Here is a 114402-nt window from a genome sequence, read left to right as displayed (position 1 = left end):
ATGCGCATTCCCGTACCGAGAAAGAGTGCTACGACGCATTCCAGTCCCTTGAGTATGAAGTGAATACCCTGCATACCGCCAACGGTCAGACGCCGTTCGTTACCTTCGGTTTCGGCCTGGGAACCAGCTGGGAATCGCGTTTGATCCAGCAGTCCATTCTGCGTAACCGCATTGCTGGCCTGGGTAAAAATCGTAAAACCGCCGTGTTCCCGAAACTGGTGTTTGCGATTCGTGACGGTCTGAACCACAAGTTTGGCGATCCGAACTATGACATCAAGCAGCTGGCGCTGGAGTGCGCGAGCAAGCGTATGTATCCGGACATCCTGAACTACGATCAAGTGGTTAAAGTGACCGGCTCGTTCAAAACGCCAATGGGCTGCCGTAGCTTCCTGGGCGTATGGGAAAACGAGAACGGCGAACAGGTTCACGATGGCCGTAACAACCTCGGCGTTATCAGCCTTAACCTGCCGCGTATCGCGCTGGAAGCTCATGGCGATGAAGCCACCTTCTGGAAACTGCTCGACGACCGTCTGATCCTGGCACGTAAAGCGCTGATGACCCGCATTGCGCGTCTGGAAGGCGTGAAGGCCCGCGTTGCACCAATCCTGTATATGGAAGGGGCCTGCGGCGTACGTCTGAAAGCAGACGATGACGTGTCTGAAATCTTTAAAAACGGCCGCGCGTCGATTTCTCTGGGTTACATCGGCATTCACGAAACCATCAACGCGCTGTTTGGCGACAAACACTTGTACGACAGCGAGCAGCTTCGCGCTAAAGCTATCGCCATTGTGGAACGTCTGCGTCAGGCGGTCGATCAATGGAAAGACGAAACCGGCTACGGCTTTAGCCTGTACAGTACACCAAGTGAAAACCTGTGCGATCGTTTCTGCCGTCTGGATACCGCCGAGTTTGGCGTGGTGCCGGGTGTTACCGACAAAGGTTACTACACCAATAGCTTCCACCTCGACGTGGAGAAAAAGGTTAACCCGTACGACAAGATCGATTTCGAAGCGCCGTACCCGCCGCTGGCGAACGGAGGCTTCATTTGCTACGGCGAGTACCCGAACATTCAGCACAACCTGAAAGCACTGGAAGACGTCTGGGATTACAGCTATCAGCACGTGCCGTATTACGGGACCAACACGCCAATCGATGAATGCTACGAGTGCGGCTTTACCGGTGAGTTCGAGTGCACCAGCAAAGGCTTTACCTGCCCGAAATGTGGTAACCACGACGCCGCGCGCGTGTCGGTCACTCGCCGCGTATGCGGTTATTTAGGCAGCCCGGACGCTCGTCCGTTTAACGCCGGTAAGCAGGAAGAAGTGAAGCGCCGCGTTAAGCATTTAGGTAATGGGCAGATCGGTTAATTTCGACAGTATTATTGCCTGGCGATGTGACGCTTTTCGCAAAGCAATTGGCGCCAGGACAAGGCGGCAAGCAAGCGAATCCCGGGGAGCTTACATAAGTAAGTGACCCGGGTGAGCGAGCGCAGACAACGCAGTAATGGCGTCAATTGAGAAGCGAAAATGCGATACCATCAATACTATCCTGTCGATATCGTCAACGGCCCCGGCACTCGCTGCACCTTGTTTGTGTCGGGATGCGTGCATGAATGCCCTGGCTGCTATAACAAAAGCACCTGGCGACTCAATTCCGGCCAGCCGTTTACCAAAGAGATGGAAGACAAGATCATTGCCGATCTGAACGACACGCGAATCCCTCGCCAGGGTATTTCGCTGTCCGGCGGCGATCCGCTGCATCCGCAAAACGTGCCGGATATCCTGCAACTGGTACAGCGTATTCACGCTGAGTGTCCGGGGAAAGATATCTGGGTGTGGACCGGCTACAAGCTTGATGAACTCAACGCCGCACAAATGCAGGTGGTGGATCTCATCAACGTGCTGGTCGATGGTAAATTTGTGCAGGATCTTAAAGACCCGGCGCTGATCTGGCGCGGTAGCAGCAACCAGGTTGTACATCATTTGCGTTAACTTTCAGGCGGTAAATATTCTGTTATCCGCCTCTCAAAAACGGCTCACACACTCCATCGCAACAGCTTTGAACTCGGTGAAATTGCGACACGCGCAGAGTCGCGTCATCGCGCGTTCGCGCAGGAAGGTGACGAAGATATCGTAGATAGCCATCGCCTCTTCGTATTCACTCTTGCTGATGGCGAGCAAGAAGATCACGTGGGCCGTTTCATCTCCCCAGGCGATACCCTGCGGGGCGAGGATGGTGTAGACCACCGTTTTCTTTGCCAGCAGACCAAGGGCGTGCGGCAAGGCAATACTGTCACCCAGCATGGTGCTGACGATGGCCTCACGCTCAACCACCGAATCAAGAAATTCCGCGTCGACAAAACCTTCATCCTGCAACTGACGGCATAAGGTTTTGAACAACGTTTGTTGATCCATTGGCTCGTCAATCACACGAAAATGGGCGGCATCGAAGAATTTGTTCAACATCCACGGACGGGTTCTGTCGACCAGCACCAGTTTGCCAATCTGCTCCAGCTGATAATCGGTAGGGAACGGTGCAATCATCACCACCGGCTTATCTTTTTCACCAATCCGCGCGGTTGAGATGACAAAATCTTCGCTGATGCTTTCCCGCTGTTCGTAGTCGCGAAGCGTTACGGTATCGACGATCTCTATCTGCGGATACTTACGCGCCAGTACCGCTTCAATCATCCGCGCCATCGCATTTCCGGCATCGCATACCAGCAGAACCTTCGGCTGTCTCTGGTAACCGATGTTGTAACTACGCTCCAGCCCGACGCCAATATGCAGCACGAGGAAGCCAATCTCATTTTCACTGATGGTGTACGGCGTATATTTTCCCCATCCCGAGACGGCGGCCAGCGTCATGTCCCACGCCATGGGGTAGTGCTGTTTAATATTTTCCAACAGCGGATTGGGGATCATTATCTGGTAACGCACCCGGGTGATCATCGTCTTAATATGCGTCAGCAGGTCAGCATGCAACTGTTTATCATTCAACAGGTTGTAGTTGTACTGGGTGTTGATAAAACGCAGGATGTAATTGACCAACGCTTCGTCATCATCCGCATTGATAGCACTGGGCGCGATCTCCTGAACCTGGCGGGCAGCAATATGCACCTGTAGCCAGTTTTCTTCGGAAACGGAAAGCGGTTTGTCTGCCAGGCGGTGCAGTACCGCCGCGATTTCCCGCGTGGCCAGGCACACCGATTGATCGGCCTCTTCTGCGGCAAAATCCGGGAGTGGATATCCTTCGCTAATCCGCCGTACCGCCACCGCGCAGTACAAGCGTAAAAACAGCTCGCCCTCATCGGTCAGACGAATATGGAAACGGGCAAAAATGTCCTGCAAAACGGGTTGCAACTGTTCAGGAAGCCCCGCATTCAGCGCTTCTTGCGTCACTAACGGATGCTGCGGATCCTGCTGCGCCAGCGTCCACAGCAGATCGGTCAAACAGGCGCGGATCGCCATTTCGCTGCCGAACAGCTTCATGCCGTGACGGGGACGCGTTTCCAGCGTCAGATGATAACGTTGCAGATGCTCGCGCACCTCAGCCATATCGTTTTGCAGCGTCGCGCGGCTGATAAACCATTCATCAGCCAAATCTTCCAGCTTCAGCGAGAAAGCCGACGTCAGAAAACGCACCACCAGCCAGTGTATCCGTTCCTGGCTGGTCCGCGGGATACGCAGCAACGTATTGGGCTGCTGCGTTTGCAGGGTGTGAAAGCTTGCCGGGTCGTCAATTTTGAGCTGATAACCATTACCCCGGCTGAGGACAAACTGTGCGCCATACTGGGTGAGCAGCGCGTTTAGCGCGGTGATATCCGCCCGTACGGTGCGTGTGGAAACCGACAACCGCTGCGCCAGCTCGTCCTGTGGAAGCGCTTCGTTTTGCAACATGTCAAACAGCTGTGCTAAACGTTGGTTGGGGAATCGCACGTCAGTTTCCTCATCAGTCAGTTAGCCTACGCAGGCCCGGGTCATCGCCATCAGCTGGCGTACGTCGTCCGGACGAGTGTTACCACTCACCTTATCAATAATCGAACTATAGATGTGAGGAATGATTTTACTCACTCCGGCATCGAGGGCAATTTGCAGGATTTCAGTGAAATTATCCAGATCGATACCGCCGGTTGGCTCCAGCCAGAAGTCATGACGGGCGCAGGCCTGCGCGACCGCAATGTACTCGTCACGGCATTTCAGGCCGCCCATCGGGAAGTATTTAATTGAGCTACCGCCCATGTCTTTGAGCAGCGCAATCGCGGTTTCTACCGGCACAATACCGTCCGGCGACTGGCTGCTTAGCGGACCAGTGGAGATTTTCACCCTGCCCGGCGTGCCGGTTGGCGAGACCAGACCATTGACCACTGTCTCCTGCTGGCCCAGCAGCGCGCGACTGGTGGCCACACCGGTAAAGACCTGATTGACATGCTGTGGCTGCACCTGACGAGAGATTTCACTGACCATCGCCGACTGGTTAGGATCGCCCGCCCCCAGCCCCACGGAGAGCGCATTGTCGATAAGGGCCGCGTATTCACGCATATCCGCTACCGCGCTTGCGACATCCGGGTAATTTTTTGACAACACGCCAACCAGCACGTGTCCTTCCGCCGCCGCATAAATATCCCGGGCATTTTCTTTGGAGCCTGCCAGTACGTTCAGGCAGACGCGGTCGCGATAAAAGTTAGGGGTCAGTTTCATGCGTTTTTCTCCTGCGAAATCACTTCACCAATTCGACGGGCCACAATCTCCAGCTGCGCGCGATCGACGCTGCGCACATCGGCTTCGATAATGCCTTCATTGGCTTTGTAACCACGGAAGTAAATCGCGTACTCCCCCTGTTTCAGCGCGTCGACCAGTTCCCCCGTGGCGATCCCGGTTACCGCTTCATCAAACTTAATTTCCGTGCGTGCGATGTCGCGCCCTGCACTATCCCACACCACGCGGGCGCTCACGCCGTTAAGCTGGTTCAACGCATTAATGAACGGCGTCATTTTCTCGACCATCTCCGCGCCGCTCTCTTTCTGCGCGTTCAGATACAGTTCGATGGCGCAGGTCAGTCCAAGAATTCCCTCTTTGCCCACCTTCATCGCCCGGCCAATCCCCGCCGTCTGGCGCTTCACCCACTCAACATATTGGGTTTTACCAATCACCAGACCGCTGGTTGGTCCTTCTATCGCCTTGGCGCCGCTATAAATCACCAGATCTGCACCAACCCGGTAGTAGCACTGCAAATCCTCTTCCGCCGCCGCGTCCACTATCAGCGGCAGATTATGCGTACGCGCCACCACCGCAGCCTGCTCCACGCTGAGCATACTTTTCTGGACGCAGTGGTGAGATTTGATATACAGAATGGCCGCCGTACGCGGTGTAATGGCCGCCGCCAGCTGTGCCGCGGAACATTCGTTGGCATAACCGGCTTCCACTAACTTGCCGCCGCCAAGCGCTACCATGGTGCCCACCGGTGCGCCAAAGTTGACGTTGTGACCTCTGGGCAGCACGATTTCGTTGTTCTCGATGGGCGTGACGTGCAGGTTCTCCAGCAGCCAGTCGCTGTCTTTAACCAATACGCCAGCCACCGACAGGGCGATCCCGGCCGATGCGCAAGAGACAACCGTTGCCCCCTCCACTTCCAGTAATTTCGCGATGTAGTCGCCGGTTTTATTGACCAGGTCTTTCATCTCGAAATATTGGTTCATCCCCGCCATCGCGGCTTCAACCACTTCTGGTCGCGGCGTGGAAACGCCGAGCGCCGTCATGCGGCCGGAGGTATTAATCACCTGTTTTAAATCGTATTTCTCAAAAATCGAAGGCATGTTCCGCGCTCCCTTGTTCGGTCATATAGCCCTTGCCCGCACGTATTGCGGCAAGCGGCACCAGCAGTTGTTCAGCCTGCAGGCTGTCGTTTTCTGCATCTACCAGCACGGTTGGCTGGCGCTTAAGCGTAAAGAGGGTTAAATCGGCATCCAGACCGATCTGCAGCCGCCCCTTCTGTTTCAGGCGCAGACCATCGGCGGCATTGGCGGTAACGCATTCAATGACCTGCGGAAGCGACATCCCAATGGCGAGGAATTTCGACATCACATTCGCCAGGGAATGCACCGGGCCGCTGATACGGTTACGACAGTAAATATCGGAGCTGATGGTGTGCGGCAAAATACCCAGTTCGATAGCGCGTTTTGCCACCGCAAAGCTCAGGCTGGCGGTGCCATGCCCAACGTCCAGACGCACGCCGCGTGAAATCGCCCGCGTCACTGACGCCCGCAGCTCGCCTTGCGGCGTCAGAATGCGATTCGGCTTACCGTTGTAACAGTGGGTAATGATGTCACCCGCGCTCAGGCGTTCGGCGATCTCATCCAGGTCCGGCGGGTTGTTGCCGATGTGCACCATCAGCGGCAGGTCACCGTTCTGCGCTTGCATCGCTTTGGCGCGATCCAGCGGCGTGATGCCATTTTCACCGACTACGCTGCTGCTCATACGTGCCTTCAGACCGACGATAAAATCAGGGTGGCGTTTCACCGCCTCTCGCACCGCATCAGCGTCAATATTGACCATGTTGGCCAGCTCGTTCTGGGCAATAAGCCCAACGCGGGAGATATTCAGCAACGCGTACACTTCGGTGGCAGCTTCCCGGGTCAGGGTGTAAAAATCGTCGATGTCATCCGCCCCGGTACTGCCCGCATCCACTACGGTAGTGACGCCGGTCGCAATACCAACGCTATCCGGCTGGTCGTGATAAATCGGGGATTTCGGGTAGCAATGAACGTGGGAGTCAATCCAGCCTGCGCTGACGTAGCACTCACCGCCCAGCTCGATGGTTTTCAGCGCCGGGCCATCAACGTCACCCAACGCCGCGATCTTGCCGTCTTTGAGCGCAATATCGCTCACCGTATCGTCAACGAGGCGCGCACGGCGCAGGAGTAAATCAAACATGTCTCTCTCCTGTTGAAATGGGGGCGGTCGTGTAGGCCTGATAAGCGCAGCGCCATCAGGCGTCATTGTCGGATGGCGGCTGCGCCTTATCCGGCCTACAACGACACACCATCAACTAATGGCAATCGGGAAAATAGACCCGAGGATCATTGCGCCGAGGATCGCCCCGCCGGTAATCGGTTTTTGCCACAGGTAAAACAGCAGCGCACCCGCCAGAGAACCGATTCCGATAGGAATAGAAGCCGTCATCGCGCTGAGGATAATCAACGGTCCGAGGAAGCGTCCGGAGGCGTTACCGGCCCCCATCATGACGTCCGCACCGTAGGTCGAGTCGCTCTGGTTGATGGTGAACTTACGCGCCAGAATGATGATGTAGCCAATCGCCAGACCAATCACCAGACCGGTGACCAGCGAGGCGGCGAAGTTGGCGACCGGGAAGATAATGCCCGCGCCCAACAGCAGCGCCGGAACACCTAACCCGACTCCGGTCTGAATCGCCCCGCCGATATCCAAAATCCCCACCAGCGAACCTTCAATGATGCGGGCAAACAGGAAGCTTGCGCCAAATGCCGCCACCGCTCCGTAGGAGCCGGTATCCATTCCCGCCTTCAGCATCGCCACAAAAGCCACTTCGTTAAATGCGCCAATACCGTACAGGTAGTACATGTGTGTTCCGGCAAACACGCCAGAGGAGAGCAGGCCCACGAAGATCGGGAACGACCAGTCAGCGAACCAAAAACCTTTATTCTGTTCCATGATGACCTCCGTTATTTGCCGCTGAGCGAGTTGTGGATAAGTTCGAGCCAGTTAGGCACGGTCAGATGGAAGGATTCGATCATCTTCATGTCGAAGCCACGGAAGAAGCCGCTCAGGACAAACAGCGCGACGATAGCCACCATCATCACTTTAGTGACGTGGTTCCAGCCGCTCTCTTCAACACCTTTGCCGATCAGAATGCCGAGAACCAGACCCGGAACGGCGTTACCCATGATCAGCTGCGCCGCGCCGCCAAAAACGGTGGCCCAGAAGCCAGATTTCTTACCGGCGTCGATCGCCGCCAGCCAGAAGATTACTGGCATCACGGTGTTAACCAGCAGGTTAGCCGCGGGCACCAGCACCTTGACGGCGGTAACCTGCAACGCTTCCGGTACGGATGATGCGGTGAGGTTCAGGAAGGTCACCACGATCATCCCGATAACGCCGCAGGCAATTGCCATGCGTTTGGGGTCGTGCAGCGTTTCACCGACGTTGCGATTTTTAATCATCAGCGCGGCGGCGCCCCAGTTGGGGATGATGCGATGGTCGACGTCCTGCGTGAACGCCCCCGCCGCAACAGAGGAAGCCCAGGCGTTAAAGAAGAAGCCCAGGCCGAACGAGAAGTGAGAAGCCGGATCCCCTTCGCAGGAATTCAGTTCTCCCAGAGTACGAAACGCGCCCATCCCTTGAGTGGTAGGCGCATGAAACATGCGTGCAGCCCCAGCGCCGACACCAACGCCAACCAACGCGCCGATGATGAGCGATTTTATTAATATTATCAGGAACATAATTATGCCTTTTAATAGAAAAATCAGCGTTGCGTAACGAAATCCACCTTGTCGAGATTGATGGCAGTCACGTTGACGGTCACGTCCAGCTCCACGCTGAAAGTGCGTCTTTCCCGGCGCAAAAAGAGGAATAAAAACGCCTCTTTACGCACCGATTCACGCGCTTGAACAACCTGCACATCCTGTGGCTCAATACGCAGTAAGATATGCGGCGACGCTTTCATCACCGCAGCCTGAACGTGGTTCAGGGCATCGGCAAAGGCGCGAGCTTTGGTCTCGCCCTTACCCGTGACTCTCACCGTGGTGGTGAATTGCTCTTTCATGCTTAAGCGCCGTGTTTCTTTTGCCACGCCTGCACCAGGCGCTCGCCGAGCTCTTCTTTGTCCATAAAGCCGAATCCCAGTACGTTGCACCCTTCGTTGATGGCGGTTACCCCTTCATCGACCGAGCGCATGCCGTATTTCGCCTTGTAGCCGTATTTGGTCTGCGCGGTAATCGCTCCCGCACCACCGCTGCCGCAAAACGAGATACCAAAGCTGGCGTTTTCCGCTTTCATCACGTCACCCAGCTTCATATCTGCTGCAACGCCCGGCACCACAACGGCACGGCCACCCGCTTTCTCTACGCCTGCCGCCACTTTCTGGCCTTTACCCAGACGATCGCCAATCACTACGGTAATCTGTTCCATCTTTTGCTCCTTAAAGGTTGTCTTTAGCGACTTCGAAGTGCACCGACAGCAGCCAGGCCTCTTCCTCAGGAAGATTGCCAAACTCGGCGACCACGTCGCGGGCAAGCGCCATTGATTCGGCAGATATTTCATCAAACAAGCTGGCATCGACCTCTGGTAAGGGTTCACCCGTTACCGAGCGGTGCGCCATGGCGCGAACATGCGACGTCAGCATCTGTTCCTGTACGGCGTTGGGAATAATGTTGCGTTCACGCAGCAAGGCATACACCTGCGCCAGCATGCGGTCGGCCAGTTCCACCGATTCCCCCATGTCATTCATTACAGCTCCGTTATTCACTCGTCTTACCCCGTTAATGTCTCTGAGAGTAAATTAGCGACGGAGGTTATGAGTTTGTAGCGAGTTGTTTTCCACTTCGAAGTGGAAAGGTGTGCAGCGATAGTGATCTGTGCCGCAAAAAGAGCTGGAACCACGATTTATCACTGGAAGAATGTGATTGAGATCGCAAGAGCGAGCAGAAAAATGGAAGGAAGTGCGAACAATGAATGGGCGATAAAAATGAAAAAATGTGATGGGGATAGCGTTTACTTATGGGACGTGCGGTAGCGGGGTGTTGTATCCGACCTACGGGTATGCAGGCCGGATAGCGCAGATTAGCGGAACTTCTTGTGGTTTTCGTTGCGCGTGGTTTTCAGCTCTTCCGCAACGGCTTTCGCCTCTTTAACTTTACCTTCGTTCGCCAGCTTCAACGCACCGTCGATCTGACCGATCAGCGTGTCAAAACCGTGACGGAAATCCTTCATCTCCGGGCTGTCCGGGGATTTGTTTTCCAGCTTCGGCGGCGTTCCCTTTTGCGCGTCCAGCGCGGCTGCACGCATTTTGGTTAACGCATCTTTCAGTTCAGTCGCATTATCCGTTTTTTCGACGATTTTCAGGTTGTCGTTGAGGATCCCCATATCGTCTTCAAGATCGGCTGCAAACGCAGAAGAACCAAGAACCAGCGTTGAAGCTGCGACGATCGCTAACAGGTGTTTACGCATTGCTCACTTCCTTTTTTATTATTCAAAAATAAACAAACGCCAGATACCCTCAATAATTCACGCCACAGCTTGAAGTATGACGGATATTATTGCCCGGCGATCTTCATCTCCGGCAACAGGACCGAACCACACTGAATATTACTGCGCGTTTCAATATCGTTGCCGACGGTGACGATATTACGCCACATCTCTTTTAAGCTACCGGCGATGGTAATTTCACTCACCGGGTACTGAATTTCACCGTTTTCGACCCAGAAGCCCGCCGCGCCGCGCGAGTAATCGCCGGTAATGCCGCTTACGCCCTGTCCCATCAGCTCGGTAACCACAAGACCTGTGCCCATCTCTTTGAGCAACTGCTCGAAGCTTAGACCCTGTCCCGGAATTCGCCAGTTGTGGATCCCGCCTGCATGACCGGTGCTCTTAAGCCCCAGCTTACGTGCAGAATAATTGGTCAGCAGCCACTGAGTCAGCACACCGTCTTTAATAATGTCGCGGCGTTCGGTCCGTACGCCTTCGCTGTCGAACGGTGAAGACGCCAGCCCTTTCAGCAGGTGCGGATGTTCTTCAATGGTCAGCCATTCCGGCAGAATTTGCTTGCCCAGCGAGTCGAGCAGGAAGGTGGATTTGCGGTACACCGAGCCGCCCGCAATGGCGCCAACCAGGTGTCCGAACAGTCCGGTCGCCACTTCATTGGCGAAAATCACCGGCGCTTTCATGGTGGAAAGCTTTCGCGGAGACAGGCGAGATAAGGTACGGCGAGCGCAGTCTGCCCCCACCCACTCCGGCGTTTGCAGATCGCCCATCGCCCGGCCAATGGTGTAAGCGTAATCACGCTCCATATCACCATTTTCTTCTGCGATTACGCAGCTGGAAAGGGAATGGCGCGTGGAGCAGTAGCCCTGCAGCATACCGTGGCTGTTGCCAAACACTTTGATACCATAGTGGCTGTTAAAGCTGCCGCCTTCGGTGTTGGTGATGCGTTTGTCGGCCTGCAACGCCGCCTGTTCAGCGCGGGCAGCCAGTTCGATAGCTTCGTCAGGGGAAACTTCCGCCGGGTGGAACAGGTCCAGATCGGGCGCATCAAAGGCCAGCAGTTCTTTATCTGCCACGCCCGCACACGGATCCGGCGAAGTGTAACGTGCAATGTCCAGCGCGGCCTGCACGGTGCGTGCAATCGCCTGCGGGCTTAAATCGGTGGACGATGCGCTGCCCTTACGGTTCTGGTGGTAAACCGTAATCCCCAGTGCACCATCGCTATTGAATTCGACGTTCTCCACTTCACCATAACGGGTGCTGACGCTAATACCCGTGGTCTTGCTCACAGCGACTTCCGCGCCATCCGACTTACCTGATGCTAATTCCAGTGCCGTCGAGACTGCTTCTTCCAGAATCTTACGCTGCGCTTCAACTTGTGAGATTACTTTCATCGCAAATGCCATAATGTAGAGAGAGTTTCTCTGAAGTCTAACAGAGAACCGTTTTTCAGTGCGCATCTTAACTGGTAACATTAGCCTCTTTTTTTAAGGAGCCTGACATGACTAAGCAGCCCGAAGACTGGCTCGACGACGTTCCCGGTGATGACATCGAAGACGAAGACGATGAAATTATCTGGGTCAGTAAAAGTGAAATAAAACGTGACGCCGAGGAGTTAAAACACCTGGGTGTGGAACTGGTAAAACTGGGGAAAAACGCGCTGGATAAAATCCCGCTCGATGCGGATTTACGTGCCGCGATTGAGCTGGCCCAGCGTATTAAGATGGAAGGTCGCCGTCGTCAGCTGCAGCTGATTGGCAAAATGTTGCGCCAGCGCGATGTTGATCCTATCCGTCAGGCGCTGGACAAGCTGAAAAACCGTCACAACCAACAGGTCGTTGTCTTCCATAAGCTGGAGCAACTGCGTGACCGTATGGTTGACGGTAGCGATGAAGCTATCGAAGAAGTGATGAACCTGTGGCCTGACGCCGACCGTCAGCAACTGCGTTCGCTGGTGCGTAACGCCAGGAAAGAAAAAGCGGGCAACAAGCCGCCAAAATCTTCCCGCCAGATCTTCCAGTATCTGCGTGAACTGGCGGAAAACGAGGCCTAACCTCTTCGTCCGCCGAAAGTGCCGGATGGCGGTGCAAATACCTTATCCGGCCTACGATCCGTTGTAGGCCCGGTAAGCGTAGCGCCACCGGGCATTTTTTTACTCTTCTTCTGCCTGAGCTTTCTTCGCCAGACCATCCAGCAGTTTTTGATGAATACCGCCAAACCCGCCGTTGCTCATCACCAGAATGTGATCGCCAGGCTGTGCGGTTTTCACCACCATATCTGCCAGTGCATCCACATCGCCGCTCCAGTGTGCCGGCTGAACGCAGGCTTCAGCGACTTCTGCTACCTGCCACGGAATGTGCGGGGGTTGCAGCAGGAACACTTCGTCTGCACGCCCTAACGACGGCGCCAGGTCATCTTTGCACAAACCCATTTTCATGGTGTTCGAGCGAGGTTCCAGCACCGCGATGATGCGCGCCGTGCCGCCCACTTTACCGCGCAGTGCCGCAAGCGTTGCCAGAATGGCCGTCGGGTGATGGGCAAAATCGTCATACACCGTCACGCCATTGGCTTCACCGCGCAGCTCAAGACGGCGACGGGCGTTGATGAACGAACCCAATGCATTGGCCGCATCCGCAGGCACGACGCCAACATGACGCGCGGCTGCAATCGCCATCAGGCCGTTGTGCATGTTGTGCTCGCCCACCAGGCCCCACTTCACTTCGCCGACTTTTTCACCATCCAGCCACACTTCCCACTCGGAGGCATCGGTGGTCAGCTTTTTCGCCTGCCAGTGACCTTGTTCGCCCACCAGCTCTTGTTCGCTCCAGCAGCCCATCGCCATCGTCTGTTTCAGATTGATGTCGTTTTCTGGGTAGATGATGCGTCCCTGGCCCGGCACGATACGCACCAGGTGGTGGAACTGTTTCTGAATAGCTTTCAGATCGTCAAAGATGTCCGCGTGATCGAACTCAAGGTTATTGAGGATCAGCGTGCGCGGGCAGTAATGCACGAATTTAGAACGCTTGTCGAAGAACGCGCAGTCGTACTCATCCGCTTCAATCACGAAGAAGTCGCTCTCGCCGAGACGCGCGGAAACCTCAAAGTTGCCCGGAACGCCGCCGATCACAAAGCCAGGTTTATAGCCGCAGGCTTCGAGGATCCAGGTCGCCATTCCGGCGGTAGTGGTTTTGCCGTGCGTACCCGCAACCGCCAGTACCCAGCGATCGCGCAAGACAAAGTCATGCAGCCACTGCGGGCCAGACATGTACGGAATGTTCTTTTCCAGCACCGCTTCCACGCACGGATTACCACGGGTCATGGCATTGCCAATGATCACCAGGTCCGGCTGTGGGTCGAGCTGGCTGGCATCGTAACCCTGAATCAGATCAATGCCTTGCTTCTCAAGTAAGGTACTCATCGGCGGATACACATTGGCGTCCGAACCGGTTACTTCATGACCGAGCGAGCGCGCCAGCATCGCCAGACCGCCCATGAAAGTGCCACAAATTCCCAAAATATGAATGCGCATACGTCACTATCCTTTTTTAATCTGGGGGCCATTTTACGCACATGTCCGGCAAGTGAGAAACGCATTTCAGGATATTCCGCAGTTTGCTGGCGCGATTCACCTAAGCGCAACAAAGGAAATATTTGTTAATATTGTTGCGGTCGCTTTACTCCACATAAATTGCAGGGAAAGTGTTATGAAAACGTTAGGTGAATTTATTGTCGAAAAGCAGCACGAGTTTTCTCATGCTACCGGTGAGCTCACTGCTTTGTTGTCGGCAATAAAGCTGGGCGCCAAGATCATCCACCGCGATATCAATAAGGCCGGTCTGGTCGATATCCTGGGTGCCAGCGGTGCTGAGAACGTGCAGGGAGAGGTTCAGCAAAAACTCGATCTGTTCGCGAACGAAAAACTGAAAGCTGCACTGAAGGCGCGCGACATTGTGGCGGGCATTGCCTCAGAAGAAGAAGATGAAATCGTCGTCTTTGAAGGCTGTGAACACGCTAAATACGTTGTGCTAATGGATCCGCTGGATGGCTCATCCAACATCGATGTTAACGTCTCTGTCGGTACGATTTTCTCTATTTACCGCCGCGTAACCCCAGTCGGCACACCGGTTACGGAAGAGGATTTCCTGCAACCGGGCAACAAGCAGGTTGCTGCAGGTTACGTTGTTTATGGTTCTTCCACCATGCTGGTGTATACCACCGGCTGTGGCGTACATGCCTTCACCTACGATCCTTCTCTGGGCGTATTCTGCCTCAGCCAGGAACGTATGCGCTTCCCGGCGAAAGGCAGCACGTACTCCATTAACGAAGGCAACTACATCAAATTCCCGAACGGCGTGAAGAAGTACATTAAATTCTGCCAGGAAGAAGATAAGCCAACCCAGCGCCCGTATACCTCGCGCTACATTGGCTCTCTGGTTGCGGATTTCCATCGCAATCTGCTGAAAGGCGGGATCTACTTGTACCCAAGCACCGCCAGCCACCCGCAAGGGAAACTGCGTCTGCTGTATGAATGCAACCCGATGGCCTTCCTGGCCGAGCAGGCGGGCGGCAAAGCCAGCGATGGTAAAGAACGCATTCTGGATATCACCCCAGAAAGTCTGCACCAGCGCCGCTCCTTCTTCGTGGGTAACGACCATATGGTTGAAGATGTAGAACGCTTTATCCGCGAGTTCCCGGACGCGTAAGTATCATTCATCGCACGGACGTAGGCCGGATAAAACGCGTAGCGTTGCCATCCGGCCTACAAAATCCATCGTCTGCTTACGCTTTCTGTAGCTTAAATACGGCCATTGCTTCGATTAGCGCTGAAGACTGCTCTTCCAGCGAGCGGGTAGCCGCTGAAGACTGCTGTACCAGCGCCGCGTTTTGCTGCGCCGTTTCATCCATCTGAATTACCGCGATATTCACCTGCTCTATGCCGCGACTCTGTTCCTGGGACGCACTGGCAATTTCACGCATCAGTTTGGTCATACGCATAACCTCGGTCGCGATTTCATCCATGGTTTCGCCCGCCTGCTGCGCCAGTTCACTGCCTTCCCCCACATGGGTGTGCGAATCGCTGATTAGCGTACGGATCTCTTTGGCCGCCTCGGCGCTGCGGCTGGCCAGATTACGCACTTCACCTGCCACAACCGCAAAGCCCCGCCCCTGCTCACCAGCCCGCGCCGCTTCAACGGAAGCATTGAGCGCCAGAATATTGGTCTGGAAAGCAATGCCGTCAATCACGCTGAGGATATCGGCGATTCGGCTGGAACTGCCGGAAATATCGCGCATTTTCTCGATCACATAGCACACCATTTCGCTACCGCGATCGGCGGTATCCGACACCGATTTTGCCAGCTGGTGCGCCTGTTCCGCGTTCTGCGCATTCTGTTTCACCGTCGCCGTGAGTTCTTCCATGCTGGCGGCGGTCTGCTCCAGCGAAGTGGCTGTCGATTCAGTGCGTTGCGCCAGATGCTGGTTACCGGCCGTCAGTTCACGACTGCCAATATCAATTTGCGAGCTGGCATCGCGTACGCGCTGTACCGAGTCGCCCAGCGCATGGCGCATGTCATCCATTGCCGCATTCAGGCGGTTGAATTCGGCGCTGGCCGACAACGCGGTAACCGGCGACAAATCCCCCGTAGCCAGACGTTCCAGTTGCTCAACCATGTTATCCAACGGTTTGAGAAACTTATTTCGCAGCATAAACCAAATGACCGCCAGCAATGCGATAGCAGCCAACATTGCAGCGCTCATAATACCTTGATAAATCAACGAGGTAATGACACGGGTAGACGCATATAGCCCCATGCCACCGGTCAGTAACAGCAGGAACGTCAGCAGAGACAATAACACCAACAAACTTGATCGAATTGAAAGGGATTTTGGCATCGTTATATTTCCGGTTGTAGGGTTAAAACAGACCTGTACAGAACCTATCGACTACAACCGGAAAAAGTTTAGGTATTTAAATGTTTTGTGCAAAATCAGGATGTTACTTTGGTGTTGCCGCCGTACCCACTCGGGTAACCGGCGAGCTTTGACGATTTTCCCAAAGCACCGTCAGACCGCGTTGTAACGCTATAAAAATAAACAATAAAATGCCAATCGCGATCTTCGTCCACCAGGAACTTAATGTGCCGTCAAAATTAATGTAGGTCTGGATCAGCCCCTGAATGGCGACGCCAAACAACGTCCCTAACACTGTACCGACCCCACCGCTAAGCAGCGTTCCGCCAATCACAACTGAGGCTATCGCATCCAGTTCGACGCCAACGCCCGCCAGCGCATAGCCCGCCTGGGTGTAAATGGAAAAGACAATGCCGGCAAGCGTCGCAAGCCCGGTAGACAGCATATAAATGCGGATGGTGGTGCTGCGGGTTGAGATGCCCATCAGGTTGGCAGAGGTGGCGTTGCCGCCAATCGCGTAAACCTGATTACCAAAGCGCGTACGGTGCGCCAGGAATATGCCGATGACGACAACCGCCAGCATCAGCAATCCCATCGCGCTCAGGCGACCACCGCCGGGAATTTTCCATGCCAGGCTTGAGAGCGTGTCATAAACCGGATGGTTAATTGGGATGGATTCTTCTGAGATCAGATAGCTGACGCCGCGCAGGAAGAACATTCCCGCCAGGGTGATAATAAATGCCGGGATCTTCAGCGCATCAATCAGTAACCCCATAAACGCACCAAACGCGCAGCCCATCAGCAAAACCAAAGGGAACGCCAGCAGCGGGGAAATGCCCCAATAGCCAATGGCCTTTGCCAGAAATACGCCGGTAAAGGCGATCACCGAGCCAACGGAAAGGTCGATCCCGCCAGAGAGGATCACGAAGGTCATGCCCACGGCAATGATGCCCAGAAAGGCGTTATCGGTCAGGATATTGCAAATGACCCGGGTGGAAGCAAAAGCGGGAAACTGCGTCAGGCAGTAGAGATAACCCAGCACAAACACGCCGAGGGTGATCATCAGCGGTAAATTACGTTTTATCATGACCACGCACTCCTTTTATCAGGCTGATAAAGCGTTGTGACTGCACGACCAGCACACACAACACCACCACGGCTTTGACCACCTGATTCAGTTCCGGCTGGAAGCCCGACAGCAAAATCCCGGTGTTCATGCCCTGAATAATCAATGCGCCTACCACCGACAGCAGCAGGTTAAAGCGCCCGCCCATCAGCGACCCGCCGCCGATAACCACCGCCAGGATGGCATCCAGCTCCAGCCATAAGCCGGCGTTATTGGCATCTGCCCCGCGAATGTCCGCCGTTACGATAATGCCAGCGATAGCCGCGCACAGGCCGCTCAGCACATAGGTGAGCATCACGATAATGCGGGTGTTCACCCCGGCGTTTTTTGCCGCACGAATGTTGATACCCACCGCTTCGATAAACATACCCAGCGCCGTTTTCCGCGTCAGCAGCCAGAACACCACCAGCGTGAGCAGTGCAATAATTACCGGCGTGGGGAACAGTAACAGCGAGCCGCTGCCAAACCATGACAGTTCGGGCGAGTTAAAGGTGACGATCTGCCCGGAGGTGATAAGCTGCGCCACCCCGCGCCCGGCCACCATCAGGATTAGCGTGGCGACAAACGGTTGGATCTTGAGGATGGCCACCAGAATCCCGTTCCACAGCCCAGCCAGAATGCCGGAGCCTAAGGCGGCAAGCAGCACTACCGGCAGACTGTGCCCGGCCACCGTCATCGCCGCGGTAGTAGCGCCAGCAATAGCCATGACTGCCCCCACGGAAAGGTCGATGCCGCCGGTAGCAATCACCAGCGTCATACCAATCGCCAACAGCGCCACGGGCGCGGCACGGTTGAGAATATCAATCGGGCTACCGAACAGCCGACCATCCTGCAAAATCACCTGGTAGAAATGCGGGGCGACCAGGCTATCCACCAGCAGCACCAGCAGTAACGCCACCAGCTGTGGCATCCCCTTTGGCCAACGGAACCGCCGTTTAGACGGATTGGATTGAGGGAGAGATTGAGGCATCACCATAGTCTCCTTAGGCCGCAATGGCGTTCATGATCGCCGGTACGGACAGTTCAGCCAGTGGGATCTCGGCCACCTGTTTGCGATCGCGCATAATAATGACCCGATCGGCATAGCCCACTAACTCTTCCAGTTCGGATGAAATGACCAGCAGCGCCAGACCATCCGCGCACAGCGTTTCGATCAGGCGAATGATCTCCGCATGCGCGCCAACGTCGATCCCACGCGTGGGTTCATCGAGGATCAGGAACTGCGGTTTGGTCAGTAACCAACGCGAGAGCAGTACTTTTTGCTGATTGCCGCCGGAGAGAAATTCGATCGGCTGCTCAGCGTTCGGAGTACGAATACCAAGCTGGCGGATAAAACGCTCGGCAATCTCGTTTTGCTCTTTCCGAGGAATAGGCCGCAGCCAGCCGCGCTGCGCCTGCAATGCCAGAATGATGTTTTCCCGCACCGAAGCGGCGGCAATAATGCCATCCGTTTTGCGATCCTCCGGACAGAAACCGATCCCCAGACACGAAGCCTGATGTGGCGAGCGCAAAGTCTGCGGTTTGCCTTTGATCAGCGCACTTCCGCTGTCGGCGGGTTTAATACCGAAGATCACCTCCGCCGTTTCCGTTCGCCCGGATCCCAGTAGTCCGGCGAGACCGACGATCTCACCGGGACGCACCTGTAGATCAAATGGCGCGATGGTGCCTTTTTTACCAAAGCCGCTGAATGCCGCCACCGGTTTATCACTCAGCAACGTGCGGCCCGCACGCTGTAGCGCATGGGTATCCAGTTCACGGCCCAGCATCATTTTGACCAGTTCGATCTGAGGCAGTTCTCGGGTTTCACGGCAGCCAACGAAGCCGCCGTTACGCAGAACGGTAATGCGATCGCTGACCTGATAAACCTGATCGAGAAAGTGGGTGACGAAGATCAGACTGACGCCCCGATCGCGCAGATGTCGCATCAGGCCAAACAGCATTTCAACTTCCTGGGTATCAAGGCTGGCGGTCGGCTCATCGAGGATCAGCACTTTCGCGGAGAGATCGATCGCCCGACAGATGGCGACGATTTGTTGCATCGCCACGGAAAAGCGGTTCAGCGGCTCGCGCACGTCGAGGGAAAAACCGTATGACGCCATCAGCTCCGTCGCACGTTTTTCCATCTGCTTGCGCTGGAGCAGGCCAAAGCGCCGCGGTTCACGACCAATAAATAAGTTATCGGCAACCGACATATTGGGCAGCAGGTTCACTTCCTGGTACACGGTGCCAATCCCCAGTTGTTGGGCATGGGCGGTGTTTTTGGGGGTGATCGGTTGGCCTTCGAGCCAGATAGTGCCGCGATCGGCATGGTAAACGCCGGTCAGCGCTTTGATGAGCGTCGATTTGCCGGCTCCGTTTTCTCCCAGCAGCGCCATAATTTCACCGCGACGCAAGCTGAAATCCACGTTATCCAACGCTTTGACGCCGGGAAAGAATTTGCTTAATCCTTCGGTGCGGAGGATTTCCTGATGTTGGTCGGTGGTCATGGTTCCCCCTGCATCACGCCGGATGGCGCTACGCTTATCCGGCCTACAAAAGAGCGTAATGTAGGCCGGGCAAGCGCAGCGCCCCCGGCATTTTCATGAAGGCTTAGTAGCCCATGTTTTTCTTCTTCTCTAACTCTTCTTTTGCCGTATCCGGCAGATAGAGGATCGACTTGGTAATGGTCAGCTTCTCAGGCATCGTGCCGTCTTTTTTGAATTTCTCCAGTGCGTCGAATGCCGGGCCAGCCATATTTGGCGTCAGCTCGACGCTGGCGTTGGCTTCGCCGTCAATCATCGCTTTGTAGATATCCGGTACGCCATCGATAGAACCGGTGAGAATATCTTTGCCAGGTTTCAGGCCCGCTTCTTTGATCGCCTGAATCGCACCGATCACCATGTCATCGTTGTGGGCGTAAACCATACAGATGTTCTTGCCGTTGTTTTCCGCTTTGATAAAGCTCTCCATCACTTCTTTCCCTTTACTGCGGGTGAAGTCACCGGACTGAGAGCGAATAATTTTGATGTTTGGCGCATTAGCGATAGCTTCAGCAAAGCCTTTCTTACGATCGATCGCCACGCTGGCCCCAACGGTCCCTTGCAGCTCAACGACGTTACACGGCTTGCCATCCACTTGTTTAATCAGCCAGTCGCCGATCAATTTACCTTCCAGCACGTTGTCGGCGGTGACGGTGGTCATATAGAGAGATTTGTCTTTTACATCGATGGAACGATCGAGCAAAAAGACCGGAATGTCGGCATCTTTAGCTTCTTTTAAAACCGGCTCCCAACCCGTTGCCACGACCGGCGCAATAAAGATGGCGTCGACGCCCTGCGCAACAAATGAGCGGACTGCTTTAATCTGGTTTTCCTGCTTTTGCTGGCCATCAGCGATTTTCAGCGTAATTCCCCGCTTTTCGGCCTCGCTTTTCGCGACGTTGGTTTCTGCGGCGCGCCAGCCGGATTCAGAGCCAACCTGCGAAAATCCTACGGTTAAAGGGGCTGCCATTGCCATAGACGACATGGCTGCCGAAACTGCTGTGACTAAAAGTAAGCGCTTCCACATAAGTGCGTCCTCGTAGGGTGATTATTGTTGGTTAATTAACCGTTGCGAAAAAACTATAGACAATTGAGCATGTAACGGATTGCGTTACATCACACTTCAAAAAAGTAAATAAAACGTTAATCACAACTTTGTAATCGCTTTCATCTCACTATGAAAAATGCGGCTGAAGATATGGATTTTTCTGTCACGAGAGAGAGGTAAAAAGAAGAAAATGCACGCAGAGAAAGCGAAAACAAGCGGAGACATTCCGCGCGAGTTGGCTATAATACCCGCCACTTGTTTGCCATAGCTTATTTAAAGGAAACAGACATGAGCTTACTCAACGTCCCTGCCGGTAAAGACCTGCCGGAAGATATCTACGTTGTTATCGAGATCCCTGCGAACGCAGATCCGATCAAATACGAAGTTGACAAAGAGAGCGGCGCCCTGTTCGTTGACCGCTTCATGTCCACCGCGATGTTCTATCCGTGCAACTACGGTTACATCAACCACACCCTGTCTCTGGACGGTGACCCGGTAGATGTTCTGGTCCCGACTCCGTACCCGCTGGAGCCAGGTTCAGTGATCCGCTGCCGTCCGGTTGGCGTACTGAAAATGACCGACGAATCCGGTGAAGATGCGAAACTGGTTGCGGTACCGCACACCAAGCTGAGCAAAGAATACGATCACATCAAAGATGTGACCGACCTGCCGGAACTGCTGAAAGCGCAGATCACCCACTTCTTCGAACACTACAAAGATCTCGAAGCGGGCAAATGGGTGAAAGTTGACGGTTGGGACAACGCTGAAGCTGCTAAAGCTGAAATCGTTGCTTCCTTCGAGCGCGCGAAGAAGTAAGTTCGCGTTAGCGTAAAGCCCTGAACGCCAGCCCTGGTTAGTAAGGGTTTTTTAATTTCTACTTTCTTTTCCCCCTCCCCTTCGCTGTTTTCTTTTTGACCTACCAGATTGGGTAGTCACATTTCATTTATCTTAATTGCGAATGAGATTGGATCTCATTATCATTCTCAGCATGTAAATAAATGTGAATAAAAGTCAATGAACCTCCACAATGTGAAGTCCCTGAAACGCTATTCCTGCGTGGCTCTCGCCACAGCACTGTTATTTACCAGCCTGTCCAGCGTGGCGCAGACGCTACCTGAGCAAGATTTTCTGACCCGCGACGTTGGCAACGGCGTATATGAACTGGCGGTTGATAGCCAGCAGAATGCGCTTTTTGCCGCCTCCTCGCCGTCGTTCGATAAAGATAAAACCAGCGGGCTTATCTATAAACTCGATCTGGAGAAGCTCACCACGACTGAAGTTATCGAAACCAGCCGTCGTGCCTTTGCCACTGCCCTGGATGCAGAAAACCAGGTGCTGTATGTCGGCAACACGCTGGAGGGTTCGGTCACGCTCATTGATACCCGCAGCGGTAAAGAGCTGGCAATACTGCAACTGAGCGAAGCCAAAAATCCGAAAGATATTATCCATACCCGCGAAATGGTGCTCGATAAACAGCATCACCGCCTGTACGTTTCCGGCGTGGCTGAAAAGGGCATTGTCTGGGTGGTGGATACGCAAAAGCGCGAGAAAATCGCCACCCTTGAAAACATGGGCCAGTATCCGACCGGTATGGCCGTAGATGCCAATAAGAACCGCCTGTATGTCGTAAATGGCCGCAACGAACTTATTACGCTGGATACCACTAACCATCAAATTATTAACCGCTTTAGTATTGAGCCAGGCAAAAAACATTTTTTCCTGAATATTGCTTTGGATGCAAAAAATAATCGCGCATTCCTGACCGATCCTGATTTAGCGGATGTACTGGTTGTTGATATTAATACCGGTAAGGTTATTGCGCCCATTAAGGTTATCAACTCGCTGGCAGTGATATATAACGAAAAGCGCCAGGAAGTGTATACCACCCACCGTAATGCAAAGCGCATCAGCATTGTGGACAGCAAGACTTATCAGGTAAAACAAAGCATTGAAACCAATGCGTTACCTAACAGCCTGGCGCTCTCGTCTGATGCCAACACCCTGTATGTCAGCGTCAAACAGCCGGAAAAAATGACCGGTGTGAAGCCCGACTATGTGCTGAAAATCGACCTCTCCAAATATTAATAATTAAAAACGCTTCTGACACCTTGCAGCTTTTCTGGGCTGCAAGGTGATGCTTTTATTTTTTACTTTTCAGGTGTCTATATTATGAAAACGCGTCAACTTATTACGCTGACAGGGATCGTTGCATTCTCAGGCGGTGTTATTTTCCCCACTCAGGCAGAAGAACTCACCGAAACCTCACGCAATAGCGAAGATGAAATGGTGATCACCGCATCCGGGTTCTCGCAGCAAAAGCGCGAAGCGCCGGCCACCATTTCCGTTATCGATCGTAAAACGCTGGATATTCAGCCGGACCGTAGCATTGGTGAAGCGATTAAAAACCTTCCTGGCGTCTCGGTCACCAACAGCAGCGGTATGAACGCTGGCAGCATTATGATTCGCGGCATGGACCCGTCCTATACCGCGTTTATGGTCAACAGCGTCAAACAAAATACCGGTGAATCTCGCCCTTACGGACATGACATCGGTACTGAAGCCAACTTCTTACCGCCGATGGAGGCCATTGAGCGTATCGAAGTTATCCGCGGGCCCATGTCCTCGCTGTACGGCTCAGATGCCATCGGCGGTGTGGTCAACGTGATTACCAAAAAACCGTATGGCGCAAAAGAGTGGACGACGGCAATTGCCGCCAATACCTGGCTTCAGGAACACCAGTATTTGGGTAATACCAGCCAGATGAATCTGTTTACCATGGGGCCGATTGTGCCCGATGTTCTCGGCCTTAGCGTAGCGGCCGACTGGCTCGACCGTCGCGATGACGATCGCAATAACTATTTCGGCAAACACAACCGTAAATCCGTTGATATGACGCTGGGCCTGGCCGCTAGCGAAAATAACCTGTTCGACCTCAATGTGGTCACCGGTGAGCAGGAGAAAAACCGTACCCAGAAGCGCGGCGCGCCGTGGTCATGGCTGTTCGATCGTAACGCCGCCACCCTAACGCATACCGGCTGGTATGCCGACGACACCATCGCAACGACCAACTACATAAACTATGAAAAAGGCCGTTCGAAGTACGTTTATGACAGCCAGTCGCCGCAGTATGTGCAGATGGAGAACTACGTCGCCAATTCGCAAACCACCTTCACGCTCGACAACCATAAACTGACCGTTGGGGCGAATTTCACCCGCGAAGAACTGAATGACCGCTTTGATGTGGCCAACAAAACGCTGCCCGGATCTGAGCCAGTGACAAAAATCAGCCGTAACGGTTGGGCATTGTTTGCTGAAGACGGCTGGAGCATTGACGACTTCATCCTGACCACATCAGCGCGTATGGACCAGGATGATAACTTTGGCACACATATTACGCCGAAAATGTACGGTAACTGGGCCTTCAGCAATGACTGGGCGCTGAAGGGCGGCGTTTCCGCAGGTTATAAAAAACCTGAGCTGCGTGCGACATCCAGCGACTTTGTTACCCCATACGGCTCGACCGTACCTTATCCCTTCCTGACCGTCGGTAACGACGATCTGAAACCAGAACAAAGCGTTAACTCTGAGCTGGGCCTCTACTGGACGGGGAATGCGCTGTCACTGGATAGCACCGTCTTCTATACGCAGTTCAAAGACAAAATTGCTGAACAAACCATTTGCGAAACTACATCGACGAATCAGTGCTCCGTGAATGGCTACAAGGCGGACTCCGTCAGTAAATACTTCAACGTCAGCAAGGCGGACGTGTACGGCATAGAACTGAATGCCGACTGGCAGATTAGCGCCGATGTAAAAGCCAACGCTAACTACACCTGGAACCATAGCGAACAGAAAAGCGGCATAAACAAAGGCTACGCGCTCAACGATTACCCGCGCCATATGGCGAACCTGTCGCTGAACTGGGCGGCAACGCAGAGTCTGGACGTATGGAGTACGGTGAATTACCGCAGCAGTAACCGCAACAGCGGCAATAACTATAAGTACGATGACTACACGATGGTCGACGTAGGCGTACGTTATAAGCTCAATAAGCACACGCAGCTGATGGCAGGGATCTACAACGTGCTGGATGAAGATCCGAAACTGACGACTGCATGGAATGAATCCGCGCAGGTGGAAGGACGCCGCTATAACCTCGGCGCGCGCGTGGAGTTTTAAGCCTTTAATAAACAACGCCACCCGAAGGCGGCGTTGTTTATTCTGGTAGACGATATATCAGTACTGGTCTCTGTCTAACCAGTTACCGCTTTCAATCAGCGTTAAGCCATCAACCGGACGTTGGTACACGTACATCCATGCACTTCCGTACGGCGTTTGAATTAACTGGCGTGCGTATTCACCGCCGCGGGTACGCAGAGCGTCAAGCTCTGCCAGCGTGGCGTTATCAATACGATAAACTTCCCCGTGTACTGTTCCATTTCCCGGAACCGCGCCTGGATAGTGGCCCAGGCTGTACAACTGGTAGTTATTGATACTGAAATTTCCCAGCAACAGGGCATTGGTCATCCAGTGGCTGTTGCCTTGTTTGGTTCGTAAACTGCCGTAGACAAATATTCGCATTGCTAAAACTCGAACTGATAGAGCAAATCAAGTGCCTGATCTACGCCAGACACTGCTTCCAGATATAGCTTAGGCATCAGACGATAACGTAGCGTGAGTGTCGCTAAGGAGTCAAATATACCCACACCATATTTCACCTGCAGACCTGGCAGTACGTATCCGCTGACAACCACCTGAGATGAGTCGCCCACCCCTTGCGTGTCCAGTGCCAGATTGCTTACGCCAAATGTCTCCCCGATTTTACCCACAACCTGACCACTTTGTGCAACCCCCAGACCAATAAGCATTGAAGTCATCGCTGCGCTATCGCTCTGTTCGCTATCCAGCCCTTGTCCACGTAGCAGGTAGGAAAGCGCCATTTGCTGCGACATTGCCGGGTCGGAGAAGATCTCCGCCTTCGGTTCATCGGCGGTACCGGTGACGCGAACGCCAGCGATCACGTCGTCTTCGGTGGCATCTGGGTTACGAATCGCTTCGATGTTGAGCAACGGCTGATCCGGCGGACCGGAGAACAACAGCTCGCCCTTACGCACAATCAGATCCTGACCATAGGCGTGGAAGCGACCGCTCGGGATATTAATTTGCCCGTTAAGCCCCAGACCTTGCTTATCCTGCACCACTTTCAGATCGCCCGTCAGACGCGCTTTCAGACCAAAGGCGTCAAGACGCACGTTGTTACCGACGTGGATGTTCAGGTTGCTGTTGATCGGAATACCGGCGGTCTGCGGTTTCTCCGGCTGCAGATTGTTGTTAAGCATGACCATATCGCTGGAAACCCCAACCGCGCTTTCCGGCAGGTCATGTACCACGATACGCGCCCACGGCACATCCACGTTGCCATCGAGAGTAAACAGGCTTGGTGTGGCTTCAAAGACCACGTCCGGCGATACGTCGAGGCGGACCATCGGCGGTACGGTAATACGTACCCTGCTGCCTTTAGCCGCAACACGCGCCCGCCAGTTGTCTATCTGACTCCAGTCGGCATCGCCGCTCAGGTTAATTTCTCCCTGCTGCGTACGCACCACGCCCGCCAGCGTTGAGCGTGTTCCGGTGAAGTTAACGGCTAACTGGCTTGGCTGCATGTCAAACGGCATGAAGTTACCGTCAATATCCAGACCACTCAGTTGCAGCTGTCCGAGCAACTGCGGGCTTTGCACATCGCCGCCCAGCCGCAGGTTGGCGTTGATCATCCCTGCCGCTTTTTCACCGCGCGAGAAGATGGGGTTCACCATCGCCAGATTGAAGTTGCGAATATTGACGTTACCGCCCAGATTACGACGCCCTTGCGGGTCCGTTACCTGCACCTGCCCGTCAAACTGCCCGTTGTTGGTCAGACGAATCAGCCAGCCCAACTCGGCACGGTTATTGTGCAGGTCGGCGGTCAGATTCAGCGTTTCAAACGCCACGGGGAGCGGGGCATCATTCACGCTTTGCGTGACCTTGACGTTACGTCCGCTCAGGGTGACCTGCCCCTGTGGCAGCCCCTCTTTGGTGGTATCCCAGCTCACATCAGCTTTGCCGGTGAACACACCGCTGGCCTGGGTTGTCTCCGGCATAAACGGTTTTAGCATCGCCAGGTCGAAGCGGTTAAGATTCACCACCGCGCGACCTTCTGCACCGGCATCAATGGTTTGTGGTACGCACAGCTCCGCATTCGGGTTGTTCCAGCAGTGCGGTCCGATACTAATTTTCTGTTCCTGATTACGATAATCCAGCGCGATAGCCCGGTTGAGCGACCACGGACCGACCGGCGTCTGGAAGCGGGTATTGCTTAACTCCCCTTTCCAGCGCTGTTCTTTGCGATCAAAGCTCCCGGCAAGATCCAGTTGCCCTGAAACCGGCTCACCCTGAATACGTAACCGCAGTTCATGCTGCTTTTCACTGCCTTTGGCGTTGAGCGTCACCAGACCAATATTCACGTCAGGTTGTACAATTCGCTCTACGCGAACGTTGAGATTACCGGCGATTTGCTCGGCCGATTTCACATCGCCTTCGACGCGCACCTGAGCAACGGAAAGTTCCTGCCAGCGCAGACCACGGGCGGTAATATCCGCCAGCAGCTGTGGTGCTTCAACCGTACCGCGAACTTTTACCAGCCCTTTCGCCGTACCGCCCAGCCCCGGCAGCGCGTTATCCAGGCTTGGGGCATCAATCGTCGCGTCGAGGTTGAGGTCTTTAACCCCCAGTTCGCCTTTTACGTCCGCACTGTTGCGTCCCAGCTCCAGATGAAGGCCCGGAATCGTCCACTGCAGGTAGCTGTTCCCCTTCAGCGAACCGTTCACATTGACCTTGTTCTGCTTCACGTTGCCGGTCAGCTTCAGCTCCGGAACCTCCATCTGCCAGCTTCCGCCGTACAGACTGCCGCGCGTTTTCACCAAGCCATTCAGTTTTGACGGCCAGTCCGGGATCGCTTTCGCGGTATTGATACCATCCAGCGTTAGCTCCCCGCGCCAGCTGATCGCCTGCTGCCAGTCCACCAGCGCTTTCAGCTCGGTTTTCCCTTCCAGCGCCGCAACGCTGAGTTTGTCGAGATTAATCTGCTGCTCGTTGCCTTTGGCATCCAGCGTGATAGTAGCCGGAGGAATATCCTGACCTTTCACGGCGGTACGCATCGACAGCGTATAGTCGGTCATCTTGCCGGTCAGTTTGAGCTTGATGTCATCGGCCCGGAACTGTTTCTCACCGGTAAACGGCCAGTAAACCTGCTTACTCACCACCTCAATGTTGAGCGGCAATCCGGCTTCTGCCAGGCGCGTCTGAGCACGCAGGTCCATATCCACCGGACCAGACAGATTGACGCCGACTTCCAGCTGTTCGCGCAGCGCACCGCCGACCTTCAGCTTCACCTTTTCGCCTTTTAACGGGTCGATGTTTAGCGTGCTGTTTAACGTAATATCAACCGGCCACGTGTCGGTCAGTTGCGCCGTGCCGCTGGCTTTTACCGTTCCCTGATTCGAGTCGATATCCAGCGCGTCGAGCTTCATGTTGCCGTCAATGCTGCTCACTTTCAGCAGCATGCTATGTACTGTTAAATCCGTATCCCCGGTCACACGCAGCTGCTCGCCGCGAAACTCTTCAATATTGAGATTGAGCGGCAGATGGACATCGGTCATTTCCGGCAGTACCGGCTTTGAGAACAGATCTTTTAGCGTTTCCCCGAGCGGCTTTTCATCCGGCTGCGGGTTTTGAATCTTCGGTTCGACAACCTCTTCCTGTGCCACTTCCGCCACTTTAGGCAGAGCAATCAGCAGCCCCTGTAATGACGTTGGCTTCAACGTCAGCGTTTTTTCCTGCCAGTTCAGGCCAGAGGTAAAATCCAGCACCGAAACTGTGGTGTCATCGATTTTGATGTTGATGTTGTTCAGCGCCACGCGCGAAAGCGTGATGGGGTAAGGCGTGGAAAGATTAAGCGGACCACTCTCTTCTTCCTCAACCGGCGCTGAGGGCGGCATTTTTTTGCTGTCGATCGCCACGTTGATGTTTTTCAGCGCCAGATCGTTGACGCACAGGCTGCTGTCCCACAGACAGTTAAGCCCCACGGCCAAATGCACTTCACCAGCATTCACCGCCACGCCAGGCTGGTCGTAGCGAATATTTTTCAGTGATAGATCCCGCCAGCCGCCGGTGACCTGACCAATTTCCAGACCTGGAACCCACCGATTAGCTGCTTTGAAGATCAGATGCAGGCCCGAGGTGGTACCGACGAGGAACGTCACCGTGCCTAACAACAGCAGGATAAAAACCAGCACGCCGAGGCTTATCTTCTTCCATAAACTCATAATTCAGGCCCCAGACCGATGTAAAACTGTAAACCATGTTCATCTTTGTCGCCGACCGGGACGGCAAAGTCGAGCTTGATAGGTCCAACCGGCGATTGCCAGCGTACGCCGACCCCGGCACCAGTTTTGAAATCGCTTCGGCGAATGTCGCTGACCGCTTCGCCGCTATCGACAAACATCGCCCCCCACCATTTACCGGTCACGTTGTACTGGTATTCCAGCGAGCCAGTTGCCAGCTTGGAGGCCCCTTTCAGCTTGCCGTCGCTGCCTTCCGGCGAAATAGATTTGTATTTATAGCCGCGAATACTGCGATCGCCCCCGGCAAAGAAACGCAGGTCCGGCGGCACTTTGTCGAAGTCTCCGGTTTCAATCCAGCCGAGATTACCGCGCATCACAAAGCGATGCCTGTCGTACAACGTGCGGATCCAGACGTTTTGCGCCTGGAAAACGGAGAAATCAACATCTGAACCCCAGGCGGTGTTCGAGTAATCAATAGAGTAGCGTTGGGAATCGCCCCAGACAGGCATCAGGCCGCCGCGTGAACGCGTCCGGCTGATCATCACGCCTGGATAGAGCAGCATAGTGGTGTTGGTGACATTACCCTGGGTAAAGTGGTCGAGGCTCCAGCGCAGGTTAATCGCGCGCTGCCAGCCGCTGGAGAGGTCCCAGTAACGGGAAACCGCAAGCGTTGTGGAATCCTGCTCGGTGTCGTTTAAATCGGTACGCTTAAAGCCGCCCTGTACCAGGTAATACTGCTCCAGCGGGTTCTTTAACAGCGGCATTTTATAGCTGAAATCAAGCACCTGCTCTGGCGCCGAGATACTGGCGCTGGTCGTCAGGCTGTGCCCGTAGGAGTTCATCCACGGCTTTTTCCACGAGGTCTTCACCCGTGGCCCGACGTCAGTTGAATAACCGACCCCGGTTTCGATGGTGTTTTCGGTTCGCGGTGAGACCACGCCTTTCAGGGGTAGCACCTTGGTTTTGCGGGCTTTATCAAACTCCGGTGCGACGACCACGGAATTAAACCATCCGGTCGCCGACAGACGACGGTTCAGTTCGCCCAGATCTTTCGACTCGTACTCTTCACCTTCTTTAAAGGGCACCAGATTTTGCAGATACTCATCGCGAATTTGCGAGCCTTCAAAGGTGACATGCCCAAAGCGATAGCGTTCGCCGCTGTTGTAATCGATATCCCAGAACGCCTGGCGCCGCTCAAGCGCTATCCCGAGCTGGCTTTTATTAAATTCACTATCGAAGTAGCCTTTGCGCAGCGCCACGCTGGTGAGTGACTTTTTGAAGTTGTCATAGTCCCCCTGATTCAGCACGGTACCGATTGCCGGGCGTGTTTTCAGCAGATCCAGATAATCTTTATCCGTACGCGCGCCACCGCGCAAAATCACCTCAGTGCCACCAATCAGCACCGGCTCGCCGGGGGTCACTTTGGCAATCAGCACCTGGCGGCCTTTTGCCGGCGGTGGACGCAGTTCAAAATCAATGGTCGGCTCAAAGTAGCCCAGCGCTTTTAGCCCTTCGCGGATGGCATCATCAACGCGCGCACGAAAGCGTCGGTCTGGAGTGACTTCATCACTTTGAATCGTGGACAGTTGCGCACGGACGTTTTTCTCCAGCGGTCCTGATAATCCTTCGACCTGTAAGCGAACATTCGCGGCGGCGGCGGAGCCACTTAAGCACAGTAATCCCACCCAACATAACTGACGGATATGTGGCACATTTTCTCCTGAATATCCTTTTTTCCCACCCCTGGAAAAAAATACTATGCCGTTCCTCGGCTTAACAAAAAATCAACAATAAGAGTTGAAAAACAGACGACAACCCAAATATTTCTTATGTTTAACTCTAGACGCATTCACGCCGTTTATTGTGGGCAAAGACGCGTCTCGTTACAACCTTAACCCAAATGACTGATTTCGGGAGAACGGCCATGAGTTTATTTGATAGAAAGCATCTTGTTACTCAAGCAGATGCGCTACCTGGACGCAACACCCCGATGCCAGTGGCAACGCTGCATGCGGTTAACCAACATTCGATGACCAACGTGCCCGACGGTATGGAGATAGCTTATTTCGCCATGGGATGTTTCTGGGGCGTTGAGCGTTTATTTTGGTCATTGCCAGGGGTCTACAGCACGGCGGCCGGGTACACCGGCGGCTACACCCCAAACCCAACCTATCGTGAAGTGTGTTCTGGCGATACCGGGCATGCCGAAGCGGTACGCATCGTCTATGACCCGCATGTTATCAGCTACGAACAACTGCTGCAGGTGTTCTGGGAAAATCACGACCCGGCTCAAGGCATGCGTCAGGGGAACGACCAGGGCACGCAGTATCGCTCCGCCATTTACCCGTTAACGCCGGAACAAACCGCCGCCGCACAGGCCAGCCTTGAACGTTTTCAGGCAGCAATGACCGCCGCAGGCGACGAGCGCACCATTACCACGGAAATCACTACGGCAACCCCGTTCTATTATGCCGAGGACGATCACCAGCAGTATCTGCACAAAAATCCTTACGGATATTGTGGCATTGGTGGTATTGGTGTTTGCCTGCCCCCACAAGGATAATTTCCCCCTCTGGCGACTTTACAGTACCTTACGCTATACTAGCTTCTGAATTTACCGGCTCACTTCCACGAGCCGGTTTTCAATGAATATTCCATTGGATTTATACTCTAAGGATTTCGAGTTGCAGGCAGGCGGCAAACTCGTGAATCCCCAGGAGCATAGAGAACTATGTGACTGGGGTGAATGAGTGCAGCTAACGCACCTGCAGCTTGAAAGACGACGAGTATCAACTTCTCCCTTCCGAGGATCTGACCCGAACGGTCGGATAAGATATGTTAAACAGTATTTTAGTCATTCTCTGCCTGATCGCCGTGAGTGCGTTTTTCTCGATATCTGAGATCTCGCTTGCTGCATCACGCAAAATAAAACTTAAACTGCTTGCCGATGAAGGCAACGTAAACGCACAACGTGTTTTGAAGATGCAGGAAAACCCCGGCATGTTTTTTACCGTCGTGCAAATTGGCCTTAACGCGGTCGCCATTCTCGGCGGTATCGTCGGTGATGCAGCATTCTCCCCGGCGTTTTACAGCCTTTTCTCGAAGTACTTCACTCCAGAGCTGTCCGAACAGTTAAGCTTTATTCTGTCGTTCTCGCTGGTTACTGGCCTGTTCATCCTGTTCGCGGATTTAACCCCGAAACGCATCGGTATGATTGCGCCAGAAGCTGTGGCTTTGCGTATCATCAACCCGATGCGCTTCTGCCTGCTGGTCTTCCGCCCGCTGGTGTGGTTCTTTAACGGTCTGGCAAACAACATTTTCCGTCTGTTTAAGATCCCAATGGTGCGTAAAGACGACATCACCTCGGACGACATTTACGCCGTGGTCGAAGCGGGTGCGCTGGCGGGTGTTCTGCGCAAGCAGGAGCATGAGCTGATTGAAAATGTGTTCGAACTGGAATCCCGTACCGTCCCGTCTTCAATGACCTCGCGCGAGAATATTATCTGGTTCGATCTCCATGAAGATGAGCAAAGCCTGAAGAACAAGGTGGCGGAACATCCGCACTCCAAATTCCTGGTGTGTAACGAAGATATCGACCACATCATTGGTTATGTTGATTCAAAGGATCTCCTCAACCGCGTACTGGCAAACCAAAGCATGGCGCTGAACAGCGGCGTACAGATCCGCAATACGCTGATCGTCCCGGACACGCTGACGCTCTCTGAAGCGCTGGAAAGCTTCAAAACCGCAGGCGAAGACTTTGCCGTCATCATGAACGAGTACGCGCTGGTGGTGGGGATTATCACCCTCAACGACGTTATGACGACGCTGATGGGCGATCTGGTAGGTCAGGGTCTGGAAGAGCAGATTGTGGCACGTGATGAAAACTCATGGTTAGTCGACGGCGGTACACCGATTGATGACGTAATGCGCGTGCTGGATATCGACGAGTTCCCGCAGTCCGGCAACTATGAAACCATCGGCGGCTTTATGATGTTCATGCTGCGTAAAATCCCGAAACGCACCGACTCGGTGAAGTATTCAGGTTACAAATTTGAAGTGGTGGATATCGATAACTACAAGATCGATCAGCTGCTGGTGACGCGTCTGGACAGTAAACCTACCGTTCTGGTACCAAAACTGCCAGATGCAAAAGAAGAGGCAAAGGCATCTTAACGCCTTACAGAAACATCAACGGCTCCCATCAGGAGCCGTTTTTTTAACTACTGCATAGCACTTTGATCAAGCCATCTCAGTTTGCAGACGCAAGACCTGACGGTTAACTTCGGACATCACGGAAAAATGCAGTTTGTCCTTCACTTTTGGGATAAGAATCTTACCCTTATCAAATTCAAAAGCGCCTACGTCCTTGATATATAACCGTCCACGAAACAGGATCTTCACGTACTTCGCCACCTGCAGCGGGTTGTATCGTTGGAAAATTTTCATTGTTGTCTCCTGCTGAGCATTACGCCTTTGCGGTACCACAATCGGTCCGACAATCCTCAGGCGCAAATTTTAATGCCCTATGACTATAGACTATCTCGTTGATGTTTCCAGCGTGTATAAGTTTATTTACCTTCAAGTTACAATTATTCAGAATTATCTTTTCAACGCTTCGCTGTCTTCAGTATAAGCCTTCATTTTTCGCAGGATTTGTGCGCCCGTCCGCAAACTGGCATCGCGCTTGCGGGAAAAAGCATCATTCGCACATATGATTAAATTCCAGACCCAAGTGGTCGGATCACCTGCAAAATAAAAGAAAGAAGGAAAACCTATGACCTTACGAAAACTGCTGGCGCTGTCGTGCCTGCTACTGCCGATGATTGCCTCCGCACATAAGTTTGAGACTGACCAGCGCGTACCGCCGGTGGGGATCGCCGATCGTGGCGAACTGATTCTCGATAACGATAAGTTTAGCTACAAAAGCTGGAATAGCGCGCAGTTGCCAGGCAAAGTGCGAATTGTGCAACACATTGCCGGACGCACCTCCGCCAAAGAGAAAAATGCGACGCTGATCGAGGCAATCAAAGCCGCCAACCTGCCGCACGACAAATACCAGACCACCACTATCGTCAACACGGATGACGCCATTCCCGGCTCCGGTATGTTTGTGCGCAGCAGTCTGGAGAGCAATAAGAAGCTCTACCCGTGGTCGCAATTCATTGTCGACAGCAATGGCATTGCGCGTAAAGCCTGGCAACTGGATGAAGAGAGCTCCGCTATCGCCGTACTCGACAAGGACGGACGCGTGCAGTGGGCAAAAGATGGCGCATTAACGCAGGAAGAGGTGCAGCAGGTAATTGCCCTGCTGCACAAATTACTCAGTAAATAGAGACGCGGAAGCCGGGGTTGAGGAACGATTCACGTGGGGTGTAATCCAGAGGTTTCCCCTGCCAGTCGTGAACGTGCGCTCCGGCTGCGGCTGCAACGGCATGGCCAGCGGCGGTGTCCCACACGTTGGTTGGCCCAAAACGCGGATACAGCTGTGCATGCCCTTCCGCCACCAGGCAGAACTTCAGCGATGAGCCAATCGACGTGGTCTGGTGCTCACCCAACTGTTGCAGATACTCTTTTAACTCATTGTCGGCATGCGAGCGGCTAATGACCACCAGCGGCGGACGCGCGTCACGAACCTGAATTTGTTTGCGTACCCCGCACTCTTCTTTCCACGCTTTACCTTCTGCTGCGCTGTACATCACTTTCATTACCGGCGCGTAAACCACGCCCAGAACCGGCTTTCCTTTCTCGATCAGCGCAATATTGACGGTAAATTCACCGTTACGCTTAATGAACTCTTTGGTCCCGTCCAGCGGGTCCACCAGCCAGTAGCGCTGCCAATGCTGGCGAACATCCCAGCCAGGAGGCGCCTCTTCAGACAGAACCGGAATATCCGGCGTCAGCGCCAGTAATCCTTCGAGGATCACCGTATGTGCGGCGATATCTGCCGCCGTGACCGGAGAATCATCCTGCTTGCTGGTAATCTCCATCGGTTTGATTCCATCGTAGACCTGCATAATGGCATCGCCCGCGTTCCGTGCAAGCTGGCATACATGTTCTAGCATTCTCCACCTCGTTTCTGTCAGTGGTGTTAACTCGTTGTTTTACTTATACCCGATCGTCAGGGGATCCGCCAACTGTGATAGCGTCTGCGGTTTTAAACGCTATATTCATGTCATGATTCACAGTTCTGTAAGCAAGAAGATTTATATACATTTTCTTTTGTGGCTTAGATCTTAAAAGGATGCCCCTGATGATTAAGTTTAGTGCAACGCTTCTGGCAACGCTGATTGCAGCCAGCGTCAATGCCGCGACCGTCGATCTGCGTATAATGGAAACCACTGATTTGCATAGCAATATGATGGATTTCGATTATTACAAAGATACACCGACTGAAAAATTCGGTCTGGTACGTACGGCAAGTTTGATCAACGCTGCGCGTGGTGAAGTCAAAAACAGCGTGCTGGTTGATAATGGCGATCTGATTCAGGGTAGCCCGCTCGGGGATTACATGGCGGCCAAGGGGCTGAAAGCGGGCGATACTCACCCGGTATATAAGGCGCTGAATACCCTGGATTACGCGGTGGGTAACCTCGGCAACCATGAATTCAACTACGGTCTGGAGTATCTGCACAACGCGCTAGCCGGAGCGAAGTTCCCTTACGTTAACGCCAATATCATCGACGTGAAGACCAAAAAGCCGCTGTTTACGCCTTACTTGATCAAAGACACTGAAGTGGTCGACAAGGAAGGGAACAAGCAGACGCTGAAGATTGGCTATATCGGCTTTGTTCCACCGCAGATTATGACCTGGGATAAAGCCAACCTCAGCGGCAAAGTCACGGTGAACGACATTACGGAAACTGCACGCAAATACGTTCCGGAAATGAGAGAAAAAGGCGCCGATGTTGTGGTGGTGGTTGCTCACTCCGGGCTTTCTGCCGACCCATATCAAACGATGGCGGAAAACTCCGTTTATTACCTCAGCGAAGTACCGGGCGTGGATGCCATTATGTTTGGTCACGCTCACGCCGTCTTCCCGGGTAAAGACTTTGCCAATATTAAAGGCGCAGATATCACAAAAGGTACGCTGAATGGGGTTCCTGCGGTGATGCCGGGTATGTGGGGCGATCACCTGGGCGTGGTGGATTTAGTGTTGAATAACGACAGCGGTAAATGGCAGGTCACTCAGGCGAAAGCCGAGGCGCGCCCGATCTATGACGCCGCAGCCAAAAAATCACTGGCAGCAGAAGACAAAAAAATCGTTGAGATCCTGAAAGCCGATCACGACGCCACGCGTGAGTTTGTCAGCAAACCGATCGGTAAATCCGCCGACAACATGTACAGCTATCTGGCGCTGGTACAGGATGACCCGACCGTACAGGTGGTGAACAACGCGCAGAAAGCCTATGTGGAACACTTTATTCAGGGCGATCCGGATCTGGCAAAACTGCCGGTACTTTCCGCCGCCGCGCCGTTTAAGGTCGGTGGACGCAAGAACGATCCGGCAAGCTTCGTAGAAGTCGAAAAAGGTCAGTTAACCTTCCGTAACGCCGCTGATTTGTATCTCTATCCCAACACTCTGGTGGTGGTGAAAGCCAGCGGTAAAGAGGTGAAAGAGTGGCTGGAATGTTCCGCCGGGCAGTTCAATCAGATTGATATCCACAGCAGCAAACCACAGTCGTTGATTAACTGGGATGGCTTCCGTACCTATAATTTCGACGTGATTGACGGCGTGAATTATCAGATTGATGTTTCACAACCTGCTCGCTACGACGGTGAATGTCAGACCATTAACCCGAAAGCGGAACGTATTAAAAATCTGACCTTTAACGGCAAACCAATCGATCCGAATGCCACCTTCCTCGTCGCGACCAACAACTACCGCGCCTACGGCGGTAAGTTTGCCGGAACCGGCGACAGCCACATCGCGTTTGCTTCTCCGGATGAAAACCGCTCGGTGCTGGCGGCCTGGGTTGGTGCTGAGACGAAGCGTGCCGGTGAAATTCACCCGGCGGCAGATAACAACTGGCGTCTGGCGCCAATTCATAGCGATACACCACTGGATATTCGCTTTGAAACATCACCGTCTGATAAAGCCGCGGCATTTATTAAAGAGAAAGGCCAGTATCCGCTGAAGAAAGTCGCGACCGATGACATCGGTTTCGCTATTTATCAGCTGGATTTAAGTAAGTAATTTTCGTGCCGGATGCGGCGCAATAGCGTCTTATCCGGCCTACAAAACTACGCAGCCCGTTCGTCCCGCTGCGCTAAAACCTGCGGCAAATTCAGTTCTATCCAGTCCGCCAGCGCGGCGACTTTATCGCTCACCTGCTCACCCAACGGCGTCAGACTATACTCCACGTGCGGCGGCACCACCGGATACGACACCCGATTGATAAACCCATCATGCTCTAACGCTTGCAGGGATTGCGCCAGCATCTTTTCACTGACCCCGCCCATCTTACGGCGCAAATCGCTGAAACGGTGCGTACCGTCGCGCAGCGCCACCAGAATCAACACGCCCCAGCGGCTGGTGACGTGTTTTAACACCTCACGGGAGGGACACTGTTCGGCAAACAAGTTGCCATCGCGTAACTGCTGGGAGAGCGTCGATGCTGTCATTTTCATACTAACCTTTTTGTTCGTACTTACTAAAAGTAAGTTTAGGTGTTAGCGTGATTAAACACAAGACCAATACCAAGGAGTCACTCCATGATCGCAATTACCGGCGCCACCGGCCAACTGGGCCAACACGTTATTGAATCTCTGCTGAAAACCGTTCCTGCCAGCCAGATTGTGGCAATTGTGCGTAATCCCGCTAAAGCGACGGCGCTTAGCCAGCAGGGCATTACCGTTCGTCAGGCGGATTACAGCGATGAAGCCGCCTTTACGACTGCCTTACAGGGTATCGACAAGCTACTGCTAATCTCCTCCAGCGAAGTGGGACAACGCGCCCCGCAGCATCGCAACGTGATTAACGCAGCGAAAGCCGCGCACGTGAAATTCATCGCCTACACCAGCCTGCTGCACGCCGACACCTCCCCGCTGGGGCTGGCTGATGAGCATGTGGCAACCGAGAAGATGCTGGCTGAATCCGGTATCGCCTACGCGCTGCTGCGTAACGGCTGGTACACCGAAAACTATCTCGCCAGCGCACCGGCTGCACTGGAACACGGCGTGTTTATCGGGGCTGCAGGTGAAGGCAAAATTGCCTCAGCGACCCGCGCCGACTATGCCGCTGCCGCCGCGCGCGTCATCAGTGAAGACGGTCACGCCGGTAAAACTTATGAACTGGCGGGCGACGCAGGCTGGACCCTGAGCCAGTTGGCTGCCGAGCTGGCAAAACAGAGTGGTAAAAAAGTGGTGTATCAGAACCTGAGCGAAGCAGATTTTGCCGCCGCGCTAAAAGGTGTAGGCCTGCCTGCCGGGCTGGCGGACATGCTGGCTGACTCAGACACTGGCGCCTCCAAAGGTGGTCTGTTCGACGACAGCCATACGCTGAGCAAACTGATTGGTCGCCCGACCACCTCGTTGGCTGACAGCGTCAAAGGCATCGTGTAAGTGTTAAAAATTAGTTAATTGTGGTAGCATCCCCGCGCATCCTCTCTGATAATGACAGGATGATGCGTGGGGAGAGAAAACGTGCAAGGTGTACCTGAGCAGTTTATTGATGAGAAAGACAGCGCCCGCTTTCGCCATCTGGCGCAGGTGCCGGGCGTTGAGCTGTATCATGCACACATCTCGCGTTACGCTTTCGAGCCGCACACCCATGAAGCGTTTGGCATTGGCGCGATAGAAGCCGGAGCCGAACGTTTTCGCTATCGCGGCACGCAGTATGTTGCCCCCGCCCATTCCGTCGTCACCATGAATCCCGATGAGCTGCATACCGGCGAAGCCGAAACCGCCGACGGCTGGCGCTATCGGATGATTTATCTTGAACCCGACCTTCTGGAAGAGGTCACCGGGATCCGCCACTGGTGGTTTCATGACGTAACGCGTCACGATCCGCTGCGCTCGCGCCAGATCTGCTCGCTGATCCATGGCCTGTGGAACACTGAAGATCCGCTGGCGCAAAAAAGCCTTCTACTCGATCTGATCGACACGTTCCAGCCGCTGGCCCGCCATGCGCCAGTATTAACGGAGGGGGCGCATCGCTTTGAACGGGTACGCGAGTATCTGCACGATAATTATATGCATCCGGTCACGCTCGACGAGCTGGCGCGGGTTGCATCGCTGAGTCCCTGGCATTTTCAGCGCCAGTTTAAGTCTCATTTCCACGTCACGCCGCACCAGATGCTGATGGCGATCCGGCTGTGGCGAGCCAAAGGTTTTCTCACTTACGGTATGCCCGCCGCAGAGGTCGCCGCCGCAACCGGCCTCACCGACCAGTCGCATCTCACCCGCGCGTTTACCCATCGCTACGGCATTACGCCGGTGCGTTATCAGAAACAAGTCGTCCGGCGTTGATCAGCAATCTCATACAATACGGCAGCATTTTTCCTGCCTACACTCGACGTATTGTTAAACGATGTGGATGTCCAAAATGATTAGCGGTGTGTTGTATGCCCTGTTGGCCGGGCTGATGTGGGGATTAATTTTTGTTGGACCGCTGATCGTACCGGAATACCCGGCGGTATTGCAGTCGATGGGGCGTTATCTGGCGCTGGGGCTGATCGCATTGCCGATCGCCTGGCTGGGACGTGCGCGCCTGCGTCAACTCGTGCGGAAAGACTGGGTAACTGCGCTGACGCTAACAATGATGGGGAATCTGATTTATTACGTTTGCCTGGCAAGCGCCATCCAGCGCACCGGCGCACCGGTCTCCACGATGATTATTGGTACATTGCCGGTGGTGATCCCGGTCTTCGCTAACCTGCTCTACAGTCAGCGTGACGGCAAATTATCATGGTGGCGTCTGTCGCCTGCGCTGGTATTGATTGGTATAGGACTGCTGTGCGTGAATATCTCGGAGCTGAATCAGGGGTTACCAGACTTTAGTGGCTGGCGTTATGGTTCCGGCATCGCGCTGGCGCTTGTCTCGGTGGTGTGTTGGGCATGGTACGCGCTGCGTAATGCCCGCTGGCTGCGCGAGAATCCGGATAAGCACCCGATGATGTGGGCGACGGCCCAGGCTCTGGTAACGTTGCCCGTTTCTCTGCTCGGTTACATTGCCGCCTGCCTGTGGCTTAACGGGCAAACGCCGGACTTCGCTCTACCCTTCGGTCCGCGTCCGGGCGTGTTTATCGGTCTGATGATAGCCATTGCGGTATTGTGTTCGTGGGTTGGCGCACTGTGCTGGAACGTCGCCAGCCAAAAATTACCGACGGTGATCCTCGGCCCGCTGATTGTCTTCGAAACGCTGGCCGGTTTGTTGTACACCTTTATTCTGCGTCAGGAATTTCCACCTCTGCTGACGGTTAGCGGTATTGCGCTGCTGATGGTTGGGGTGGTGATAGCCGTCAGAGCCAAGCCGCAGAAACCGAGCATCGTGGTGGTTTCACAATCATAATGTGCCGGATGGCACTGCTTATCCGGCCTACAAGGACTGTACGATCTCATGTAGGCCGGATAAGGCGTTTACGCCGCCATCCGGCGCGACACCTTAAACACCGCTACCGTCTGGTTCAACCGCGCGGCCTGCTCTTCAAGCGCTGCAGCGGCGGAAGCGGATTCTTCTACCAGCGAGGCGTTTTGCTGCGTGACGCGATCCATTTCGGCAACCGCCTGGCCTACCTGATCGATACCCCGACTTTGTTCATCAGAAGCTGAGGCAATCTCCCCCATGATGTCGGTCACGCGGGTCACAGCGCTAACTATTTCCGCCATCGTTTCGCCCGCTTCATGCACCAGCGCCGTACCGGCATTGACCCGATTCCCTGAGTCATCTATCAGCGCTTTGATCTCCTTCGCCGCCTGAGCGCTACGCTGCGCCAGCGTCCGAACCTCGCCTGCGACCACGGCAAATCCGCGCCCCTGCTCGCCCGCACGCGCCGCTTCCACCGCCGCGTTTAGCGCAAGGATATTGGTCTGGAAGGCAATACCGTCGATAACATTGGTAATTTGCGCGATTTTGCTGGAACTGGTGGCGATTTCATCCATCGTACGCACCACACCATCAACCACGGTTCCGCCTTTTTGCGCCGTCTGTGAAGCATTTTTTGCCAGACTGCTCGCCTGACGCGCGTTATCTGCGTTCTGTCTCACGGTTGCGGTAAGTTGTTCCATGCTGGCTGCGGTCTCTTCCAGAGAGGCGGCCTGCTGCTCGGTACGTGAAGAGAGATCGTTACTGCCTGCGGCGATTTCACCCGCACCGGTATAGATGGTATCGGCCCCGTCACGCACCACGCTGACCGTATTCGCCAGCGCCTGCTGCATGTCACGGACGTTACTTGCCAGCAGCGCCATTTCATTGCTGCCATCGGCGCTGATGCTGTGTGTCAGGTCACCGGCAGCGATGTGGCGAATATGTCCCATCACCTCGTTGAGCGGCTTGAGCAGCACTCGCTGCATCGCCAGCCAACTGGCGATAATCACGGTGACGACAATCAGCATCACCGCGGACAGCAGCCAGATTATCTTCTGGTAATCACTCTCATTGTCCTGCACTCCGGCAGCGGCCAGCGCCGTTTGCGCGCTACGCCATTCCCGATAAACGTCCTGCATGGCCGTTTGCTTTTGCTCGGCATTCTGCTTGAACATCTCTTCCAGCTTTCCTTCAGCCAGCAGCGCGTTCATTTTTGCCAGCGTCGCAGAATAGATGCCGTACTGCTCTTCCAGTCGATCGGCCAGATGCTCATCCAGCCCCGGCGTTTCCGGCAGAGCGTAGTATTTATCGTAATGCTCTTTCGATTCGGCCAACAGGCGATTTGCCGTGTTCACCAGCTCCTTCAGTTGACCGCCGTTAATATCGCTGGCCATCGTTCCCTGTAAACGCAGCATGCCCCGGTTGAGCGTGACGCGAGCCTGGTTCAGGCTAATCCACGCATCGGTAAACTCGGCCACGTTCTGGCTGGAAAGTTGAGACACGTTAAAGTTCTGCTTATCGTTATTGAGTGCGCCAATAAAGACGCCCGCGGAGATGAGCTGCATTGCGCCCAGCGCGAGTAACACGGTGATAAGTAAGGTTATCACTTTGATTCGTTTGAACATCTGTAGCCTTTTATTATGCAGGTATTGTCTGAGGTCTAACTATCGGCAGCGGCGTGCGCTTATTTAATCCTGTCGTGCGGCTTTTTTCGCCGTACCTTTCCTTTCCAATAAGATTCAGCATCTTAACGAGATAAGAAATTTTCGTGACGCCCTTCACAAAACACCCCACCCCGAAAGGGTTATATCCTTCGCCATAAGTTGCATTTAAAATGCACCTTATATTATTGAGAATGAGGTAACGGCAATGTCTTATCGCGATCAACCTTTAGGTGAACTGGCGCTCTCTATTCCTCGCGCTTCGGCCCTGTTTCGTAAATACGATATGGATTACTGCTGCGGCGGTAAGCAAACGCTGGCACGCGCTGCCGCGCGTAAAGAGCTGGATTTAGACGTTATTGAGGCGCAGCTCGCGCAGCTGGCTGAACAGCCGCTGGAGAAAGACTGGCGTACCGTGGCTCTGGCTGAAATCATCGACCATATCATCGTGCGTTATCACGACAGACACCGCGAACAGCTGCCGGAGCTGATCCTGCAGGCCACTAAAGTTGAACGCGTTCACGCAGACAAACCGAACGTACCGCGCGGTCTGGCAAAAAACCTGACCATGCTGCATGAAGAGCTGTCCAGCCACATGATGAAGGAAGAGCAGATCCTGTTCCCGATGATTAAACAGGGCATGGGTAGCCAGGCGATGGGGCCAATCAGCGTGATGGAAAGCGAACATGACGATGCGGGTGAACTAGTAGAAGTGATCAAACACATCACCCATAACGTTACGCCGCCACCAGAGGCCTGCACCACCTGGAAAGCCATGTATAACGGCATTAACGAGATGATCGACGACCTGATGGAACACATCAGCCTGGAAAACAATGTGTTGTTCCCGCGTGCCCTCGCAGGTGAATAAAAAAGCCCGGTAGCGCTAGCGCTTACCGGGCCTACAACGACCTCGAACGTAGGCCTGATAAGGCGAAGCCGCATCAGGCAACCCCGCCAGCATAGTGCCGGATGCGGCGTAAACGCCTTATCCGGCCTACATCTCACGTCTTAGCGATTAACGCACGCCTGCCATACGTTTCTTACCGATAAACAACCAGCCCAGACCCAGCGCGATGAACCACAACGGCGTGACGATCAGCGCCTGGCGGGTATCTTCTTCCAGCGTCAGCAGTACCAGTACGAAGACGAAAAACGCCATACATACCCAGCACATCAGCTTGCCTAACGGCATCTTGTAGATTGATTTTTCATGCAGGTGAGGACGTTGCTTGCGGTACACCAGGTACGAGCAAAGAATGATGGTCCAGACGAACATGAACAGAATCGCCGATACGGTGGTGATCATGGTGAAGGCGCCAATCACGCTCGGGTTCACGTACAGCATCACCACGCCGCCCAGCAGACAGATACAGGAGAAGGTTAAACCCTTCGCCGGAACTGCGCGTTTAGACAGCTTGGCAAACGCTTTAGGTGCCACGCCTTCCTGCGCCAGACCGAACAGCATACGGCTGGTAGAGAACACGCCGCTGTTTGCAGAAGAGGCAGCTGAAGTCAGCACCACAAAGTTGATCAGGCTCGCCGCAGCAGGCAGACCAACCAGCACAAACAGTTCAACGAATGGGCTCTTGGTTGGCACTACCGAGCTCCACGGCGTAACGGACATAATCACGATCAGCGCGAACACGTAGAACATGATGATACGGATTGGAATCGAGTTAATGGCGCGCGGCAGAGATTTCTCCGGATCCTTGGTTTCTGCTGCGGTCGTACCCACCAGCTCAATACCCACAAATGCGAACACCGCTATCTGGAAGCCGGCAAAGAAGCCACTCAGACCTTTCGGAAACCAGCCACCGTCATTCCACAAGTGCGTGAACGATGCCTGAACGCCGGTTGGCGACTGGAAGTGCGTCAGCACCATCACCAGACCGACGACAATCAGGCCGATAATGGCAACGATTTTGATCATCGCGAACCAAAACTCCATCTCACCGAACATTTTTACGGTGGCGAGGTTAAGGCTCAGCAGTAGCACGATCACCGCCAGCGAGGCGACCCAGTCTGAGAGTTCGGGGAACCAGAATTGCGCATACGCGGTAATGGCGACAACGTCTGCCATCCCGGTAACGACCCAGCAAAACCAGTAGGTCCAACCGGTAAAATACCCGGCCCATGGCCCGAGCAGGTCAGAGGCAAAATCACTAAACGATTTGTACTCCAGATTCGAGAGCAGCAATTCACCCATTGCACGCATCACGAAAAACAGCATAAAACCGATGATCATATACACAAAGATGATCGACGGTCCGGCGAGACTGATGGTTTTACCGGAGCCCATAAACAGGCCAGTACCGATAGCGCCACCAATAGCAATAAGTTGAATATGACGGTTTGTGAGATTGCGCCGTAGCGACTGTTCAGACGACGCCTCTTCAGCGGTGTCGACTTTTACCTGATCTACCATGTTTTTTCTTCCTGTACCTGTCTGTGTTGTTCAGGCTCTACGGCCTTTAGTGTGTCTATGATACGACGATCCTGTTATCAGGACTCATCGATATTAGGTAAGAATTGGCGGGATGAATACTAAGATTTAGATATAATGTTAATTTAATGTTTAAAGTGAGTGTCATATCACTCTGATAGCGCGAATCAGCTCACAAAAATACACGCTGATGGGGCATTTGCAAGATAAAATATCGACAACGACGTAACTATAGCTTTTCACGCTATTTTTTTGCTCCCCCCGGCCTCGGGGGGAACAGAAGTCACTGCTTACAGGATCTCAAGCAGCTCAACTTCGAATACCAGCGTGCTGAACGGAGGAATGGACGCGCCAGCGCCACGCTCGCCGTAAGCCAGTTCCTGAGGAATAGTCAGTTCCCATTTGGAACCTACCGGCATCAGGGTCAGCGCTTCAATCCAGCCTGGGATTACGCCGTTAACCGGGAATTCAGCCGGTTCGCCACGTGCGACAGAGCTGTCAAATACGGTACCGTCGATCAGCTTACCGGTGTAGTGCACGCGAACGCGGTCAGTACGTGCCGGAATAGCACCTTCACCCTGGGTCAGAACACGGAACTGCAAACCGGATTCAGTGCTGTTCACACCGTCTTTCTCACGGTTTTCTTCCAGATATTTGACGCCATCAGCCGCCATAGCCTGGAAACGCTCGCGACGAACTGCATCAGCACGTTCGTGGATTTCACGCAGTGCGCGATGCACAACATCAACCGGCACTGCCGGGTGCTTACCTTCCAGCGCGTCAGCGATACCCGCTACCAGCGCTTCAGGCAACAGTCCTTCCAGTCCGGATTCGCTCAGCTGTTGTCCTACCTGCAAACCAATGCCGTAGCTTGCTTGCGCTTCGATAGTGTCAAAAGTCGGGTTAGCCATCATATTTCCTTTCATCGGATGTAAAGTAGCGGGCAGCATATCAGCCATGCCGCATCCGGTAAAACTTTGTCTCGGGAACAGATGACAAATCGCGAGGAAACATAAACAATAGGAATATCCCGCGTTGACGTCACGAAAGCGGGTAATATGACGAACATCATAGCGTTAGCCATCTATACTCTATGATCGAGGAACGAGACGCGGAGCAGGAGGAAAGCCATGCCCGGGCGCTTTGAATTAAAACCAACCCTGGCGAAAATCTGGCATGCACCGGACAATTTTCGCATTATGGACCCGCTACCGCCTATGCACCGCCGCGGCATTATTATTGCTGCTATTGTGTTGGTGATAGGTTTCCTGCTCCCTTCCAGTGACACCAGCGATACCCCTGTGGTGACGCGTACTGCCCAGCTGGATTTACAGTCACAGTCGCAGCCACCGACCGAGGCTCAGCTGCAGGCACAGCTTGTCCCGCCGCAAAACGATCCCGGCCAGGTCGCTCCGGTTGCGCCAGAGCCAATCCAGGAAGGCGAACCTGACGCGCAGCCTCAGGTCCAGCAATCTCAGCCGCAGACACAACCTTTCCAACAGGATAGCGGAATTGACCAGCAGTGGCGCTCCTATCGCGTAGACTCAGGTAAAACGCTGGCGCAGGTATTCCGTGACCATAACCTCCCGCCAACCGATGTGTATGCGATGGCACAGGTTGAAGGCGCCGGAAAACCACTGAGCAATCTGAAAGACGGTCAGATGATACAGATCAGGCAGAATGCCAATGGCGTGGTGACGGGATTAACCATTGATACCGGGAATGGTCAGCAGGTCCTGTTTACCCGCCAGCCTAACGGCAGTTTTATCCGCGCCCGTTAAGCGCTGTGACCCCGCGATTGTAAGCCTGATAAGCGATAGCGCCATCAGGCATCAAGGTGAAACGTCAGCGTTTCACCTTGTTCACCCACCAGATCCCCGAACACACCAGCACCAGCGCTACCGCATATTTCCATTCGAGAATGTTTTCACCGAGGAATATTGCCGACAGCACTGCACCCGAAACCGGGATCAGGAAGTTAAACGGCGCAATCATCCCCACGCGATTATGCTTGAGCAGAATACTCCACAAGGCGAAAGCGACCGAAGAGAGTAACGTCAGGTAGCCGAGAATCGCCACCGAAGACGCACCGTTTACGGTTAGCGTGCCGCCAAAAGCGTAGCCGCCGATAACCAACGCCAGACCGCCACCGCCCAACTGGTACCCTGTCATTACCGTCGGGTCCACCGTCTGAGAAATACGTTTTCCATATAGCGTGGCAGCAGAGAGAATAAAGGCCGCCATCACTACTGAGCCGTCTCCTAACAGGCTGAAGCTAAAATCCAGTCCGCTGCTAAAGTTCACCACCATTACACCGGTAAAGCCCAGAATACAGCCCAGCGCTTTGTTGTAGCTCAGTTTGTCGTTATGGTAGATAAAATGGGCCAGCAGCACGCTGAAGAAGGTCCCGGTCGCATTCATGATGGACCCTTTCACTCCCGTCGTGAACGCCAGGCCAATGTAGAAGAAGATGTATTGCAGCGAGGTTTGCGTTAGCCCCAACAGCGTGAGTTGGCCGTACTGACGCGGGCTTAACCGGCCAATCGGTTTACGCTGCGCTACCGCCAGCAGTAGCAGCAATAATCCCGCAAACAGAAAGCGATATCCGGCAAAGACAATCTTTGAGGGAATGTCATCCGTGGCAATCTGGAAGATCTCATATCCGCTTTTGATCGCCGGATAGGCGCTCCCCCACAACAGACAGCAGAACGCTGCGCTCAGGTAGACAACATTTTTACGCGCAAACAGAGGTTGGTGCGTTGGTTCCATTCCATCACCACTTTGAAATAATGTTTTATTTTTGTGATTATCCCGAAAAGGATAAAGAATAGCCAGAGAGAAAAGCGGGGGAACAGAAAAGCAAAACGCCGGCACAGGGCCGGCGCTTTTACGCGGTCATCAGAATAAAAACTTATTCTGCAACTACGTTTACAGTCAGCTTAGCAAACACTTCGCTGTGAACCTGGAAGCTCACTTCGTGCTCGCCAGTGGTACGCAGAACGCCGTTCGGCAGACGAACTTCGCTCTTAGCTACTTCAACGCCAGCTGCAGTTACAGCGTCAGCGATGTCGCGAGTACCGATGGAACCGAACAGTTTACCTTCGTCGCCAGCTTTAGACGCGATGGTTACGGTTTCCAGTGCGTTGATTTTCTCTGCACGAGCTTCAGCAGCGGACAGAACGTCAGCCAGTTTAGCTTCCAGCTCAGCGCGACGCGCTTCGAAAAATTCAACGTTTTTCTTGGTAGCAGGAACAGCTTTACCCTGTGGTACCAGGAAGTTACGAGCATAGCCCGCTTTAACGTTAACCTGATCACCCAGGCTACCCAGGTTTGCTACTTTATCAAGCAGAATAACTTGCATTACCTTATCCTCTCAAAGTCGTATTAATGGACCGTGACCGATTACTGATGACGATCAGTGTACGGCAGCAGGGACAGGTAGCGAGCGCGTTTGATAGCGCGAGCCAGCTGACGCTGGTATTTTGCACGGGTACCGGTGATACGGCTTGGGACAATCTTACCGCTTTCGGTGATGTAGTTTTTCAGCGTAGCGATATCTTTATAGTCGATCTCTTGAACGCCTTCCGCGGTGAAACGGCAGAACTTGCGACGACGGAAATAACGTGCCATATGGCTAGTCTCCAGAATCTATCAATTCAATCTGCTCGGCATGCAGAACCATTTTGCTCAGGCCGTTCTTTGCCTTGTGGCAAGAGATGAACCCCTGAACGGTCACTGCGCTACCGACCGTTATACTGTGAGTAATGGCTTGGTTTTCGTGTCCGCTAATAATAACGGGCATTTGGCACCACGCCTGCCGGTGAAACCCGGCTTCCTCCTGCACAGAACGATGCTCAAGCACGAACTGGCAATGAGGAATTCCTGATGGACTGACCTTTCGAAGGGGAGCCCTGCACACGGTGCCGGACAACGCCAGACGGTTGGTCATCAGAAATTACTCTTCAGAATCCCCAGCTTCAGCATCATCTGCGGTTTCGTTAGCGAAATCATCGCGACGTTCACGACGCTCGTCTTTCGCTTTAACCATCGGAGATGCTTCGGTAACAGCGTGTTTAGTACGCATAACCATGCTGCGGATAACGGCATCGTTGAAGCGGAAGGTAGTTTCCAGCTCATCGATCACTTCCTGCGGCGCTTCAACGTTCATCAGAACGTAGTGAGCTTTGTGCAGTTTGTTGATCGGGTAAGCCAGCTGACGGCGGCCCCAGTCTTCCAGACGGTGGATCGTGCCTTCTGCACCAGTGATGGCAGCAGTGTAGCGTTCGATCATACCCGGAACCTGTTCGCTCTGGTCAGGATGGACCATAAAAACGATTTCGTAATGACGCATCGAATTGCTCCTTACGGATTATTCAGCCTCCTGTCTGGGTCAGCCGAGGCCCATGGAGGCAAGGAACGTGTTAAAGGTCGGCTGAAAAATGACGCGTCATAATACTGGGGTCAGCAGGTAAACTCAAGGTGCTTGTACGATTATTTATCATGTCGCCATTAATACATATCCAGCAGCATTTTGATGCTGATACAAATGGAGACAATGACAATCATGGGTCGGATGACTTTCTTACCGCGCGTCAGTACGACTGTCGCACCAAGACGTGCGCCAAGGGATTGCCCTGCAAACATCACCAAACCCAGCGACCAGATCATTTTACCGCCGAAAATGAAGAACAAAATCGAGGCGATGTTCGACGCCAGGTTAATAAAATTCGAGTGGATTTGCGCTTTATCAATACTGTATCCCCACAGCAGAATATAGCTGAGGGTATAAAAGGAACCTGCCCCAGCACCGAGAAAGCCATCATAAAAACCAATACATCCCCCACCGATCAACGAGAAGAGAAACAGGGATACCTGCTGCTTTCTTTTCGGTTCGCTAAGGTTTGGCGCAAAAATAAAGTAAATGGCGACTGCGATAATCAGGATTGGGAGCAGTTTCTTCAGCAGTTCCGGTTCAATGAACTGGATAAGCGTCGTTCCCAGCGCAGAACCGATAAAGGCAGATAAAAACACATACTTGTGCTCCTGCACGTTGATATGTCCTCGGCGTAAAAAGTAAATTCCGGAGGTCAGCGAGCTACCCAGAGCCTGAATTTTATTGGTTGCCAGCGCATTAGCCGGGGGTAAACCAGAAATTAAGAGTGCGCCAATAGAGAGAAATCCACCACCACCCGACACCACGTTAATAAAGCCAGCCACCAGCGCGACCATAAACATAACCACGAAATAGCTGAAATCCATGAATGAAGTATCCATAAGTTTTTGCCTTATTATCATAAAGTTATATTAATTATCCGGCTCACTATAAACGGCGTACTCACCCGATTAAATTGACTATTTGGTAAGAGCTTATGCGCGAAAGGCAGGTATTTTTTCACCGCAGCGGTATCCACCAGCAGACTGTTAATTAAAGAAAAGATGGTTATGCGGTAATTTTTTGAACAACTGCATCAGAAATGGTCGCTATCGACTGCGCTGGTAGCGGTTAAAATTACATCAGAAGTTAATCACTCACAGGAGAGAGGCAACCAGAGACCGCAGTCGAGGAGGTACATATGCGAGCCCGTGTTTTGACCCTTCTGGCTGTGCTTTTGCTCAGTGCAAATGCAACGGCAGCCATCAAAATTGATAACCATCAGGCCAGGAACATGGATGATGTGCAGAGCTTAGGCGTCATTTACATAAATCATAACTTCGCCACTGAAAGTGAAGCCACTCAGGCCCTGAATGAAGAGACCGATGCGCAAGGCGCAACCTACTACCACGTGATCCTCACCAGGGAACCCGGTAGTAACGGAAATATGCACGCCAGTGCAGATATTTATCGTTAACACCAGAAATAACCAACGAGAACATTGCCACAGTTTGACTTGCCCCCTTCACTGGGGGCTTTTTTTGCAAAACAATCCCGAAGCCAGACCGATCTCATCCCCATGAAGAGTTGGCTCCGGAACGTTTTTTCCTACTTCTGCCCGTAATAGGCATTTGGGCCGTGCTTACGCATGAAGTGCTTATTCATCAGATAACTGTCGATAGCGCTGAGTGCCGGATTAATGCCACGCGCAATCCATGCCATTTTTGCCACCTCTTCCATCACCACCGCGTTATGTACCGCGTCATGAGCGTCTTTACCCCAGGCAAACGGGCCATGTTGGTACACCACTACGCCTGGCGTATGCAAAGGTTCCACCTCCCCCAGCGTTTCAACAATCACCCTGCCGGTATTCAGCTCATACTCATCCTGAACTTCCGCTTCAGTTAACGCCCGGGTGCAGGGGATATCGCCAAAGAAGTAGTCCGCATGCGTCGTGCCTAGCGCAGGAATTGCCAGACCTGCCTGCGCCCATGCCGTCGCGTGGGTTGAGTGGGTATGCACCACGCCGCCAAGAGAGGAATAGCGACGATACAGCGCCAGATGGGTGGCGGTATCGGAAGAAGGACGATAGCGTCCTTCCACCACGTTGCCGTGCAGATCCACAACTACCATGTCGTCCACTGTCATTGTCTGGTAGTCGACGCCGCTGGGCTTAATCACCACCATCCCGCGTTCGCGGTCGATGGCGCTGACATTACCCCAGGTAAACGACACCAGCCCGTAGCGCGGCAGATCCATATTAGCCTCAAAAACCTGCTGTTTGAGTTTTTGCATTACACCGCCTCCACCAGACCGGCGCTGGCCATACGCGCTTTCACCCAGTCGCGCGCCTTCGCCACTTCACGTGCCGGGTCGTCCGACGTTTCACTCCACATCTCAATCAGGTATGGCCCGCAATACCCACTCTGTTTGAGCGTCGCAAAACAACGTTCGAAATCGACAACCCCTTCACCAAACGGCACATTTTTGAATACGCCGGGTTTGGTATCTTTCACGTGTACGGCAACGATATGGCCCATTCCCGCCTGCAGCTCCATCTGCACATCGTTGTCCCACGCCGACAAATTGCCGATATCGGGATACAACTGGAACCACGGATTGTTGAGATAGTGAGCGTATCCCAGCGCCTTACTGATCGAATTCATCAGTGGATAATCCATGATTTCCATCGCCAGCGTCACCTGTGCACGGCTCGCCATCTCTACGCTTTCTTTCAGCCCATCGCGAAACCGACGACGCGTTTCGTTATTGGCCTGCTGGTAATAAACGTCGTAACCCGCCAGTTGAATAACGCGAATACCGATATCCTGCGCAAACTGAATGGCTTTACGCATGATCTCCAGCCCCTGTTCGCGTACCGCATCATCTTCACTGCCCAGCGGGAAACGTCGATGAGCGCTCAGGCACATGGACGGTACCCGTATCCCTGTCTCGGCGATAGCGGCCACCAGCGCCAGTCGCTGCTCGCGGTTCCAGTCAAGACGCGCCAGGCGAGCGTCGGTTTCATCAACCGACATTTCGACAAAGTCAAAGCCCAGTTCCTTCGCCAGCTGCAAACGTTCCAGCCAGCACTCCCCGCCGGGGAGTGCCTTTTCATAAATACCGAGCGGGACCTGTTTCGACAACATAGTCGCTCCTTATCCCCACAGCTGGGCGATAGAACGTTTGAACTGACGGGCCGCTTCCACCGGAGAGGCGGCATCGCGAATGCTGCGACCGGCAATAAATACGTGAATCGGAATTCCCTGGAACAGCGGCAGATCTTCCAACGCCAGACCGCCGGTGACGGTGACTTTAAAGCCCATCTCGGACAGGCGTTTGATCGCGCTGATATCCGCCTCTCCCCACGCCACACCCGCTGCCTGCGCATCACGGCTGCGGTGATACACAACTTGCCCAATGCCCGCGTCACGCCACTCTTGCGCCTGCTCCCAGGTCCAGTAACCCGTCAGTTCAATCTGTACATCACCGTTAAATTCTTTCGCCACCTCCAGTGCCCCCCTGGTGGTGTTGATATCCGCACAGCAGATGACGGTGACCCAGTCAGCGTTGGCTTCGAAACACATTCGGGAGAGGATTTTTCCCGCATCGGCAATTTTGGCGTCCGCCAGCACAATTTTATGCGGGTAAAGCGCCTTCAGATCGCGTACGGCGCGCACGCCCTCTGCCACGCAAAGAATAGTGCCCACCTCAATGATATCGACCTCTTCGGCAATCAGACGCGTCGTTTCATACGCGGAAGACATTGATTGGTTATCCAGCGCAACCTGCAACATAGGTAATGACATTTTGGTATCCTTTTAAACAGCCGCCGCAGTGGCGTTATCAATTAAATCCAACACTTCCTGCGCGGTGCGACAGGCGCGTAAACGGTCGAAATTGGCTTCGTCATCAAAGAGATTCACGATCTGCATGATGCCCACCTCCTGATGCGTGTTGGCATCAACTGCCGCCATCGTTATCAGAATATCGACCGGGTCGTTATCTTCGTGGTTAAACACCAGCGGCGTTTTCAGCGTCACCAGCGCAAAACCGGTTTTCTTGACCCCTTCCTCCGGACGGCCGTGCGGCATTGCCAAGCCTGGTGCAATCACAAAGTACGGGCCAAACTGCTCAACGCCATCAAGGATGGCCTGGTAGTAGCGTGGTTCAACCACATCGGCCTTAACCAGCAGATCCACACCAAGCTTTACCGCTTCCTGCCAGGTACTGGCCTCGGCTTGCAAAAGGATGGAATTATTGTCTGCCAGCGAGTCACGTAATTTCATATGCCGCCCCTTACTTCACGTCCTGCGGGAAATGCGCTTTGATCACTTCCAGCAGTTTTGGTCCAAAATCGGCAGGAGACAGCATGTTGCGTACGCCAACGACATATTTATTGCCAGAAACGGTAATCTCACCGGCGATATGCGTAGAGGCGATGATGATATCCGCGCCGCTCAGTTCACTTTTGTATTCGCCCACGGCGCAGCTGTTTACCGTATGGTCAATATTTGACTGGGTTAAAAACTGGTCCACCTTCATTTTCATGATCATGGAACTGCCCTGCCCATTGCCACACACAGCCAGAATACGTACGGTCATAATCGGAACTCCTTATTAAGCAGAGTGTTCTGCCAGTTGTTTTTCTGCGTCTTCCTCAGCACGCAACGTGCGCCCTGCGAAAAACATATAAGCCAGTGCAATCAGAATAATGACGGCCATAAACACGATGCCGATGGAGGCAAAGCCTTGCATCATCGGCGGTGCCAGAATTGACCAGTCCGCCATGCCCATCCAGGCGCTCATACCGGTGAGCTTAACCGCCCAGACGCAGCCGAAGATTTCGATCATCCCCATCACCAGGCAAATCTTGAGCGCCGCGCGCCAGCCGCCAAAGTGGTTAGCAAATACGCCGATAGTGGCGTTCGAGAAGAACATCGGGATAAAGCCTGGGATAATCAGGATGGAAGAGCCGCAGGCAACCAGAATACCTACCGCGATCAGTTGGCCGATGGTACCCCACATAAAGCCCCAGACCACCGCGTTGGGGGCAAAGCTGTAAATCGCTGCGCAGTCGATAGCCAACACCGCGCCGGGGATCAGACGTTGAGAGATACCGTTGAACGCTTCTGAAAGTTCAGCAACGAACATACGTACGCCCTGGGTGATGATGAAGATAGCGACAGCAAACGAAAAACCGGTTTGCAGGATATAGACCGTCCAGTGGGTTTTACCCGCCATCGCCTGAACCACATCTATGCCGAAAGAGAGCAGGATCGCCCCGAAAAAGATGGTCATCACAATCGCGGTGGAAACGATGTTGTCATGGAAGATATTCAGCCAGCCTGGCAGCTTGAGATCTTCTACGCTCTCCTCTTTCTTACCCAGATACGGCGCGACTTTGTAAGCAATCCAGGAGGCGAACTGCTGCTGGTGACCGATGGAAAAACCACAGCCGTCAGTTACTTCCTGCGTCGGTTTGTACATCATATTGGAGGTAATGCCCCAGTAGAGCGACACCAGCACCGCGGTACAGATGATGGTGGTCCACATCGGGTAACCAAAGATGTAGAAAGAGACAGCAATCAGCCCCGCCTGCTGGAACATGATGTGCCCAGTCAGCATGATGGTTCGAATGCCGGTAATACGCCGTAGCAGTACGTAACAAATGTTCAGCGCCAGCGCTAACAGTACGGCGTACCCTACCCAACTGTAGGCATCACCCATTCGTTCGATGGTTGCCATCATGGAGGCATAGGTATCGGAGATCGCGCCATTGATACCGTAAACCTCAGACATCTTCGCCACCACCGGTTTAAACGTGCTGGTCAGAATGCCCGACCCTGCCTGCAATAACATAAAACCGATAATCGTTTTGATCGTGCCTTTGATAATGACGCTGACACTTTTACGCAACAGGATGTAGCCGAGGCAGGTCACAATACCCAACAGCAACGGTGCATTGGTCATGACCTGATTAAAAAAGACGGTAAAGATGTTGTAGAGGATCTCCATAACGATCTCCAGTAGACGAAGTTGCTGAACATTCATTACAGATGCCCAGGATGTTGTGCCCTCACTCTAATTTTCAAAAGTAATCACAACAAGATTGAATTTGATTAAATGTGATGAAGTACGCAAATAATTCTCTTACTTGCAGAGTGGATTTACTTCAAATTCATACACACCAAAATAAATTCATTTAAAACAATAAAATACAAAAATACATTTCATATAAACCATCTTGTCACGTTGTTATTTGTTCACATTTTCCCATTCAACACCAAAAATCAGCGCATTGCCTTCTTGAGAAAATGATGTCAGTATCAATCAAAACAAATCATCATTTGATTCAACTTGAACAAACATGAAGGTAATTGCGATGAGTAAAGTAAAAAGCATCACGCGTGAATCATGGATTCTGAGCACATTCCCGGAGTGGGGAAGCTGGCTCAATGAAGAGATCGAGCAGGAACAGGTCGCACCTGGCACTTTCGCTATGTGGTGGCTTGGCTGCACCGGAATTTGGCTAAAGTCTGAAGGCGGAACTAACGTCTGCGTCGATTTCTGGTGCGGTACGGGTAAACAGAGTCACGGTAACCCGCTGATGAAAACCGGTCACCAGATGCAACGCATGGCGGGCGTGAAGAAGCTGCAGCCAAACCTGCGCACCACGCCGTTTGTTCTTGATCCGTTTGCCATTCGTCAGATCGATGCGGTGCTGGCCACGCACGATCATAACGATCACATCGACGTAAATGTTGCAGCAGCCGTCATGCAGAACTGTGCCGACGACGTGCCGTTTATTGGACCGCAGACTTGTGTGGATCTGTGGATCGGTTGGGGTGTACCAAAAGAGCGCTGCATCGTGGTAAAACCTGGCGATGTGGTGAAAGTGAAAGATATTGAAATTCATGCGCTTGATGCGTTTGATCGTACGGCATTGATCACGCTTCCTGCCGATCAAAAAGCGGCAGGCGTGCTGCCGGATGGTATGGATGCCCGCGCCGTAAACTATCTGTTCAAAACGCCGGGCGGTACGCTTTATCACAGCGGTGATTCACACTACTCCAACTACTATGCAAAGCATGGCAATGAGCACCAGATCGACGTCGCGCTCGGATCCTACGGCGAGAATCCACGGGGAATTACGGACAAAATGACCAGTTCCGACATGCTGCGTATGGCGGAGGCCCTGAATACAAAAGTGGTGATCCCTTTCCATCACGATATCTGGTCAAACTTCCAGGCCGATCCTCAGGAGATCCGCGTACTGTGGGAGATGAAAAAAGATCGGCTGAAGTATGGCTTTAAGCCTTTTATCTGGCAGGTGGGTGGCAAGTTCACCTGGCCGCTGGACAAAGATAACTTTGAATATCACTATCCGCGCGGCTTTGACGACTGCTTCACGATTGAACCAGATTTACCGTTTAAATCGTTCTTGTGATCCACACAAAATGCCGGGCCATCCCGGCATTTTTTCCCATTTACTTTAGTATTTCCAGGCTATTTCAAATATCATCTTTTCAAATCAATTTGTATCGGAATAGCTCATGACTGAAGCACAAAGACATCAAATATTGCTGGATATGCTGGCGCAGTTGGGCTTTGTTACCGTTGAGAACGTGATTGAGCGTCTGGGGATTTCACCCGCCACAGCACGCCGGGATATCAACAAACTCGATGAAAGCGGCAAACTCAAGAAAGTCCGCAACGGCGCAGAAGCTATTACCCAGCAGCGACCGCGCTGGACGCCAATGAATCTGCACCAGGCACAGAACCACGATGAAAAAGTTCGCATTGCCAAGGCGGCATCCCAGCTTGTGAATGCGGGTGAAAGCGTGGTGATCAACTGCGGATCGACCGCCTTTCTGCTGGGTCGCGAAATGTGCGGCAAGCCGGTGCAGATCATCACTAATTATCTGCCGCTGGCAAACTATCTGATCGACCAGGAGCATGACAGCGTGATCATCATGGGAGGGCAATATAACAAAAGCCAATCCATCACGCTTAGCCCGCAAGGCAGTGAAAATAGCCTGTATGCCGGGCACTGGATGTTCACCAGTGGCAAAGGGTTGACCGCAGATGGACTGTATAAAACCGATATGCTCACCGCGATGGCGGAGCAGAAGATGCTTAACGTGGTGGGCAAACTGGTGGTGTTGGTCGATAGCAGTAAGGTCGGTGAACGCGCGGGGATGCTGTTCAGCCGCGCCGATCAAATCGATATGCTGATTACCGGCAAAAATGCGAACCCTGAGATCCTGCAACAGCTCGAAGCTCAGGGCGTGAGCATTATGCGCGTTTAAAGGTGCTGGCGGAAAAACGTCACCGTCGCAGCCAGCGCTTCTGGCGTGATGCGATGTCGTACGCCCGCTTCCCACAGGCAGGTCAGATTGTTGTCCAAACCTGCCTGAATCAGCGCTTGCTGTAAGCGGAAAGTTTCAACAGCCGGTACAACATCATCATCCTGTCCATGCCACAGCAGCAACGGCCTGTCAGCGAGGCGTGGTAACTGATGCGTAACATCCCATTCGGCAAGCGGGGCGATAACGGCATCAAATTCCGCCTGCTGCTCTGGGGTCTGAACCAGTAAAGGGGGAAAAAGCGTCTGCGCAAGCCGGGTAAAATAGCCTGAACCCATCAGGCTGGCTACACATTTAACCTCAGGATGGCGCGCCATTATGCCCAATGCTGTCATTCCCCCCATCGACGCCCCACCGACGGCAAGCCGCTCATCTGAAAGCCAATTTTCCGCCACCAGCGCCGCACGTAACGTCGTAAACTCCTGCATATTTTGCTGCAAAATATGCCAGAAGCGGTGCATTCGCACCTGGGCATCGCTTTTGAAGCGAGCGCCATGGTCGGGCGCATCTGGCATGACGACGCGGAACCCGGCCTGAGCCAGCGCAACGGCAAAATAGCTGTAAACCAGGCTTGAAGAGGTAAACCCGTGATAGAAGATAATACAAGGGAGTGAACATTCGCGTTTGCCAGCCGGAACGGCGTGCAGGACAGGGATACCCGCCAACTGTCGTGTTTCAATTTCGATCATTTGTCGCCTCTTTCTTTCTGGTATGCCATGCAGCAATACTTAACGCAAGCGAATGTGTTCGGCAATGATTCATAATGTTGAGAACTGGGTTACGCTTTCGCAACATTTTCATTCGAAAATCGCGTGAGAGATAACAATTCGGGAACATTCCCCTAAAGGGAAATTAATAAGGCACTACACTATGGCTATCAGGAAACGAGATAGAGTTATGCGCCGGTTTGCCTCTTTGTTGTTGGTTATGTTTTTAAGCGCCTGTAGTGTGCTACAGGGAACGCCACAACCCGCACCGCCAGTTGCCGACCACCCGCAGGAGATCCGCCGTGACCAGAGTAATGGGTTACAGCGATTAGGGACGGTTAGCGCGCTGGTAAGAGGCTCTCCGGATGATGCGCTGGCAGAGATCCGTGCCAAAGCCGCCGCGGCTAAAGCTGATTACTACGTGGTTTTATTAGTGGATGAAACTATCGTGACAGGCCAATGGTATTCACAGGCTATTTTGTATCGTAAATAACATTGGGTTGAAATTTAGTCAGCTTTACATTGCTTTGCGCCCCTATGCGTTTACCTGTGCACAATAAACCAACAGCAGGAAGCTTGAGGTTTATTATCGCGATGGAATGCCCTGCCGTGTGTAGGGGTACGAATAATGGAGCTGACGATGAAACAATCACTTGCCTTATCCTCACTGCTGCTTTCTGCCGGACTGGTAGGTACTACGGCGCAGTCTGCCGAATTCGCCAGTGCTGACTGTGTTACTGGCCTGAACGAAATTGGCCAGATATCTGTCAGTAACATTGCAGGAAATCCGCAGGATGTAGAACGTGTTGTCGCGTTAAAAGCGGATGAACAAGGTGCCTCATGGTATCGGATCATTCAAATGTACGAAGATCAGCAGCCCGACAACTGGCGCGTACAGGCCATACTCTATGCTTAACACATTGCCGGATGGCGTAAACTTATCTGAGCTACAGTGAACTGTAGACATGATAAGACGCGAAAGCGTCGCCATCAGGCATATTATTACCGTAATCCCCCCGTTGCCCGCAGAAGCAAATCATTCAGCACCTGCTCAGACAATCGTAGTCCCCCCCGCGTATCAAGCATCATTTGGCACCAGGCCTGCGCCACTGGAGGAGAGGCATAGCGCAACATCTGCGCTCCGCAACCAAGCTGGAAAAGCTGCTGCGTAATCTCCCGCCCCAATGCCTCGCTGGGTTTACGTAAACGCTGCTGGAGCTGACGTACCATTCGATCGTAATGTCGGTCTTGCCCTTTGACTTCCGCAAAGGCTTCACTGAGCATCTCGTATATGCCGGGTTGTTTGGTCAGTACCCGCAATACATCAAGGCACATAATGTTGCCAGAGCCTTCCCAGATACTGTTTACCGGCATTTCACGATACAAACGCGGCAGCTCGCTCTCCTCGCAATAGCCAATCCCACCCAGCACTTCCATCGCCTCTGCCACAAGTGGCATACCGCTTTTGCAAACGGAGAATTTCGCTGCTGGCGTGAACAACCTGGCCCACAGCGCTTCTTTAGCATCAGCACGGCGGTCCCAGGCCCGCGCCAGTCGAAACAGTAACGCCGTTTGACCTTCCAGTTGGAGCGCCATCCGACCTAACACTTGACGCATCATCGGCTGTTCAATCAATGGCTTGCCAAAGACCTGCCGCTGGTGCGCATGGTAAATCGCGACGGAAAAAGCACGCCGCATCATACCGTGACTACCGAGCGCACAGTCAAAACGCGTCATCCCCCCCATTTTCAGGATATGGCGTATACCTTCCCCTTCTTCACCCAATAGCCAGCCAATCGCATCGTGGAATTCAACCTCGCAGCTGGCGTTGGAGCGGTTGCCTAACTTATCTTTCAATCTCTCAAGACGGATAGCATTACGCTGCCCGTCAGGTAAAAATCGCGGCACAAAAAAGCAGGATAATCCCCCCTTAGCCTGGGCCAGCACTAAATGGGCATCGCTTTGCGGCACGGAGAAAAACCACTTATGTCCCACCAGCAGATACGAGCCGTCAGCAAGACGTTCTGCCTGAGTGGTATTGCTCAGCACATCTGAACCACCCTGCTTCTCGGTCATGCCCATACCGATAAGCAGCCCACGCTTTTGCCCACCGGGCAGCAAATGCGAGTCATAACGGTCGCTTAGCAGCGGCGTAAGCCAGTCGTGAAAGGGGGCGGGTAACATTTGAAGTAACAGCGGCGTGGCGGCAAAAGTCATGGTCACCGGACACAACGTGCCAGCTTCAACCTGCGCATGCAGCATGAAACGGGCCGCCCGGGCAACAAATGTTCCCTGCCTCGCATCTTCTTCCCAGGCCAGATTATGTACGCGGTTGGCGCATAATCCCTGCATCAGCAAATGCCAGGCAGGATGAAAACGCACATCATCCAGCCGCTGCCCCTGCGGGTCGTAGCGCAACAGTTCAGGTGGAAAAGCATTGGCCAGACGGCCCAGTTCGAGCGACTCGGCAGTCCCTAGCTGCTGACCAATACTGGCGAGAAGATCGCTGTCCCAGCCAGCGCCTTCGCGGATAACCGCTTCACACAGCGCGCCATCGGACAAATATAAGTTACTGTTATTGAGCGGTACAGGTTGGTTAAAAACGGTATGCGTTTGCCAGTGCATTGTGTCTCCCTCCGTCAATGGCCGTCGCTTTAAGTATGGTCAGCCAGACAAGAGAGTGCCTGGGATTCAGGTCACAAAAAAGCCATCCCGAGGGATGGCTTAAGAGACATAGAGAATGAATTAGCCGCGCTGGCGGACGGCTTCAAACAGGCAGATGCCCGTCGCAACTGAAACGTTCAATGACGAAACGCTCCCTGCCATCGGGATGCTGATCAGTTCGTCACAGTGTTCGCGGGTCAGACGGCGCATACCTTCACCCTCTGCGCCCATCACCAGCGCCAGACGACCGGTCATTTTGCTCTGATAGAGAGTATGGTCGGCTTCACCTGCGGTTCCGACGATCCAGATATTCTCTTCCTGCAGCATACGCATGGTGCGCGCCAGGTTGGTCACGCGGATCAGCGGTACGCTTTCTGCCGCACCACAGGCCACTTTTTTCGCCGTCGCATTCAACTGTGCGGAACGATCCTTCGGTACGATTACAGCATGTACGCCAGCAGCATCAGCGCTACGCAGGCATGCACCCAGGTTATGCGGATCGGTGACGCCATCGAGAATCAAAAAGAACGGCTGATCGAGCGTAGCAATCAGATCCGGCAGATCGTTTTCCTGATACTGACGGCCCGGCTTCACGCGAGCAATAATCCCCTGATGTACCGCACCCTCGCTTTTCTCATCCAGAAACTGACGGTTAGCCAGTTGAATGACAACACCCTGTGCTTCCAGTGCGTGGATCAGCGGCAGCAGGCGTTTATCTTCACGACCTTTGAGAATAAAGACGTCCTGGAAGCGCTCAGGCGCACGTTCCAGCAGGGCCTGCACCGCATGGATGCCGTAAATCATTTCACTCATGAATGTACTCGTTAATAGTTTATGCGTAACGCCGGGCAACGCGAAGGTTGCCCGACTTACAGTCTATGGCTGTTATTGTGCGACTTTCTTTTTCGCCGCACGTTTGGCTTTAGTGGCGGCAGCAATTTTAAGCGTTTTTGCCGAAGGCTTTTTCGCTTTTTTATCACCTTTCTTCTCAGCCGCATTCTTATCCGCCTGAGGTTTGGCTCTGCCTTTCTTCTCGCCGCGGAAAGCGCTGTCCGGCTCGAAATTCACCTTTTTGCCCATCTGACGACGTTTACCGGTATTTTTACCCGCATCGCCTTTTTTGGCTTTTTCGCGCGCGGTTTTACCTTCATTACGCGGCGCACGTTCGCTGGAGATCAAGCTGAAGTCGATCTTACGCTCGTCCATGTTGACTGCTTCCACGCGAACTTCCACGCGATCGCCCAGGCGATACATCTGGCCGCTGGATTCCCCCGTCAGGCGCTGCCCAACCTGGTCGAAACGATAGTAGTCGTTATCCAGAGAGGAGACATGCACCAGACCGTCGATAAACAGTTCATCAAGACGGACAAAGAAACCAAATCCGGTCACGCTGGCAATCACGCCTTTGAAGACATTACCCACCTGGTCCAGCATGAAGTCGCACTTCAGCCAGTCAGAGACATCACGCGTGGCTTCATCAGCACGGCGCTCGGCCATCGAACAGTGCTGACCCAGTTGCAGCATCTCTTCCATCGAATAATGGTAGCCACCGGTTTCCGTGGTGTTGCCCTTATGGCCCTGCTCCTGCGCCAGCAGATACTTAATCGCCCGGTGCAAGGAGAGATCCGGGTAACGACGGATCGGTGAAGTAAAGTGTGCATAAGATTGCAGCGCCAGGCCAAAGTGACCACGGTTTTCCGGATCGTAAATCGCCTGCTTCATCGAACGCAGCAGCATGGTTTGCAGCATTTCTGCGTCAGGACGGTCAGCAATCGACTCCAGCAGTTCAGCGTAATCACGCGGCTCAGGTTTGTTGCCACCAGGCAGCTCCAGCCCCAGCTCTGACAGGACGGAACGGAACGAGTTAATCGCTTCGGTCGTCGGCTTATCGTGAATACGGAACAGCGCTGGCTCTTTGGCTTTCTCAACGAATCGTGCCGCGGAGATGTTCGCCATGATCATGCACTCTTCAATCAGCTTGTGCGCGTCGTTACGCTGCGTCTGCTCGATACGCTCAATACGGCGTTCAGCATTGAAGATAAACTTCGCCTCTTCACTTTCAAACGAGATACCGCCACGCTCTTCACGGGCCTTATCCAGCACTTTGTAGAGGTTATGCAGCTCTTCAATGTGTTTAACCAGCGGTGCGTACTGCTCACGCAGCTCCTGGTCGCCTTGCAGCATATGCCAGACCTTGGTGTAGGTCAGACGTGCGTGGGAACTCATGACCGCTTCGTAGAATTTAAAGCCGGTTAAACGGCCTTTCGACGAAATGGTCATTTCACAGACCATACACAACCTGTCCACCTGCGGGTTGAGTGAACACAATCCGTTGGACAGCACTTCCGGCAGCATCGGAACAACCTGCGACGGGAAGTAAACGGATGTGCCACGGCTACGCGCTTCCTGGTCCAGCGGAGTCGGCGGGCGAACGTAATAGCTTACGTCAGCAATCGCCACCCATAAACGCCAACCACCGCCGCGTTTCTTCTCGCAATAAACCGCATCGTCGAAGTCGCGCGCATCTTCGCCATCGATAGTCACCAGCGGCAGGGAGCGCAGATCGACACGTCCTACTTTCGCCTCTTCCGGCACTTCTTCTTTCAGCCCGGCGACCTGTTTCTCAACCGCCTGCGGCCAGATATATGGGATTTCATGAGTACGCAGGGCCATATCAACGGCCATGCTGGTTCCCATGTTGTCACCCAGCACTTCAACAATTTTACCCACCGCTTTAGTGCGGCGAGTTGGACGCTGGGTCAGTTCAACGACAACCACAAAGCCCATACGAGCGCCCATTACCTCTTCCGGCGGGATCAGAATATCGAAGCTCAGGCGGCTGTCGTCTGGGACGACAAATCCAACACCAGCGTCGGTGAAGTAGCGGCCGACAATCTGGCTGGTTTTCGGCACCAGTACGCGCACAATACGCGCTTCGCGGCGACCTTTACGGTCCGCGCCCAACGGCTGCGCCAGCACCTGATCGCCATGAATGCAGGTTTTCATTTGCTCGCTGGACAGATACAGGTCATCTTTGCGGCCTTCAACGCGCAGAAAGCCGTAGCCATCACGGTGGCCAATAACGGTACCTTTCAGCAGGTCGAGACGCTCCGGCAGCGCATAGCATTGACGACGGGTGAAGACCAGTTGTCCGTCACGCTCCATCGCGCGCAGGCGACGACGCAGCGCTTCTTGCTGCTCTTCACCTTCAATATTGAGTTCAGCGGCCAGCTCATCGCGGTTGGCCGGCTTTTCACGTTTAGTTAAATGTTCGAGGATAAATTCCCGGCTCGGGATAGGATTCGCGTATTTTTCTGCTTCGCGTTCCTGGAAAGGATCTTGTGACATGTCGGTTCCTCCGTCATCATCGCTGCTGGCGGGAGTCGTTACTCCACCAGCAATAATTTATAAAGCGGTTGATTCTTTTCAACCAAATCAGCAAGTGTGTAGTTGTCCAGTTCCGTGAGAAAACTTTGCACTGCTTTAGAAAGCGCCTGTTTGAGTCGACAGGCCGGGGTAATATGGCAAAACTCGCTGCTACAGTTGACCAACGATAAGGGTTCCAGCTCGCGAACCACATCACCAATACCAATATCCTTAGCGGGTTTACCCAGGCGGATACCGCCATTTTTTCCTCGAATAGCAGTAACAAAGCCCGCCCGGCTAAGTTGATTGATTATTTTGACCATATGATTACGGGACACGCCGTAGACTTCTGTCACCTCAGAAATACTGGTCATACGTCCTTCGGGAAGTGACGCCATGTAGATTAGCGCACGTAATCCGTAATCGGTGAAACTTGTTAACTGCACATCAACCTCAGGAAAAGGGATAAAACGGATATACCTGGTAGTATTAATTACATTGATGATAAACCAGCCACCAGCCAGGTCGCTAATTTATTTCAGTTCGGGAAGGAAAAAAGCGAGGAACTTACGTGATTTTAAGCCGGATTCTGATGCAAAGCACCTTATCCGGCATAAATTAGTGCAAGCGCAGCGCCGTTTGACGCTACGCTATAACCAGAATTATGCGTCGAACGGGTCGCGCAGGATCATGGTTTCAGTACGGTCTGGGCCAGTTGAGATAATATCAATCGGCACACCGGTCAGTTCTTCAATACGCTTGATGTAGTTCAGCGCTGCCTGCGGCAGACCGCTACGTTCCTTCACGCCGAAGGTGGATTCAGACCAACCTGGCATGGTTTCGTAAATCGGCTCGATACCTTTCCAGTCGTCAGCTGCCAGCGGAGTAGTCGTTACTTCGCGGCCATCCGGCATACGGTAAGCAACACAGATTTTCACCTCTTTCAAACCGTCCAGTACGTCCAGTTTGGTCAGGCAGAAGCCAGACAGGGAGTTAATCTGTACTGCACGGCGTACAGCAACGGAATCCAGCCAACCGGTACGACGACGACGACCGGTGGTCGCGCCATACTCGTTACCTTGTTTGCACAGGAACTCGCCAACGTCATCAAACAGCTCAGTCGGGAACGGACCCGCACCTACACGAGTAGAGTAAGCTTTGATGATACCCAGAACGTAGTCCACATAACGTGGGCCCAGGCCGGAGCCGGTTGCCACGCCACCTGCGGTGGTGTTGGAGGACGTTACGTACGGATAGGTACCGTGGTCGATATCCAGCAGCGTACCCTGCGCACCTTCAAACATGACGAAATCGCCACGCTTACGCGCCTGGTCCAGCAGATCGGAAACATCAACAACCATTGAGGTCAGGATGTCGGCGATAGCCATCACATCATCCAGCACTTTCTGGTAGTCAACTGCTTCAACTTTATAGAAATTCACCAGCTGGAAGTTGTGATATTCCATCACTTCTTTCAGTTTTTCAGCGAAAGTTGCTTTATCAAACAGATCGCCAACACGCAGACCGCGACGAGCTACTTTGTCTTCATAAGCCGGACCGATACCACGACCGGTAGTACCGATCGCTTTCTCGCCACGCGCTTTCTCACGAGCGTTATCCAACGCAACGTGATAATCAAGGATCAGCGGACAAGCTTCAGACAGCAGCAGGCGCTCGCGAACCGGGATACCACGATCTTCCAGTCCTTTCATTTCTTTCATCAGCGCGGACGGAGACAGAACAACACCGTTACCGATGATGCTGATTACGTTTTCGCGAAGAATGCCTGATGGAATAAGATGGAGGACGGTTTTTTCACCGTTGATTACGAGAGTATGGCCTGCGTTGTGACCACCCTGGTAGCGCACAACATATTTAGCCCGTTCAGTCAGAAGATCGACGATCTTCCCTTTACCTTCGTCACCCCATTGGGTGCCCAGTACGACGACGTTGTTACCCATTTTTCAAAATCACCGTTTGCTTAAAAATGGATTTTACCACCGCTTTTTCAGATATACAGCACTTTTTGCATGCGAAAATCCGCAAATTAGTCTACTTATTGATCAGCCAATCGTTTTCCTCAACATGTAGTAGACCACAACGCCCGCAACCACAAGACCTCCACCAAAACGACGCAAAATATTTTCGGGAAGTTGCGCCATTGCAGAGATCATTTTCTTCCATGCGCTGGGATAAAGCATCGGACCCAGCCCTTCCAGCACCAAAACCAGCGCGAGTGCCAGCAAAATTGTTGAATTCATCCATCGCCCTTATATAAAAAGAAAACCACCGCATCCCTGGAGATGCCGGTGGTTTTGCTGCTTTAAAACCGCTGGAACGCGATTAGCGTGTCGCGGTATTTGGTGTCTTCATGTAGCGGAAGAAATCGCTGTCTGGGCTCATGACCATTACGTCCTGATTCCCTTCAAAGCTCTTCTCGTAAGCACGCAGGCTACGGATGAAGGCGTAGAAGTCCGGATCCTGACTGAACGCATCGGCAAACAGCTTAGCGGCTTCTGCATCGCCTTCACCGCGCATTATACGGCCCTGACGCTCAGATTCTGCCAGCGTTTTAGTGACTTCATAGTCAGCCGTTGCACGCAGTTTTTCCGCCTCTTCCTGGCCTTGTGAACGATGGCGACGCGCTACCGCTTCACGCTCAGCGCGCATACGGTTGTAGATAGCCTCGGACACTTCAGCAGGCAGGTTGATTTGCTTAATACGCACGTCAACTACTTCGATGCCCAATGCCGCCATACTGTTCGGGTTGATGACCGGTACTTTACCGTTCGTTTCAGCCTGAACACGTTCAGCCGCTTCGGCAATCGCGCTATCTGCTGCCGGAGTCGCCACTTCGTCTTCCGTGCCAGCAGAACCGGAGTTCAGCGCGTCACGAACTTCCAGGGTCAGACGACCGCGGGAATCGGTAACGATGTCCTTCACGTCCAGACGACCAATTTCAGAACGCAGACGGTCAGAGAACTTACGTTTCAGCAGGACTTCCGCCTGAGAAACATCGCCACCGCCCGTTGCCAGGTAGTAACGGCTAAAGTCACTGATGCGCCACTTGATGTAGGAGTCAACGATCAGGTCTTTCTTCTCTTTGGTAACAAAGCGATCGGCCTGGTTGTCCATAGTCTGAATACGCGCATCCAGCATCTTCACAGATTCAATAAACGGAATCTTGAAGTGCAGGCCAGGTGCTACGACCAGCGGCTTGTTTTCATCGTCACGCAGAACTTTACCAAAGCGCAGAGTAATACCGCGCTCGCCTTCTTTGACCACAAAGACAGACATGAACAGAACTACCAGAACGATGATGATAATCGCAATAACTGACTTACGCATCGTTATTCCCCCTGACGCTGGTAGTCGTTACGCTGCGCATTCGCGCGGCGTTGGTCCATAATATCGCCCTGACTGGTGGACGATGTGTTGCTTGCTCCAGTGCTGGAAGTCGTTGCTGGCGGCAGACGCAGCAGGTTTGAACTGCTGTCAGTCTTTGCTGCTGGCGCACTACCACCTTTCAGCATTTGATCCAGCGGCAGAACCATCAAATTGCTGCCTTTATCGTTAACCAGGACTTTGCGGGTATTGCTCAGCACTTTTTCCATGGTTTCGATATACAGACGCTCGCGGGTAATTTGCGGTGCGGCTTTATATTCCGGCAGAATTTTTGCGAAGCGAGCCACTTCACCCTGTGCTTCCAGGATTGTCTGAGTCTTATACGCACGCGCTTCTTCCAGAATACGCTGCGCCTGACCGTTTGCACGCGGCTGAACTTCGTTGGTGTACGCTTCCGCTTCACGGATGTACTGCTGTTCGTTTTCACGTGCTGCGATAGCATCGTCAAACGCGGCTTTTACTTCTTCCGGCGGACGTGCAGCCTGGAAGTTGACGTCCAGCAGGGTGATACCCATGTTGTACGGACGGATCGTTTCTTCCAGTTCACGTTGGGTATCGCTACGAATAACGGTACGACCTTCGGTCAGGATACGGTCCATGGTGTATTTACCGATAACCCCACGCAGGGCACTGTCGGTAGCCTGACGCAGACTGTCATCCGCGCTGGTTACGCTAAACAGGTAACGCTGCGGATCGGTCACGCGGTACTGTACGTTCATTTCGACGCGCACGACGTTTTCGTCAGAGGTCAGCATGACGCCGGATGCGGCAAGTTCACGCACGGCTTCAACGTTGACCGGTGTCACTTCGTCGACAAAGGTCGGTTTCCAGTTCAGACCCGGTTCAACCAAATGGCTGAATTTACCGAAGCGTGTCACCACGCCGCGTTCCGCTTCTTTAATGGTATAGAAACCGCTGGCCGCCCAGATAATGACGATAGCGGCCGCTGCGATAGTAAAGACTCGACCGCCCAGTTGCGGACGCGGGCCTTGCGATGAACTACCGCCGCCAGAGCCAGTACCTTTACCGCCACCCAGACCACCGAGCTTTTTACTCAGTTTGCGGAAGATATCGTCCAGATCGGGAGGTCCCTGCTCGCGACCACCTTTGTTTCCATTTCCCTCAGGGTTGCCGCCAGGTTTGCTGCTTCCCCAGGGGTCGCGGTCTTGTCCGTTATTACCGGGCTGATTCCACGCCATTTTTGTGCTCCATATTTGTTATGCGATGCTATACCTGCGTCTTTTGCGCTGCCGTTGCGTTGGCTGCGTCCCTCAACGCCAGTCACATAGTTGACTATGCTCCTGGAGATTTCAGGACTTGCCGCCTTCCTGCCGCACAAAATCCACAAGGTATAGAGGCGAAAAAATCTTCAGGCCATATCCGTCAGATCAGACAACATAGTCTTCCAGTGCCGGTTCTTGTTTACAGAGGCGACGCCAGTCTACGATCGGCATACGAACCTGCAGACCTACGCTGCCGTCCTCCTCCATCCACTCTTTTTCTATTGCCTGAAGTTGATAAAACCGGCTTCTCAAACGCCCTTCCTGCGGCGGCAAACGCAACGTATGCTGCGCCACCTCACCGGAAAGTCGCTCAGTCAAAGCCTGAAAAAGTTGTGGTATACCAATCCCCGTTTGCGCTGATACCCAAACGCGAATGGGTTTATTCTCTTCATCTCTGTCGATACGCGGCTCAAAGTCATCCAACATATCGATTTTATTCATCACCAGCAGGGTCGGGATCTCATGCGCATCGATCTCTTCGAGCACCGTATCGACGGCCTCAATGTTTTCCTGCACACGAAAATCTGCTGCATCAATAACGTGCAGCAGCAATGTCGCCTGACGTGTTTCCTGCAAGGTGGCCTTAAACGCCGCCACCAGGTCGTGCGGCAAATGACGGATAAACCCAACGGTATCCGCCAGCACAGTCTCACCCACGTCCGCAACGTCTATTCTGCGTAGCGTCGGGTCCAGGGTCGCAAACAGCTGATCTGCTGCGTAGACCTGGGCTTCGGTGATCTGGTTGAACAGGGTGGATTTTCCGGCGTTGGTATATCCCACCAGTGATACGGTTGGGACATCCGCTTTCTTGCGCGACTGTCGCCCCTGCTCACGTTGCTTTTCAACTTTTTCCAGGCGCGACTGTATCTGCAAAATGCGATTACGCAGCAAACGACGGTCGGTTTCGAGCTGGGTTTCACCCGGGCCGCGCAAACCAATCCCGCCCTTTTGCCGTTCAAGGTGAGTCCAGCCACGGACCAGACGCGTAGCCATATGGCGCAACTGCGCCAGCTCAACCTGCAACTTACCCTCATGGGTTCGCGCACGCTGGGCAAAAATATCTAAAATGAGACCAGTCCTGTCGATAACAAGACACTGGCACAACTGTTCCAGGTTACGTTCCTGGGCAGGGCTTAGAGCATGATCAAAAATCACCACCGCAGCGCCAGTCGCTTTTACGGCTTCGGCAATTTCGATTGCCTTACCTTCACCAACAAAATACTTCGGGTGCGGTGCTTTACGGCTCCCGGTAATCACCTGCATTGCTTCGACACCGGCGGAAGAAACCAGAGATTCAAACTCCTGGAGGTCTTCCATATCTTTGTCTTGCGAAAAATAGATGTGTACCAGTACCGCCTGCTCACCGGCATCATAACGGTCAAACAAGCGTCAACCCCTTAATATAAATCAACGGGGAACACAGGATCGCTGGCTCCCCGTATGTAAAACAGCTAATAACCTTATTCGGTTTCTTCGCTGTCCTGTTGCGCAGATGAACCTTGCGCGTTGCTACCGTGATGGTAGTTGCTGCCTGTGCCGCCGGTGGCATTATTGCTGTGATGAGAAACCGGACGAGACGGGACAACAGTAGAAATCGCGTGCTTATAAACCATCTGGCTGACCGTGTTTTTCAACAGGATCACGAACTGATCAAAAGACTCGATTTGACCTTGCAGCTTAATACCATTCACCAAATAAATAGAAACTGGAACACGTTCCCGACGCAGTGCGTTCAGGAACGGATCTTGTAAAGATTGCCCCTTAGCCATTCTCTCTTTTCCTTATATGCTTATTTGTACTTTGAACCTTTCGATTCTGAAAAATTGCGCACGATACGTTTCAATTGTACACATTCAGTTCGCGATAGCACCAACAACCTGTAATACTTCGTTTCGCGCCTGGTCAGGCTTTTCACTGTCAAGCCAGTGCACCCCTTCCCAACCACGCAACCAGGTTACCTGTCGCTTCGCCAACTGCCTCGTGGCGCAAACACCTCTATAAACCATTTCATCGTATGAAATTTCACCTTCAATGTATGACCACATCTGGCGATACCCTACACAACGAATGGAAGGCAAATCCGTATGCAAATCTCCACGGGCAAAAAGCGCCCGGACTTCTGCTTCAAAACCTGAAGCTAACATCTGATGAAAACGCTGCTCAATTCGCTGATGGAGCAGTTCACGGCTCGCCGGGGCGATTGCAAACTGATGCACCTGATACGGCAAAGCATCTCCTGACGTTTGCGTCAGCTCCGTTAAAGTTTTACCCGAAATGAAAAAAACTTCCAGTGCCCGGGAAAGTCTTTGCGGATCATTTGGATGAATACGCGCCGCTGCCACGGGATCGATGTCCTGAAGCTGTCGGTGTAACGCGTCCCAACCCTGCTCTGCCGCCTGCTGCTCAATTCTGGCCCTGACTTCCGGGTCCGCCGACGGTAACGGCGACAGTCCTTCAAGCAAGGCTTTGAAATATAACATTGTGCCGCCCACCAGCAACGGGATACGGCCCGCGGCGGTGATGTCGGCCATCTCGGCTAACGCATCGCGACGAAAATCCGCAGCGGAGTACGCCTGCGATGGATCGCGGATATCCAGCAATCGGTGCGGTGCGGCCTGTAATTCAGCTGCATCAGGCTTAGCTGTACCGATATCCATCCCCTTGTAAATAAGGGCGGAATCAACGCTTATCAACTCTATGGGCAAAACTTTACGCAATTCAATTGCTAATGCCGTTTTACCGGAGGCCGTTGGCCCCATCAAAAAAATCGCCTTTGGCAGGCTCGCCTTACGGGTATCACTCATGTTTCAGGGCATTCATTACCGAATGTAAATCAACAGGTTGTAACAGACCACCCGGCGGTGCCTTCACGAGTTGTGGGCAGAGCCGCTCAACATCCGCTAACAGCGTAATCGCCTGTGCCATGCTCCACTGTGGATGCTCGCTCATCAGGTTACGTGCGATCCACTGTGCAATATTGCCCGGCTCGAATACGGATTGCTGCGCCAGGTAGCCTATCAGTTCAGGAATCAAGATTTGTAAATTTTGTTGGCGTAAGGGTAAAGGCACCGCCCGGATGGTCACATGCTGCGCATCCAGCTGAAATTCAATGCCCAACTCAGCCAGTTGGCTCTGTCCTTTTTGCAGTGCCGCTTTTTCATCAGCGGTCACTTTTAGACGTAAAGGGATCAGTAACGGTTGAGCACAAACCGCTCCCTGATCCGGCGTTAACTGCGCCTGACGCAGCCAACGCTCAGCCACCGGTAATGCCAACAACCGAATATGGCCATCGCACTCGAGTAACGCGCAGTCTGCACCAACTATCGTTAGCACCCGGCCAAAGCCCTGACTGCTGCCAGTCAGAGGCGTCGATGGCGTTTCAGAGACCGGCGTTTTACGCGTTGGAGCAGGCGTCTGCATCAGTTGCTGATAAATTTCGCCCTGCTGCTTTTGGTATCCGGGTTGAGCACGAGGCCAACTGGCTCCCGCCTGACGGCCACCGCCACCACTATTGCCACTTCCAGTGCCAGCGGATGCTGAGTACCGCGGTGTCGCAGGTTCACGCGCGGGAGCCGGCTCGGCAAAATGGTTGCGTCCAGCAGCAACGCGGTTTTCCGGAATGTGCCTTGGGGCGGGTTCGTCGTCATCAGCCAACGGCAGCGGCGTTTCAAGCTGCTGTTGCAGGACACTCAACACGCCCTGGTAAATAAAATCGTGCACCAGCCGGGATTGATGGAAACGGACCTCATGTTTAGCTGGGTGTACGTTGACATCCACTTGATGCGGATCGATTTCCAGATACAACACAAAAGCGGGCTGTTGATCGGCTCCCAGCTTATCTTCACAGGCCTGGCGGATAGCATGGTTGATCAGCCGGTCGCGCATCATCCGACCATTCACGTAGCAGTACTGGATTTCTGCCAGTGCTGCCGTTGTGTGGTTAGGATCGGCCACCCAGCCGCGCAATGTTAAATCGCCATGCTGCCATTCGATCGCCAGCGCATGCTCCAGAAACGGCGTGCCGCAAATCGCGCCCAGTCGGCGCTCTTTCTGCCCATCCGCGGCCACTGCCCGGTACTGACGCACCACTTTGCCGTTGTGCGACAAATTTATCGTCACATCAAAACGCGCCAGCGCAATGCGGCGAATAATCTCGTCGATATGATTAAATTCGGTTTTCTCGGTGCGCATAAATTTGCGCCGCGCCGGGGTGTTGTAGAACAAATCTAGCACCTCCAGCGTGGTTCCCACCGGATGCGCAGCGGGTTTAACTGTGACATCCATGTCACGCCCTTCGGCATACGCCTGCCAGGCTTCGGGTTGTTCTTGCGTACGCGACGTCAGGGTTAAACGAGACACGGAGCTGATACTGGCCAGCGCTTCGCCGCGAAATCCGAGGCTTACGATGGCTTCAAGATCGTCAAGCGAGGCTATTTTACTGGTGGCATGACGCGCCAACGCCAACGCCAGCTCGTCTTTTTTAATCCCGCAGCCGTTGTCACGAATACGGATAAGCTTCGCGCCGCCGCGTTCAATATCGATATCAATGCGCGTCGCACCGGCATCGATGCTGTTTTCCACCAGCTCTTTCACCACTGACGCAGGCCGTTCTACCACCTCGCCTGCGGCAATCTGGTTCGCCAGCTGTGGCGGTAGAACCTGAATCGGCATGGCTAATCCTTAATTTGTTAACGTGTTACCCGGCGATATGGCGCTGGCGGTTTGCGCCGGTGCGCCCTGCGGCCCGGTTTGCATCGGGTGCGCCTGGAAATAGTTACGCAATCCTTTGTAAATCGCCTCAGCCAGTTGCTGCTGGTAATCATCACTCGCCAACAGACGTTCTTCGCTGTTGTTACTGATAAAGCCAGTTTCAACCAGCACTGACGGGATATCAGGCGAACGCAGTACGCCAAGACTGGCGTGTTCTGGACGACGCTTATGCATCGAACCAATACGTTCTAACTGGCCGATCATGCTGGTCGCCACATCATACCCGACGCGCTGCGAATGACCGAACTGCAGATCCAGTACGGCCTGGCTGAGATAAGGATCGGACTGGCTGTTTGCCAGCACATCGCCCGCGCCGCCCAACAGCTCCGATTGCTTCTCGTGCTGTTCCAGCCAGCCGGCCATCTCACTGTTCGCCCGACGGTTTGACAGCACCCAAACGGAAGCACCTGTGGCATCACGATTTGGCGCGGCATCCGCGTGAATAGAAACCAGGAAATTGGCGTTTTGTTTACGCGCGACGTCTGAACGCCCCATCACCGAGATAAAGTAATCACCATCACGGGTGAGTACACCTTTAAACATCGGGTCATCATTGAGCAAACTGCGCAGCTTGCGCGCCACGGCAATCGTGACGTTTTTCTCACGCGTGCCGCCAGGACCAATAGCGCCAGGATCCTGTCCACCGTGTCCGGCATCAATGGCAATCACCACCTTATCGCCGTTGCTGGTGCTGGCGCGCGCCGCAGGGCGCGTGGAGGTATTGCTGTTAGTCACAGCCGTAGTGCGATCGTTTTCTGCTTTAAACGGATTGCGCGCTGGCTCGACAGGACGTGGGGCAACAATCGGCGCTTCAACACGCTTTGCAACCACGGGAGGTGGAGGCGGCGGCGCATCAGCGTTGATGGTAAACACGACGGTATAATTGCCGCCGTTCTGGCGTTTTACTGCTTCGGCTTTACCGTTCTCGGTTAAATCCACCACCAGGCGCAGAGATTGCGCATCTTTTGGCGTGCCGGAACGGATAGATTTCACCAGATTATTGCCGCTAAACAGCAGCGGTAACCCCTGAATCACACCGGTTTGTTTAATATCCAGCGCGACGGTTCGTTTCCCGTCCTGCGAAACGGCATATTCAGGATCGCCAATAAAGCTCAGCGTAATCCGCGCCTGTTGATCGCCATTGGACACCTGAAGATCGGAGAGGCTGGCGGCCCCTGCCTGCGCGCACAGCAGGACCAGGGTTGCCATCAGCCAGTTTCTGATGCGATAAATCATCCCGCCACCCTTAAGGTTAATCGGCTAAACGCGCCAGCAATAAATCACCTGATGAGGAGACTGCGCTTACACGCGCCTCTCGACCTTGCGCCTGGTATTCAATGTGTATTTCGACGTCCGGGTCTGGCAGTACACCTTTACCTTGTTGCGGCCATTCCACCAGGCAGATGGCATCATTGGCAAAATAATCGCGGATCCCCATAAATTCCAGCTCCTCTGGGTCCGCAAGTCGGTATAAATCGAAGTGATATACCATCAAGTTATCGAGTGAATAGGGTTCAACCAGCGTGTAGGTGGGGCTTTTTACATTACCTTTATGACCTAACGCCTGCAGAAATCCCCGGCTGAAGGTGGTTTTACCCGCCCCCAGGTCGCCGTACAAATATATAACCGTCGCGCCGTCACAGGCTTTGGCTACCCGCAGTCCCAGGTCTAAAGTCGCCTGCTCATCAGGTAGTGGAATTACTCGATTCATCATGATAAACGTCAATCACATCAGGGTTAACAATACGCTGTAGCGTGGTAAAGAGATCTGTCGCCAACATGCCGCGCGTACCAAAACGCGCCGCCAGCACATCCGCCGCCGCTCCGTGCGCAACACATCCCGCACATGCTGCATCATACGGGGTAAGCTTCTGTCCGAGCAATGCGCCAATAATACCGGAAAGCACATCCCCCATTCCGCCACTGGCCATCCCGGCATTGCCGGTATCAATAATACCCAACTCCGCCTGTTCAGCAGCAACAACCGTACCCGCGCCTTTCAGCACCACCACGCCTCCGTACCGTTTTACCAGACGTTGTGCACAAAGTAAGCGATCGTCTTCAATTTCTGCAATGGAACAACCCAGCAGTCGCGCGGCTTCACCTGGATGCGGCGTGATCACGCGATTGTGACGTTTATCGGGGTTGATTGCCAGCAGGTTCAGCGCATCCGCATCCCAGAGCATCGGTTTGCGAAAATTCTCCACTTTTTGCAGCGCTTTTTTGCCCCACTCCTGCTGACCAAGCCCGGGGCCTATCACCACTACATCCGCCCACGCCAGGCTCTCTTCCAGCGTCTGTGGTGTCAGCGCATCGACCATCAGTTCCGGTCTGGCTGTCAAAATAGGCGCAATGTTTTCACTGCGCGTCAGCACTTTGACCAGCCCGGCACCTGCTCGCAGCGCGGCTTCCCCGGCCATGCGTGTTGCGCCTGCCGTACCGTGGTCACCGCCGATAATCACCAGTCGACCGTGGGAACCCTTGTGCGAGGTGGGTCGACGCGGCGTTAGCCAGTGCGCAAGCTGTTGAACATCAAAACGTTGAATTGGCGCATTCTGTCCCGCCAGCCAGTCGTCCAGCCCAAGTGCGTTAACATGCAGACGCCCGGTGACATCGCGCGCTTTACCGGTGAGCAGGCCCGGCTTGAGTGCAATAAAGGTAATGGTATGCGCTGCGTTGATGACCGCGCCCGGCGTCGCTCCCGTCTGCGCCAGCAGGCCGGAGGGAATGTCTATCGCCACGGTGGGGGCTGGGTGAGAATTGGCACGTTCAATCAATACCGAGAGAGACTCACGCGGCGCATGTTTTAAGCCAGTGCCTGACAGCGCATCAATAATGACGTCCACGTTATTTGGCCAATTGATATCCGCCGCGTGAATGACGCCACCAGCGTTAAGCCAGGCATCACGCGCCTGCTGCGCCTCCTCGGGGAGCGGTTTGTCACTTTCCTGCGCCAGCAACGTAACTTCAAGACCCAGCGCTTTGGCAAGTCTTGCCACTACGTAACCATCACCGCCGTTGTTGCCATGACCACATAGCACCAGCCAGTGCCGGGCGTTCGGATAAGCCTCACGAGTGACCTGAAACGCCGCCTCTCCCGCCCGTTGCATCAGTTCGTACAGCGTCAGCCCTGAACTGTCTGCCGCCTCTCGCTCCATCCGCCTGATGTCATCGGCGTGCCAGATGGAGTGTGGTATACTTGCGGGGTTTTTCTTCATTGTATGGTCCGTCATGTCAGAGCCCCTCGATCTCAATCAGTTAGCGCAAAATATTAAGCAGTGGGGGCTGGAGCTTGGCTTTCAGCAGGTCGGGATTGCCGATACCGACCTCAGCGAAGCGGAACCCAAACTGCAGACCTGGCTGGATAAACAATACCACGGCGAGATGGACTGGATGGCCCGTCACGGCATGATGCGCGCCCGACCTCACGAATTATTGCCCGGTACGCTACGTGTCATCAGCGTACGTATGAACTATCTTCCTGCCAATGCGGCCTTCGCCAGCACGTTGAAGAATCCTTCTCTGGGTTACGTCAGCCGTTACGCGCTGGGGCGCGACTACCATAAGCTGCTACGTAACCGCTTAAAAAAGCTGGGAGAGATGATTCAACAGCACTGCGTTTCGCTGAATTTTAGACCTTTTGTCGATTCTGCGCCCATTCTTGAGCGTCCGTTAGCGGAAAAAGCCGGGCTTGGCTGGACAGGTAAGCACTCACTTATCCTCAATCGCGAAGCAGGTTCATTTTTCTTCCTCGGGGAATTACTGATCGATTTACCCTTGCCGATCGACCAACCAGTAGAAGAAGGATGCGGGAAATGCGTCGCCTGCATGACCATCTGTCCCACCGGGGCCATTGTTGAACCCTATACGGTGGATGCGCGCCGCTGTATCTCTTATCTCACTATCGAACTGGAAGGCGCGATCCCGGAAGAATTTCGTCCCTTGATGGGGAATCGAATTTATGGCTGCGATGATTGCCAGCTTATTTGCCCGTGGAACCGCTATTCACAGTTGACGGCAGAGGATGACTTCAACCCGCGCAAGCAGCTTCATGCTCCGGAGTTAATAGAGCTGTTTAGCTGGAGCGAAGCGTGGTTTTTAAAAGTCACGGAAGGGTCTGCCATTCGTCGTATTGGCCACCTGCGCTGGCTGCGAAATATCGCCGTTGCGTTGGGTAATGCTCCCTGGAATGAAGCCATTCTTCGCGCACTGGAAAGTCGCAGAGGTGAGCACCCACTTCTCGACGAACACATAGAGTGGGCGGTTGCTCAGCAAATCGAGAAGCGAAATGCCTGCGTAGTTGAGGTGCAGCTACCGCAGAAACAACGTTTGGTCAGGGTCATTGAGAAGGGTCTGCCGCGCGACGCTTAAGTCATCCACAGCTTGTGTATAAAAATAAAAACACATTGATATTCAAGAGGGAAAAAATCGTCAAGTGATCGTATTAACAATTTGAAATGATAATTAAATTAATAATTTCAAATAGTTAAAATGATACTATTCACCCGGCGAAGTTTTTTGCATTCCAGGAATAATACCCGAACCTGTGGATAAGTCTGTTTACAAGAGTATGTCAATGACGAAACAAAACGTCCCCAACGCGATTATTCGTTGTGGATATTTTTATTGGGGTAAGAATTTGGAGCGGGAAACGAGACTCGAACTCGCGACCCCGACCTTGGCAAGGTCGTGCTCTACCAACTGAGCTATTCCCGCTTGGGTGTGTCTGTGCTTAATAAGCACTTTCAAATTTTGGAGCGGGAAACGAGACTCGAACTCGCGACCCCGACCTTGGCAAGGTCGTGCTCTACCAACTGAGCTATTCCCGCTTGGGTGTGTCTGTGCTTAATAAGCACTTTCAAATTTTGGAGCGGGAAACGAGACTCGAACTCGCGACCCCGACCTTGGCAAGGTCGTGCTCTACCAACTGAGCTATTCCCGCAAATCTGTACTGCTTTTGTTGCTGTCGTAATTTGCATTTCTGCGTCGTTACGGGAGGCGCATTATACGAGAAATCCGTTTAGCTGCAACCCCCCTGAAAGCGTTTTTTTCGAAAATTCGTTCAAGTGATTAATTTACAATCAAGCTGAACAATTTAGCGTCAAAAAACCGGTGACGCAAGCCACCGGAGGACAAAATCAAAGATTAATAAAATGTTCGCGATAGTAAGCAAGCTCAGCAACAGATTCACGAATGTCGTCCATCGCCTGATGTGTTCCCTGCTTGGTGAAGCCCGCAAGGATTTCCGGCTTCCAACGACGCGCCAGTTCTTTGAGCGTACTGACGTCCAGATAGCGATAATGGAAATACGCCTCCAGCTCCGGCATGTATTTAAACAGGAAACGACGATCCTGCCCGATGCTGTTGCCGCAGATAGGTGATTTCCCTTCCGGAACCCACTCTTTCAAAAAAGCCAGCGTGGCCAGTTCAGCGTCACGATCGCCCATGGTGCTCGCCTTCACGCGCTCCACCAGCCCGCTACCGGTATGCGTACGTACGTTCCAGTCATCCATTAATGCCAGCTGTTCGTCGGACTGGTGCACCGCAATTGTCGGTCCTTCAGCCAGAATATTCAGGTTGGCATCCGTCACCAGCGTGGCGATCTCAATAATGCGATCGCGCTCGGGATCCAGACCTGTCATCTCCAGATCGATCCAAATCAGGTTGTTTTCATTGGCACTCATGCTATTTTCCACCCTTCAGCGTCACATTCAGTGTGACTACATTGATCTAAAATTGTGTGTATCATAAATGTTTTGCCCATCATGGGCGACCAGGAGCCAGTCCGATTGAGTAAGAATAAACTCTCCAAAGGCCAACAGCGCCGTGTGAACGCCAATCACCAGCGTCGTCTTAAAACGTCCACGGAGAAGCCCGACTACGACGACAACCTGTTTGGCGAAACCGCTGAAGGCATCGTTATCAGCCGTTTTGGCATGCATGCCGACGTAGAGTCTGCTGACGGTGAAATTCACCGCTGCAACATCCGCCGTACAATTCGCTCGCTGGTTACTGGCGATCGCGTAGTCTGGCGCCCGGGTAAAGCGGCAGCTGAAGGCGTGAATGTCAAAGGTATCGTTGAAGCGGTACACGATCGTACTTCGGTATTGACACGCCCCGACTTTTACGACGGGGTAAAGCCTATTGCCGCCAACATCGACCAGATCGTTATTGTCTCAGCCATCTTACCCGAGCTGTCACTCAATATTATCGACCGGTATCTGGTAGCCTGCGAAACGCTACACGTTGAACCGATTATCGTGCTGAATAAGATCGATCTGCTGGATGATGAAGGCATGGCCTTCGTTAACGAACAGATGGATATCTATCGCAACATTGGCTATCAGGTGTTGATGGTATCAAGCCGCACTAAAGACGGCCTGAAACCGCTTGAAGAAGCATTAACCGATCGCATCAGCATTTTTGCCGGTCAATCGGGCGTAGGTAAATCCAGCCTGCTCAATAATCTCCTCGGCCTGCAGGAAGAGATCCTGACCAATGATGTCTCTGACAACTCCGGCCTTGGACAGCACACCACCACGGCCTCTCGCCTGTATCACTTCCCACACGGCGGCGACGTTATCGACTCCCCTGGCGTACGTGAGTTTGGACTGTGGCATCTGGAGCCGGAACAAATCACGCATGGCTTTGTCGAATTCCATGACTACCTGGGCCATTGCAAATACCGCGACTGCAAGCATGATACCGATCCAGGCTGCGCTATCCGTGAGGCTGTAGAAAAAGGGGCCATAGCCGAAACCCGGTTTGAAAATTATCACCGCATCCTGGAAAGCATGGCGCAGGTAAAAACGCGTAAAAACTTTTCTGATACAGACAACTGACAACTAAGCTAAGCATCGCTAGAATCGTCCCCCTTTTTTCAGGATCCGGCCCGTATGCCGGATTGGGAACAAATTATGGCCTGGAGGCTACCTTGTTAAACTCATTTAAGCTTTCGCTACAATACATTCTGCCGAAACTATGGCTCACTCGCCTGGCGGGTTGGGGTGCGAGCAAACGAGCGGGATGGCTGACCAAACTGGTTATCGATCTGTTCGTGAAATATTACAAGGTCGATATGAAAGAGGCGCAAAAGCCGGACACCGCCAGCTATCGCACCTTCAACGACTTCTTTGTTCGCCCGCTGCGCGATGATGCTCGCCCGATTAATACCGATCCAAACGTACTGGTCATGCCCGCTGACGGTGTGATTAACCAGTTAGGCAACATCGAGGAAGACAAACTGCTGCAGGCTAAAGGGCACAGCTATACCCTTGAAGCGCTGCTGGCTGGCAACTATCAGATGGCGGACAAATTCCGCAACGGTACGTTTGTAACCACTTACTTGTCTCCACGCGATTACCACCGTGTACACATGCCGTGTAACGGTATCCTGCGTGAAATGATGTATGTGCCGGGCGATCTCTTCTCTGTAAACATCCTGACTGCGCAAAACGTACCGAACCTGTTTGCCCGCAACGAACGTGTAATCTGTCTGTTTGATACCGAATTTGGCCCGATGGTGCAGATTCTGGTCGGCGCGACCATCGTCGGCAGCATTGAGACCGTATGGGCTGGCACCATTACCCCACCGCGTGAAGGCGTCATCAAGCGCTGGACCTGGCCGGAAGGCGAAAGCGAAGGGTCGGTGGCGCTGCTGAAAGGTCAGGAAATGGGCCGCTTTAAGCTCGGTTCCACCGTCATCAACCTGTTCGCACCTGGCAAAGTTAACCTGGTTGAGCAGTTGCAGGATCTGTCCGTGACCAAAATCGGCCAACCAATGGCCATCTCAACCGAGACTTTCGTGACGCCAGAGGCAGAACCGGCCCCGCTGGCGAAAGAAGAGATCGAAGCAGAACACGACGCCAGCCCGCTGGTTGACGACAAAAAAGACGAAAGTTAAACATAGGAATCGCTGCTGTGCGCCTGATTATCACTTTTCTGATGGCCTGGTGCCTCAGCCTGGGGGCGTACGCTGCGACGGCCCCCGATGCCAAACAACTCACCCAGGAACTGGAGCAGGCAAAAGCGGCAAAACCTGCTCAGCCAGAAACCGTCGAGGCGCTCCAGTCCGCGCTGAATGCCCTTGAGGAGCGTAAAGGCTCTCTCGAGCGTGCCCAGCAATATCAGCAGGTTATTGATAACTTCCCCAAGCTGTCCGCAACGTTACGCGCGCAGCTTAGCAACCTGCGTGATGAACCGCGCAATGTGCCAACCGGACTCACTACCGATGCGTTAAACCAGGAGATCCTCCAGGTTAGCAGCCAACTGCTGGAAAAGAGTCGTCAGGCCCAGCAGGAGCAGGATCGCGCCCGGGAAATCGCCGACTCGTTAAGCCAGCTTCCTCAACAGCAAACCGATGCCCGCCGCCAGCTCAATGAGCTTGAGCGACGCATTGGTACCGCCAACGGTAATTCCGCACAGAATCAGGCGATGCAGGCTGAATCCGCCAAACTTAAAGCCCAGGTCGATGAACTGGAGCTGGCGCAGCTTTCCGCCAATAACCGTCAGGAACTGGCGCGTATGCGCTCCGAACTGGCGGAAAAACAGAGTCAACAACTCGACGCTTACCTGCAGGCTTTGCGCAACCAGCTTAACAGTCAACGTCAGCGTGAAGCTGAGCGAGCGCTGGAAAGCACTGAACTGCTGGCGGAAAACAGCGCGGGACTGCCGGAGGGTATTGTCGACCAGTTCAAGGTAAACCGCGAGCTGTCTCAGGCCTTGAACCAGCAAGCACAGCGTATGGACCTGGTCGCCTCGCAGCAGCGTCAGGCCGCCAGCCAAACGCTGCAGGTGCGTCAGGCATTGAATACGCTGCGAGAGCAGTCTCAGTGGCTTGGGGTTTCAAATATGCTGGGAGAAGCGCTGCGAGCGCAGGTATCCCGTCTGCCGGAAATGCCTAAACCTCAGCAGTTGGATACCGAAATGGCGCAGCTTCGCGTACACCGCATGCGCTATGAGGATCTCCTCAACAAACAGCCGCAGCTGCGTCAAATTCATCAGGCCGATGGACAACCGCTGACCGCTGAACAGAGCAGCATCCTCAACGCCCAGCTACGCACCCAGCGTGAGTTGCTGAACTCATTGTTACAGGGCGGCGATACGCTGATCCTTGAGCTGACCAAGCTCAAAGTTTCCAACAGCCAACTGGAAGATGCGCTAAAAGAGGTCAATGAAGCGACACACCGCTACCTGTTCTGGACGTCAGACGTTAGCCCTATCTCCCTCTCCTGGCCTGTCGACATCGTTCAGGATCTGCGGCGTCTGATCTCATTAGATACGTTTAATCAGTTGGGCAAAGCCAGCATCATGATGCTGACCAGCAAAGAAACGCTGCTACCGCTGTTCGCGGCGTTGGTGTTAGTTGGCTTTAGCCTCTCTTCGCGCAAGCACTTCACCCGTTTCCTTGAACGCTCGTCCGCGCGGGTCGGGAAAGTCACCCAGGACCACTTCTGGCTGACAATACGCACGGTATTCTGGTCAATACTCGTCGCTTCACCATTGCCAGTGCTGTGGGCAACGCTCGGTTACGGATTGCAGGAAGCCTGGCCTTATCCGTTGGCTGTCGCGATCGGCGATGGCGTTACCGCCACGGTGCCCATGCTGTGGGCGGTAATGATCTGCGCCACCTTTGCACGTCCCAACGGTCTGTTCATTGCCCACTTTGGCTGGCCGCGGAACCGCGTCGCGAAAGCCATGCACTATTACCTGATGAGCATCGGGCTGATTGTCCCGTTGATCATGGCGGTGATTATGTTTGATAACCTCAATGACCGGGAATTCTCCGCCTCACTGGGACGTCTGTGCTTTATTCTGATTTGCGGTGCGCTGGCGGTCGTAACCCTGAGCCTGAAACGCGCCGGGATACCGCTGTACCTCGATAAAGAGGGCAACAGCGATAACATGGTTAACAGCATGCTGTGGAATATGCTGATGGGTGCGCCGCTGATTGCCATTCTCGCCGCGGCAGTAGGCTACCTCGCCACGTCACAAGCCCTGCTGGCTCGTCTGGAAACGTCCGTAGCGATTTGGTTCTTATTACTGGTGGTGTATCACGTTATCCGCCGTTGGATGCTGATCCAGCGCCGCCGCCTGGCGTTCGACCGCGCCAAGCATCGACGCGCTGAAATGCTGGCGCAGCGCGCGCGGGGCGAAGAAGAACCACCGCATTCCACCAGCCTTGAAGGCGCGATTGACGTTGATGAAAGCGAAGTGGATCTGGATGCTATCAGCGCGCAATCGCTGCGCCTGGTGCGTTCTATCCTGATGCTTATCGCCCTGCTCTCGGTCATTGTACTGTGGTCAGAAATTCATTCCGCTTTCGGCTTCCTGGAAAACATCTCATTGTGGGATGTCACCTCCACGGTTCAGGGCGTGGAAAGCTTAGAACCGATAACGCTGGGCGCGGTGCTTATCGCGATTCTGGTATTCATCATCACCACCCAGTTAGTGCGCAACCTACCCGCACTGCTGGAGCTGGCACTACTGCAACATCTGGATTTAACCCCCGGCACCGGTTATGCCATCACCACCATTACCAAGTATCTGCTGATGCTGATTGGCGGTCTGGTTGGCTTCTCGATGATCGGTATTGAATGGTCCAAACTGCAATGGCTGGTGGCGGCTCTCGGTGTCGGTCTGGGCTTTGGTTTGCAGGAGATCTTCGCCAACTTTATTTCCGGCCTAATTATCCTGTTTGAAAAACCAATCCGCATTGGCGACACGGTGACGATTCGCGATCTTACCGGTAGCGTGACGAAAATTAATACCCGCGCCACCACTATCAGCGACTGGGACCGCAAAGAGATCATCGTGCCCAACAAAGCCTTTATCACTGAACAGTTTATCAACTGGTCGTTATCCGATTCCGTTACCCGTGTGGTGTTAACCATCCCGGCACCGTCGGAGGCTAATAGCGAGGAGGTTACGCAGATCCTGCTGACTGCCGCGCAGCGCTGTTCGCTGGTTATCGATAATCCGGCACCTGAAGTCTTCCTGGTTGACCTGCAGCAGGGGATTCAAATCTTCGAACTGCGTATTTATGCCGCAGAAATGGGGCATCGCATGCCGCTGCGCCATGAAATCCACCAACTGATTCTGGCAGGCTTCCGCGAGCACGGTATTGATATGCCGTTCCCTCCGTTCCAGATGCGTCTGGAGAGCCTCGGCGGTAAGCAAACAGGGAGAACATTAAGTTCTGCAGGAAGAGGCAGTCGCCCGGCAGGGAGTTTGTAACGCACAATGCAGGCAAGAAATGCCGGATGGCGACCCGTTGGGTCTAATCCGGCCTACGGGTCTGCAATTAACCTGTAGGCCCGATAAGCTTGCGCCATCGGGCATTTCATCGCCGACCACAGACATTTTCGGGCTTAATATGCGTCCGGATCGGCAACAGGCAATAAACGCCAGATGGCCTTTATTCCACCGCCCACTCAGGCTCGTTGGTCGTGCGACGGCTGTAGTTCTGATAAATCGCCATCGCCAGCAGTGAGAAGAAGATCGGACCGCCGGTCATCCACAGTGCGCTGTTCCAGTCTCCGGCTTCAATTACCGGCTGGATGATGGTGAACACGTTAGCAAACGTCACCACCAGCACGACCACTCCCGTTGCCAGCAGCGTCGCCGCTCGGGTTTTAAAGACAACAAACGGCCTTTCCAGACCCGGACGGGATTTAAAGAACGGGAACGCCAGCGCCAGGAACAGATACGGCAGCGTCATCGAGACATTCGCCATCAGCGTCAGTTTGTTATAGAACGCCGAAGCCGTATCGCCACCAAATGAAACCAACAGGATAAACAGGCTCACCAGCAGGCACTGTAACCACATTGCCGTCGTCGGCATCCCTACGGCATTAAGTTTGGTCATCGGCGCGGGCCACAACGCCTTCGGCGTGCCCTGAATAATCGCTTTCAGCGGTGAGTAGCTGAGGGTGAAAAAAGCGCCGGTATAGGCAAGGAACATGGAAAGCCCGGTAATACGTGCAAACCATACGCCCATCACCATTGCGGCATCAGGGGAAAGATGTAGCGCATTACCCAACGTCATTCCGAGGCTTTTCATCAGGATATAGGTAATATTCCCGAGGTTAACTGAGCTATTACTTAATACCTGCTGCCAGTTAGTGCTAACGCCCCATAAAAAGATGGCCAGTGAATAACCAACAGAAATGACAATAGCGGCAAAGACAATGCCTTTTGCAAAGTTCTTTTCTGGTTTTTCTGTTTTATCAACCAGTCCCCCCACAGCTTCAATTCCGCCGTAAGCAAAAATGGCAAACACAACAAATGACAACATTGCCAGTCCAGACTGATATCCGGGATTAGGCGAAGAGATGAAATTAATATCCTGTGCAAAGTGGCCACCAGTTAATAACAAAATAGCGACACTCACTAACAACAGAACTAAATTAAGACACATTACGGCAATTCCACCTACAGCCGTAATACGCGCAATCTTATTAATACCCCGGGATGCCACGCAGGTCACCAGGATCATCCAACCGACTGCGAGCAGTCCGACAACCTGCGTAGGCTCAAGCCCTGCAATACGCCAGTGCTGCGTCATGTCTGCGCCAAACAAGAAGGTTGAAAAAGGTACCCAGACTTTCGCCGCAGTACTAACCATCCATATCACATAAGAAGAAAACCACATAAACGTGCCGATAAACGCATAGCGTGGTCCAACGCTATTATTCATCCACGAATAGATTCCCCCCTCTTCTTTCCGATAGGCAGAACCCATTTCCGCCATCATTAAAGCAAATGGAATAAAGAATAATAATGCAGAAAATATATACCATGGTATTGCACTATACCCCATTAAATAGAACGCGGAGGGGCTATTAGCAAAACCGAAAACTGACGTAAATATCATGAGAATGAGACCTATCAGGCTCATCTTTTTTATTGTTTGGGTCATTAAACCATCCCTTACTCTGGCAAGCGTTTAACAAACGCCGCTCACCGGTTGGCACTGCTCTCTTTGCAGAGTTCAGCGATAAAAAAACAACACAGAATTGATACCTAAACGATATCAAATATCCAGGTGTAAATTGTGGCTATTAGAGGGGAAATGAAAAAATATGCTACAAAGTGGCGATTAAGCCACCACTTTGTATTGCTGAAGAGTAAGTTATGCGCGATCGACTGTAAATGCGATTACCTCGGCCAGGCTCTCTGCGCCCAGCGCCAGCATCACCAGACGGTCAACGCCCAGCGCCACGCCTGAGCAATCCGGCATGCCGACTTTCAGCGCTTCCAGCAGGTTGGTATCGATAGGTTGCTGTGGTAAGCCTCGTGCGGCACGTTTGCGGTTATCCTGTTCAAACCGCTGCTGCTGTTCGCGCGCGTCGGTCAATTCATGGAAACCATTCGCCAGCTCAATACCTTTGTAATAAACCTCGAAACGTTCAGCCACGCGGTGATCTTCGGTACTGATTTGCGCCAGTGATGCCTGGCTGGCCGGGAAATGATACACAAACGTCGGCTTGTCTTTACCAATATGCGGTTCAACACCCATCGTAAACAGCAGTTGCAGTAAGGTATCCCGGTCTTCTTCGGTATCAGCGATATTGCTGAGATCCAATTTCGCCGCCACTTCCCGCAGTTGGGTTTTATCCGCAGACAGCGGGTCAATCTCCAGATGGCGCTGGAAGGCCTGCTGGTAAGAAAGGCTTTCCGCAGGTGAGCAGTCCAGCACCTGCTGGAGCAAATCATCCACTTCATTCATCAGGCGATACATATCGTAGTGCGGACGATACCACTCAAGCATGGTGAATTCAGGGTTATGATGGCGCCCCATCTCTTCATTACGGAAGCTGCGGCACAGTTGATACACCGGGCCGCATCCTGCCACCAGCAGGCGCTTCATATGGTATTCAGGGCTGGTCATTAAATAGAGATTCATTCCCTGGGAGTGTCCAGGGCCAACGAAACGCGTTTCGAACGGGAACAGGTGGATGTCCGTTACCGTTGCCTGACTCATACAAGGGGTCTCAACCTCAAGCACGCCACGATCGGCAAAAAAGCGGCGAATCTCCGCTATAATTGCTGCACGTTTCAACAGATTGGGGATGGACGCGCTCGGCTGCCAGGTTGCCGTTTCGCTCATGGTTATTTCTCCGATTTATGACAAGGGCACGAAGTCTACTCGTATCGCGCTAACGAGACAAATTTCAGGCAGCACTAATCATCACTGGCAATTGGATAAAAAAAGCGACTTAGGGTGGTTTAGTAATTAAATTAATCAAATTCAATGATAATTCCCCCCTATGACACGCTAAAAAAATCGAACACGTCAAATTTCCCGCACATCCCTAAGACTATACTATTGTACCTATAAAGGAGCAGTGGAAACGCGTTCATAACCTGTTTGAAGCCGATGAAGCATCTGATTTCAGGCAGGGATGAAATAACAACAATCTGGAGGAATGTCGTGCAAACCTTTCAAGCCGATCTTGCCATTATAGGCGCCGGTGGCGCGGGATTACGTGCTGCAATTGCTGCCGCACAAGCAAATCCCAACGCTAAAATCGCACTGATCTCAAAAGTGTACCCAATGCGCAGCCATACCGTTGCTGCCGAAGGCGGCTCTGCTGCTGTCGCGCAGGATCATGACAGCTTTGACTACCATTTTCACGATACGGTAGCAGGCGGAGACTGGCTGTGTGAGCAGGATGTCGTGGATTACTTTGTCCACCACTGCCCAACTGAAATGACGCAACTGGAACAATGGGGCTGCCCATGGAGCCGTCGTGAAGACGGTAGCGTCAACGTACGTCGCTTCGGCGGTATGAAAATCGAGCGTACCTGGTTTGCCGCGGATAAGACCGGCTTCCACATGCTGCATACGCTGTTCCAAACATCTTTGCAGTTCCCGCAGATTCAGCGCTTTGACGAACACTTCGTTCTGGATATCCTGGTTGACGACGGTCATGCTCGCGGCCTGGTCGCCATGAACATGATGGAAGGCACGCTGGTGCAAATCCGTGCTAACGCTGTCGTGATGGCAACGGGCGGCGCAGGTCGTGTTTACCGTTACAACACCAACGGCGGCATCGTAACCGGCGACGGTATGGGCATGGCGCTGAGCCACGGCGTTCCGCTGCGTGATATGGAATTCGTTCAGTATCACCCAACAGGTCTGCCAGGATCCGGTATCCTGATGACTGAAGGCTGCCGTGGTGAAGGCGGTATTCTGGTCAACAAAAACGGCTACCGTTATCTGCAAGACTACGGCATGGGTCCGGAAACCCCGCTGGGCGAGCCAAAAAACAAATACATGGAACTCGGTCCGCGCGACAAAGTTTCTCAGGCGTTCTGGCACGAATGGCGCAAAGGCAACACCATTTCAACTCCGCGTGGCGATGTGGTTCACCTCGACCTGCGTCACCTCGGCGAGAAAAAACTGCTCGAACGTTTACCGTTCATCTGCGAACTGGCGAAAGCTTACGTGGGTGTCGATCCGGTTAAAGAACCGATCCCGGTACGTCCGACCGCGCACTACACCATGGGCGGTATCGAAACCGATCAGCACTGTGAAACCCGCATTAAAGGTCTGTTCGCTGTCGGCGAATGTTCCTCTGTTGGTCTGCATGGCGCTAACCGTCTGGGCTCTAACTCCCTGGCAGAACTGGTGGTCTTCGGTCGTATGGCCGGTGAGCAGGCAGCAGAACGCGCTGCAACGGCTGGCGCTGCAAACAGTGCCGCTCTTGATGCACAGGTTGCTGGCGTTGAAAAACGTCTGAAAGATCTGGTTAACCAGGAAGGTAACGAAAACTGGTCTAAGATCCGTGACGAAATGGGCCTGTCCATGGAAGAAGGTTGCGGTATCTACCGTACGCCGGAACTCATGCAGAAAACCGTTGATAAGCTGGCGGAACTGCAGGAACGCTTCAAGCGCGTACGTATCACTGATACCTCCAGCGTCTTCAACACCGACCTGCTGTATACCATCGAACTGGGTCACGGTCTGAACGTTGCTGAATGTATGGCGCACTCTGCTCTGGCGCGTAAAGAATCCCGCGGCGCGCACCAGCGTCTGGATGAAGGCTGCACCGAGCGTGACGATGTGAACTTCCTCAAACACACCCTCGCCTTCCGCGATGCTGACGGCACGACTCGCCTGGAATATAGCGACGTGAAAATCACCACTCTGCCACCGGCTAAACGTGTTTACGGTGGCGAAGCGGAAGCAGCCGATAAGAAGGAGAAGGCGAATGGCTGAGATGAAAAACCTGAAAGTTGAGGTGGTGCGCTATAACCCGGAAACCGATACCGCGCCGCACAGTGCTTTCTACGAAGTTCCTTATGATGAAACCACGTCACTGCTGGATGCGCTGGGTTACATCAAGGATAACCTGGCACCGGACCTGAGCTACCGCTGGTCCTGCCGTATGGCGATCTGCGGCTCCTGCGGCATGATGGTCAACAATGTACCGAAACTGGCATGCAAAACCTTCCTGCGTGATTACACCAACGGCATGAAGGTTGAAGCGCTGGGCAACTTCCCGATTGAGCGCGATCTGGTCGTCGACATGACGCACTTTATCGAAAGCCTGGAAGCGATCAAACCGTACATTATCGGTAACCCGCGTACACCGGATCAGGGTCCAAACACCCAGACTCCGGCGCAGATGGCGAAGTATCATCAGTTCTCCGGTTGCATCAACTGTGGTCTGTGCTATGCCGCGTGTCCGCAGTTCGGCCTGAACCCTGAGTTCATTGGACCGGCTGCGATTACGCTGGCGCATCGTTACAACGAAGATAGCCGCGACCACGGTAAGAAGGAGCGTATGGCTCAGTTGAACAGCCCGAACGGCGTCTGGACCTGTACTTTCGTGGGCTACTGCTCCGAAGTCTGCCCGAAACACGTCGATCCGGCTGCGGCCATTCAGCAGGGTAAAGTTGAAAGTTCAAAAGACTTTCTTATCGCTACCCTGAAACCACGCTAAGGAGTGCACGATGACGACTAAACGTAAAGCCTATGTGCGGCCAATGACGTCCACCTGGTGGAAAAAGCTGCCATTTTATCGTTTTTACATGCTGCGTGAAGGCACGGCAGTTCCGGCAGTCTGGTTCAGCATTGAACTGATTATCGGCCTGTTTGCACTCAAGCATGGTGCAGAGTCCTGGATGGGCTTTGTCGCCTTTTTGCAAAACCCGGTGGTGGTAATCCTTAACATTATCGCCCTGGCAGCAGCGCTGCTGCATACCAAAACCTGGTTTGAGCTGGCGCCAAAAGCAGCCAACATCATCGTAAAAGACGAAAAAATGGGGCCAGAGCCGATCATCAAAGGTCTCTGGGCAGTTACTGTGGTTGCGACAGTAGTCATACTGTTTGTTGCCCTGTTCTGGTAAGGAGTCCGGAATGATTAATCCAAATCCAAAACGCTCTGACGAACCCGTATTCTGGGGCCTGTTTGGTGCAGGCGGTATGTGGAGCGCAATCATTGCGCCGGTAATGATCCTGCTGGTAGGCATTATGCTGCCGCTGGGCTTTGTTCCTGATGCTTTCAGCTATGAACGCGTACTGGCATTCGCTCAGAGCTTCATCGGACGTGCGTTTCTGTTCCTGATGATCGTTCTGCCGCTGTGGTGTGGTTTACACCGTATGCACCACGCGATGCATGACCTGAAAATCCACGTGCCTGCTGGCAAATGGGTCTTCTACGGACTGGCAGCAATCCTGACCGTTGTAACGGCTATTGGTATTCTGACCATCTAAGTACATGCGTTAATTATCAGGCCCGCCATTGGCGGGCCTTTTTATTTGTGCAGCATTCCTGTCAACCAACGGGAAAATTCACGCATCGCGGGTGTCTCCGGACGCGATTGCAAACGCGTTATCCAGTAACTTCCCAAATCAATCTGCGTTAAAAACGGTTGAACGATTCGTTCCCTACTGAGTAAATGCGTGAACATTCTGACTGGTGCAATTGCCACACCGATCCCCGCCTGCGCGGCTTCCAGCATGGTGACGGACGAATCAAACACCACCACGTTGTGCGTCGGTGACGGGGGCGCCTCTCCGGCGGCCTGCATCCAAAGCGTCCATTCATCCCGCCGATACGATCGTAATAACGGAAATTTCAGGATGTCCGCAGGCGTTTGTATCTGCGAAGCCAATGTTGGCGAACACAGTGGAGACATCAACGCGCTACATAAATATTGCGCGTCGGTATCGTGCCAGGCTCCCCCTCCGTAGCGAATGGTATAATCCAGCCCTTCGGCAGCGGGATCCACGCGGTTATTATGGGTAGAAATATGCAAATCAATATGCGGGTAACTGCGCTTAAAATCGCCCAGTAGAGGAAACAGACACCCAACCGCAAAGGTCCCCACCACGCCAATTTTAAGTTTTTCCTGGGTCTGTTTGGTGGCAAAACGATCCAGCATCCCCGCCATACGATCGAAAGAGTCATTAAGTACAGGTAACAGACTTTCCCCTTCAGTCGTCAACATTAATCCACGAGAACCGCGCACAAAAAGCTGACAATTTAGCTGCTGCTCCAGCGCTTTTACATGCTGACTGATGGCAGAATGCGTCACGTTAAGCTCAATCGCGGCGCGGGTAAAACTGAGATGTCTGGCCGCGGCTTCAAAAGCCCGCAGCGAGTTAAGAGGGATATAGCTACGCGTCATCATCCGGCCTGTTAGAAAAACTTATATCTGCTGCTAAATTTAACCGTTTGTCAACACGGTGCAAATCAAACACACTGATTGCGTCTGACGGGCCCAGACACCCTTTTGCTTTTAATTACGGAACTGATTTCATGATGAAAAAATCGTTATGCTGCGCTCTGCTGCTGACAGCCTCATTCTCCACGTTTGCCGCCGCCAAAACAGAACAACAGATTGCCGATATCGTTAATCGCACCATCACCCCGTTGATGCAGGAGCAGGCTATTCCGGGTATGGCCGTTGCCATTATCTACCAGGGAAAACCCTATTATTTCACCTGGGGTAAAGCCGATATCGCCAATAACCACCCAGTCACGCAGCAAACGCTGTTTGAGCTAGGGTCGGTCAGTAAGACGTTTAACGGCGTGTTGGGCGGCGATGCTATCGCCCGCGGCGAAATTAAGCTCAGCGATCCGGTCACGAAATACTGGCCAGAACTGACAGGCAAACAGTGGCAGGGTATCAGCCTGCTGCACTTAGCCACCTATACGGCAGGCGGCCTACCGCTGCAGATCCCCGATGACGTTACAGATAAAGCCGCATTACTGCGTTTTTATCAAAACTGGCAGCCGCAATGGACTCCGGGCGCTAAGCGTCTTTACGCTAACTCCAGCATTGGTCTGTTTGGCGCGCTGGCGGTGAAACCCTCAGGAATGAGTTACGAAGAGGCAATGACCAGACGCGTCCTGCAACCATTAAAACTGGCGCATACCTGGATTACAGTTCCGCAGAACGAACAAAAAGATTATGCCTGGGGCTATCGCGAAGGGAAGCCCGTACACGTTACTCCTGGACAACTTGACGCCGAAGCCTATGGCGTGAAATCCAACGTTACCGATATGGCCCGTTGGATTCAGGTCAACATGGACGCCAGCCGCGTTCAGGAGAAAACGCTCCAGCAGGGCATTGCGCTTGCGCAGTCTCGCTACTGGCGTATTGGCGATATGTACCAGGGATTAGGCTGGGAGATGCTGAACTGGCCGCTGAAAGCTGATTCGATCATCAACGGTAGTGACAGCAAAGTGGCATTGGCAGCGCTTCACGCCGTTGAGGTAAACCCGCCCGCCCCGGCAGTGAAAGCCTCATGGGTGCATAAAACGGGATCCACTGGAGGATTTGGCAGCTACGTAGCCTTCATTCCAGAAAAAAACCTTGGCATCGTGATGCTGGCAAACAAAAGCTATCCTAACCCTGTCCGTGTCGAGGCGGCCTGGCGCATTCTTGAAAAGCTGCAATAACTAACGATGAGGCCCAGGATATTGGGCCTCCTTTCTTTCTCTTTTTTTCCTGTTGTCATCTACACTTAACAAAAATACAGCAAGGAAAATCCCATGCGCATTTTGCCCGTCGTTGCTGCAGTTACGGCTGCATTCCTGGTTGTCGCGTGTAGCTCCCCGACACCGCCGAAAGGCGTTACCGTGGTAAATAACTTTGATGCCAAACGCTATCTGGGAACCTGGTATGAAATTGCACGCTTCGACCATCGTTTCGAGCGCGGGTTGGATAAAGTGACCGCAACATACAGCTTGCGCGACGACGGCGGGATCAACGTTATTAACAAGGGCTATAACCCTGACAGGGAGATGTGGCAGAAAACGGAAGGGAAAGCCTATTTCACCGGCGACCCAAGCAGAGCCGCGCTTAAAGTTTCTTTTTTCGGCCCCTTCTATGGCGGGTATAACGTAATTGCACTCGACCGGGAATATCGTCACGCGCTGGTTTGTGGTCCGGATCGCGACTACCTGTGGATCCTTTCACGGACCCCTACTATTTCAGATGAAATGAAACAGCAAATGTTAGCCATCGCGACCCGGGAAGGGTTTGAAGTGAATAAACTGATTTGGGTGAAACAGCCTGGCGCTTAGTGAGTGCTCAGCTTCAGACCAATAATACCAGCAACGATCAGCCCAAGGCTCAGCAAACGTGCCGGGCTGGCAGACTCACCCAGCAGCAAAATCCCTGTAATGGCCGCCCCAACAGCGCCAATACCGGTCCAGACCGCATAAGCTGTTCCAACAGGCAACGTGCGCATTGCCCAGGAGAGCATGGCGATGCTGACGATCATCGCCGCAATAGTGATAATGCTTGGCGTAAGACGCGTAAAACCGTGGGTGTATTTCAGGCCAATCGCCCATACGACTTCGAGCAAACCTGCAATTAATAAAACGATCCAGGACATATCAGGCTCCAGAACTATGGGGCCGTCCCCGGTGAATGAAGCGTTTGCAGGTCGTCCTGCAAAGCTGATGTGTGAAATGGCATTTTTGCCCGGAAGAAAATGAATTTCAACCTTTTTATTCACCGCCTGCTAAAAGCAAGAATTAAGCATAATTAGCGGCGTAGTTCCCGCATTTGCACTCATCGGAGTTCTCTATGATGAAGGGCTTTCTGAAACCAGAAAGTCGATTGCCCCTCTTCTGAATGCGAAACGTTTATGCTTAAAATTTTAGTGATTGACCGGTGCCACTTTACCCGCACAGGGATAGAGGCCTTGCTTAATCATTCTGGCAGGTTCAGCTCCTCATTTCTGGTATCAGGAATCAATAATCTCCTGTTAGCAAAAGAGCATATTTTGCAATGGAAACCGCATCTGGTGATCGCGGATTTATACAGTTTTATTAGCGAGACGCACTCCAGTCCGCCAATTAAACCTTTTTTTATGAGTTGTGGCGTCATCCCACTGATTTTACTGCAATCAGCAGACAGACAGCATGCCCCCATCGTGCCCTCTCAATCCGTAGCCCATTCGGTCTTGACCAAGCACACCACGCTGAACACACTCTCCAACACAATTCAGGAAGCGCTTCAGGTTCGCCCCGCATTAGAAATAGCCAAAAACGCCACGCCTTTGCTTACGCCGCAGGAGGAGAAAGTATTATCAATGTGGATGGATGGTGTGAGTAACAATGCCATTGCCGCCGCGCTCAGCATTCATGGCAAAACGGTCTACACCTATAAGCGGAATATCCGTATGAAACTGCACCTGGGGAACCGCTTCTCGCCGTTCCTTTCACTCCCAGGGAAGGGAGATTAACGGTACGACACTTACGTCGTACCGTTCTTCATTATTGCTGAGCTTTTGTCGCTGCACCAGAGATTGCGCTACCGCCTTCAGAGATATCCTGTCCTACGCCTCGTGTGGTATTACACGCGGTTAGAACGGAAGAAAGTACCAACACAGAAAAGATCGCAGCAATTGTCTTCTTAACCATAACGTCTTCCTTTTCTAGCCAATATTGTTTGTGTATAGCTACTTAATAATAGACAAGATCCGGGAGTGTGATGGATAAACACCCGTTTTTAAGACTATATGAAAGGATTAGCTGGCGGCGTGAGAAATTGAATTGCCAAGATGTTTGATGTCTTCACCGAAGCCGCGCGCGGTATTGCATCCCGTCATGAGGGTGCTGGTGAAAAGGAGTAGCATTACAAGACCGAGAAGACGTTTCATCATTCCTGCCCTGGAAAAAGTATGGCGCAGCAACCTGCGCCATAAGATCAAATGGAAAACTTATTTTACGCGAGAAACGTATTCGCCGGAGCGGGTATCCACTTTGATCACTTCGCCGATCTGTACGAACAGCGGAACTTTAACAACTGCGCCGGTAGACAGGGTAGCCGGTTTGCCGCCAGTACCAGCGGTATCGCCTTTCAGACCTGGGTCGGTTTCAACAACTTCCAGCTCAACGAAGTTCGGCGGAGTTACGGAGATCGGCTGACCGTTCCACAGGGTCACGATGCATTCAGCCTGGTCCAGCAGCCATTTGGCGTTATCGCCTACCGCTTTCTCGTCTGCAGCCAGCTGTTCGAAAGTGGTGTTATTCATAAAGTGCCAGAACTCACCGTCGCTATACAGGAAGGTCAGGTTCATGTCGGCTACGTCTGCGCCTTCAGCGGAGTCAGTAGACTTGAAGGTTTTCTCTACGCGAGTACCGGTCAGCAGGCGACGCAGCTTAACGCGCGCAAATGCCTGGCCTTTACCTGGTTTAACGAATTCGCTGGCTTCAACCGCATAAGGTTCGCCGTCCAACATGATTTTAAGACCAGCACGAAAATCGTTGCTATAGTACGTTGCCATAAGGCCCTCTGAAAATTGTTAACTGGTAGCTAAGCCACAAAATGGCGCATATTGTAACCCTAAATACCCCATCCAGAGAAGATTGGTTATCGCAACTTGCCGATGTTGTGACCGATCCCGATGAACTTCTGCATATTTTGAACATAGATGCAGATGAAAAACTGTTGGCCGGACGCGACGCGAGACGGCTTTTCGCCCTGCGCGTGCCGCGTGCGTTTATTGCCCGCATGGAGAAAGGCAACCCGGACGATCCGCTTTTACGTCAGGTACTGACTGCCCAGGAAGAGTTTGTGGCCGCGCCAGGCTACTCAACCGATCCACTGGAAGAACAGCACAGCGTGGTTCCCGGTCTGCTGCATAAATATCGCAATCGGGCACTGCTGCTGGTTAAAGGCGGTTGCGCGGTAAATTGTCGCTATTGCTTCCGCCGGCACTTCCCATACGCCGAAAATCAGGGCAATAAGCGCAACTGGCAGGTCGCCCTCGACTACATTAACGCGCACCCTGAGCTGGATGAAATCATCTTCTCTGGTGGCGATCCGTTAATGGCCAAGGACCACGAACTGGACTGGTTGCTCACGCAACTGGAAGCTATCCCGCACATTAAGCGTCTGCGTATTCACAGCCGTTTACCAATAGTGATCCCGGCGCGCATTACAGAAGGACTGGTCGAGCGTTTTGCGCACTCCTCCTTGCAGATTCTGCTGGTCAATCACATTAACCATGCCAATGAAATTGATCAGACGTTTCGCCAGGCGATGAGCAGTCTGCGTGCCGTGGGCGTTACGTTACTCAACCAAAGCGTATTGCTGCGTGGCGTGAACGATAACGCACAAACCCTGGCTAACCTTAGCAACGCACTGTTTGATGCCGGTGTGATGCCCTATTACCTGCACGTGCTGGATAAAGTGCAGGGTGCCGCACACTTTATGGTCAGCGACGATGAAGCGCGTCGCATTATGCGTGAGCTTCTGACGCTAGTTTCCGGCTATATGGTCCCCAAACTGGCGCGTGAAATTGGTGGTGAGCCAAGTAAAACACCGCTGGATCTGCAGTTACGTCAACAATAGCCATTACTGAGTGTCCGATTCCGGACACTCACCACGATTACTTATTATTTAAATCCCCACAAGTGGAGCCTCGCTTTTAATCTGTGCTATTTTAATTAGCGCAGTTAAATAATTCATTCGTAAATTTTATCAATAATTTCAAATGCAGAATATTAACAAATATATGGTTAGGGAGAACCTTTTATGGCTATAAGTATTAAGGGCATTAATACTGGCATTATTCGCCAAAAGAATGAATTTGTTGCCATGGCATTAAAAATAAAAGAACCAAGAAACAAGGAATCACTCTTTTTTCTCTCTCCACTTGGACTTAGAGACCTGCTTATCGCGCTGGAGAGTCGGCTGTACGCTATTTCTCAGCTAAACAAAGACGAGCGTATGCAATATGAAAAGGCATGTGATAAAGCCAGCAAAAAAATGCACGAGAATATTCCGTCAATTCAGGAAGATGAACTAAAAAATGCGGATATTAACCGTCGCATAAATTCGCTGATGTTAGTGGATGACAAAGGCGAGAATTTAACATTTTCTCTGACGTTACATGACGGACAAACATGCGAATTACTGGTTAATGAATTACAGATTCAGGTGTTGGCGCATGCAATTATTCACGCAATAAATAATGCTGGCATGAGAGAACTCGCGCTACGAATAACATCGCTGCTGGATTTCCTGCCGCTGTACGATGTTGATTGTCAGCAAAACGACAATCTGGAATACGACTCTTATACACAACCCGAATGGAAACATAACCTGTTTAATCATTATCTGGCGATTATTTACCGCTATACAGATGATAAAGGAAAAGCCCAGTTCTGTGGTTCGGTCGTGAAAACTCGCGCCCTTTCCGGTAGCAAAGAAGCCGAAGCCATTACTCGCCGCCTTCTCGACTTCAGCCCGCGGCTGAAAAAACTTACCGGTGTACCGTGCCAGGTGTTTGTCAGAACGTTGACGGGTGATAAGACGCAAAAGCTCAATCAGGATCAGTGCCTGCGCGCATTGCATCATTTACGCGTTCAGTCTGCGCATAAGACTCAGAATGCCTGATGGCGCTGCGCTTATCAGGCCTACGATCATTCGTACCGTAGGCCGGATAAGACGCTTTAGCGTCGCCATCCGGCATCAGCAGCAGTTCTCAATTAGGGCACTTATAAACCTGTCCAATCATCTCACTGGCGGTAGGAACAAAGCTGGACAGCATTCCCTGCGATGGGCTGCTGACGCCATAAATCACGTTACCGCCCATTGCCGCAGCCTGGTTACGCAGATCGTTTGCTGCGCCACGCATTGAGCCGCCCTCTTCGCCGTGCTGGCCTGAAAGCCAGTTGCTTTGCTTACCGGTTGCGGTGCCTATCAGTTGGCACTCTGCGCCAGGCTTGTCTTCAACAAAACGTACGCTTTGCCCGGCTGAACTCAGTTCATTGCTGGAGCTACAACCCGCCATCAGTAGCGCGGCACCAACGATCCCTGCTAAATATTTCACGTGCATGTCATTCCCCATATTCAATTAGTTGGACCTTATGTCCGTAGCTGAATCATATACTAAAAAGATGACCAAAAGAAAAACCCCCAGACATTTCTGCCCGAGGGTTTCTCAATTCTGGGAGATGAACACCCAAATCATTCTGGTTGCAGGAAGGCGGCCAGTTTGTTAATCCCCAGGAGCTTACTCAAGTAAGTGACTGGGGTTAGCAAACGCAGCCAACGCATCTGCAGCCTGAAGGATGCAGGGTGTAGGCAATTACATCATGCCGCCCATTCCACCCATGCCACCCATACCGGCAGCACCTAAGTCAGGCGCATCGCCTTTCGGCAGGTCGGTAACCATGCACTCGGTGGTGATCATCAGACCCGCAACAGAAGCCGCGTACTGCAGAGCAGAACGAGTTACTTTGGTTGGATCCAGGATACCCATGTCGATCATGTTGCCGTATTCTTCAGTTGCAGCGTTGTAACCGTAGTTACCGTCACCCGCTTTCACGGTGTTAGCCACTACAGACGGCTCTTCGCCGCAGTTCAGTACGATTTGACGCAGTGGGGATTCCATTGCGCGCAGCGCAACTTTGATACCTACGTTCTGGTCTTCGTTCTGACCTTTCAGGCCGGCAATTTTAGACGCTACGCGAATCAGCGCAACACCACCACCAGCAACCACGCCTTCTTCTACAGCAGCACGGGTAGCGTGCAGGGCATCTTCAACGCGGGCTTTCTTCTCTTTCATTTCAACTTCAGTCGCAGCACCAACTTTGATAACCGCAACGCCGCCTGCCAGTTTCGCTACGCGCTCCTGCAGTTTTTCACGGTCATAGTCGGAAGTTGCTTCTTCGATCTGCTGACGAATCTGAGTCACGCGACCCTGGATTGCAGCTTCGTCGCCCACGCCATCGATGATGGTGGTGGTGTCTTTGTTGATAACAACGCGTTTCGCCTGACCCAGATCTTCCAGAGTTGCTTTTTCCAGCTCCATACCGATCTCTTCAGAGATAACGGTACCACCGGTCAGGGTAGCGATATCTTGCAGCATTGCTTTACGACGATCGCCGAAGCCAGGTGCTTTAACTGCAGCGACTTTCACGATACCGCGCATGGTGTTAACAACCAGAGTTGCCAGCGCTTCGCCTTCAACATCTTCAGCGATGATCAGCAGCGGTTTGCCTGCTTTCGCTACAGCTTCCAGAACCGGCAGCATTTCGCGGATGTTGGAGATTTTCTTGTCAGCCAGCAGGATGAACGGGCTTTCCAGTTCTACTGCGCCAGTTTCCGGCTTGTTGATGAAGTAAGGAGACAGGTAGCCACGGTCGAACTGCATACCTTCAACCACGTCCAGTTCGTCCTGCAGACCGGTACCGTCCTCAACGGTGATCACGCCTTCTTTACCGACTTTGTCCATCGCTTCAGCGATCAGTTTACCTACGGTTTCGTCGGAGTTAGCGGAAATGGTACCAACCTGAGCAATAGCTTTAGAGTCGGAGCACGGTACGGACAGAGCTTTCAGTTCTTCAACAGCAGCAGCGACAGCTTTGTCGATACCACGTTTCAGATCCATCGGGTTCATGCCCGCAGCAACGGCTTTCAGACCTTCAGTGATGATGGACTGAGCCAGTACGGTTGCGGTGGTGGTACCGTCACCTGCAGCGTCGTTCGCTTTAGAGGCAACTTCTTTCACCATCTGCGCACCCATGTTTTCGAACTTGTCTTCCAGTTCGATTTCACGTGCTACGGAAACACCATCTTTAGTGATGGTCGGTGCACCGAAAGATTTATCCAGAACTACGTTACGGCCTTTTGGACCGAGGGTAACTTTCACTGCATCTGCCAGTACGTTTACGCCGCGCAGCATTTTCACACGAGCGTCGTTACCGAATTTTACGTCTTTAGCTGCCATTTTCTCTTTCCCTTAAATTCGTATGTTCAGTGTCGTTCGCGGATTAGGCTTCAACAATCGCCAGGATGTCGCTTTCAGACATGATCAACACTTCTTCATTGTCGATCTTCTCAGATTTAACTCCGTAGCCATCGTTGAAAATAACGATATCGCCGACTTTCACGTCCAGCGGCTGTACGGTACCGTTGTCCAGGATGCGACCCTTACCGACAGCGATGATTTCGCCACGAGTTGATTTACCTGCTGCAGAACCAGTCAGTACGATGCCGCCAGCAGATTTGGATTCAACTTCTTTACGTTTGACGATCACACGATCATGTAACGGACGAATACTCATTGATAGCTCTCCTTTGAGAAAGTCTTTATCAGTTATGGGTGACGCCGGCCCGTAAACGGTTTCCCGGCTAGTGACCAGAGAGATGGGGATGGGGTTTTGTGCCTTCAAGGGGGCAAGCGAAAAAAATTTTTTATCAGCAGAAAATCCCGTCAAAACGCCGACGCACCTCACATTTCATAACGATTTCAGTCACGTCGTCATAAGCAAATCTGATTGTGATACCATCAAAAATCTGCGCTGTAGCCCGGTCAATGGGCATAACCGGATAACAACTTATGAGCGGACTGAAACAAGAGCTGGGACTGGCTCAGGGCGTTGGCCTGTTGTCGACATCATTGTTAGGTACAGGCGTTTTTGCCGTCCCCGCGCTGGCCGCACTGGTTGCGGGCAACAACAGCCTGTGGGCATGGCCGGTGCTGATTGTTTTGGTCTTTCCTGTGGCAATTGTCTTCGCCGTACTGGGTCGTCATTTTCCCAGCGCAGGCGGTGTGGCGCATTTTGTCGGCATGGCCTTTGGTTCACGCCTGGAGCGCGTCACCGGATGGCTATTTTTGTCGGTCATTCCCGTCGGCTTGCCTGCGGCATTGCATATCGCCGCCGGATTCGGTCAGGCGATGTTTGGCTGGCATGACGAGCAGCTTTTGCTGGCTGAGCTCGGTACGCTGGCATTGGTTTGGTACATCGGCTCCCGCGGCGCAAGCTCCAGCGCGAATCTACAAACGGTCATTGCAGGACTGATTGTTGCCCTGATTGTTGCTATCTGGTGGGCGGGCGATCTGACACCTGGCGAAATCCCCTTCCCTGCGATTACCGATATTGAGCTTCCCGGCCTGTTCGCCGCGTTGTCGGTCATGTTCTGGTGCTTTGTCGGCCTTGAAGCGTTTGCTCACCTGGCGTCTGAATTCAAAAATCCGGAGCGAGACTTCCCACGCGCACTGATGATCGGCCTGCTGCTGGCAGGGTCTGTTTATTGGGCATGCACCGTTGTCGTTCTCCATTTTGGTGCCTACGGCGAGCAAATGGCGGCCGCAGCGTCGCTGCCAGAGATCGTCGTGCAACTGTTTGGCGTACAAGCTCTGTGGGTCGCCTGCATCATTGGTTATCTGGCCTGTTTTGCCAGCCTCAACATTTATATACAAAGCTTCGCCCGGCTGGTCTGGTCGCAAGCGCAGTATAAGCCGGAGAGTTATCTGGCTCGTCTGTCCCCCCGACACCTTCCGCGCAATGCGCTAAACGCCGTATTGGGCTGTTGCGTAATCAGTACTCTGTGCATCTATATGCTGCAAATCAATCTCGATGCGTTAATCGTCTACGCCAACGGCATCTTTATTATGATTTATCTGCTGTGCATGCTGGCAGGTTGTCGATTACTGAAAGGGCATTATCGCGTACTGGCGGTCATTGGCGGTCTGCTGTGCCTACTGCTACTGGCGATGGTCGGCTGGAAGAGTCTGTACGCGTTGATTATGCTGGCAGGACTGTGGCTGTTTTTACCCCGCAGGCCGGATAAGGCAACGTTGACGCCATCATCCGGCCTATAAACACTTTTGCCGGATGACGCTAACGCTTATCCGGCCTACATACTGATGCTTAATCCCGACGATCGTCTTTATGTTCGATGCTGTCGCGCTTGTCATCCTTGCGCTGAAATTCACCATCAAAAGTCTCACCGCCACCCGTTCCGGCGCTAAAACCACCGCCAGGCATACGCGAAAAACGCAAATGTGGCAGCAGTTTCATCGTCAGATGTTTTTGCACCGGGGGTAATAAAAGAAGAAGACCGAGGAAATCGGTGAAAAATCCGGGCAGCACCAACAGCAGACCGGCAATAATCAGCGATACGCTTTTGATCATTTCTGCAGCCGGACTTTCACCTGCCGCCATTTTCTGTTGCATCAGTAAAAAGTTCTTAAATCCCTGATTACGAACCAGAGACATACCGATAACCGATGTAAAAATAACCAAAATCAGCGTCATCAGGACGCCCATCACATGGGCAACCTGAATAAAAATAGATATCTCTATGTAAACATAGAGAAAAATGGCAAGTAATGGTATCCAGCGCAAAGGGATCTCCTGTTAATAACAGCCGTTTTGTTCAACTTCTGTTCGAAAAATTATGTTAATCGCATCGATTTGATATTGTGGTGGTTAGCAAAATTTCAAGTGGCTTGTACACTAATATTTGGGGTTAATCACAAAGGGGTGATCCATTTCACAGAATAATAAATAAGGGGTAAATTCCACGCTTTAAGTGATCCAGATTACGGTAGAAATCCTGAACCAGCATATGATCTCGGGTATCAGACCGATGCAGGGGATAATCGTCGGTCGAGAAACAATCGAAATCACATATATCCTGTGTGTTTAGTCAAATCATTGGCAGCTTGAAAAAGAAGGTTCACATGTTAAACAACATTCGTATCGAAGAAGACTTGTTGGGTACCAGGGAAGTTCCAGCGGACGCCTACTACGGTGTCCACACTCTGAGAGCGATTGAAAACTTCTACATTAGCAACAACAAAATCAGCGATATTCCTGAATTTGTTCGCGGTATGGTAATGGTTAAAAAGGCAGCGGCTATGGCCAACAAAGAGCTGCAAACCATTCCTAAGAGTGTGGCAAATGCCATCATCGCGGCGTGTGATGAAGTCCTGAATAACGGAAAATGCATGGATCAGTTCCCGGTAGACGTTTACCAGGGTGGTGCGGGTACCTCCGTCAACATGAACACCAACGAAGTTCTGGCCAATATCGGTCTGGAACTGATGGGTCACCAGAAAGGTGAATATCAGTACCTGAACCCGAACGACCACGTTAACAAATGTCAGTCTACCAACGACGCATACCCAACTGGCTTCCGTATCGCTGTATACGCATCCATCATCAAACTGGTTGATGCACTGAACCAGCTGCGCGAAGGCTTCGAGAAAAAAGCTGTTGAATTCCAGGACATCCTGAAAATGGGTCGTACCCAGCTGCAGGATGCTGTACCGATGACCCTCGGTCAGGAATTCCATGCTTTTAGCGTACTGTTGAAAGAAGAAGTGAAAAACATTAGCCGTACCGCTGAGCTGCTGCTGGAAGTTAACCTCGGCGCGACAGCAATCGGTACTGGTCTGAACACGCCGAAAGAGTACTCTCCGATGGCAGTACAGAAACTGGCTGAAGTCACCGGCTTCGCCTGTGTTCCTGCAGAAGACCTGATTGAAGCAACTTCTGACTGTGGCGCATACGTTATGGTGCACGGCGCACTGAAACGTCTGGCTGTGAAGATGTCCAAAATCTGTAACGACCTGCGTTTGCTCTCCTCTGGTCCGCGTGCGGGCCTGAATGAAATCAACCTGCCAGAACTGCAGGCTGGTTCTTCTATCATGCCAGCTAAAGTGAACCCGGTTGTTCCGGAAGTCGTAAACCAGGTGTGCTTCAAAGTCATCGGTAACGACATCACTGTAACCATGGCATCTGAAGCTGGTCAGCTGCAGCTGAACGTAATGGAGCCGGTCATTGGTCAGGCAATGTTTGAATCCATTCACATTCTGAGCAATGCTTGCTACAACCTGCTGGAAAAATGCGTTAGTGGTATCACTGCTAACAAAGAAGTCTGTGAAGCGTTTGTATTCAACTCCATCGGCATCGTTACTTACCTCAACCCGTTCATTGGTCACCACAACGGCGACATCGTCGGTAAAATTTGTGCCGAAACCGGTAAGAGCGTACGTGAAGTTGTCCTGGAGCGCGGTCTGTTGACCGAGTCTGAACTGGACGATATCTTCTCTGCACAGAACCTGATGCACCCTGCTTATAAAGCAAAACGTTATACTGATGAAAGCGAACAGTAATCGTGTAGGGTAGTACCGGAGAAGGCACGTCATGATGACGTGCCTTTTTTCTTACTCGAAGTTACTTAAAAACAACAATTTAATATCAACTTGTTAAACAACAAGGAAGGCTAATATGATAGTTTTAGAACTTATCATCGTTTTGCTGGCAATCTTTTTAGGTGCCAGACTTGGGGGTATCGGTATTGGATTTGCAGGTGGGCTGGGTGTTCTGGTTCTCGCCGCTATCGGCGTAAAACCCGGTAATATCCCGTTCGATGTTATTTCCATCATCATGGCGGTTATCGCTGCCATTTCAGCTATGCAGATTGCAGGTGGTCTGGACTATCTGGTTCATCAAACTGAAAAACTGCTGCGTAAAAACCCGAAATACATCACGATCCTTGCACCTATCGTGACCTATTTCCTGACTATCTTCGCAGGTACCGGCAACATCTCTCTGGCAACGCTGCCAGTTATCGCTGAAGTTGCGAAAGAACAAGGGATCAAACCTTGCCGTCCGCTCTCTACTGCAGTGGTTTCTGCACAGATTGCGATTACGGCTTCTCCAATCTCCGCAGCCGTGGTTTACATGTCTTCCGTAATGGAAGGTCATGGCATCAGCTACATTCACCTGCTGTCCGTGGTCATTCCGTCCACCCTGCTGGCTGTTCTGGTCATGTCCTTCCTGGTAACTGCGCTGTTCAACTCCAAACTGTCTGACGATCCGATTTATCGTAAGCGTCTGGAAGAAGGCCTGGTTGAACTGCGTGGTGAAAGACAAGTTGAAATCAAAGCGGGCGCAAAAACTTCTGTTTGGTTGTTCCTGCTGGGCGTGGTTTGTGTCGTCGTATATGCGATCGTCAACAGCCCAAGCCTCGGTCTGGTCGCTAAACCGCTGATGAACACCACCAACGCAATCCTGATCATCATGCTGAGCATCGCGACGCTGACCACGATCATCTGCCGCGTTGAAACTGACTCCATCCTGAACTCCAGCACTTTCAAAGCCGGTATGAGCGCCTGTATTTGTATCCTGGGTGTTGCATGGCTGGGTGATACCTTCGTATCTCACAACATTGACTGGATCAAAGATACTGCAGGTAGCGTAATTCAGGGTCATCCGTGGCTGCTGGCTGTCATCTTCTTCTTTGCTTCTGCACTGCTGTACTCTCAGGCTGCAACCGCTAAAGCACTGATGCCGATGGCTCTGGCTCTGAACGTTTCCCCACTGACTGCTGTTGCGTCTTTCGCCGCGGTTTCTGGCCTGTTCATTCTGCCAACCTACCCAACTCTGGTTGCGGCAGTTCAGATGGATGACACCGGTACAACTCGCATCGGTAAATTCGTCTTTAACCATCCGTTCTTCATCCCGGGTACTCTGGGTGTGGTTCTGGCTGTCTGCTTCGGCTTCTTGCTGGGCAGCTTCATGCTGTAAGTTTTTCCTGCAGGGTGCCTGGGCGCCCTGCAGTTCCTCCTCCCCACCCCGCTTTAACTAACATCCTTCCCTCGTCCGTTGTATAGTGACCACTCTTTTGCTGGTTACTCTGTTCTTTCGAGGTGTTTATGCTTGATGTAAAGAGTCAGGATATTTCCATCCCCGATACCGTTGTGGTGCTCTGTACCGCCCCGGATGAAGCAACCGCCCAGGATCTCGCCGCCAAAGTGCTGGCGGAAAAGCTGGCTGCTTGCGTGACCCTGCTACCCGGTGCGACCTCCCTCTACTATTGGGAAGGCAAACTGGAACAGGAATATGAAGTCCAGATGATTTTAAAAACCACCGTCACACACCAGCAAGCCCTTCTCGATTGCCTGAAGTCACATCATCCGTATCAAACGCCTGAACTTCTGGTTTTACCCGTCACTCACGGAGACTTTGATTACCGCTCATGGCTCAACGCATCCTTACGCTGATCCTGCTGCTGTGCAGCACATCTACCTTTGCCGGATTATTTGACGCGCCTGGCCGCTCGCAGTTTGTTCCTGCCGATCGGGCGTTTGTTTTTGATTTTCAGCAAAACCAACACGATCTGAACCTCACATGGCAGGTTAAAGATGGCTACTATCTGTATCGCAAACAGATAAGCATTACGCCATCTCAGGCCGATATTGCTGAGGTAAAACTGCCGCCAGGCGTCTGGCATGAAGATGAGTTTTACGGCAAAAGTGAGATTTACCGTAAACAGCTGACTGTCCCGATCACGGTCAATCAGGCTAAGTCTGGCGCAACATTAACGGTCACATATCAGGGCTGCGCCGACGCTGGATTTTGCTATCCGCCAGAAACAAAAACGGTGCCATTAAGTGAAGTGTCTGCTGGTTCCGCGGCCGCCTCTGCGCCAGCCTCAACCACTGCAGATCCGCAAGACAAACCGCAGCCCACGACCCAACTCCCCTTCTCCGCACTGTGGGCATTGCTGATCGGAATTGGTATCGCGTTTACGCCTTGCGTACTGCCGATGTATCCGTTGATTTCCGGTATCGTACTGGGTGGCAAGCAGCGCTTATCAACCGGACGGGCACTGTTGCTGACGTTTATCTACGTTCAAGGGATGGCGCTCACCTATACCGCGCTGGGTTTGGTTGTTGCAGCCGCCGGTTTGCAGTTCCAGGCTGCGCTTCAGCATCCCTACGTCCTGATTGGTCTTGCCGTCATCTTTACGCTGCTGGCTCTGTCGATGTTTGGCTTGTTCACGCTGCAATTGCCTTCATCACTGCAAACGCGTCTCACGCTAATGAGTAACCGCCAGCAAGGCGGATCTCCCGGCAGCGTCTTTGCGATGGGGGCGATTGCTGGCCTCATCTGTTCTCCTTGCACAACGGCCCCGCTAAGCGCGATTTTGCTGTATATCGCTCAGAGCGGGAACATGTGGCTGGGAGGCGGCACACTGTATCTGTATGCGTTGGGGATGGGCTTACCCCTGATGCTGATTACCGTATTTGGCAACCGCCTGCTGCCTAAAAGTGGCCCATGGATGGAACATGTCAAAACCGCTTTTGGCTTTGTCATTCTGGCGCTTCCCGTCTTCTTACTCGAACGTATCGTTGGCGACGAGTGGGGCGTTCGCTTATGGTCACTGCTAGGCGTCGCGTTCTTTGGCTGGGCGTTCATCACCAGCCTGCAGGCAAAGCACGCCTGGATGCGCATCGTGCAGATTGTCCTGTTAGCCGCAGCGCTTGTCAGTGTACGTCCATTGCAGGACTGGGCGTTCGGCGCGCCACATGCTCAAACCCAGGCACATCTTAACTTCACGCCGGTGGCATCGGTAGATGCATTAAATCAAGCACTGGCGCAAGCTAAAGGCAGGCCAGTCATGCTGGATCTGTATGCCGACTGGTGTGTAGCCTGTAAGGAATTTGAAAAGTACACGTTCAGTAATCCGCAGGTTCAGCAAGCGCTAGGCAACACGGTGCTATTGCAGGCGGATGTGACAGCAAACAATGCCCAGGATGTCGCTCTCCTGAAACATCTACAGGTTTTAGGTTTGCCGACTATCTTGTTCTTTGATGCCGAGGGGAAAGAGCACCCGGAAGCTCGGGTTACGGGCTTTATGGATGCCGCGACCTTCAGCGCACATTTGCGCGATCGCCAACCGTGAGCGACACTTGCAACAGGAAATACGGAGGAGAATACCGTGCAACGTGAAGATGTCCTGGGAGAAGCCCTGAAATTACTTGAGGTGCAAGGGATAGCCAATACCACGCTGGAAATGGTGGCCGAACGCATCGATTATCCTCTGGATGAACTGCAGCGCTTTTGGCCCGATAAAGAGGCCATTCTGTACGATGCGCTGCGTTACCTCAGCCAGCGGGTGGATATCTGGCGGCGTCAGCTTTTACTGGATGACACGCTGAGCGCTGAGCAGAAATTACTGGCGCGCTACACTGCGCTGTCCGAATGCGTGAGCAATAATCGCTATCCCGGCTGTTTGTTCATCGCCGCCTGTACGTTTTACCCCGATCCCGGGCATCCGATCCATCAGTTAGCCGATCAGCAAAAAAAGGCGGCACATGACTTCACCCATGAGCTGCTGACGACTCTGGAAGTTGACGACCCGGCAATGGTCGCCAAACAGATGGAACTGGTGCTGGAAGGCTGCCTGAGCCGCATGCTGGTTAATCGTAGCCATGCTGATGTCGAAACGGCACACCGCCTGGCTGAAGATATCCTGCGCTTTGCCCAGTGCCGAATGGGCGGTGCGCTGACCTAAGCGAGCATTATCTGTTTTCGTCGTCTCTGCCGGATAGATTTGTGCAAACTTCAGGCATAACCATGCAGATTGCCGCAATATTAAGCGGTTGAACAATGTTTCCAGAAATTTGATTGACTGACAGACGTGAATACGGTTTAATGCGCCCCGTTGCCCGGATAGCTCAGTCGGTAGAGCAGGGGATTGAAAATCCCCGTGTCCTTGGTTCGATTCCGAGTCCGGGCACCACTATTTAGAAGAACCCGCCTATGGCGGGTTCTTTGCTTTCAGGGCTCCGCGAGATTTCTTATCGTTCTGACCACAGCAACTCCTACCCCACCTCATCACGACACTTAAACCTTTCACTGGAACCACGATGGTACTGCAAAAAATATAGCGGTATCAGGCACACCTCTTTGTCTGGCGTGCTTATCCATAGGCCAGATTTGAGTAATTTATCTGAACAACCTTGGGCACAATACTGTTGCGGGAGCGCCAGGTCGCGCCGCACTTCATTGATAATCTTGCTGAGGGTCGCACCGCTCTCTTCCAGATGACGTCCCAGGGTATGCACATTCATCCCCAGGGGCTGGAGTTGGTGCGCCGCCTCGACATCTGAAGCAAACGCCAGGGAGTAAAGGCCAACCTTCATCTACAATTGCCGTCATACCGAGAAAATAATGAGTCAACGAGGAATCTGGATGGTGAAAACAAGAGTCATACAGTCAGCGCAGGGAGCCCATGCCTATCCGTTGCTGATCAAGAGCTTGCTGCTGTCGGGTGGGCTTTCTCATCCCGAGCGAGAAATCGTCTACGCCGACAAGCTGCGTTACGACTATCGCACCCTCAAACAGCGCATCCATCGCCTGGCAAACATGCTGACAGCGGCCGGTGTCATGCCTGGAGACACCGTCGCCCTGCTAGATTGGGACAGCCATCGCGCCCTCGAGTGCTTCTTCGCGGTGCCTATGATTGGTGCCGTGCTACACACGGTGAACGTCCGCTTCTCGGCGGACCAAATCGCTTACACCATGAATCATGCCGAGGACAACCTGGTACTGGTGCACGACGACTTCTTGCCGGTTGTCGAGTCACTGGCAGAGACACTGACCACTGTCCGGGGATACATCCAGCTTAGCGACGAAGAATCGAAGGCAACCAGCCTGCCGGTGCTGGGGGAATATGAGACCCTGCTGGCCGCAGCGGGAAATCGCTTTGACTTCCCCGACTTCGATGAAAACTCGGTAGCGACCTTGTTCTACACCACTGGAACCACGGGCAATCCCAAGGGGGTCTACTTCAGCCATCGTCAGCTGGTCCTGCACACGCTCAATGAGCTGGGCCTCCTGGCAGCCCACGAGGGACAGTCGCTGCTACGATCGAACGATGTCTACATGCCGATCACTCCTATGTTTCACGTGCACGCCTGGGGCGCTCCCTATGTCGCAACAATGCTGGGTGTGAAGCAGGTCTACCCCGGTCGTTACGAACCCAACAAGCTGGTGCGGTTCTATCACGATGAGGGTGTAACCTTCTCGCACTGTGTGCCAACTATCTTGCAGATGATCCTCGAGTGCGACGAAGCCACACGGACCGATCTGTCTGGATGGAAGATGTTGCTGGGTGGCAGTTCACTGTCCCTTGGACTGGCGACACAGGCCCACCATAAGGGCATACGCATTCACGCTGGCTATGGTATGTCTGAAACCTGTCCCCTGCTCTGTATGACCCACTTAAGCGATGCCGAGCTGGCCCTTCCCATGGATGAGCAGTTACCCTTGCGGATTCGAACCGGCCTGCCTGTTCCGTTGGTGGATCTGCGTATCGTTGATGGCGAAGGTCGGGAGGTAGTGCACGACGGCGAAGCCCTGGGTGAAATAGTGGTGCGAGCCCCTTGGCTGACTCAGGGCTACCTGAAGGAACCCGAGAAAGGAGCTGAGCTATGGAATGGCAGTTGGCTGCATACCGGCGACATTGCCTCTATCGATCCCCATGGGATAGTGGAAATAAAGGATCGCATCAAAGACGTAATCAAGACGGGCGGTGAGTGGATAAGCACGCTGGAGCTGGAGAGCCTCATCAGCTCACACGCGGCGGTCAGGTCGGTAGCCGTCGTCGGGATACCTGATGAACAGTGGGGCGAACGCCCCCTGGCTCTGGTGGTTTGCAAGGAAGGAGAAGACCTGGAGCCGCAGGCCATAGCGGCACATCTGCAAGGATTCGTCGACCACGGCCACATCACTAAATGGGCGATCCCACGACAGATAAGGATAGTCCCAGAAATTCCCAAAACCAGCGTCGGCAAGATCAACAAGCGCTTGATCCGCGAGCTCGAAGCCAGCAATGGGAAGGAAAGCATTTAAGCGATCTGTCGCATTCATAGCGTAAGGTTAACAACAGTCACACTGCTTATATTTCAGGTAGCATGTCGGTATCAATGCTCTGCCGGGGATCTCACCGTCCCCGCGCGGATGCTGATCGCCCTTTAGCAAATGGGTGTCTGGGCATGTTCATCGCCACAGGCACCTTCCATCCAGCCTGATCATTTACCTAAATCTGCTTTATTCAACAACGCCAGATTCATCCTCACTCATGCTTTCTTTGCTTTGAATGAACCGGAGCGCCAAATAAAGGTCTGGTGCCAGAATCATGTCGTCATCTTTCATTGTCGGTCGACTCTCCTTAAACCAGCGTGTTAACTCCGTTTTCCGGCCCGCAAGAATTAACTTAATCTTCCGCCCCTTCAGGTCCCGTTTTAACTCATTAATGGTTGCCAGGACGCTGATATCTGAATAGGTAAAGCAAGAAACGGCGTCAATGACCACCCATTTAGGTTGTAGCGCAGCACCATCGACTAAATTCAAAACGCGGCGCTTAAAATAAGCCACATTAAAATAGGTCAGCGGTGAGTTAAATCGGTACATCAACACGCCAGGGATCATTTTCACATCGGTTGTATTACCTAATGAGTGAATCATCCCATTTTCGTCAATTCCCAATAAGTGTTCAGTAGGACGGAAAACTGTGCGCAGGAACTGCAACAGACCCAACAATACCGCAAGGCCAATCCCCTGAATAACACCAATAATCAGAACACAGCCAAAGGTGAAGAACGCCAGGCGAAATGCGGGTTTATTTCTTCGCCTCAGGTTCCAGAGTCCGCGTAAATCAATTAATGACCACGATGCATAAATTAGAACAATGCCTAATGCAGATACCGGAATAAATTGTAATGGCTGCGTGAAAAATACCACGACGATTCCGATGATTAAGGCAGCAACAACGGAAACAAGCTGGCTTTTCCCTCCAGAGGAATCATTTACCGCAGTCCGGGAATCGGCTCCGCTAATCGCAAACCCCTGAGATAAGCCAGACATTAGATTCGCGACCCCCAAAGCCCTGAACTCAGCATCAGCATTTATTTCGTATCCGTTTTTTGCGGCAAAACTGCGAGCGGTTAGCATCAGGCTAACAAAACTGACTAACGCCAGGTTCAGCGCAGGGATCAATAAATCACGCGCCAGACCAGGCTGAAACGATCCCCAGTGAACGACGGGCAAACCAGACTGAAAGCCCGATCCCCCAATAGTGGCAATCCCATACTGCTGCGCAGATGTAATCCATACCAGCGCCGTTGTTATCACAATAGCAATCAACGGTGCTGGCCATTGGCTACGAAACGTTTTGATAGCTATTAAAATCGCTAACGTTAGGATGGAGATACCTAAGGTTAATAAATGAATTTCTGAGAGTCGGCCAGGCAGGGCAATGATCTTCTCAATCACTTGCTCTTCATCAAGCGTAATCCCCAACACCTTACCGAGTTGCCCGACAATAATCGTCACGGCAACCCCGTTAAGCAGACCCGTTAGAATGGGATGCGAAAGCAAGTCAGCAAGCGCACCCAGGCGAAATTTACTGGCAAGCAGGCACCATCCCCCCATCATCACAGTCATGACAATTGTCAACTGCCAGTGAAGTTCTGGGTTTCCGGCAGAAAGAGGAACCACAACGGCCGCAATCACCGCGCAGGTCGTGGCATCAGGACCAACAATCAATTGGCGGGAAGAACCAAACAGCGCATAAGCTAGCATTGGCAAAACGCAGGAATATAACCCGACGATAGCCCCGACTCCCGCCAACTCAGCGTAAGCAATCGCAACCGGTAGTGCTACGGCAGCAACGGATAACCCGGCTTTAACATCATGTTTTAGCCAGCTTTTATCGTACGCTAATAAATTTTTTAGCCCTGGCATGTAGTTTAATACCATTTTTCCGAACACTTTATTCTCCGGATAGACCCTTACTTATAGATAAAGGTACACGTAACTGTCGCAGGCGATCCTGATATTTTCGGGAGGTAATACAGAAAATTCAGATTGGGGGTTTACTGCATATACCGCAGGATGGCTTGTGTTATGGAGGCTCAGGATATAGCTTTGCACCCGATGGTGCGGTGTTGTGATGTGCCTGATGCGCTGCGCTTATCAGGCCTACAAAATACGTTCAGCCCGGCCCCTGCAGGCCGGATAAGGCGGTACGCCGCATCCGGCGGTTTTCATCCCGCACAGACGCAAAAAAGCCCATCCGGCAGGATGGGCTTCTTCACTAAATTTGATGCCTGGCAGTTTATGGCGGGCGTCCGGGCCGTTGCTGCGCAACGTTCAAATCCGCTCCCGGCGGATTTGTCCTCCTCAGGAGAGCGCTCACCGACAGACAACAGATAAAACAAAAGGCCCAGTCTTTCGACTGAGCCTTTCGCTTTTATTTGATGCCTGGCAGTTCCCTACTCTCGCATGGGGAGACCCCACACTACCATCGGCGCTACGGCGTTTCACTTCTGAGTTCGGCATGGGGTCAGGTGGGACCACCGCGCTACAGCCGCCAGGCAAATTCTGTTTATCAACACACCTCCCGGGCATGTCGATGTAATCTGTAATCAAGCTGAATTTCGATGTCTCTTCGCCAAAACACCTTCGGCGTTGTAAGGTTAAGCCTCACGGTTCATTAGTATCGGTTAGCTCAATGTATCGCTACACTTACACACCCGACCT

The 114402-nt window shown here is 52.9% G+C and carries 109 protein-coding genes, 4 tRNA genes and 1 rRNA gene (1 of these 114 only partly in view); 42 read left to right on the top strand and 72 right to left on the bottom strand.

The window, feature by feature from the left end; all coding sequences use genetic code 11:
* A protein-coding gene (nrdD, locus tag OGY17_RS08490) for an anaerobic ribonucleoside-triphosphate reductase (protein ID WP_003830363.1) crosses the window boundary here: on the top strand, positions 1-1367 show its 3' portion. The gene continues 772 nt to the left of window position 1, outside the view; the window shows 1367 of its 2139 coding nt (coding positions 773-2139); its start codon lies beyond the left edge, outside the window; its stop codon occupies positions 1365-1367.
* 159 nt (positions 1368-1526) lie between these two features.
* On the top strand, positions 1527-1991 hold the full coding sequence (gene nrdG, locus OGY17_RS08485) for an anaerobic ribonucleoside-triphosphate reductase-activating protein (RefSeq protein ID WP_048227187.1): 465 nt from the start codon (positions 1527-1529) through the stop codon (positions 1989-1991).
* 33 nt (positions 1992-2024) lie between these two features.
* Here the strand turns inward: nrdG and OGY17_RS08480 are convergent, their stop codons facing one another.
* The 11 genes from OGY17_RS08480 to pmbA all read right to left on the bottom strand — a co-directional run bounded on the left by OGY17_RS08480 (position 2025) and on the right by pmbA (position 11641).
* Positions 2025-3938, bottom strand: a complete 1914-nt coding sequence (locus OGY17_RS08480) for a BglG family transcription antiterminator (protein WP_125363014.1) — start codon at positions 3936-3938, stop codon at positions 2025-2027.
* A 21-nt stretch (positions 3939-3959) separates the two neighbouring features.
* Positions 3960-4700 (bottom strand): 2-dehydro-3-deoxy-phosphogluconate aldolase, encoded by a 741-nt coding sequence (gene dagF / locus OGY17_RS08475; protein ID WP_071446755.1) that lies wholly within the window; start codon positions 4698-4700, stop codon positions 3960-3962.
* The gene (locus OGY17_RS08470) at positions 4697-5815 is read right to left on the bottom strand and encodes a DgaE family pyridoxal phosphate-dependent ammonia lyase (RefSeq protein ID WP_032942188.1); all 1119 of its coding nucleotides are present in this window, start codon (positions 5813-5815) and stop codon (positions 4697-4699) included. The genes dagF and OGY17_RS08470 overlap by 4 nt, the downstream gene beginning before the upstream one ends.
* Positions 5799-6932 carry an amidohydrolase/deacetylase family metallohydrolase gene (locus OGY17_RS08465; RefSeq protein ID WP_008786044.1) on the bottom strand — a complete coding sequence of 378 codons (1134 nt, stop codon included), beginning with the start codon at positions 6930-6932 and terminating at the stop codon, positions 5799-5801. The genes OGY17_RS08470 and OGY17_RS08465 overlap by 17 nt, the downstream gene beginning before the upstream one ends.
* 111 nt (positions 6933-7043) lie before the next feature.
* Complete coding sequence (locus OGY17_RS08460) at positions 7044-7688, bottom strand: DUF4310 family protein (protein ID WP_003830379.1); 645 nt, start codon at positions 7686-7688, stop codon at positions 7044-7046.
* Positions 7689-7699: 11 nt separating this feature from the next.
* On the bottom strand, positions 7700-8476 hold the full coding sequence (locus tag OGY17_RS08455; protein WP_003025764.1) for a DUF4311 domain-containing protein: 777 nt from the start codon (positions 8474-8476) through the stop codon (positions 7700-7702).
* 23 nt (positions 8477-8499) lie between these two features.
* Complete coding sequence (locus tag OGY17_RS08450; protein WP_003025762.1) at positions 8500-8799, bottom strand: DUF4312 family protein; 300 nt, start codon at positions 8797-8799, stop codon at positions 8500-8502.
* A 2-nt stretch (positions 8800-8801) separates the two neighbouring features.
* On the bottom strand, positions 8802-9164 hold the full coding sequence (locus tag OGY17_RS08445) for an SFCGS family glycine-rich protein (RefSeq protein WP_191226492.1): 363 nt from the start codon (positions 9162-9164) through the stop codon (positions 8802-8804).
* Positions 9165-9174: 10 nt separating this feature from the next.
* Positions 9175-9483 carry a glycine dehydrogenase gene (locus tag OGY17_RS08440; RefSeq protein WP_003025758.1) on the bottom strand — a complete coding sequence of 103 codons (309 nt, stop codon included), beginning with the start codon at positions 9481-9483 and terminating at the stop codon, positions 9175-9177.
* A 332-nt stretch (positions 9484-9815) separates the two neighbouring features.
* Positions 9816-10202, bottom strand: coding sequence for a cytochrome b562 (gene cybC / locus OGY17_RS08435; protein WP_003025756.1), 387 nt, complete (start codon positions 10200-10202; stop codon positions 9816-9818).
* Between the two features lie 86 nt (positions 10203-10288).
* Positions 10289-11641, bottom strand: coding sequence for a metalloprotease PmbA (gene pmbA, locus OGY17_RS08430; protein ID WP_286606877.1), 1353 nt, complete (start codon positions 11639-11641; stop codon positions 10289-10291).
* A gap of 95 nt (positions 11642-11736) precedes the next feature.
* Here pmbA and yjgA point away from each other — a divergent pair, with 95 nt between their 5' ends.
* Positions 11737-12288, top strand: coding sequence for a ribosome biogenesis factor YjgA (gene yjgA, locus OGY17_RS08425; RefSeq protein ID WP_008786039.1), 552 nt, complete (start codon positions 11737-11739; stop codon positions 12286-12288).
* Positions 12289-12387: 99 nt separating this feature from the next.
* On the opposite strand, the gene mpl is transcribed toward yjgA, so the two are convergent.
* Positions 12388-13764, bottom strand: a complete 1377-nt coding sequence (gene mpl / locus OGY17_RS08420; protein ID WP_003830388.1) for a UDP-N-acetylmuramate:L-alanyl-gamma-D-glutamyl-meso-diaminopimelate ligase — start codon at positions 13762-13764, stop codon at positions 12388-12390.
* A gap of 175 nt (positions 13765-13939) precedes the next feature.
* Between mpl and fbp the strand changes: the two genes are divergently transcribed.
* Positions 13940-14938, top strand: coding sequence for a class 1 fructose-bisphosphatase (fbp, locus tag OGY17_RS08415; protein WP_003830390.1), 999 nt, complete (start codon positions 13940-13942; stop codon positions 14936-14938).
* Positions 14939-15014: 76 nt separating this feature from the next.
* On the opposite strand, the gene OGY17_RS08410 is transcribed toward fbp, so the two are convergent.
* From OGY17_RS08410 to ytfQ, 5 genes are all read right to left on the bottom strand, one after another.
* Positions 15015-16127: a methyl-accepting chemotaxis protein gene (locus tag OGY17_RS08410; protein WP_284960814.1), complete on the bottom strand. Its 1113-nt coding sequence runs from the start codon at positions 16125-16127 to the stop codon at positions 15015-15017.
* Between the two features lie 103 nt (positions 16128-16230).
* On the bottom strand, positions 16231-17232 hold the full coding sequence (yjfF, locus tag OGY17_RS08405; protein WP_153753855.1) for a galactofuranose ABC transporter, permease protein YjfF: 1002 nt from the start codon (positions 17230-17232) through the stop codon (positions 16231-16233).
* Positions 17219-18241 (bottom strand): galactofuranose ABC transporter, ATP-binding protein YtfT, encoded by a 1023-nt coding sequence (gene ytfT, locus OGY17_RS08400; RefSeq protein ID WP_003830397.1) that lies wholly within the window; start codon positions 18239-18241, stop codon positions 17219-17221. The genes yjfF and ytfT overlap by 14 nt, the downstream gene beginning before the upstream one ends.
* Before the next feature lie 13 nt (positions 18242-18254).
* Positions 18255-19757, bottom strand: coding sequence for a galactofuranose ABC transporter, ATP-binding protein YtfR (gene ytfR, locus OGY17_RS08395; protein ID WP_048215067.1), 1503 nt, complete (start codon positions 19755-19757; stop codon positions 18255-18257).
* A gap of 103 nt (positions 19758-19860) precedes the next feature.
* Positions 19861-20817, bottom strand: a complete 957-nt coding sequence (gene ytfQ / locus OGY17_RS08390; protein ID WP_008786033.1) for a galactofuranose ABC transporter substrate-binding protein YtfQ — start codon at positions 20815-20817, stop codon at positions 19861-19863.
* 309 nt (positions 20818-21126) lie between these two features.
* Between ytfQ and ppa the strand changes: the two genes are divergently transcribed.
* The 3 genes from ppa to OGY17_RS08375 all read left to right on the top strand — a co-directional run bounded on the left by ppa (position 21127) and on the right by OGY17_RS08375 (position 25017).
* A complete protein-coding gene (gene ppa / locus OGY17_RS08385; RefSeq protein ID WP_003025726.1) occupies positions 21127-21654 on the top strand; it encodes an inorganic diphosphatase in 528 nt (175 codons plus the stop codon).
* Between the two features lie 198 nt (positions 21655-21852).
* Positions 21853-22923, top strand: coding sequence for a 7-bladed beta-propeller protein YncE (gene yncE / locus OGY17_RS08380; protein ID WP_286606872.1), 1071 nt, complete (start codon positions 21853-21855; stop codon positions 22921-22923).
* Positions 22924-23007: 84 nt separating this feature from the next.
* The gene (locus OGY17_RS08375) at positions 23008-25017 is read left to right on the top strand and encodes a TonB-dependent receptor domain-containing protein (protein WP_048236268.1); all 2010 of its coding nucleotides are present in this window, start codon (positions 23008-23010) and stop codon (positions 25015-25017) included.
* Between the two features lie 57 nt (positions 25018-25074).
* Here OGY17_RS08375 and OGY17_RS08370 read toward each other — a convergent pair whose 3' ends face one another.
* From OGY17_RS08370 to tamA, 3 genes are read right to left on the bottom strand one after another with little or no spacing between them, the layout of a single operon-like run.
* Positions 25075-25419: a gamma-glutamylcyclotransferase family protein gene (locus tag OGY17_RS08370; protein ID WP_286606869.1), complete on the bottom strand. Its 345-nt coding sequence runs from the start codon at positions 25417-25419 to the stop codon at positions 25075-25077.
* A 2-nt stretch (positions 25420-25421) separates the two neighbouring features.
* Positions 25422-29198 (bottom strand): autotransporter assembly complex protein TamB, encoded by a 3777-nt coding sequence (gene tamB, locus OGY17_RS08365; protein ID WP_286606866.1) that lies wholly within the window; start codon positions 29196-29198, stop codon positions 25422-25424.
* Entirely contained in the window at positions 29195-30928 is a 1734-nt protein-coding gene (gene tamA / locus OGY17_RS08360; protein ID WP_003025718.1) for an autotransporter assembly complex protein TamA, read from the bottom strand. The genes tamB and tamA overlap by 4 nt, the downstream gene beginning before the upstream one ends.
* Before the next feature lie 212 nt (positions 30929-31140).
* On the opposite strand from tamA, the gene msrA reads away from it, so the two are divergent.
* Together msrA and paeA are read left to right on the top strand one after the other, a co-directional pair.
* The gene (gene msrA / locus OGY17_RS08355) at positions 31141-31779 is read left to right on the top strand and encodes a peptide-methionine (S)-S-oxide reductase MsrA (protein WP_003830412.1); all 639 of its coding nucleotides are present in this window, start codon (positions 31141-31143) and stop codon (positions 31777-31779) included.
* 272 nt (positions 31780-32051) lie between these two features.
* A complete protein-coding gene (gene paeA, locus OGY17_RS08350) occupies positions 32052-33392 on the top strand; it encodes a polyamine export protein PaeA (RefSeq protein WP_003830418.1) in 1341 nt (446 codons plus the stop codon).
* A 66-nt stretch (positions 33393-33458) separates the two neighbouring features.
* On the opposite strand, the gene OGY17_RS08345 is transcribed toward paeA, so the two are convergent.
* On the bottom strand, positions 33459-33665 hold the full coding sequence (locus OGY17_RS08345; protein WP_003025710.1) for a DUF1107 domain-containing protein: 207 nt from the start codon (positions 33663-33665) through the stop codon (positions 33459-33461).
* A gap of 328 nt (positions 33666-33993) precedes the next feature.
* Here OGY17_RS08345 and OGY17_RS08340 point away from each other — a divergent pair, with 328 nt between their 5' ends.
* Complete coding sequence (locus tag OGY17_RS08340; protein ID WP_048215073.1) at positions 33994-34551, top strand: YtfJ family protein; 558 nt, start codon at positions 33994-33996, stop codon at positions 34549-34551.
* On the opposite strand, the gene cysQ is transcribed toward OGY17_RS08340, so the two are convergent.
* Complete coding sequence (cysQ, locus tag OGY17_RS08335; RefSeq protein WP_008786026.1) at positions 34541-35281, bottom strand: 3'(2'),5'-bisphosphate nucleotidase CysQ; 741 nt, start codon at positions 35279-35281, stop codon at positions 34541-34543. The two genes, OGY17_RS08340 and cysQ, sit on opposite strands and share 11 nt — an antisense overlap.
* Positions 35282-35469: 188 nt before the next feature.
* On the opposite strand from cysQ, the gene cpdB reads away from it, so the two are divergent.
* Positions 35470-37413: a 2',3'-cyclic-nucleotide 2'-phosphodiesterase gene (gene cpdB, locus OGY17_RS08330; RefSeq protein ID WP_192463998.1), complete on the top strand. Its 1944-nt coding sequence runs from the start codon at positions 35470-35472 to the stop codon at positions 37411-37413.
* A gap of 47 nt (positions 37414-37460) precedes the next feature.
* On the opposite strand, the gene OGY17_RS08325 is transcribed toward cpdB, so the two are convergent.
* Positions 37461-37841 carry a winged helix-turn-helix transcriptional regulator gene (locus tag OGY17_RS08325; protein WP_032934267.1) on the bottom strand — a complete coding sequence of 127 codons (381 nt, stop codon included), beginning with the start codon at positions 37839-37841 and terminating at the stop codon, positions 37461-37463.
* Between the two features lie 90 nt (positions 37842-37931).
* Here OGY17_RS08325 and OGY17_RS08320 point away from each other — a divergent pair, with 90 nt between their 5' ends.
* From OGY17_RS08320 to OGY17_RS08310, 3 genes are all read left to right on the top strand, one after another.
* Entirely contained in the window at positions 37932-38780 is an 849-nt protein-coding gene (locus OGY17_RS08320; RefSeq protein ID WP_060682842.1) for an SDR family oxidoreductase, read from the top strand.
* An 81-nt stretch (positions 38781-38861) separates the two neighbouring features.
* A complete protein-coding gene (locus tag OGY17_RS08315; protein WP_191215224.1) occupies positions 38862-39686 on the top strand; it encodes an AraC family transcriptional regulator in 825 nt (274 codons plus the stop codon).
* A 76-nt stretch (positions 39687-39762) separates the two neighbouring features.
* Positions 39763-40728: a DMT family transporter gene (locus tag OGY17_RS08310; RefSeq protein WP_020996260.1), complete on the top strand. Its 966-nt coding sequence runs from the start codon at positions 39763-39765 to the stop codon at positions 40726-40728.
* Positions 40729-40796: 68 nt separating this feature from the next.
* Here the strand turns inward: OGY17_RS08310 and OGY17_RS08305 are convergent, their stop codons facing one another.
* Positions 40797-42368, bottom strand: coding sequence for a methyl-accepting chemotaxis protein (locus tag OGY17_RS08305; protein WP_286606862.1), 1572 nt, complete (start codon positions 42366-42368; stop codon positions 40797-40799).
* A gap of 244 nt (positions 42369-42612) precedes the next feature.
* Between OGY17_RS08305 and ytfE the strand changes: the two genes are divergently transcribed.
* A complete protein-coding gene (gene ytfE, locus OGY17_RS08300) occupies positions 42613-43275 on the top strand; it encodes an iron-sulfur cluster repair protein YtfE (RefSeq protein ID WP_003025690.1) in 663 nt (220 codons plus the stop codon).
* Positions 43276-43422: 147 nt separating this feature from the next.
* Here the strand turns inward: ytfE and cycA are convergent, their stop codons facing one another.
* Positions 43423-44832 carry a D-serine/D-alanine/glycine transporter gene (gene cycA / locus OGY17_RS08295; RefSeq protein WP_048227199.1) on the bottom strand — a complete coding sequence of 470 codons (1410 nt, stop codon included), beginning with the start codon at positions 44830-44832 and terminating at the stop codon, positions 43423-43425.
* A gap of 308 nt (positions 44833-45140) precedes the next feature.
* Positions 45141-45761, bottom strand: a complete 621-nt coding sequence (bamJ, locus tag OGY17_RS08290) for a BamJ family beta-barrel-assembly machinery protein (protein WP_032934269.1) — start codon at positions 45759-45761, stop codon at positions 45141-45143.
* A 219-nt stretch (positions 45762-45980) separates the two neighbouring features.
* On the opposite strand from bamJ, the gene OGY17_RS08285 reads away from it, so the two are divergent.
* A complete protein-coding gene (locus OGY17_RS08285; RefSeq protein ID WP_032942177.1) occupies positions 45981-46631 on the top strand; it encodes a LysM-like peptidoglycan-binding domain-containing protein in 651 nt (216 codons plus the stop codon).
* Positions 46632-46695: 64 nt separating this feature from the next.
* On the opposite strand, the gene OGY17_RS08280 is transcribed toward OGY17_RS08285, so the two are convergent.
* The 6 genes from OGY17_RS08280 to OGY17_RS08250 all read right to left on the bottom strand — a co-directional run bounded on the left by OGY17_RS08280 (position 46696) and on the right by OGY17_RS08250 (position 50124).
* Positions 46696-47619 carry a DMT family transporter gene (locus OGY17_RS08280; protein WP_060682844.1) on the bottom strand — a complete coding sequence of 308 codons (924 nt, stop codon included), beginning with the start codon at positions 47617-47619 and terminating at the stop codon, positions 46696-46698.
* A 142-nt stretch (positions 47620-47761) separates the two neighbouring features.
* The gene (rplI, locus tag OGY17_RS08275; protein WP_003025676.1) at positions 47762-48211 is read right to left on the bottom strand and encodes a 50S ribosomal protein L9; all 450 of its coding nucleotides are present in this window, start codon (positions 48209-48211) and stop codon (positions 47762-47764) included.
* 41 nt (positions 48212-48252) lie between these two features.
* Positions 48253-48480, bottom strand: coding sequence for a 30S ribosomal protein S18 (gene rpsR / locus OGY17_RS08270; protein WP_000135199.1), 228 nt, complete (start codon positions 48478-48480; stop codon positions 48253-48255).
* A 4-nt stretch (positions 48481-48484) separates the two neighbouring features.
* Positions 48485-48799: a primosomal replication protein N gene (gene priB, locus OGY17_RS08265; protein WP_003025674.1), complete on the bottom strand. Its 315-nt coding sequence runs from the start codon at positions 48797-48799 to the stop codon at positions 48485-48487.
* 6 nt (positions 48800-48805) lie between these two features.
* Complete coding sequence (gene rpsF / locus OGY17_RS08260) at positions 48806-49201, bottom strand: 30S ribosomal protein S6 (protein ID WP_003025672.1); 396 nt, start codon at positions 49199-49201, stop codon at positions 48806-48808.
* Positions 49202-49359: 158 nt separating this feature from the next.
* Positions 49360-50124, bottom strand: coding sequence for a TSUP family transporter (locus tag OGY17_RS08250; protein WP_003830447.1), 765 nt, complete (start codon positions 50122-50124; stop codon positions 49360-49362).
* Positions 50125-50423: 299 nt separating this feature from the next.
* On the opposite strand from OGY17_RS08250, the gene yjfY reads away from it, so the two are divergent.
* Positions 50424-50699 (top strand): DUF1471 family protein YjfY, encoded by a 276-nt coding sequence (yjfY, locus tag OGY17_RS08245; RefSeq protein WP_003025668.1) that lies wholly within the window; start codon positions 50424-50426, stop codon positions 50697-50699.
* Between the two features lie 131 nt (positions 50700-50830).
* Here the strand turns inward: yjfY and OGY17_RS08240 are convergent, their stop codons facing one another.
* Genes OGY17_RS08240 through ulaA form a run of 6 tightly spaced genes read right to left on the bottom strand, consistent with a single transcriptional unit; the run spans position 50831 to position 55240 of the window.
* Entirely contained in the window at positions 50831-51517 is a 687-nt protein-coding gene (locus tag OGY17_RS08240; protein ID WP_060682845.1) for an L-ribulose-5-phosphate 4-epimerase, read from the bottom strand.
* On the bottom strand, positions 51517-52371 hold the full coding sequence (locus tag OGY17_RS08235) for an L-ribulose-5-phosphate 3-epimerase (protein ID WP_008786014.1): 855 nt from the start codon (positions 52369-52371) through the stop codon (positions 51517-51519). Before OGY17_RS08235 ends, OGY17_RS08240 begins: the two co-directional genes overlap by 1 nt.
* A gap of 9 nt (positions 52372-52380) precedes the next feature.
* Positions 52381-53031 carry a 3-keto-L-gulonate-6-phosphate decarboxylase UlaD gene (gene ulaD / locus OGY17_RS08230; protein WP_060682846.1) on the bottom strand — a complete coding sequence of 217 codons (651 nt, stop codon included), beginning with the start codon at positions 53029-53031 and terminating at the stop codon, positions 52381-52383.
* Positions 53032-53043: 12 nt separating this feature from the next.
* Positions 53044-53511, bottom strand: coding sequence for a PTS ascorbate transporter subunit IIA (gene ulaC / locus OGY17_RS08225; RefSeq protein ID WP_006686330.1), 468 nt, complete (start codon positions 53509-53511; stop codon positions 53044-53046).
* Between the two features lie 10 nt (positions 53512-53521).
* Positions 53522-53827 carry a PTS ascorbate transporter subunit IIB gene (gene ulaB / locus OGY17_RS08220; protein WP_003025655.1) on the bottom strand — a complete coding sequence of 102 codons (306 nt, stop codon included), beginning with the start codon at positions 53825-53827 and terminating at the stop codon, positions 53522-53524.
* A 15-nt stretch (positions 53828-53842) separates the two neighbouring features.
* Positions 53843-55240, bottom strand: coding sequence for a PTS ascorbate transporter subunit IIC (ulaA, locus tag OGY17_RS08215; protein ID WP_003830456.1), 1398 nt, complete (start codon positions 55238-55240; stop codon positions 53843-53845).
* 367 nt (positions 55241-55607) lie between these two features.
* Here ulaA and ulaG point away from each other — a divergent pair, with 367 nt between their 5' ends.
* A complete protein-coding gene (gene ulaG / locus OGY17_RS08210) occupies positions 55608-56672 on the top strand; it encodes an L-ascorbate 6-phosphate lactonase (protein ID WP_003025649.1) in 1065 nt (354 codons plus the stop codon).
* A gap of 106 nt (positions 56673-56778) precedes the next feature.
* Positions 56779-57534 carry an HTH-type transcriptional regulator UlaR gene (gene ulaR / locus OGY17_RS08205; protein ID WP_003025646.1) on the top strand — a complete coding sequence of 252 codons (756 nt, stop codon included), beginning with the start codon at positions 56779-56781 and terminating at the stop codon, positions 57532-57534.
* Here ulaR and yjfP read toward each other — a convergent pair.
* Positions 57531-58280: an esterase gene (gene yjfP / locus OGY17_RS08200; RefSeq protein ID WP_048227203.1), complete on the bottom strand. Its 750-nt coding sequence runs from the start codon at positions 58278-58280 to the stop codon at positions 57531-57533. The two genes, ulaR and yjfP, sit on opposite strands and share 4 nt — an antisense overlap.
* Positions 58281-58461: 181 nt before the next feature.
* On the opposite strand from yjfP, the gene bsmA reads away from it, so the two are divergent.
* The gene (gene bsmA, locus OGY17_RS08195) at positions 58462-58791 is read left to right on the top strand and encodes a biofilm peroxide resistance protein BsmA (RefSeq protein ID WP_057066585.1); all 330 of its coding nucleotides are present in this window, start codon (positions 58462-58464) and stop codon (positions 58789-58791) included.
* Between the two features lie 147 nt (positions 58792-58938).
* Complete coding sequence (gene yjfN, locus OGY17_RS08190) at positions 58939-59214, top strand: DUF1471 family protease activator YjfN (RefSeq protein ID WP_003830465.1); 276 nt, start codon at positions 58939-58941, stop codon at positions 59212-59214.
* Between the two features lie 86 nt (positions 59215-59300).
* Here the strand turns inward: yjfN and OGY17_RS08185 are convergent, their stop codons facing one another.
* The 15 genes from OGY17_RS08185 to nnr form a co-directional block, all read right to left on the bottom strand.
* Complete coding sequence (locus tag OGY17_RS08185) at positions 59301-60923, bottom strand: isovaleryl-CoA dehydrogenase (protein WP_060682848.1); 1623 nt, start codon at positions 60921-60923, stop codon at positions 59301-59303.
* Between the two features lie 120 nt (positions 60924-61043).
* Positions 61044-61775, bottom strand: coding sequence for a 23S rRNA (guanosine(2251)-2'-O)-methyltransferase RlmB (gene rlmB, locus OGY17_RS08180; RefSeq protein WP_003830482.1), 732 nt, complete (start codon positions 61773-61775; stop codon positions 61044-61046).
* Positions 61776-61847: 72 nt separating this feature from the next.
* Positions 61848-64310, bottom strand: a complete 2463-nt coding sequence (gene rnr / locus OGY17_RS08175; protein WP_008786007.1) for a ribonuclease R — start codon at positions 64308-64310, stop codon at positions 61848-61850.
* Between the two features lie 38 nt (positions 64311-64348).
* Positions 64349-64774, bottom strand: coding sequence for a nitric oxide-sensing transcriptional repressor NsrR (gene nsrR / locus OGY17_RS08170; protein WP_003830485.1), 426 nt, complete (start codon positions 64772-64774; stop codon positions 64349-64351).
* Between the two features lie 216 nt (positions 64775-64990).
* A complete protein-coding gene (gene purA, locus OGY17_RS08165) occupies positions 64991-66289 on the bottom strand; it encodes an adenylosuccinate synthase (protein WP_003025606.1) in 1299 nt (432 codons plus the stop codon).
* Positions 66290-66391: 102 nt separating this feature from the next.
* A complete protein-coding gene (locus OGY17_RS08160; protein ID WP_003025602.1) occupies positions 66392-66589 on the bottom strand; it encodes a DUF2065 domain-containing protein in 198 nt (65 codons plus the stop codon).
* Between the two features lie 82 nt (positions 66590-66671).
* Positions 66672-67676, bottom strand: coding sequence for a protease modulator HflC (gene hflC / locus OGY17_RS08155; protein WP_003830491.1), 1005 nt, complete (start codon positions 67674-67676; stop codon positions 66672-66674).
* A 2-nt stretch (positions 67677-67678) separates the two neighbouring features.
* A complete protein-coding gene (gene hflK / locus OGY17_RS08150) occupies positions 67679-68932 on the bottom strand; it encodes an FtsH protease activity modulator HflK (RefSeq protein WP_008786005.1) in 1254 nt (417 codons plus the stop codon).
* A gap of 189 nt (positions 68933-69121) precedes the next feature.
* The gene (gene hflX, locus OGY17_RS08145) at positions 69122-70402 is read right to left on the bottom strand and encodes a ribosome rescue GTPase HflX (RefSeq protein WP_003830495.1); all 1281 of its coding nucleotides are present in this window, start codon (positions 70400-70402) and stop codon (positions 69122-69124) included.
* Between the two features lie 74 nt (positions 70403-70476).
* Positions 70477-70785, bottom strand: a complete 309-nt coding sequence (gene hfq / locus OGY17_RS08140) for an RNA chaperone Hfq (RefSeq protein ID WP_003025584.1) — start codon at positions 70783-70785, stop codon at positions 70477-70479.
* A gap of 84 nt (positions 70786-70869) precedes the next feature.
* Positions 70870-71820, bottom strand: coding sequence for a tRNA (adenosine(37)-N6)-dimethylallyltransferase MiaA (gene miaA / locus OGY17_RS08135; protein WP_008786004.1), 951 nt, complete (start codon positions 71818-71820; stop codon positions 70870-70872).
* Positions 71813-73687 carry a DNA mismatch repair endonuclease MutL gene (gene mutL / locus OGY17_RS08130; protein WP_149607484.1) on the bottom strand — a complete coding sequence of 625 codons (1875 nt, stop codon included), beginning with the start codon at positions 73685-73687 and terminating at the stop codon, positions 71813-71815. The genes miaA and mutL overlap by 8 nt, the downstream gene beginning before the upstream one ends.
* 9 nt (positions 73688-73696) lie before the next feature.
* Complete coding sequence (amiB, locus tag OGY17_RS08125) at positions 73697-75022, bottom strand: N-acetylmuramoyl-L-alanine amidase AmiB (protein ID WP_032942167.1); 1326 nt, start codon at positions 75020-75022, stop codon at positions 73697-73699.
* A 16-nt stretch (positions 75023-75038) separates the two neighbouring features.
* Positions 75039-75500: a tRNA (adenosine(37)-N6)-threonylcarbamoyltransferase complex ATPase subunit type 1 TsaE gene (gene tsaE / locus OGY17_RS08120; protein WP_008786002.1), complete on the bottom strand. Its 462-nt coding sequence runs from the start codon at positions 75498-75500 to the stop codon at positions 75039-75041.
* Positions 75472-77019 (bottom strand): bifunctional ADP-dependent NAD(P)H-hydrate dehydratase/NAD(P)H-hydrate epimerase, encoded by a 1548-nt coding sequence (gene nnr, locus OGY17_RS08115; RefSeq protein WP_286606856.1) that lies wholly within the window; start codon positions 77017-77019, stop codon positions 75472-75474. Before nnr ends, tsaE begins: the two co-directional genes overlap by 29 nt.
* On the opposite strand from nnr, the gene queG reads away from it, so the two are divergent.
* Positions 77018-78157 carry a tRNA epoxyqueuosine(34) reductase QueG gene (gene queG / locus OGY17_RS08110; RefSeq protein WP_286606853.1) on the top strand — a complete coding sequence of 380 codons (1140 nt, stop codon included), beginning with the start codon at positions 77018-77020 and terminating at the stop codon, positions 78155-78157. The two genes, nnr and queG, sit on opposite strands and share 2 nt — an antisense overlap.
* Before the next feature lie 269 nt (positions 78158-78426).
* Here queG and OGY17_RS08105 read toward each other — a convergent pair.
* The 4 genes from OGY17_RS08105 to orn all read right to left on the bottom strand — a co-directional run bounded on the left by OGY17_RS08105 (position 78427) and on the right by orn (position 79470).
* A tRNA-Gly gene (locus tag OGY17_RS08105) sits at positions 78427-78502 on the bottom strand.
* Positions 78503-78539: 37 nt separating this feature from the next.
* A tRNA-Gly gene (locus OGY17_RS08100) sits at positions 78540-78615 on the bottom strand.
* Between the two features lie 37 nt (positions 78616-78652).
* Positions 78653-78728: transfer RNA gene (locus OGY17_RS08095), tRNA-Gly, on the bottom strand.
* 196 nt (positions 78729-78924) lie between these two features.
* Positions 78925-79470, bottom strand: coding sequence for an oligoribonuclease (gene orn / locus OGY17_RS08090; RefSeq protein WP_071446082.1), 546 nt, complete (start codon positions 79468-79470; stop codon positions 78925-78927).
* A 105-nt stretch (positions 79471-79575) separates the two neighbouring features.
* On the opposite strand from orn, the gene rsgA reads away from it, so the two are divergent.
* The 3 genes from rsgA to mscM all read left to right on the top strand — a co-directional run bounded on the left by rsgA (position 79576) and on the right by mscM (position 85021).
* Entirely contained in the window at positions 79576-80628 is a 1053-nt protein-coding gene (gene rsgA, locus OGY17_RS08085) for a small ribosomal subunit biogenesis GTPase RsgA (RefSeq protein ID WP_172111153.1), read from the top strand.
* 92 nt (positions 80629-80720) lie between these two features.
* Positions 80721-81689: an archaetidylserine decarboxylase gene (gene asd / locus OGY17_RS08080; protein ID WP_048212901.1), complete on the top strand. Its 969-nt coding sequence runs from the start codon at positions 80721-80723 to the stop codon at positions 81687-81689.
* 17 nt (positions 81690-81706) lie between these two features.
* Positions 81707-85021 carry a miniconductance mechanosensitive channel MscM gene (mscM, locus tag OGY17_RS08075; protein WP_008785996.1) on the top strand — a complete coding sequence of 1105 codons (3315 nt, stop codon included), beginning with the start codon at positions 81707-81709 and terminating at the stop codon, positions 85019-85021.
* Positions 85022-85202: 181 nt separating this feature from the next.
* On the opposite strand, the gene yjeM is transcribed toward mscM, so the two are convergent.
* The gene (yjeM, locus tag OGY17_RS08070) at positions 85203-86705 is read right to left on the bottom strand and encodes a glutamate/gamma-aminobutyrate family transporter YjeM (protein ID WP_008785995.1); all 1503 of its coding nucleotides are present in this window, start codon (positions 86703-86705) and stop codon (positions 85203-85205) included.
* Positions 86706-86918: 213 nt separating this feature from the next.
* Positions 86919-87896 (bottom strand): elongation factor P--(R)-beta-lysine ligase, encoded by a 978-nt coding sequence (gene epmA / locus OGY17_RS08065; RefSeq protein WP_003830517.1) that lies wholly within the window; start codon positions 87894-87896, stop codon positions 86919-86921.
* Between the two features lie 324 nt (positions 87897-88220).
* Here epmA and frdA point away from each other — a divergent pair, with 324 nt between their 5' ends.
* From frdA to frdD, 4 genes are read left to right on the top strand one after another with little or no spacing between them, the layout of a single operon-like run.
* Entirely contained in the window at positions 88221-90011 is a 1791-nt protein-coding gene (frdA, locus tag OGY17_RS08060; protein WP_003830519.1) for a fumarate reductase (quinol) flavoprotein subunit, read from the top strand.
* Entirely contained in the window at positions 90004-90738 is a 735-nt protein-coding gene (gene frdB / locus OGY17_RS08055; protein WP_003025540.1) for a fumarate reductase iron-sulfur protein, read from the top strand. The genes frdA and frdB overlap by 8 nt, the downstream gene beginning before the upstream one ends.
* Positions 90739-90748: 10 nt before the next feature.
* Positions 90749-91144 carry a fumarate reductase subunit FrdC gene (gene frdC, locus OGY17_RS08050; RefSeq protein WP_003025537.1) on the top strand — a complete coding sequence of 132 codons (396 nt, stop codon included), beginning with the start codon at positions 90749-90751 and terminating at the stop codon, positions 91142-91144.
* Positions 91145-91154: 10 nt separating this feature from the next.
* Positions 91155-91511: a fumarate reductase subunit FrdD gene (frdD, locus tag OGY17_RS08045; RefSeq protein WP_003025535.1), complete on the top strand. Its 357-nt coding sequence runs from the start codon at positions 91155-91157 to the stop codon at positions 91509-91511.
* A 41-nt stretch (positions 91512-91552) separates the two neighbouring features.
* Here frdD and ampR read toward each other — a convergent pair whose 3' ends face one another.
* Complete coding sequence (gene ampR, locus OGY17_RS08040) at positions 91553-92428, bottom strand: LysR family transcriptional regulator AmpR (RefSeq protein ID WP_020996269.1); 876 nt, start codon at positions 92426-92428, stop codon at positions 91553-91555.
* A gap of 131 nt (positions 92429-92559) precedes the next feature.
* On the opposite strand from ampR, the gene blaCMY reads away from it, so the two are divergent.
* On the top strand, positions 92560-93705 hold the full coding sequence (gene blaCMY, locus OGY17_RS08035) for a CMY-2 family class C beta-lactamase (protein WP_286606852.1): 1146 nt from the start codon (positions 92560-92562) through the stop codon (positions 93703-93705).
* A gap of 93 nt (positions 93706-93798) precedes the next feature.
* On the top strand, positions 93799-94332 hold the full coding sequence (locus OGY17_RS08030) for a lipocalin family protein (protein ID WP_001221666.1): 534 nt from the start codon (positions 93799-93801) through the stop codon (positions 94330-94332).
* Here OGY17_RS08030 and sugE read toward each other — a convergent pair.
* A complete protein-coding gene (gene sugE / locus OGY17_RS08025) occupies positions 94329-94646 on the bottom strand; it encodes a quaternary ammonium compound efflux SMR transporter SugE (protein ID WP_000118520.1) in 318 nt (105 codons plus the stop codon). The genes OGY17_RS08030 and sugE overlap by 4 nt on opposite strands.
* A gap of 255 nt (positions 94647-94901) precedes the next feature.
* Here sugE and OGY17_RS08020 point away from each other — a divergent pair, with 255 nt between their 5' ends.
* Positions 94902-95501, top strand: coding sequence for a helix-turn-helix transcriptional regulator (locus tag OGY17_RS08020; RefSeq protein WP_032942159.1), 600 nt, complete (start codon positions 94902-94904; stop codon positions 95499-95501).
* Between the two features lie 31 nt (positions 95502-95532).
* Here the strand turns inward: OGY17_RS08020 and ecnB are convergent, their stop codons facing one another.
* The 3 genes from ecnB to efp all read right to left on the bottom strand — a co-directional run bounded on the left by ecnB (position 95533) and on the right by efp (position 96545).
* On the bottom strand, positions 95533-95679 hold the full coding sequence (ecnB, locus tag OGY17_RS08015; RefSeq protein ID WP_003025482.1) for a lipoprotein toxin entericidin B: 147 nt from the start codon (positions 95677-95679) through the stop codon (positions 95533-95535).
* A 107-nt stretch (positions 95680-95786) separates the two neighbouring features.
* A complete protein-coding gene (gene ecnA, locus OGY17_RS08010) occupies positions 95787-95921 on the bottom strand; it encodes a lipoprotein antitoxin entericidin A (protein WP_048236299.1) in 135 nt (44 codons plus the stop codon).
* 57 nt (positions 95922-95978) lie between these two features.
* Positions 95979-96545, bottom strand: coding sequence for an elongation factor P (efp, locus tag OGY17_RS08005; protein WP_003025478.1), 567 nt, complete (start codon positions 96543-96545; stop codon positions 95979-95981).
* A 41-nt stretch (positions 96546-96586) separates the two neighbouring features.
* On the opposite strand from efp, the gene epmB reads away from it, so the two are divergent.
* Both epmB and yjeJ read left to right on the top strand, forming a co-directional pair.
* The gene (gene epmB / locus OGY17_RS08000) at positions 96587-97615 is read left to right on the top strand and encodes an EF-P beta-lysylation protein EpmB (protein WP_060682855.1); all 1029 of its coding nucleotides are present in this window, start codon (positions 96587-96589) and stop codon (positions 97613-97615) included.
* A 183-nt stretch (positions 97616-97798) separates the two neighbouring features.
* On the top strand, positions 97799-98662 hold the full coding sequence (gene yjeJ, locus OGY17_RS07995; RefSeq protein ID WP_060682856.1) for a YjeJ family protein: 864 nt from the start codon (positions 97799-97801) through the stop codon (positions 98660-98662).
* Positions 98663-98750: 88 nt separating this feature from the next.
* Here the strand turns inward: yjeJ and OGY17_RS07990 are convergent, their stop codons facing one another.
* From OGY17_RS07990 to OGY17_RS07980, 3 genes are all read right to left on the bottom strand, one after another.
* Positions 98751-99104, bottom strand: a complete 354-nt coding sequence (locus OGY17_RS07990; RefSeq protein WP_003025468.1) for a DUF4156 domain-containing protein — start codon at positions 99102-99104, stop codon at positions 98751-98753.
* Positions 99105-99356: 252 nt separating this feature from the next.
* Positions 99357-101000 (bottom strand): chaperonin GroEL, encoded by a 1644-nt coding sequence (groL, locus tag OGY17_RS07985; RefSeq protein WP_003830576.1) that lies wholly within the window; start codon positions 100998-101000, stop codon positions 99357-99359.
* Between the two features lie 43 nt (positions 101001-101043).
* Positions 101044-101337, bottom strand: coding sequence for a co-chaperone GroES (locus OGY17_RS07980; RefSeq protein ID WP_000027827.1), 294 nt, complete (start codon positions 101335-101337; stop codon positions 101044-101046).
* Positions 101338-101612: 275 nt separating this feature from the next.
* On the opposite strand from OGY17_RS07980, the gene yjeH reads away from it, so the two are divergent.
* Positions 101613-102878, top strand: a complete 1266-nt coding sequence (gene yjeH, locus OGY17_RS07975) for an L-methionine/branched-chain amino acid transporter (RefSeq protein ID WP_008785985.1) — start codon at positions 101613-101615, stop codon at positions 102876-102878.
* A gap of 49 nt (positions 102879-102927) precedes the next feature.
* Here the strand turns inward: yjeH and OGY17_RS07970 are convergent, their stop codons facing one another.
* Complete coding sequence (locus OGY17_RS07970) at positions 102928-103404, bottom strand: FxsA family protein (RefSeq protein WP_003025457.1); 477 nt, start codon at positions 103402-103404, stop codon at positions 102928-102930.
* A gap of 338 nt (positions 103405-103742) precedes the next feature.
* Here OGY17_RS07970 and aspA point away from each other — a divergent pair, with 338 nt between their 5' ends.
* The 6 genes from aspA (at position 103743) to OGY17_RS07940 (ending at position 109597) form a co-directional block, all read left to right on the top strand.
* Positions 103743-105179, top strand: a complete 1437-nt coding sequence (gene aspA / locus OGY17_RS07965; protein WP_286606849.1) for an aspartate ammonia-lyase — start codon at positions 103743-103745, stop codon at positions 105177-105179.
* A 115-nt stretch (positions 105180-105294) separates the two neighbouring features.
* A complete protein-coding gene (gene dcuA / locus OGY17_RS07960) occupies positions 105295-106596 on the top strand; it encodes an anaerobic C4-dicarboxylate transporter DcuA (protein ID WP_003830670.1) in 1302 nt (433 codons plus the stop codon).
* 128 nt (positions 106597-106724) lie between these two features.
* Positions 106725-107072, top strand: a complete 348-nt coding sequence (cutA, locus tag OGY17_RS07955) for a divalent cation tolerance protein CutA (RefSeq protein WP_003025447.1) — start codon at positions 106725-106727, stop codon at positions 107070-107072.
* Positions 107048-108757, top strand: coding sequence for a protein-disulfide reductase DsbD (locus OGY17_RS07950; RefSeq protein WP_286606846.1), 1710 nt, complete (start codon positions 107048-107050; stop codon positions 108755-108757). Before cutA ends, OGY17_RS07950 begins: the two co-directional genes overlap by 25 nt.
* A 36-nt stretch (positions 108758-108793) precedes the next feature.
* Positions 108794-109369: a transcriptional regulator gene (locus tag OGY17_RS07945; protein ID WP_008785982.1), complete on the top strand. Its 576-nt coding sequence runs from the start codon at positions 108794-108796 to the stop codon at positions 109367-109369.
* Positions 109370-109521: 152 nt separating this feature from the next.
* Positions 109522-109597, top strand: a tRNA-Phe gene (locus tag OGY17_RS07940).
* Between the two features lie 82 nt (positions 109598-109679).
* Here the strand turns inward: OGY17_RS07940 and OGY17_RS07935 are convergent.
* Positions 109680-110000, bottom strand: a complete 321-nt coding sequence (locus OGY17_RS07935) for a helix-turn-helix domain-containing protein (RefSeq protein ID WP_286606844.1) — start codon at positions 109998-110000, stop codon at positions 109680-109682.
* A 49-nt stretch (positions 110001-110049) separates the two neighbouring features.
* Here OGY17_RS07935 and OGY17_RS07930 point away from each other — a divergent pair, with 49 nt between their 5' ends.
* Positions 110050-111711 carry a fatty acid--CoA ligase gene (locus tag OGY17_RS07930; RefSeq protein WP_286606841.1) on the top strand — a complete coding sequence of 554 codons (1662 nt, stop codon included), beginning with the start codon at positions 110050-110052 and terminating at the stop codon, positions 111709-111711.
* A 198-nt stretch (positions 111712-111909) separates the two neighbouring features.
* On the opposite strand, the gene OGY17_RS07925 is transcribed toward OGY17_RS07930, so the two are convergent.
* Together OGY17_RS07925 and rrf are read right to left on the bottom strand one after the other, a co-directional pair.
* Complete coding sequence (locus OGY17_RS07925; protein WP_286606839.1) at positions 111910-113631, bottom strand: SulP family inorganic anion transporter; 1722 nt, start codon at positions 113629-113631, stop codon at positions 111910-111912.
* A gap of 490 nt (positions 113632-114121) precedes the next feature.
* A 5S ribosomal RNA gene (gene rrf, locus OGY17_RS07920) occupies positions 114122-114237 on the bottom strand.
* Positions 114238-114402: the final 165 nt, after the last annotated feature.

The organism is Citrobacter sp. Cpo126, from assembly GCF_030332445.1.
Classification (GTDB): Bacteria; Pseudomonadota; Gammaproteobacteria; order Enterobacterales; family Enterobacteriaceae; genus Citrobacter; species Citrobacter portucalensis.
This window is presented reverse-complemented; position numbering and strand designations above follow the sequence as displayed.

What these genes read in the sequence shown, in the direction of transcription:
- orn (WP_071446082.1), bottom strand. Translation starts at nt 79,470, where the DNA reads ATGAGTGCCAATGAAAACAACCTGATTTGGATCGATCTGGAGATGACA.
- ulaD (WP_060682846.1), bottom strand. Translation starts at nt 53,031, where the DNA reads ATGTCATTACCTATGTTGCAGGTTGCGCTGGATAACCAATCAATGTCT.
- bamJ (WP_032934269.1), bottom strand. Translation starts at nt 45,761, where the DNA reads ATGGCTAACCCGACTTTTGACACTATCGAAGCGCAAGCAAGCTACGGC.
- ecnB (WP_003025482.1), bottom strand. Translation starts at nt 95,679, where the DNA reads ATGGTTAAGAAGACAATTGCTGCGATCTTTTCTGTGTTGGTACTTTCT.
- nrdG (WP_048227187.1), top strand. Translation starts at nt 1,527, where the DNA reads ATGCGATACCATCAATACTATCCTGTCGATATCGTCAACGGCCCCGGC.
- OGY17_RS07980 (WP_000027827.1), bottom strand. Translation starts at nt 101,337, where the DNA reads ATGAGTATTCGTCCGTTACATGATCGTGTGATCGTCAAACGTAAAGAA.
- miaA (WP_008786004.1), bottom strand. Translation starts at nt 71,820, where the DNA reads ATGAGTGATACCCGTAAGGCGAGCCTGCCAAAGGCGATTTTTTTGATG.
- rnr (WP_008786007.1), bottom strand. Translation starts at nt 64,310, where the DNA reads ATGTCACAAGATCCTTTCCAGGAACGCGAAGCAGAAAAATACGCGAAT.
- OGY17_RS07990 (WP_003025468.1), bottom strand. Translation starts at nt 99,104, where the DNA reads ATGCACGTGAAATATTTAGCAGGGATCGTTGGTGCCGCGCTACTGATG.
- OGY17_RS08160 (WP_003025602.1), bottom strand. Translation starts at nt 66,589, where the DNA reads ATGAATTCAACAATTTTGCTGGCACTCGCGCTGGTTTTGGTGCTGGAA.
- ppa (WP_003025726.1), top strand. Translation starts at nt 21,127, where the DNA reads ATGAGCTTACTCAACGTCCCTGCCGGTAAAGACCTGCCGGAAGATATC.
- cybC (WP_003025756.1), bottom strand. Translation starts at nt 10,202, where the DNA reads ATGCGTAAACACCTGTTAGCGATCGTCGCAGCTTCAACGCTGGTTCTT.
- OGY17_RS08440 (WP_003025758.1), bottom strand. Translation starts at nt 9,483, where the DNA reads ATGAATGACATGGGGGAATCGGTGGAACTGGCCGACCGCATGCTGGCG.
- OGY17_RS08375 (WP_048236268.1), top strand. Translation starts at nt 23,008, where the DNA reads ATGAAAACGCGTCAACTTATTACGCTGACAGGGATCGTTGCATTCTCA.
- cpdB (WP_192463998.1), top strand. Translation starts at nt 35,470, where the DNA reads ATGATTAAGTTTAGTGCAACGCTTCTGGCAACGCTGATTGCAGCCAGC.
- OGY17_RS08185 (WP_060682848.1), bottom strand. Translation starts at nt 60,923, where the DNA reads ATGCACTGGCAAACGCATACCGTTTTTAACCAACCTGTACCGCTCAAT.
- ytfQ (WP_008786033.1), bottom strand. Translation starts at nt 20,817, where the DNA reads ATGTGGAAGCGCTTACTTTTAGTCACAGCAGTTTCGGCAGCCATGTCG.
- yjfP (WP_048227203.1), bottom strand. Translation starts at nt 58,280, where the DNA reads ATGATCGAAATTGAAACACGACAGTTGGCGGGTATCCCTGTCCTGCAC.
- hfq (WP_003025584.1), bottom strand. Translation starts at nt 70,785, where the DNA reads ATGGCTAAGGGGCAATCTTTACAAGATCCGTTCCTGAACGCACTGCGT.
- yjgA (WP_008786039.1), top strand. Translation starts at nt 11,737, where the DNA reads ATGACTAAGCAGCCCGAAGACTGGCTCGACGACGTTCCCGGTGATGAC.
- epmB (WP_060682855.1), top strand. Translation starts at nt 96,587, where the DNA reads ATGGCGCATATTGTAACCCTAAATACCCCATCCAGAGAAGATTGGTTA.
- dagF (WP_071446755.1), bottom strand. Translation starts at nt 4,700, where the DNA reads ATGAAACTGACCCCTAACTTTTATCGCGACCGCGTCTGCCTGAACGTA.
- cutA (WP_003025447.1), top strand. Translation starts at nt 106,725, where the DNA reads ATGCTTGATGTAAAGAGTCAGGATATTTCCATCCCCGATACCGTTGTG.
- dcuA (WP_003830670.1), top strand. Translation starts at nt 105,295, where the DNA reads ATGATAGTTTTAGAACTTATCATCGTTTTGCTGGCAATCTTTTTAGGT.
- OGY17_RS08460 (WP_003830379.1), bottom strand. Translation starts at nt 7,688, where the DNA reads ATGGAACAGAATAAAGGTTTTTGGTTCGCTGACTGGTCGTTCCCGATC.
- ulaB (WP_003025655.1), bottom strand. Translation starts at nt 53,827, where the DNA reads ATGACCGTACGTATTCTGGCTGTGTGTGGCAATGGGCAGGGCAGTTCC.
- OGY17_RS08340 (WP_048215073.1), top strand. Translation starts at nt 33,994, where the DNA reads ATGACCTTACGAAAACTGCTGGCGCTGTCGTGCCTGCTACTGCCGATG.
- ytfR (WP_048215067.1), bottom strand. Translation starts at nt 19,757, where the DNA reads ATGACCACCGACCAACATCAGGAAATCCTCCGCACCGAAGGATTAAGC.
- mutL (WP_149607484.1), bottom strand. Translation starts at nt 73,687, where the DNA reads ATGCCGATTCAGGTTCTACCGCCACAGCTGGCGAACCAGATTGCCGCA.
- efp (WP_003025478.1), bottom strand. Translation starts at nt 96,545, where the DNA reads ATGGCAACGTACTATAGCAACGATTTTCGTGCTGGTCTTAAAATCATG.
- OGY17_RS08470 (WP_032942188.1), bottom strand. Translation starts at nt 5,815, where the DNA reads ATGCCTTCGATTTTTGAGAAATACGATTTAAAACAGGTGATTAATACC.
- OGY17_RS08235 (WP_008786014.1), bottom strand. Translation starts at nt 52,371, where the DNA reads ATGTTGTCGAAACAGGTCCCGCTCGGTATTTATGAAAAGGCACTCCCC.
- priB (WP_003025674.1), bottom strand. Translation starts at nt 48,799, where the DNA reads ATGACCAACCGTCTGGCGTTGTCCGGCACCGTGTGCAGGGCTCCCCTT.
- pmbA (WP_286606877.1), bottom strand. Translation starts at nt 11,641, where the DNA reads ATGGCATTTGCGATGAAAGTAATCTCACAAGTTGAAGCGCAGCGTAAG.
- frdD (WP_003025535.1), top strand. Translation starts at nt 91,155, where the DNA reads ATGATTAATCCAAATCCAAAACGCTCTGACGAACCCGTATTCTGGGGC.
- bsmA (WP_057066585.1), top strand. Translation starts at nt 58,462, where the DNA reads ATGGCTATCAGGAAACGAGATAGAGTTATGCGCCGGTTTGCCTCTTTG.
- OGY17_RS08445 (WP_191226492.1), bottom strand. Translation starts at nt 9,164, where the DNA reads ATGGAACAGATTACCGTAGTGATTGGCGATCGTCTGGGTAAAGGCCAG.
- ytfT (WP_003830397.1), bottom strand. Translation starts at nt 18,241, where the DNA reads ATGCCTCAATCTCTCCCTCAATCCAATCCGTCTAAACGGCGGTTCCGT.
- groL (WP_003830576.1), bottom strand. Translation starts at nt 101,000, where the DNA reads ATGGCAGCTAAAGACGTAAAATTCGGTAACGACGCTCGTGTGAAAATG.
- purA (WP_003025606.1), bottom strand. Translation starts at nt 66,289, where the DNA reads ATGGGTAACAACGTCGTCGTACTGGGCACCCAATGGGGTGACGAAGGT.
- ecnA (WP_048236299.1), bottom strand. Translation starts at nt 95,921, where the DNA reads ATGATGAAACGTCTTCTCGGTCTTGTAATGCTACTCCTTTTCACCAGC.
- ampR (WP_020996269.1), bottom strand. Translation starts at nt 92,428, where the DNA reads ATGACGCGTAGCTATATCCCTCTTAACTCGCTGCGGGCTTTTGAAGCC.
- nnr (WP_286606856.1), bottom strand. Translation starts at nt 77,019, where the DNA reads ATGACGGACCATACAATGAAGAAAAACCCCGCAAGTATACCACACTCC.
- OGY17_RS08325 (WP_032934267.1), bottom strand. Translation starts at nt 37,841, where the DNA reads ATGACAGCATCGACGCTCTCCCAGCAGTTACGCGATGGCAACTTGTTT.
- yjeM (WP_008785995.1), bottom strand. Translation starts at nt 86,705, where the DNA reads ATGACCCAAACAATAAAAAAGATGAGCCTGATAGGTCTCATTCTCATG.
- rpsF (WP_003025672.1), bottom strand. Translation starts at nt 49,201, where the DNA reads ATGCGTCATTACGAAATCGTTTTTATGGTCCATCCTGACCAGAGCGAA.
- tamB (WP_286606866.1), bottom strand. Translation starts at nt 29,198, where the DNA reads ATGAGTTTATGGAAGAAGATAAGCCTCGGCGTGCTGGTTTTTATCCTG.
- OGY17_RS08465 (WP_008786044.1), bottom strand. Translation starts at nt 6,932, where the DNA reads ATGTTTGATTTACTCCTGCGCCGTGCGCGCCTCGTTGACGATACGGTG.
- ulaG (WP_003025649.1), top strand. Translation starts at nt 55,608, where the DNA reads ATGAGTAAAGTAAAAAGCATCACGCGTGAATCATGGATTCTGAGCACA.
- OGY17_RS08370 (WP_286606869.1), bottom strand. Translation starts at nt 25,419, where the DNA reads ATGCGAATATTTGTCTACGGCAGTTTACGAACCAAACAAGGCAACAGC.
- OGY17_RS08450 (WP_003025762.1), bottom strand. Translation starts at nt 8,799, where the DNA reads ATGAAAGAGCAATTCACCACCACGGTGAGAGTCACGGGTAAGGGCGAG.
- OGY17_RS08345 (WP_003025710.1), bottom strand. Translation starts at nt 33,665, where the DNA reads ATGAAAATTTTCCAACGATACAACCCGCTGCAGGTGGCGAAGTACGTG.
- blaCMY (WP_286606852.1), top strand. Translation starts at nt 92,560, where the DNA reads ATGATGAAAAAATCGTTATGCTGCGCTCTGCTGCTGACAGCCTCATTC.
- hflC (WP_003830491.1), bottom strand. Translation starts at nt 67,676, where the DNA reads ATGCGTAAGTCAGTTATTGCGATTATCATCATCGTTCTGGTAGTTCTG.
- OGY17_RS08320 (WP_060682842.1), top strand. Translation starts at nt 37,932, where the DNA reads ATGATCGCAATTACCGGCGCCACCGGCCAACTGGGCCAACACGTTATT.
- sugE (WP_000118520.1), bottom strand. Translation starts at nt 94,646, where the DNA reads ATGTCCTGGATCGTTTTATTAATTGCAGGTTTGCTCGAAGTCGTATGG.
- frdC (WP_003025537.1), top strand. Translation starts at nt 90,749, where the DNA reads ATGACGACTAAACGTAAAGCCTATGTGCGGCCAATGACGTCCACCTGG.
- aspA (WP_286606849.1), top strand. Translation starts at nt 103,743, where the DNA reads ATGTTAAACAACATTCGTATCGAAGAAGACTTGTTGGGTACCAGGGAA.
- OGY17_RS08285 (WP_032942177.1), top strand. Translation starts at nt 45,981, where the DNA reads ATGCCCGGGCGCTTTGAATTAAAACCAACCCTGGCGAAAATCTGGCAT.
- OGY17_RS07930 (WP_286606841.1), top strand. Translation starts at nt 110,050, where the DNA reads ATGGTGAAAACAAGAGTCATACAGTCAGCGCAGGGAGCCCATGCCTAT.
- OGY17_RS08240 (WP_060682845.1), bottom strand. Translation starts at nt 51,517, where the DNA reads ATGCAAAAACTCAAACAGCAGGTTTTTGAGGCTAATATGGATCTGCCG.
- OGY17_RS08020 (WP_032942159.1), top strand. Translation starts at nt 94,902, where the DNA reads ATGCTTAAAATTTTAGTGATTGACCGGTGCCACTTTACCCGCACAGGG.
- paeA (WP_003830418.1), top strand. Translation starts at nt 32,052, where the DNA reads ATGTTAAACAGTATTTTAGTCATTCTCTGCCTGATCGCCGTGAGTGCG.
- ytfE (WP_003025690.1), top strand. Translation starts at nt 42,613, where the DNA reads ATGTCTTATCGCGATCAACCTTTAGGTGAACTGGCGCTCTCTATTCCT.
- yncE (WP_286606872.1), top strand. Translation starts at nt 21,853, where the DNA reads ATGAACCTCCACAATGTGAAGTCCCTGAAACGCTATTCCTGCGTGGCT.
- OGY17_RS08310 (WP_020996260.1), top strand. Translation starts at nt 39,763, where the DNA reads ATGATTAGCGGTGTGTTGTATGCCCTGTTGGCCGGGCTGATGTGGGGA.
- queG (WP_286606853.1), top strand. Translation starts at nt 77,018, where the DNA reads ATGTCAGAGCCCCTCGATCTCAATCAGTTAGCGCAAAATATTAAGCAG.
- yjeH (WP_008785985.1), top strand. Translation starts at nt 101,613, where the DNA reads ATGAGCGGACTGAAACAAGAGCTGGGACTGGCTCAGGGCGTTGGCCTG.
- mpl (WP_003830388.1), bottom strand. Translation starts at nt 13,764, where the DNA reads ATGCGCATTCATATTTTGGGAATTTGTGGCACTTTCATGGGCGGTCTG.
- rplI (WP_003025676.1), bottom strand. Translation starts at nt 48,211, where the DNA reads ATGCAAGTTATTCTGCTTGATAAAGTAGCAAACCTGGGTAGCCTGGGT.
- OGY17_RS08030 (WP_001221666.1), top strand. Translation starts at nt 93,799, where the DNA reads ATGCGCATTTTGCCCGTCGTTGCTGCAGTTACGGCTGCATTCCTGGTT.
- msrA (WP_003830412.1), top strand. Translation starts at nt 31,141, where the DNA reads ATGAGTTTATTTGATAGAAAGCATCTTGTTACTCAAGCAGATGCGCTA.
- cycA (WP_048227199.1), bottom strand. Translation starts at nt 44,832, where the DNA reads ATGGTAGATCAGGTAAAAGTCGACACCGCTGAAGAGGCGTCGTCTGAA.
- hflK (WP_008786005.1), bottom strand. Translation starts at nt 68,932, where the DNA reads ATGGCGTGGAATCAGCCCGGTAATAACGGACAAGACCGCGACCCCTGG.
- yjfN (WP_003830465.1), top strand. Translation starts at nt 58,939, where the DNA reads ATGAAACAATCACTTGCCTTATCCTCACTGCTGCTTTCTGCCGGACTG.
- OGY17_RS08280 (WP_060682844.1), bottom strand. Translation starts at nt 47,619, where the DNA reads ATGGAACCAACGCACCAACCTCTGTTTGCGCGTAAAAATGTTGTCTAC.
- epmA (WP_003830517.1), bottom strand. Translation starts at nt 87,896, where the DNA reads ATGAGCGAAACGGCAACCTGGCAGCCGAGCGCGTCCATCCCCAATCTG.
- OGY17_RS08410 (WP_284960814.1), bottom strand. Translation starts at nt 16,127, where the DNA reads ATGCCAAAATCCCTTTCAATTCGATCAAGTTTGTTGGTGTTATTGTCT.
- ulaC (WP_006686330.1), bottom strand. Translation starts at nt 53,511, where the DNA reads ATGAAATTACGTGACTCGCTGGCAGACAATAATTCCATCCTTTTGCAA.
- rpsR (WP_000135199.1), bottom strand. Translation starts at nt 48,480, where the DNA reads ATGGCACGTTATTTCCGTCGTCGCAAGTTCTGCCGTTTCACCGCGGAA.
- OGY17_RS08250 (WP_003830447.1), bottom strand. Translation starts at nt 50,124, where the DNA reads ATGGATACTTCATTCATGGATTTCAGCTATTTCGTGGTTATGTTTATG.
- yjfF (WP_153753855.1), bottom strand. Translation starts at nt 17,232, where the DNA reads ATGATAAAACGTAATTTACCGCTGATGATCACCCTCGGCGTGTTTGTG.
- OGY17_RS07935 (WP_286606844.1), bottom strand. Translation starts at nt 110,000, where the DNA reads ATGAAGGTTGGCCTTTACTCCCTGGCGTTTGCTTCAGATGTCGAGGCG.
- frdB (WP_003025540.1), top strand. Translation starts at nt 90,004, where the DNA reads ATGGCTGAGATGAAAAACCTGAAAGTTGAGGTGGTGCGCTATAACCCG.
- amiB (WP_032942167.1), bottom strand. Translation starts at nt 75,022, where the DNA reads ATGATTTATCGCATCAGAAACTGGCTGATGGCAACCCTGGTCCTGCTG.
- OGY17_RS07950 (WP_286606846.1), top strand. Translation starts at nt 107,048, where the DNA reads ATGGCTCAACGCATCCTTACGCTGATCCTGCTGCTGTGCAGCACATCT.
- cysQ (WP_008786026.1), bottom strand. Translation starts at nt 35,281, where the DNA reads ATGCTAGAACATGTATGCCAGCTTGCACGGAACGCGGGCGATGCCATT.
- OGY17_RS08455 (WP_003025764.1), bottom strand. Translation starts at nt 8,476, where the DNA reads ATGTTCCTGATAATATTAATAAAATCGCTCATCATCGGCGCGTTGGTT.
- yjfY (WP_003025668.1), top strand. Translation starts at nt 50,424, where the DNA reads ATGCGAGCCCGTGTTTTGACCCTTCTGGCTGTGCTTTTGCTCAGTGCA.
- tsaE (WP_008786002.1), bottom strand. Translation starts at nt 75,500, where the DNA reads ATGATGAATCGAGTAATTCCACTACCTGATGAGCAGGCGACTTTAGAC.
- fbp (WP_003830390.1), top strand. Translation starts at nt 13,940, where the DNA reads ATGAAAACGTTAGGTGAATTTATTGTCGAAAAGCAGCACGAGTTTTCT.
- rlmB (WP_003830482.1), bottom strand. Translation starts at nt 61,775, where the DNA reads ATGAGTGAAATGATTTACGGCATCCATGCGGTGCAGGCCCTGCTGGAA.
- OGY17_RS08305 (WP_286606862.1), bottom strand. Translation starts at nt 42,368, where the DNA reads ATGTTCAAACGAATCAAAGTGATAACCTTACTTATCACCGTGTTACTC.
- yjeJ (WP_060682856.1), top strand. Translation starts at nt 97,799, where the DNA reads ATGGCTATAAGTATTAAGGGCATTAATACTGGCATTATTCGCCAAAAG.
- ulaR (WP_003025646.1), top strand. Translation starts at nt 56,779, where the DNA reads ATGACTGAAGCACAAAGACATCAAATATTGCTGGATATGCTGGCGCAG.
- ulaA (WP_003830456.1), bottom strand. Translation starts at nt 55,240, where the DNA reads ATGGAGATCCTCTACAACATCTTTACCGTCTTTTTTAATCAGGTCATG.